The following is a 115343-nucleotide window of genomic DNA, read 5'->3' on the forward strand; positions in this document are numbered from 1 at the left end:
GACAATATTAATGGTTATATTATTCCGATTAATGCACCTCAATATATCGCAACTAAAATTGATACGTTAGCAAACAACCCTGAACTATTAGCTAAATTTAAAAATAAAAGTCATGAATTAGCTAACAAACATTATGATGAAAGGCAAGTTGTACAGAAACAGTTACAAGTATTCGAACAACTACAAAAAGGTGAGTGAACTTAATGAAAAAGAGAGCATTGGATTTCATCATCAGTGTGCTAGGTTTAACATTAACATCACCAATGATTTTAATATTTGCAGTATTAATTAGATTGAATATGGGAAAACCAGTATTTTATAAACAAATACGACCTGGTAAAAACGAAGTACCTTTTACTTTGATCAAGTTTAGAACTATGACGAATCAACAAGATTTAAATGGTGTGTTGTTACCTGATGAATTACGTAAAACAAGATTAGGTTCATTCATTCGAAGTACTAGTATTGACGAATTACCACAACTGTATAATGTACTAAAGGGTGATTTAAGTATTGTTGGACCACGTCCATTATTAATGGAATATTTAACATTATATAACGCTAAACAACGACTACGTCATGTTGTAAAGCCAGGTATAACTGGGCTTGCACAAATTAAAGGTAGAAATGCTTTATCGTGGGAACACAAATTTAAATATGACGTATGGTATGTCAAAAATCAATCTATGAAATTAGATTTATATATTATTTTTATGACAATCATAAAAGTGGTTTTACGTAAAAATGTGAATGCCCAAAATCATGCAACGATGTATAAATTTAAGGGCACGAAATTATGAAGAAAATAATATTAATAGGTAACGGTGGGCATGCCAAAGTGATAAAGGACATTGTAAAAAAATCAGAGAGCTATCAATTGTCAGGTTATCTTGATGATGCAATTGTTCGCAAAAGTTATAGCAATGACATTTTTTATGATAATTTAAGTAATATTAGCAATTATTATCGCACGCATCATTTTATTATTGCTATTGGCGATAATAATAAGCGACAACAAATTGTTCATCGCTTTGCTAACATCAAACTAAATTATGCAACGCTCATTCATCCCACTGCCACTATCGGCTCAAATGTAAAGATAGACAAAGGTAGTGTTATCATGCCGAATACTACTATTAATGCAGATACTATGATTGGCAAGCATTGTATCATTAATACGATGAGTTGTATTGAACATGATAATAAGATTTGTGATTATGTTCATATTGCACCTAATGCCACGTTGACAGGAAATGTAGTTATTAATAAAGGGACATTTATTGGTGCAAGTGCCACGGTTATTCCAAATATTAATATCGGTCAAAACGTCATCGTAGGAGCAGGATCTACTGTTATAAACGACATAGCGGATAATCATACAGTTTATGGCTCGCCAGCGAATAATAAGAGGTGACAACAGCATGAGTAACGACAGAATTTATTTATCTCGTCCACACATGGGTGGTAGCGAGCAACTATTTATCAATGATGCATTTAAGAAAAACTGGATAGCACCTTTAGGAGACAATGTAAATAATTTTGAGAATAAGATGCAAAGTTATACTGGTGCAAAATCAACATTAGCATTAAGTAGTGGGACAGCGGCTATTCATCTTGCACTTATAGAAAGTGGTGTAAAACAAAATGATGTTGTTTTTTGTTCATCGCTAACCTTTTGTGCAACTGCAAACCCTATTTTATACTTACAAGCACGACCAGTATTTATTGATTCAGAGTTAGATACTTGGAATATGTGTCCAAAATCTTTAGAAAAAGCATTAGAAAAATATACCGCGATGGGTCAAAAACCAAAAGCAGTAATTGTAGTGAACTTATATGGGCAAACGGCACAATTTGATAAAATTATAGCACTATGTAATGAATATAATGTTACTTTAATCGAAGATGCTGCTGAGTCTTTAGGTTCTACTTTTAGAGATAAGATGAGCGGGACACTTGGAGATTTCGGTATATTTTCTTTCAATGGTAATAAAATTATAACGACTAGTGGTGGAGGCATGTTGCTGTCTCATAATAAAAAAGCTATAGAGCATGCCTTATTTTTAGCGACTCAAGCGAGAGATGATGCATCTCATTACCAACATAGTGAGTTAGGGTTTAATTATCGATTAAGTAATATTTGTGCAGGAATAGGGCTAGGTCAATTAGAAGTACTTACAGATAGGGTGAATCAGCGACGTGCTATTTTCGAACGATATGCCCAAGCTTTACAATTTACGGAAGTTAAATTCCAAATTGAACTTAATCATACTTTATCAAATAGATGGTTGACGGCATTTGTGTTAACAAATAATGACAATAAGCTGACACCTATGACTATCATTAATAAGTTAGCAGAGCACAATATTGAAGCAAGAAGAATATGGAAACCAATGCACATGCAACCACTATATAATGACTATGATTTTGTTTCTGTAGATGAAGATAATGCCCAAGCTATTTTTGAACGTGGCGTGTGTTTACCATCAAGTTCCGATTTAACAATAGCGCAACAAGATAAAGTTATCGAAATTGTTAAAGATATAATTGAAACACATAAAATGAATAATTAATTTCAATAAAAAACGAGCCAAAAGTCTTATGACTTTTGGCTGTTTTAATCTATCGTATATTGCGCTACTAGTTCCTTTAAATGAAGGTATAGTTCATTAGGGAAAGGTTCTTTATGTGTCTGTGTAGTTTTATATTTTTTTATAAATTCATCTGGAGACATGTTAAACACACGGTGGAAATTTTTCAAAAAAGTAGATTGTGAACGATATCCGTATTCTTTCCATATTTCATTATAATTGGATGTTAACATTTCTACAGCTAATCTATATATTTTGATTTTTCTGATATATTTTATAAGAGAGAGATTCATTGATTCTGAAAATACTCTAGATAGATAACTTGCATTTACATAAAAATTATCTGCTATATCAGCTAATGATAAATCTTCTTTATAATGATTGTTTACGTAATCCAATACCTTTTTAACTAATGGATTAGCATTTTCTAATGTGTTCTCTTTATAATACTGTCCTAAACGTATATAGTTAATCAATTTAATAATACAAATATCAGCATTGAACTGATCTTTCTCATAAATTGCGATTACCGTCTCGAGAAATTCTCTTTTAATAAAATGCTCTATTTTAGATTTATCTAGATAAAGTTGATCCCATCCAAAAAGTGAAAATCGATTAAAACTTAACTTATTGATAGTCAGAGCTATAACTTTACCTGAATTTATAAGTAAATTGGGAGAGGTATAGGGTTCGAGTATAAAAAATTCATGTTTTTGAAATTTACCTAGATAAGCTTTGTCATAAAACGATACATGTCCAGACAATACAAAAAATATATGAATATTATTGAAGCTATCTTTTATATTAATATCAGAATCGTGAATTTGATAATTGTAATCCATAGTATCTCTCTTTTCATAATAGAATAATTGTATAATATAAGCATAGCATGTCTAAAGGTTATTAAATTTACGATAAGTGGTAAAATATTTACTTAAAGTGGTAAAAAGCAGCCGCTTGTAAAGGTAAGATATTTTATATTTTTAGAACGCATTTTAAAAATAGTTAAAATTCTACTCTAAATTCAATTGTTATTAAAAAAGCGCTAATTGATTAAATTAGCGCTCACTTGGAGATATGAATTGAATATTCAAAAGTTTAAAGAGAATAAAAACATCCCTGTAAGATATCATAGAGTAAATGACTACTACTTTAGTTAATTAAAGTAGCTAAATAAAGTATAGCAACATACTAATTAATTGGCTATATCTCTAATGAAGTTAGAAAAAAATTGACAATATAAAGTAAAAAATAGTAGCTAAACTCGAAAAAAAACCACTAATCAAGCGATTAGTGTAAAAATAATAATCTGATTGGGTTATTGGTGCTAATGGTAGAACTGAGATGAATGTATGAATAAACCAATATAAATTCAGATTCTGTTTATTTTTAATTATGAAAGCATAGTACTAAAAACCATTTCGTCTTCCTAAAACAATAAATAGAAGACAGTTAGAAGTATAGCAAATGAATTTAAGGTTTTATATATAATATAGTGAATAGTAAAAATATATAACATTTAAGTAAAAATAAGAATATATTTATTAACCAACTAGAGTAATCTAACTTAAGTAAAATTTAAATGGCATTAATTGATAAATTTATACTGTCACATAATTTAATACTTATTTTTTACAATATCTAGTGCAGATTTTACTTTTTACAAAATATTTAACAAATTTAGATATAATAAAAGTATAATACGTATATGGTGTTAATACACCATTTTACCTCTACTAATAATTTTTTGGAAATTAGGGCAAAGGATGATCATAAGCCTATTATGATATCTTTTGTCCTATTTCTATGTAACTGGAATAAAGTATCAAAATAAATTTTACTTTATCATATCAATTCTTTACTACGTTAGTGATAAGGCACTAAAATAAGTATAAACATGCTACAATAATTTTGTGTGGTGAACACATAAATATTTTCATAAAATATATTCCCTAGTATGAAGTAGGAGCAAGTAATTTCTATGACACTAGATCAAAATAGCGACTTTGATTTAGAAATGGACGAGGCTTGTTCCTCTTTTTTTTGCTAGTTTTTCTCTTTTTTACTTTTTTAATGTTGTTTTTTACATATGTACTTTAACATATATACATTCGAATAAATACAGGCTATATTGGTTGTGAGGTAAGACATAAACATCACGATAACTTTCAGTAGCATGCTGGATTTTACACAACAAGAACATATGTACTTATCTCTTTTTTATTCGCTTTCTCCTAAGCTATTTATTAATATTTTTTATAGTTCATTACAATTGTAGCGCATTGTATTAAACTAGCATATGTTAAGGTAGTTAACCTTCCAAACTACCACGCTCAACTATTTAGTGTTTATTGATAAGCGACTATTTTATAAATAAACCTAAGTTAAAGCACTCTAATTATTGATGATATATCAGTAGTTAGAGTGTTTTTTTGCATCAACGGACATAAAGGCATAAGTATTTAAACACTGCGTATTATATACAAAACAGTTATAATATAAATGATACGGAGGAATGTTAAAGTGGAATTTTGGTTAGAACAACAAGCTAAAAACAAAGGTGATAAAATTTTTATTAACGATGGGCATACACAATTAACCTTTAAAGCATGTTATGACTTATCACTAAAGGTTGCAAATAATTTAGTGGAACTTAACAGAACGAGATTAGGGTTATATATTAACAATAGTATAAATGCCGTTATATTAATTAATGCTGCATGGATAGCTGGCATTGAATTAGCGATGATCAATACTAGGCTAACTAAACAAGAAATTTTAAATCAAATGGCTTCAATCGATGTGGATACAATTGTTTCAACACTCGAGCTTGAGTTAGAAGGTATATCAATAATAGATGGGCAAGAAATGATCACTAAAGAAGATGATAATGATAGAACGCAAAAAGCCAATTTTAATTTAAATTCCATTGCTTCTATTATGTTTACTTCGGGTACGACTGGACCTCAAAAAGCAGTGCCACAAACTTTTGCTAACCATTTAGCCAGTGCACAAGGTTGCAAACAAAGTTTAGGTTTTGACGATAATACCGTGTGGTTATCTGTATTACCTATATATCATATTTCGGGTTTGAGTGTTATTTTAAGAGCGATCATTCAAGGGTTTGCAGTGCGTATAGAACAAAAATTTGATACACAGCGTATGTTAGAAATTATTCGTGAAGAACATCCGACACATCTCTCACTTGTACCTCAAACGCTACAATGGTTACTTGATGCAGGATTGTCACAACCATATAATATTGAAAAAATCTTACTAGGTGGGGCGAAACTATCGAGTCAGCTTATTGATAAGTCATTGCAATGTAACTTACCAATATATAATTCCTTTGGTATGACGGAAACTTGTTCACAATTTTTAACTGCTTCTCCAGATATGTTATCAGAACGTTATGATACAGTGGGTAAACCTAGTGATAATGTGCAAGTAGCTATATCAAAACCTGATGGTAATGGTCATGGAGAACTGCTAATCAAAGGTGACAATGTAATGAATGGTTATCTTTATCCTAGTAATTTAACGGATGTTTTTGAAGATGGTTATTTCAATACAGGTGATATTGCAGAAATTGATGAACAAGGGTACGTAATGGTTTACGACCGTCGAAAAGACTTAATAATAAGTGGTGGAGAAAATATTTATCCATATGAAATTGAATCGATAGCTAAATATTATGACGGTATTAAAGACGCAATGTGTATCGGTATTGAAGATTCCACATGGGGACAAGTGCCATATTTATATTATGTAGCCGATGAAGCAATAGATCATAATCTGTTACACAGATTTCTGTTGGAAAAGTTGGCTAAATATAAAGTACCGAAAAATTTTGAACGTGTAGAACAATTGCCTTATACTTCTACCGGCAAATTACAAAGAAGTAAAATTACTGGTTATTAAGGAGTTACACAAGTGAAAATTATTAATTTAGAGATTTACTATTATAATGAAAACTTTAAACAACCAATTATTACTCCTAAAATAACTTTGTCTGAACGTAAGGCTTTAATTATTAAACTGACAACTGATAATGGCGAAAGTTATTATGGAGAATGTAATGCCTTTGAAACAGATTGGTATTTTGATGAAACGATAGATATTGTTATTAATAAAATAAAAGAATGGTATACAGCAGTTCAAGGTATGTCATTCAACTCTTTCAAGGAGATTAAACAAACCTTAACACAATTAGATGCTTACCCAGCTAGTAGAAGTACGATTGTCATGGCCTGTTATCAAATGTTCAACGATTTACAATCACTCACAGTCAGTTATGGCGCGACGGTAAGTGGTTTGAATAACGAAAAATATAGACAGTTAGTCGAAACGCAACCCGAACGCATAAAGTTAAAATGGACGACTAATATTTTGCATGATTTAGACAAATTAACAACGTTACCATTTGATTTCAATATAGCGGTCGATGCGAATGAATCTTTATCTTTAAGAGCCGTTAATTTACTCGAACAAGTGGCTACATATAATGTTATTTATTTAGAAGAACCTTTTAAATCTTTACAAACTTTAGATAAATCGGGTATTACAGCGCAGTTGGATATTGCTTTAGATGAAAAAGCAATCGAGTTCAATGCAATTGAAAAGGCGATAAATAACCATAATATTAAAGTGGTTATTCTTAAACCATTTCGTTTAGGCGGTATTGATAAGGTAATGGATATTATTAAAAGTTTAGAACACTTAAATGTAAAAACCGTAATAGGTGGTATGTATGAATATGGATTAAGTAGATATTTTACAGCTATGCTTGCCCAATATGTTACATACACGAGTGACATTACACCTGCAGGGTTTTATTTTGAAGAGGATTTCGTTGAAAATATGGGTATATTAAAAAATGGAAGGTTAGTATTTAACCCTCCAGTAGTTGATGCGGCAAAATTAGTGCCTATTTATTAGTATGTTTATGCTCTTTTTTTAAAGGAACCGGATCAAAACCACTTTTGTGGAATGGATGACATTTTAAAATACGTTTTAACCCTAACCATCCACCTTTAAATGGACCATAGACTTCTATTGCCTCTTTGGTATATGCTGAACAGGTAGGATAGAAACGACATGTCGCTGGCGTTAATGGTGAGATGAATTTTTGATAAATATAAATAATAAATAATAAAACTTTTTTCATAATGTTACCTCCAATGGAGCTTTAAACATTAATATTTTAACATATTTTGAGGTGTCTGATGACTATTAAGTATTTAGATAAAGATAATAACGAAGTATATCTTAACTATACAACAGATAAAGATGAGGCTAATGGTCAGCATGTATTGATTATACCGATATATAATAACAAATTATTATTTACTCAACATGATATTAGAGGTATAGAGTTTCCTGGTGGCAAAATTGAGGAAAATGAATCTTCGTTAGCTGCTGCGCAACGAGAATTAAATGAGGAAACAGGCGCAGTTGCGACAGAACTTCATTACATCGCTCAATATTATGTCGCTAGACAAAATTTACCTAGTTTTTATAAAGATGTATATGTTGCTAAAATTGACTATTTAGAAAATAAACAAGATTATTTAGAGACGAGTGGACCTAAATTTTTTAGTAAAGTTACAGATATACCTGAACAACAACGAAGTTTTTTAATAAAAGACACAACCATTTTAAACTGTTTAGAACGGGTGATCGAACTTGGATATTATAAGTAAAAAACGTATGCCAATTGATGTAACGACGCATGTATTTGACGAAATAACTTATGAAGTTGATGGGTTACATGTTAAAGGACTTATGGCGACACCTGCACATGAAGTTAAACGTATAGTGATGTATTTGCGCGGTGGAAAAGGACAAGTAGGTAAAGTAAGAGCTGCGCGTTTATTGCAATTTATTGATCCGACTACTTTAGTCATTGCACCTTATTATCGAGGCAACAATGGAAGCGAAGGAAAAGATGATTTTTATGGTGATGATTTAAATGACGTAACACAGTTACTGTCAATTTTGATTCATCATTATCCTCATGCGTTTGTGCATATGATTGGTTTTTCACGTGGAGGCTTACAAGGATTATTAACTTTTCAAGATTTACCTGTACATAGTTATATTATTTGGGGTGGCGTAACTGATATCCATTTAATGTATCAAGAACGTGTGGATTTAAGAGGTATGTTGCGTAGAATGGTAGGGCATCCGAAAAAAGATATTGAGGCTTATGATAAAAGGGATGCTATTAAGCATATAACTCAAGATGCGCCGCCAATATTAATTATACATGGTTATCAAGATCATCAAGTCGGCATTCAACAAGCACAATTTTTAGCGCAATCTTTAACTGAAATTGGTGCTGTGCATCGGACACTATATCAACAAAGAGAAGGACATGTACCGAGACCCTTTGCATTATCAAAAGTATTAAAGCAACTTAAGCAATGGATGTTAGATATAGAAAATCAACAACTACAAGATAACTACAACGTGGAATAAAATTTATATAATATTAAAACAAGGCTATGCATAATGTCATAGCCTTGTTTTTTACATAGATATTACTTTTTAAAGCCGCCTTTTTCAGCAAGCTCAGCTGTCTCTTCACCGAATTTTTCAAAGTTTTGGTTAAAACGTTCGATTAAATCGTTAGCTTGTTCTTTATAAGCTTCTTTATCGCTCCATGCGTTCATAGGATTTAAAAGTGTTTGAGGGACGCCTTCAATACTAACCGGAATATTTAAACCAAATGTTTCATCTGTCGCATATTCAGCTTCAGTTAATTCACCAGTAATAGCTTTGTTAACCATTTGACGAGTATAAGATAAACTAATACGACGACCTACGCCGTATTTACCACCAGTCCAACCAGTATTAACTAAGTATACATCAACTTCATGTTTATCAATCAATTCACCTAAGATGTCAGAATATACTTTCGCATCTAATGGTAAGAAAGGTGAGCCAAAACAAGTTGAGAACGATGGTTCAGGTTCTGTAATACCACGTTCAGTACCTGCAAGTTTAGCAGTGAAACCACTTAAGAAATGATACATCGCTTGGTCTTTAGTCAATTTAGAAATTGGAGGTAACACACCGAAAGCATCAGCAGTTAAGAATATAATCGTATTTGGATGTGCTGCTTTAGATGGTTTAACAATATTATCAATATGGTCTATTGGATAGGCAGCACGAGTATTTTCAGTATAGTAGTTATCATCGAAATCAATATCACCATCGTTATCAACTACTACATTTTCTAAAATAGTACCATATTTAATCGCGTCGTATATTTGAGGTTCTTTTTTCTTAGAAAGATTAATAGCTTTAGCGTAACATCCACCTTCAATATTAAAGATACCATTATCATTCCAACCGTGTTCGTCATCCCCAATTAATTTACGAGTAGGATCGGCAGATAAAGTTGTTTTACCTGTACCAGATAAACCAAAGAATAATGCTACGTCACCTTTTTCGCCTACATTGGCTGAACAATGCATACTCATAATATTATCTTTAGGTAATAGGTAATTCATTACTGAAAAAATACCTTTTTTCATTTCACCAGCGTATTCAGTACCACCGATAAGGATAACTTTATGTTTGAATGAAGTAATAATAAATGTTTCAGAATTTGTACCATCAACAGCTGGATCTGCTTTAAATCTTGGTGCAGAAACAATTGTGAAATCAGCTTTGATTTCTTCAGCTTCTTCTTTGGAATCAGGTTTAATAAACATATTTTGTGCAAATAAGTTATGCCAAGATAATTCGTTGATAACAGATAGTTTTAATTGTGAATCTTCGTCACTACCTGCGTAACCATTGAAAATGTACAATTCATCACGTTCGTTTAAATAATCTAAAACTTTGTTATATAGATTTAAAAATGTAGTTTCGTCAATAGGTTGATTGATATTACCCCAATCAATATCATCTTTATAAGAAGGTTCAGTTACTATAAATTTATCTTTCGGTGAACGACCTGTATACTTCCCAGTTCGAGCATTAATTGCACCAAGTTCAGTCAATTCACCTTCGTTGTTTTCCAACATCTTATAGTACAATTCGGTTGTTGATAATTGAAATAAAGAAGTTGTTTTTTTATAAATGTTTTCCAGTTTACTTGTGTAAGTATATGTATCTATCGCCATACTTAATCCCTCCAACGCTATTTTTATGTAAGCCTTTACAATAAACGAGTATAACATAATCACTATATTATGCCATAAAAATTATTATAAAATTTGGGATTTTGTAAAATTGACATTACTATGCAGTTTAGGTAGTATAGTTACTAACGGATTCTCTTATCCTGAGAGGCGGAGGGACATGGACCCAATGAAGCCCAGCAACCTCTTCTTTATACATTAAAGAAGGAAGGTGCCAAACCGTTTGCAGACAAATATCGTCTGAACGATAAGAGCGAATGGACGTATTGAGCCTTCTCTCTATTTTATAGTGATGAAGGCTCTTTTTTATTAAGCTCACAAAAGAGAATTTTCGTAATTTAATAACTAAAGGAGCAAATTATGACATACAATAGAAGATTATTCACTTCAGAATCAGTTACAGAAGGACACCCAGATAAAATTGCGGACCAAGTATCTGATGCAATTTTAGACGAAATATTAAAAGACGACCCAAATGCTAGGGTGGCTTGTGAGACAACAGTTACAACAGGTATGGCACTTATTTCAGGTGAAATTTCGACTACGACTTACGTAGATATTCCAAAAGTAGTTCGTGAAACGATTAAAAACATTGGTTATACACGTGCGAAATATGGATATGACAGCCAAACTATGGCAGTGTTAACTGCTATTGATGAACAATCTGCAGACATTGCACAAGGAGTAGATACAGCTTTAGAATATAGAAATGATATTTCTGAAGAAGAAATTGAAGCTACAGGTGCTGGCGATCAAGGTTTAATGTTTGGTTATGCAACGAAAGAAACAGACACTTATATGCCATTACCAATTTTCTTATCTCATCAACTCGCTAAACGCTTATCTGATGTACGTAAAGATGACATCATTAAATATCTACGTCCTGATGGCAAAGTACAAGTTACGGTTGAGTATGATGAAAATGATCAACCTCACCGTATCGATACCATTGTAGTATCAACACAACACGCTGATGACATAGAACTTTCTCAAATTCAAGATGATATTAAAGAACACGTTATTTATCCAACAGTTCCTAAAGAATTGTTAGATGAAAAAACGAAATTTTATATTAATCCAACTGGACGATTTGTTATAGGTGGACCTCAAGGCGATGCTGGTCTAACAGGTAGAAAAATTATCGTAGATACATACGGTGGTTATGCACGTCATGGTGGGGGATGCTTTAGTGGTAAGGATCCTACAAAAGTAGATAGATCAGCAGCATATGCAGCAAGATACGTTGCTAAAAATATTGTTGCGGCTGATTTAGCAGATAAATGTGAAGTACAACTTGCATATGCAATTGGTGTTGCTGAGCCAGTGTCTATTTCAATTGATACGTTTGGTACTGGGAAAGTAAGTGAAAGTGAATTAGTTGAAGCGGTAAGAACGCATTTTGACTTACGACCAGCAGGCATTATTAAAATGTTGGACTTAAAACAACCAATTTATAAACAAACAGCAGCTTATGGTCATTTTGGTCGTACTGATGTATTATTACCATGGGAAAAATTAGATAAAGTTAACCTCTTAAAAGATGCAGTAAATGCATAATCAAGTTGTTATAACTTTATTAGTATTTTTATCGAATGATTAAACAATTTTTATTATAATGGAGATAATGATATATAAAGGAGCGAAATTGTTATGAATTCATTTGGACCAATTCAAATTGGTTTGATTGTAGCTATCGTAATAGCAATTATTTGTTTCATTCTATTTTTAATTGCTTTAAAAAGTAAGAAAAAAGCACAACAAAAAATAGAAGAACAATACCAATCAAAACAACAAAAATTGAGTGACGAACACGCAGAGGAATTAGAAAAAGAAAGAATTAAAAACAAAAAAACTGTGACGAAACAACAAGAAGAATATGAGGCAACAGTTAATTCTAAAGACAGAGAAATTGATGCATTAAAATTATTCTCTAAAAATCATAGTGAATATGTGACTGATATGAGACTTATCGGTATACGTGAACGACTTGTAAACGAAAAACGAATTCGTCCTGAAGATATGCACATTATGGCTAATATCTTTTTACCAAGAAATGAATTTAATGATGCACAACGTATTAGTCATTTAGTATTAACACGTACAGGTTTATATCTTATAGATTCACAATTATTAAAAGGACACGTATTTAGTGGTATTAGTGGTCAACAATTTGACGAACAACCAATGATGTCACAAGTGTTTGATACACTTGATTTAGACAAAAATGAACCACAAACATTAGTTTTAGACCAAAACGATGATAAAAGTTCATTATCATTTGTAAATTACTCAAACCATCTAGAAGCGGTTGAAAAGTTAGCTGGAGACTTACAACGTCAATTAGATTTAAAATACACACCAACTACTATTCTATATTTCAATCCTAAGAATGAAGGTGCAGTAACAATATCTAATTATGCTCAATCTTCTAGTAGCAAAGTTTTAGTAGGCCCTGAACAACTTGATGAGTTCTTTAACAAATTTGTGTTCCACGGTAGAATTCAATACAATGTAGAAGATTTACAAAACATTATGGATAAAATTGAATCATTTAATTAATATTTTTGAGTCTGAGACATAATATTGTCTTCAGACTCTATTTTTTTGACAGTAGATGACTGAATTGAAAACGCGCTTGTAGCAAGTTGCTTTCAACTATAGTCATCTTTGCCGTAGCGGGGTTACAAAATCTTGTTTTAAAATTAAGGTTTATGTCCCGTTTCCATTTTTTAAGCATTTTAATATGATAATAAGACATAATTTATTATGATATGGTTAAGTTAACTTGGAAGGAGTTATTATAATGCAAACAACTAAATTCTATAATGGAAATGAAATGCCAGTACTTGGTTTAGGAACATTTAGAGTTGAGAATAGCGATGAATGTAAAGAAGCGGTGAAACATGCCATCATAAGTGGTTACAGAAGTATAGATACAGCTATGATTTACGAAAATGAGGCCAAAGTGGGAGAAGGTATTGCCGAAGGTCTAGCAGCTACTGGGTTAGACAGAAGTGAGTTATTTATTACCTCAAAATTATGGTTAGCTGATTATGGACGTAATAACGTACAACAGGCGTATGAAACAAGCTTAAAAAAATTAGGCTTAGATTACTTAGATTTATATTTAATGCACTGGCCTGGTACAGATGAAGCATTAATGATAGACACTTGGAAAGGTATGGAAGATTTATACAAAGCTGATAAAGTGAAAAATATTGGTGTGAGTAACTTTACGCCTCAACATATGGAAGCACTATTAGCGCAAGTATCAATTAAACCGGTTATTAATCAAGTTGAATTCCATCCTTACTTAACTCAAAATGAATTAAGAAGATATTTAGAAGTTCAAGGTGTAGTAGCAGAATCTTGGTCACCATTAATGAATGCTCAAATTTTGGAAGATACATTAGTAAAAGAAATTGCATCAGAAGTAGGTAAAACACCAGCACAAGTTATTATTCGATGGAATATTCAAAACAATGTAGTTGTTATTCCTAAATCTGTGACTCCTTCAAGAATTGAAGAGAACTTAGCTGTCTTTGATTTTGAATTAACTGAGGAACAAATAACTAAATTAAACAACTTAAACGAAGATAAACGTATTGGTCCAGATCCAAACGAGTTCACAGGACAATAAAATATTATTGATAAAAAAGCTAGTAACTATAACGTATAAAAATATACGTTATTAGGTTACTAGCTTTTTAAAATAACTTGTATCCTATTAAACATGCTGCGAAGCAACCACCGTATTGCAAAATTGAATAACTAATAAATAATGGTAAATTAGTTTTTGCTTCAATCATTTTTACTAATTCGGAAGCTAAAGTTGAAAAAGTAGTCAAACCACCTAATATACCTGTTACTAAAAATGGATTGATCCATGAAATATGTAAGGCATGTCCTAAAATAATGCCGATAGTGAAACTTCCAATTATATTTACGATAAAAGTTGCTATTGGAAACTGACTTGAAAACTTATTGACACATATTTCAGTTATGCCACCACGAATCATAGCACCAATACCGCCGCCTATACAGACTAATAGTAAAGTTAACATTATAATTTACCTCCTATTTTAACGCCGATATAGCAGAAACAAATTCCTAGAATATAACTACTAATGCCATAAATAAATAATGTAGCAATAGATTGTGCATTGAACATAGAAACTAATTCATATTGAAATGTAGAAAAAGTAGTTAATGCACCAACAAAACCTGTTGTAATACCTTTTTTTAGTTGTGGGTTGTTTCTGAAATATGTGACTGCGAGAGTCCCTAGAAAACCCATCAACAAAGCACCTACAAGGTTTGCTATAAAAGTTCCAATAGGTAAAGTAGTACTTTCGTTATTAATAAAAGATAATAAATACCTTAACAGCGCACCAATGGCACCGCCGAAAAAGATATATACGTATTGCATTTTAAATACCTCCACTTAAAAATAAACACTACAAAAGCAAGTATACTTTTGTAGTGCCCCTTAGAAAATAATGCCAAATGTCGTTAATGCAGCTATAATATGAATAATTATAACGATTAATAATATATATGGCAGTAATTTGCTTAATTTATTTACCCAATCTGTTCTATCTTTTGAATGTTTTATTGCTTTATCTGCTAAAATAATTGCAATAATCAATATAATAGCATTAATAATACTGCTAACGAAAATCAATTTGATCATTGAATTAAATAGTTGACCTAGAAGTGGGTCACGTGTATTGAAATAGAAACTAATAATAATTAACACAGCAGATAAATAAAAATATAGTTTTGAACGTGCCATATTTACCTCCTACTATATATCATTAGATAATAATAACACATAAAACTTAAAATTGAATAGTAATAATCATATACTAAACTACATAATAGAAGATTTGTTCAAATTATTTGTGGTGTATATAAGTAATAATAAACGATGAAATTGTATTATAAATTTGATATTAGATAAGCAAAAAATTAGAATTTTAAGCTTATTAGTGGTATAAATAGGATGAATGGTTAGTAAACCGTTAGAGATAATTTATTATTAAATTATCATTTTAGTCAGGAGGAATAAGTAATGGCAAAATTAAATGTTGAAGTGTTTGCAGATGGTGCAGATATCGAACAAATGAAAGCAGCTTACAAAAATAAAGAGGTTGATGGTTTTACTACAAACCCAAGCTTAATGGCTAAAGCAGGCGTAACAGATTATAAAGCGTTCGCTGAAGAAGCTGTTAAAGAAATTCCTGATGCTTCAATTTCTTTTGAAGTCTTTGCAGACGATTTAGAAACTATGGAAAAAGAAGCAGAAATCTTAAAACAATATGGTGATAATGTTTTTGTTAAAATTCCAGTTGTTAACACTAAAGGTGAATCAACTATTTCTTTAATTAAAAAATTATCAGCTGATAATGTACGTTTAAACGTTACTGCAGTTTATACTTTAGACCAAGTAAAAGAAATTACTGAAGCAGTAACTGAAGGTGTACCAACATATATTTCAGTATTCGCTGGACGTATCGCTGATACTGGTGTTGACCCAATTCCAATGGTTAAAGAAGCTGTTGAAATTGCACACAGTAAAGCAGGCGTTAAATTACTATGGGCTAGCTGTAGAGAAGTAATCAATGTTATCCAAGCTGACGAAGTTGGCGCTGACATTATCACTTGCCCTGGTGACGTTGTTAAAAAAGTAAACAATAACTTAGGTCGTGACATTAATGAACTTTCTGTTGATACAGTAGAAGGTTTTGCGAAAGATATAAAAGCTTCTGGATTATCGATCTTATAAACTAACTATCCTGTTTAAGTCTAGAACAGGGTTATTACATTAATAACTTTGATGATTAGTTGATAAATTGAAATAATCAGTAGCTATAAACTACACAATAAAGATTTAGCGCTAACTTCAAAAGTTAGCGCTTTTTTAATACATAAAAAGTATCATGCAAGATTTTTATGATTGTTAAGATTGAATATTTAGTACATAATCATATATAAAAATATTTATTGTTCAAATTATTTTTAGTGGAGGGGATGAGAGTGAATTATTTACACCGAGTTTATATGAATAACAACGAGTTACACACTTTAAACACACCACATTGTGTAAATATTTTTTTAGTGTTAGAGGGAGAAATTAGACTAAATAAATATTATGAAGAAAAGGTTTATGAAAAAGGACAAGTGTTTATCGTCTTTGATTATGAAGATAATTATATAATCAAAAGAAATGGTATATTAGCGTGTATCTCTATAAATAACCAAAGTTACAATAGATTTTCATTGGCAAATCGTAAAACATTATTCGAAATTGATAATGCAGACACAATGATTATTAAGACGTATATAGAAACGATGAAAGCAATTATAGAAAAAGACTATTTTAATAGTGATATAGGTGTAGTTAAACTAATAAATTGTGCAGTGGCTATATTAACTCATGAACAACAAGAGATGAAAAATAATTCTCAATCGAGTGAACTTATTAAAAACATCGTGCAATTTATAAATGAAAATTATAAACGGCCATTAACTTTATCATCTTTAGCACAAGTATTTTTTGTGAATAGAAGTTATTTATCGCGTGAATTTTCTCGTAAAATGAATATGACATTAATGAGATATATCAAGAAAGTTAAAATTTATAACGTTTCAAGAGAATTGTTAGAGAATAGATCGCCTGATTCAGCATGGCGTGAATATGGATATGCTTCATATAAAACTTTTCTCAATGATTTTAAAAATATTATGGGTACGACGCCATCTGATTTTTTAATAAATCAAAAGTATCGTCAATATACTGTTAGCGAAAGTGATAATAATATTTATGAAATTATAAATACTTATTATCAGGAATTAATAAGTTAATTTTTATAACCTTAAAATAGTGAAAATTATTAACATTCATAAATGTTACTTTTGCATAGATTGAAACACAAATTGTTTTAATATATGATTTAATAGAATAAAAGTTTCATCAAACATAGAGAGGTAACAAAAATGAGCGTAAATATTTTTAAGCAAAAAGTTAGAAAACAATTGTGGTTTTTGAACAAAAAAGAAAAGCAAGAACTAAACGAGGTACTAGAGAAGGTGACAAGTGAGGACGATCAAATTGATACTCGTAAACCAATAAGATTTTCAAACCAATTTTTAAAAGAGTATGTTTTTAAAGAAAAAGTAGTATCTTTTACTAATTTAATTCCATTATTATTAGCTATGTTATTTACTTATATATTACTAATCGGCATATTTATATTTGGCTTTTTAGCAAGTTTATCTTCGGTACAATATTTTATAAAACCCGAAGTACAACTCACAACGACGACCGTTATACTGACGTTCGTGGGGTCTGTGTTATTAATCATTATTAGTTTATATTGTTTTCAAAAAGTTACTGCATTTTTCACTAAAAAGTTATTGGAATATAGACATAATAGAGATTTGTAGGTTAGCTTAATTTTTAGTTAGCAGATATTTCAATGCACAACTTTCTTTCCATTTTTTTAAAACTAAATAAAACTGTTCATCAACCATTAAATAATGGCCGTTTTCAAATTGAATCGTAGATAAATTACGTTTACTTTTGATTCCGATGATAAAGTGCGCATTAATATAATATTGTATTGGTGCGCGCTTTTGTTTTATTGGAAACAGTACAAGTTGTTTGTGAATATAAATAGGTACTAACTTATTTATATCTAATAATCGTTTAGCAACTTTTGTTTGTGTGGTCAAAGATTTATTATGTAATTCTAAATAATAGGTTAAAACATTTTTAATCACTGTTGGGTAAACGTAGTCATGTGTTTTATAGCGACATAAAGTTTGAATCTCATTCCCTTCATGCGTTTTAATAAATAGTAAATCTTGGTATTCTGTCATATTGTTACTCCTTTCCACAATTTAAATAAGAAAAGAATTTATCTTTAACGGATTTTTTATATAATTTTACAGAAGATAATGAACGGTTCATTTGATGCGCAATTTCATATTGTTTATAGCCTAAATAAGCCAATTGCATCCATCTTTGTTCATTAGGGTTTAATATTGATAAAAATTGTTCTAATAATATTTGGCTTTCTGTATTATTTATTGAATCTAATGATTGTATCTGGGTGTGAGCTATATCATAAGTTGTAATTTGACGGTCCGCAGAGCGAAGTAAATCGAACAGATAATAGCGTAAACGGTTATATAGGTAGGAGGATAATGATGGTGATAAAGTAGGGTTGTATTGTGGTATAAGTTGCCACAAGCGTATCAACAATAATTGAAAAAATTCGTCATAGTCATAAGTGATATTGTAGCGATGAAGTAGGTGATGAATAATATATTGATATTGTTCAAGCTCATCCTTTTTTAACATTTTGAACCTCAATTAGTGTAATTACAACTTTTATTTCCGGATATAGCTATTTTATTTCAAAAAACAGAAAGTTTCATTTGCTAAATCGACATATTAAGTGTTAAATATTAGTAATAGATATAATATAATGTTTGTATACACATAAATTAATTGCTTAACTTAAACATATATCACTTTGTCAAAGTTTGTTTGTATTACAAAGGAGGGTAAATATGGACTATGCACATTTAAATTTAGAGCATTTTTTCTCTAGACACGACGATTTAGATATTATTAAAGATAAATCAGATTTTGTAATGATTAATAATATGACTAACGAAATGTTTTATCGAGATGGCGAAGTTGAAGGTCAAATCGATTTGAATCGTTATTATTATAAAAATAGGTCACAAGCGGTAAGTTTTATAATGATGGACTACAATAAAAGTCAAGAGTAATGAAATTAAAATTTCATTACTTTTTTTATGAATATGTAACAACAATTATATTGAATTGTGCATTGTTAACATAAGTGTTAAACTCAATTAGCAGATGTAGAAATTTAAAAATCAATTTCAAACCTAAGAGGTGTAGACATGAAAAAGCATAAAAAAGGCGCTTTATTATCAATAGTAGGATTATTGATAATCTTAGGTATTGTTGCATGTATCGGCTTTTCAATGATTTCTGATCAAATATTTTTCAAAGAAGTTAAACAACAAGAAAAAGTTGAAAATTTAAAAGTAACATTAGAAAAAGCCTCAAAAAAACAAATACATAATTATACAAGTCAGCAAGTATCTAGTAAGGATAATAAATCTTGGCGCGATGCGTCTTCAACAGAAATCAAAAGTGCCATGGATAGTAAAAAATTTATCGATAGTGATACACAAAAATATCAATTTTTAGAATTAGATAAGTATCAAGGCATCGATGAAAATAGAATTAAACGTATGCTGATTGATAATCCAATGTTATTAAATCATACTAATGATTTTATCAAAGCAGCTAAAGATAAACATGTAAATGAAGTTTACTTAATTTCTCACGCTATTTTAGAAACTGGATCAGCGAAAAGTGAACTAGCAAGTGGTGTGGAAATTGATGGTAAGAAATATTATAATTTCTTCGGTGTAGGAGCTTTAGATAAAGACCCAGTAAAAACTGGTTCTGAATATGCCAAAAAACACGGCTGGGATTCACCTAAAAAAGCAATTGAAGGTGGCGCAGGTTTCATCCACGGTCATTTCTTATCTAAGAAAGATCAAAATACTTTATATAGTATGAGATGGAATCCACAAAATCCTGGTGAACACCAATATGCTACAGATATTAAATGGGCAGAAAGTAATGCTAGTTTAATGGCTCATTTCTACAAAAACATGAAGACTGAAGGTAAATATTATAAATATTTCGTTTATAAAGATGATAAAAAACATCAAGACGAAGATAAATAATATCATAAGCTGAGGATAACCATTATCAATGGTTATCCTTTTTTTGTAAAAAAAGATTGATTAAACTACTAGAGCTTAATCAATCATTACGAAATTATTTGGCTTTATTTTTACTATTAAATAACGCAAAAACCAATAATGTAGAAATAAATACTTTAAATACAAATTTCATATATTCACATCCTTAACGTATATTTAATAAAGATAACTATTATTACTGATCAAAATAATGATGCTTTTTTAAAAATTGTTGTGCAACTACTGCCGGTTCGACACCTTTACCATCGGCTTCGTAGTTTAATTTTTGCATTTCTGTTGTCGAAATTTTGTTTTGCAATGAAGCCATAGATTTTTTGACACCTGGATGATTGCTTAATAATTTGTTTGTTGCTAATGGACTAGCATCGTATGGTGGAAAGAATTTTCTATCATCTTTTAATACTTTTAAATGATATGCTGCAATTCTACCATCTGTAGTATAACCTAAAGCAACATCAAGTTTATTATTTTTTAAGGCATCATATACCAAGCCTATTTGCATTGGCTTTAATTGTTTGAAACCAAAACCATAGAACGATTTGAATGGTGCGTATCCATCACCACCACGTTTGATCCAAGTAGTATCTGTACCAACTTTAACATCGTCTTTAATTTTTCTTAAATCAGAAACTTTATGTAAATTATACTTTTTTGCAGTTTCCTGAGTGACCATAAAGGCAAATGTATTTTCAAAGCCATATGAGTTAAAGAAAGTTTGATTGAATTTCTTGTTAAATAATGATTGTGTGATAGACATTGCTTCTTTAGAATCTCTCACAGGCTTATGGTTTAATGCACCTATTAAATCTGTTCCGGTATACCTTGTGCTCGACACATCGGCATTACCATTAATTATTGCATTATGTTCGATAGATGCTGAACCTAAATTATTTATAATAGAGGCTGTATATTTACCATGTGAATCATGTTCTATTTTATCCTTTAACATATAAGCCATTATTTGCGACTCGCTCGTCGCTAGGGCAGTAATTTTAATGTCTTTTTTTGACTGACCACCATTTAATCCTGGAAAATCACAGCCCGTCAAAAATATTGCACAAAATATTAGAAACAAAGTAAAACATTTAAAAAACTTCATAATTCAACCTCTTAACTAATAAATTTTTGTTGAAATAGTGTAAAAATTAATTTAATCACTTTTATAGAATATCATACATTATAAATTTTTTTAACTTCTAATAAGCCATTCTGTTAGTAAATGCTATTATAGATGTAGTATCTTAAAAGTAAGTAATTAACATTGTTATGAGGTGTATGCATGAAAATAGCAATAGTAGGTGCTGGAACTGCAGGCGTAACGTTATTAAAAGAGATGGTTAAATATGATGAGTTTAATGACGTTAGCGTAGATATTTATGATAATAAAGTTAATATGGGACAAGGCGTGCCATTTCAAAATGACAGTGATCAATTATTAATCAATCTACCAGCAAGACAAATGTCTATTAATTTAGATAATCCACAAGAATTTTTTGAATGGTATGAACAGCAAAAAGAATTTAAATATATGAATCCCGAATATTTACCAAGATTCATTTTTGGACATTATATGAAATCATACCTTAACAAATATAATGATGAATATGACAATATTTCATTAATTTCTGAAGAAGTTCAGGAAATTTTTATCGAGTCAAATATTGGCGAAACTGCTTTGAAATATAATATTTGTACTTCGGATGATATAAACTCATGTCGAACTTATGATTGTGTCTTTTTAACAATAGGGACATTATCTTACCATGATCCATATCACTTAAAAGGAACTAAAGGTTACATACAATCTCCTTATCCGACATATAATACGTTAGATGAAGTTGATGATACGGATAGTATTGCGGTCATTGGTACAGGTTTAGCAAGTTTAGATGTTATCAGATACGTGACAGAACATCATCCTAATTTACCGATTACGGTTACTAGTAGAAGAGGGGCGTTACCACGAGTAAGAGGTAATATGCCTGACCTTGAATTTAAATATATTACGCCACACAATTTCAATGAATTAAAACGACAACATTTTGGTACAGTACCACTTGAGGAAGCCATGAAATTATTTGATTTAGAGTGTGAGTATTATAATATTCAAGTCGAAAAAATGTTAGACGTTAATATGCAAAATCATATAGAACAATTAGAATTCGATTTAAATCATCCAGACGAATTAGGAAGTTTTCAGAGTTTACTAGAAGGCATCAAAGAAAATATGAATTGGATTTGGAATAGCTTTTCAAGAGCAGATCAAATTGAATTTTTAAACAAATATCAACGCATTTTAAAAGCTAATTCTAACCCAATGCCACCAAGAACGGCAGAGTTAATTATTCATGGCATCAAAAATAATCTTATAAAAATTAAACCGAATTTAAAAAATGTAACTTATTCAAAGCCTAATTTTAATTTCCAATATGATGATGAAAAAGACACTATTGAACAATATGACGTAGTTATTAATGCTACCGGTTCTAAAACGCATTTAGCAGATTTAGATGCCGATGATCAACTTGTAATTAATTTGGAGAATAGACAACTTATACAAGCACATCCACTTGGCGGAATACAGATAGTAGCGGAAACCAATCAAGTTATTAGTCCGAGATATGGTACATTAAACGACGTATATGCATTAGGTCAATTAACAAATGGTATCAACCAATCAAGAAATGGTGTCATGATGATTGTTAAGCAAGCGGTTGGTGTTGTAAGACAATTATTCAAAAGCTAAAATATCGTTATTTTACATAGTGAATTTAGTATATTACTGTTAAAAAATTCAAAGTTTTAATCCCGACTTAATTCATATGTATTGTAATTGTGACATAAATATAGTATTATAATTTTGTAACTTAGCAGTAGGTTACCTGACTCAATCGATAATTAAAATTTCATAGTAAATTCTTTCGGGGCAAGGTGAAATTCCTAACCGGCAGTATAAAAGCCTGCGACCCATAAATACATGTATTTATGGCTGATCTAGTTCGATTCTAGAGCCGACAGTTAAAGTCTGGATGGGAGAAAGAATGATATATAACAACACTCACGTAGTGTTTATTTTGAGCTACTATCAAATTGGATAAGTATGCTTATTTAAAGTTATAAAAATTCCCACACCTGAAGTCTATCTTTTTTCAGGTGTGTTTTTTTATTTTTATTGAGGTGATTTAATTTGAGTCAATTTTTAAAACATGCAGTTGACCTAGCCAAAATGGTTGAAGGTCAAACTGGAGTTAATCCACCTGTAGGTGCAGTCGTAGTTAAAAATGGCCGTATCGTTGGCCTAGGCGCACACTTACAGCGAGGAGACAAACATGCGGAAGTACAAGCGTTGGAAATGGCACAAGACAAAGCTAAAGGAGCTACAATTTACGTTTCACTAGAACCATGTTCGCATTATGGTACTACGCCACCTTGTGTAGAGAAGATAATAGAATATGGCATTAGCAAAGTCGTTTATGCTGTTAAAGATACAACTTTAATGTCGGATAGTGATGATATATTAAATGAAGCCGGTATTGAAGTTGAGTTTAGCTATAATGAAGAAGCAGCGCAATTATGCAATGACTTTTTCAAAGCGAAAAAGAATGGTAAACCTGAGATTACTGTAAAAGTTTCATGTAGCTTAGATGGTAAACAAGCGAATGATAATGGACAAAGTCAATGGATTACCAATAGATCAGTTAAGCAAGACGTGTTTAATTTAAGACATAAACATGATGCGGTACTAACTGGTAGAGAAACTTTAATAGCTGATGATCCCCAATATACAACGCGCATAGAAAATGGTAAAAATCCTGTGAAAGTTATCTTAACAAGAACAGGTGATATTGATTTTAATTTAAAAATATTTAGTGATGAAACTACGCCTATATTAATTTATACAGAAAATAAGGCACTAACAACTACGCTTCCACAAGTGAAAATTATTTATATGGAAGACAGTAACATCTCAAATATATTAGAAGACTTATATTTACGTGGTGTCGGTAAATTACTTGTTGAGGCAGGTCCAACAATCACGTCCACATTTATAGAAGCAAAAGAATTTAATAAACTCATCATCTACTATGCCCCGAAAGTGATAGGTGGTTCTGGTAAATATCAATTTTATTCTACAGACAATGTTTTTGAATTATCAGAAGTACAAAACTTTGAAATTGTTAATTCTCGAATGCTTGAGAACAACTTAAAATTAGAACTGCGAAAGAAGTGAATTAACATGTTTACAGGAATCGTTGAAGAAGTCGGTACGATTAAGCAAAGTAATAGTAAAAGTACAATTGTAGAATTAACGATTGCATGTCATAAAATCTTAGAAGATGTGCATATTGGAGATTCAATTAGTGTCAACGGAGCGTGTTTAACTGTAACCGAGTTTACTAATGACAGTTTTACGGTTCAAGTTATAAAAGGTACAGAAGCCAAGACATATTTGAATAAATTAAATCAAGGTGCTGAGGTTAACTTAGAGCGAGCAATGAGTGGTAATGGTCGCTTTGGAGGACACTTCGTATTAGGTCATGTTGATGAAGTTGGTACTATTACTAATATAAAAGCTACTGATAATTCAAAAATTGTGTCAATAAAAACAACAACTAAAGTAATTGGTGAAATGGTGCAACAAGGATCGATTGCAGTTGATGGTGTAAGTTTAACGATATTTCAATTGAATGAGCAAAGTTTTGATATTCATTTAATTCCAGAAACTAGAAAATCAACAATTTTAAACGATAAACGTGTCGGAGATGCTGTGCATTTAGAAACAGATATGTTGTTTAAATATGTGAATCGTATTATGAGTAACAATAATTCCACACTAACTGAAGATAAATTAAAAGCTTTTGGCTTTTAGGAGGGGTCTTATGCATTTAGATGATATAGAACAAGCGTTAAGCGAACTTAAACGTGGTAAAAGCATTATCGTCGTTGATGATAAAGATAGAGAGAACGAAGGAGATTTAGTTGCTGTAACAGAATGGATGCAAGATAATACAGTGAATTTTATGGCCAAATATGGCAGAGGTTTAATCTGCGCGCCTATAAGTAAAGATATTGCACATCATTTGGAACTAGATGCTATGGTTAAAAACAACTCTGATGTTTATGGCACTGATTTTACAGTCAGTATCGATCACGTGGATACAACGACAGGTATTAGTGCGCCAGAAAGAATGTTAACTGCGCGTGCATTAATAGATGAACATGCACAACCATCTTCATTTAATAGACCTGGCCATCTATTCCCACTTATAGCTAAAGATAATGGTGTAATGGAGCGAATTGGTCATACTGAAGCTTCAGTTGATTTAGCCAAATTGACAGGTGCCAAACCTGCTGCCTTAATTTGTGAAATTATGAATGAAGATGGCACAATGGCTAAAGGTGATTCATTACAATCTTTTCGTGAACATCATGATTTAGTTATGATTTCAATAGCTGATTTAGTCGAATATAGAAAAGCGCAAGAAACACATATCGAAGCTAAAGCTGAAGTAGCGATGCCTACAGAATATGGCGATTTCAAAATGATTGGTTTTACTACGTCTAGTTCAAGAGATGAATTAGTTGCTGTAATTAAAGACAAACCAAGAGCAACTGAAAATGTACGTATTCATTCATCGTGTCTCACAGGTGATATTTTCCATAGTCAACGTTGTGATTGTGGTGAACAATTAGCTGAATCAATGAAGTATATCGAAGAACATGGTGGTATTATTATTTACCTTCCACAAGAAGGGCGAGGTATTGGCTTAATAAATAAATTAAGAGCATACGAATTAATTGAGCAAGGTTATGATACCGTAACTGCGAATACTGCATTAGGATTCGATGAAGATTTACGTGATTATAAAGATGCAGCAGCAATACTAAAATATTTAGGCGTTGAAAATGTAAATCTGTTGAGTAATAATCCAACTAAGTTTCAAAGTTTAGAAAAATATGGAATTAATATTACTAAAAGAATCGAATTGATTGTGCCAGAAAATGAACATAATCATGATTATATGACAACTAAAAAAAATAAAATGGGTCATCTACTATAGGAGGAAAAAATTATGAATTTTGAAGGTAAATTAATAGGAACGGATTTGAAAGTTGCGATTGTAGTAAGTCGTTTTAATGATTTTATTACAAATAGATTGTTAGATGGTGCTAAAGACACATTAATTAGACACGAAGTACCAGAGGCTAATATAGACGTTGCATATGTACCTGGTGCATTTGAAATTCCATTAGTTGCTAAAAAGTTAGCACAAAAAGGTGAATATGATGCAGTAATAACTTTAGGCTGTGTTATTAAAGGTTCTACGTCTCATTACGACTATGTTTGTAATGAAGTATCAAAAGGTGTATCTAAAGCGAATGATGTAGCGGATATTCCAGTTATTTTCGGTATTTTAACTACTGACAATATCGAACAAGCTGTCGAAAGAGCAGGAACTAAAGCAGGAAATAAAGGTTCTGAAGCGGCAGTAAGTGCAATTGAAATGGCAAACTTATTAAAAACAATTAATGCATAATTAAAATTTAAGTTTGAGATACCAAAATCTCTTACAATAAAAACGTCAATTTCTATTATGATTTTATAGAAGTTGGCGTTTTTAATGCTTAAAGACATTTTTGATATACGTAGAGTTAGTATAAGAGGTGTTTGTGGATGTTACAATGACTCGTGAATGTATATGTAGGTAGCTAAAACAAAAAGAAAGCTAACCCTAATAGGTTAGCTTTTTGTACTAGTTGTAACAGCGATTGTTATTTTTTGCTAAATTTAAATAAAGATACAATACTTCCGGCTACTGCCAATGTACCACCTAAAATTATTCCTAATTTTTTAAGCATTTGTGGGCTAGTAAATTCTTTATAAGCTAATACTAAATTTTGTGGTCTCTCTGCTAATCTACGCATGAAATAGCTAAACCAATCATCGCCAAAAGGTACATATATACAGAAGTTATATCCTTCTCTGGCGATTTCTTCAGCAAGTTCTGTTCTGAAACCGTATAGCATTTGGAATTCGTATTGTTCTTTATCAATATGATTGTCTTTAACGAATTGTTTAACGTGATTGATAATGGCGTCGTCATGTGTTGCGATAGAAGTAACGTGATTGCAATTTAATAAGCGTTTTTCAATTATATCTATGTAATTTTTGTCTATTTCTTCTTTGGTTTGATAGGCGATAAATTCATTTTCTTTGTAAGCACCTTTAACTAATCGTAAACGTAGCTCGGGATATTTATCTATTAAAGCTTCAGCTTTAAATAAATAAGCTTGAATTACTGTGCCTAGATTTTTAAATTCACCTTTTAAACGATCAACAGTTTGGATTACACCAAATAAAGACTCGTATTTTTCAGTATCTATGTTAATATGCATATTATTAAATTCATTTGCTTTTAATAATATTTCTCTTAAATTTTTATAAGCAAGGTCTAAGTCGAATTCTGCACCTAATTGACTAATTTTAATAGACATATGTGCATCTAAATTATTGTCGTAAATAGCATACATAACTTCTAAAATTCGATCTTTAGCTTGAATTGCTTCACCTTCATTTGCAACATATTCACCTAAATTATCAACTGTAACAACGATTCCCTTGTCGTTTAGACGTTGTATCGTCTCCAATAACATTGGTATAGTGTTGCCAGCTACTACTTTTTTTGCACCAAACATGGGTCCTAATTTTTTCGCAGTAGCGTTTAAAAATTGACTATTGGATAAAGCAATAAAGAAATCTTTCACGATTGGCATGTTCATTCCTCCTAACAATAACTCTGTTCTACAACAGTGTATCATGAATTTAATAGTGATGAAAACGTTCACAAATATTTATTATACTTTATATATTACATATTACACAATATTAGCCAATTTGACTATAACAGAAATGATTGCCCTGATTACGGGATAAAAAATGGTAATTTAGTATAATTATTTGATACAATTAAGCTAATGAAATATTACGAGAAGGAGAAGTATACGATATGTGGAAGTGGGAAACTGAAAACGAAGCCAAAGGTGTAATTGTAATTGTACATAACATGTTAGAACATACTGGTAGATATGCCTATTTAATTACTATGCTTCGTCGTAATGGATATCACGTAATAATGGGTGATTTACCAGGTCAAGGTCAAACTTCACGTTCCAATAAAGGTCAAATTAAAAATTTTGACGTATATCATGAAAATGTCTTGGAATGGATTAAAATTGCAAATGAATATAAAATTCCAACATACGTTATAGGTGTCGGTTTAGGTGGATTAATAATGCTAAATCTACTTGAACGTGTGGAAGTTCCGATAGAAGGATTAGCACTAATTTCTCCAATATTAGAATTTCAAAAAAGTGGAAAATCACGTAAGGATAAAATAGTCGCTAACGTTAGTAATATTGCCAAAGATACGCGTTTCAAAGTAGGCATCGACGCCAATGATTTAACACGTAACTCTGAAGTAATCGAAGAAACGTTAGAAGACCAATTAATGTTAACTAAAGTTACGTATCATTGGTATAAACAAGTATGTGAGGTAATGAAAGAAACAGTAACACATTTGACAGATATTAATAAAATACCGCTATTGTTAATGTATGGTACCGAAGACAAAGTTGCCGATACTAAACTTATGGAAGAAATTAAAAATAAAGTGAAGTCTGATGAACTATACTTCAAAGCTTGGGAAGGTTTATACCATGAAGTACACAACGAACCTGAAAGAGATGAAGTGATGCGTTATATACTATCATTTTTAAATAATAGTTCTAGTGCAATGGGTTTTATCATTGAAGATGAAAATAATGTAAATAACTATTAGCGTACTAGATTGGGCATTGAATAAATACGATATTATTATTGTATAGTCAATGTTCAATCTAATTTATTATTATATTATGTGAAAAAAATCACAATAAATGTTGTATTTCTGCTAAGAAAGTGCTAAATTAATATTGTGAAAAAAATCACAATTTAAAGTGATAGGTGTGATCTTATGGAATATACAAAAAGTAATAAAGTAGTTTTAATAGGTGATGGAGCAGTAGGTTCCAGTTATGCTTATACATTAGTAACTCAAGGGATTGTAGACGAACTAGCTATTATAGATGTAAATAAAGAAAGAGTAGCAGGAGATGTAAAAGATTTAGCGCATGCTTCAGCATTATGTGCCAAAAATACTCATTTAAAAGTTGGTACATATGAAGATTGTGCTGATGCTGACATTATAGTAATTACGGCAGGCGTTAACCAACAACCCCACGAAACGAGATTAGATTTAGTAACGAAAAATACAGAAATATATAAAGAAATTATTGCTAATATTATGGCGTATAAATTTTCAGGCATATTTATTATAGCAACTAATCCTGTAGATATTATGGCTTATGTGACAAAAAAACTTTCTGGTTTCCCTAAAGAAAAAGTAATCGGTTCAGGTACCGTACTTGATAGTGCACGTTTTACACATGAACTTGCACTATTAACTAACATCGCACCAGCTAATATCGATGCGCAAATAATTGGTGAACATGGTGACTCTGAATTGGCTGTATGGTCAAACGTACAAATCGCTGGACAATCTTTAAATAATTTTAGAACACAATATACAATATCTGAAAATGATTTAAACCAAGCATTTATTAACACAAAAGAAGCTGCATACCATATTATTAGAGCAAAAGGGGCAACGTGTTATGGTATTGCAATGGCATTAACAGAAATTACTGTTGCTATTTTAAGTAATCAAAATAAAGTGCTAACAGTTTCAAGCTATTTAGAAAATAATTATGGTTACAACGATGTCTATATCGGAGTACCGACGCTAATTAATAGAAATGGTGCTATGAAAGTATATGAAGTTGTGTTAAATACTAAAGAAAAAGAACAATTTAAAGACTCCATATTAATTTTAAAGGATACTCAGAAAAAATTAAGAAATTACTTTATTGCATAATCCTTAAAATAATTTTAAAATGTGTATAAGATTAATTTTAATAAAAAATGTAATTTTTAATAAACGTTAAGTTTACGACTATTAAAAATATGATAAATGATTTAAAATTAATTTTACATGTTTTACTATATATTTTTTATATGGGGGAATTGTTATGGGGAAAGCGTTAGATAATAAGGTTGCAAATGTCTTGAATTTGAACCAAATTCTAGAAGAAATTGAAAATATTTTCAAAAGCATTAAGAAAGAATATAAAATGTCTAAAGAAGAGATTTTAATCTTACTTACACTTTGGAAAGAAGGTTCAATGACTTTAAAACAAATGGATGAATTTGTACACATCAAATCATATAAACGTACACGTACGTATAATGATTTAGTTGAGAAGAAATGGATTATTAAAGAGAGACCTCAAAACGATGAACGTACAGTAATTATTCATTTTAATGACAAGTTAGAAGGTGAAAGGGAACATCTTTTAAACTTTATAATTGGTGAGATTAATTCAAGAAAAGAAAGTTTTCAAGAAAGTATAACTGCAATTTTAAACTTATAGAAAACTTAGGGATTTTGTAACAAAGAATTAAACATAACAGCCTATTTATGCATAAAGTCATAAATAAAAAGATTGCCGTCACATGAAGTGACGGCAATCTTTTTCTGTTTGTTTAACGTTTTTCAATTGCACAAATAAAAGGTGGGTCATTTTGTTGGTTAATAAATTGATATTGAAGGACATGAGCAACTTGTTGATCCAATGAAGTTAAATAATTAAGTACTTGGTCACGTTCAACTTTACCTTCATCATGCCCAGGATAAATAACTAATATAATTATGCCTTCTGGCGCTAAAATGTCAAAAATACCTTCTATGGCAGAAATAGTACTTTCTGGGTGAGTCACAATTTGTTTATCACCTTTAGGAAGGTAACCTAGATTGAAAATTGCTGCATCTACTTGCCCGTGGTATGAGCTAGGAATATGCGCTTGTGCATTAGCGTGACTGTCATGTATAAGTTTGACATTGTCAAAATCCTTAATCTTATCGAAAGTATTTTCAATTGCTTGATGTTGAATGTCAAATGCATATACTTCACCGTTCGGTACTTGCTGCGCTAAAAATAAAGTGTCATGCCCATTACCACAAGTAGCATCAATAACAATGCTTTCTTCGGTTACATGTTCAGATAATAATGTCTTAGCATAGGGTAAAATTCTTGTTAGCTTCATACTTGGTGTACACTTTCATAGTGTTTACCTTGATAAGAGTTACGACGTGCAAGTTCATTATCAATTTCGTTTAAAACTTCCCATTTGTTGACACTCCACATAGGTCCAACCATTAAATCAATAGGGCCGTCTCCAGTAATTCTATGTACAATCATCTCAGGCGGTATTAATTCTAATTGATCACATACTAGATTTGTATATTCTTCTTGAGACATAAACTCAAGCATACCTTTTTCATATTGTTTAACCATTGGTGTACCCTTTAATAAGTGTAACAAATGTATTTTAATACCTTGTACATCCATTTGAGCTACTTCTCTAGCAGTTTCCATCATCATGTCATAGTCTTCGCCAGGTAAGCCGTTAATAATATGTGTACAAATATTTATGTTATGCTTTCTTAATTTAGCAATACCTTCATAATACGTTTGCATATCATGAGCACGGTTTATTAAATCAGACGTTTTTTGATGTACAGTCTGTAAACCTAATTCTACCCATAAATATGTACGTTCGTTTAATTCGGCTAAATATTCTACTACATCATCTGGCAAACAATCTGGTCTAGTGGCAATAGATAATCCTACAACGCCTTCTTCTTTTAAAGCAGCTTCATATTTTTCGCGTAAAACTTCGACAGGCGCATGTGTGTTTGTGAAAGCTTGGAAATATGCAATATATTGTCCATCACTCCATTTTTCATGCATTCTATCTTTAATTTGTCTAAATTGCACTTCGATTGGATCTGCACGATTACCTGCAAAGTCACCACTACCAGCTGCAGAACAAAATGTGCAACCGCCGTGAGCAACAGTGCCGTCTCTATTCGGGCAATCAAAACCACCATCAATAGCGACTTTAAATATTTTTTGTCCAAATTTATTTTTTAAGTGGTAATTCCATGTATGATATCTTTTATCTTCGAATGCGTAAGGGAAAAAATTACCCATTTAACATTTTCCTTTCTAAAATCATTATAGTTAAAGATTTTAACATATTTTGTGTTATATTGTTTACTGTAGTTTTTGAAAAATTAAAAGTAGAGGGGCTTTTAATATGAATATGCCTAGATCAGTATGGTGGTTAGTTATTGGTATGGCATTAAATATAACCGGCTCAAGCTTTCTATGGCCATTAAATACAATTTACATGAATCATGAATTACATAAAAGTTTAACAGTAGCAGGTTTTGTACTACTTATTAATTCATTTGGCATGGTAATTGGAAATTTGTTAGGTGGTACGTTTTTCGATAAATATGGCGGCTATCGAACGATTATGACAGGGACAGTCATCTGTTTGATAAGCACCACGTTACTTAATTTCTTTCATGGTTGGCCGTGGTACGCGGTTTGGTTAGTTTGTCTAGGTTTTGGTGGTGGGTTAATCATTCCAGCAATTTACGCTATGGCCGGTGCAGTTTGGCCCAATGGTGGTAGACAAACATTTAATGCTATATATTTAGCCCAAAACATTGGCGTAGCACTTGGTGCTGCATTAGGTGGCTTCGTTGCAGAAATTAGTTTTAATTATATATTTATTGCTAATTTAATTATGTATGTGTTATTCGCATTTGTAGCAGTGTTTAATTTCAATATTGAATTGGAAGTTAAAGTTAAACCTAATGAAACATTTAAATTATTCTCAAAACAATATAGACCACAGTTTATCTCGTTATTGTTACTATGTGCAATGTTTATAATTTGTTGGATTGCATATATTCAATGGGAAAGTACCATTGCATCATTTACACAACATTTAAATATTTCAATGAGACAATACAGCTTGTTATGGACAGTAAATGGCATATTAATATTAGTAGCGCAACCATTTATAGCACCAATAATTCGACTGTTAAAAGGTAACTTAGTGCGCCAAATGTTCGTCGGTATCGTCATATTTATGCTGTGCTTCTTTGTAACAAGTTTTGCCGAGCAATTTTCAATTATGATGATTGGCATGGTTATTCTAAGTTTAGGTGAAATGTTTGTTTGGCCAGCTGTACCGACAATCGCCAATAAATTGGCACCACGTGGTAAAGAAGGTTCATTCCAAGGTTATGTAAATTCTGCCTCAACAGTAGGTAAGGCATTAGGACCATTGTTAGGTGGCGTTATTGTCGATACATTCAATATTAGTGCGATGTTTATTGGTATGATAGCACTATTATTTATAGCCTTAATTTTTCTTTATGTTTTTGGCAAAAGTTTTTATCGAAAAGATGGAACTTCATAATAGTAACATAACAATTTAGGCTAATTTTTCTACTTGAAAATCGGTGGGTTTTACAATATTATTAATAGAGTATAGGAGTAGTAACTTATTAAACTTTTCTTCAGAGAGCTAGGTTGGTGTGAACTAGTGTTAAGTTTTAAGTGAACTTACCAATCGTAAAAATTGATTTATAAATAACATCTCTAACTATTTAATTAAGTGAGTGCACTTTTAAAGTGAACGAGGGTGGTACCGCGGCTGATGTCGTCCCTTTAATATGCTAAATAGTTTGAGGTGTTCTTTTTTATTGAATAGGAGGAAACATTGTGAATTATAATCATAATGAGATTGAAAGAAAGTGGCAACAATATTGGGAAGAAAATAAAACATTTAAAACGAGTGATAATTTCGGTCAAAAGAAATTTTATGCGTTGGACATGTTCCCTTATCCATCTGGTGCTGGTTTACACGTAGGTCACCCAGAAGGTTATACGGCAACAGATATCGTTTCTCGTTATAAGAGAATGCAAGGTTATAATGTACTACATCCTATGGGATGGGATGCATTTGGTTTGCCAGCTGAACAGTATGCGTTAGACACTGGTAATAATCCAAGAGCATTCACTCAAAAAAATATTAATACATTTAAGAGACAAATTAAAGAACTAGGCTTTAGTTACGATTGGGATAGAGAAATCAATACAACTGATCCAGAATATTATAAATGGACACAATGGATTTTTATTCAACTTTATAATAAAGGTTTAGCATATGTTGATGAAGTTGCAGTTAACTGGTGCCCTGCATTAGGTACAGTATTATCAAATGAAGAAGTCATCGATGGTGTGTCTGAACGTGGTGGACATCCAGTATACAGAAGACCTATGAAACAATGGGTTTTAAAAATTACTGCTTATGCTGATAGATTGTTAGAAGATTTAGATGACTTAGACTGGCCTGAGTCAATTAAAGATATGCAACGTAACTGGATAGGTCGTTCAGAAGGTGCTGCAGTTACATTTAATGTTGAGAGTACTCAAGATAATATTGAAGTCTTTACTACAAGACCAGATACTATTTATGGCGCGACGTTCTTAGTACTTAGCCCAGAACATGAATTAGTTAATAAAATTACGACATCCGACGAAGAAGAAGCTGTAAAAGCTTATCAAGAAGAAGCGGCTAAAAAATCAGATTTAGAACGTACAGGTTTATCAAAAGAAAAATCTGGTGTGTTTACGGGTGCATATGCTACAAATCCATTATCAGGTGAACAAGTTCCTGTTTGGATAGCTGACTATGTGTTATCAACTTATGGTACAGGTGCAGTGATGGCAGTACCAAGTGGTGACCAACGTGACTACGAATTTGCTCAAGCATTTGATTTGCCAATAATAGAAGTAATCGAAGGCGGAGACTTAAGTAAAGAAGCTTACACAGGGGATGGTCCACATGTTAATTCAGGTGAATTAAATGGTTTATATAATGAAGGTGCCATTACTAAAGCGATTGACTTATTAGAAGAAAAAAATGCTGGTACACGCAAAGTAAATTACAAATTACGAGACTGGTTATTTAGTAGACAAAGATATTGGGGTGAACCAATACCGGTTATTCATTGGGAAGATGGTACGATGACAACTGTCCCAGAAGATGAATTGCCTGTGCTACTTCCTGAAACTAATGAAATTAAACCATCAGGTACTGGTGAATCACCATTAGCCAATATTCCTGAGTTTGTTAATGTAGTTGATGCAGAAACTGGTATGAAAGGTCGCCGTGAGACAAATACTATGCCACAATGGGCAGGAAGTTGTTGGTATTATTTAAGATATATTGATCCTAATAATGACCAAATGTTAGCTGACCCTGAAAAACTTAAACACTGGTTGCCAGTTGATTTATATATTGGCGGCGTCGAGCATGCAGTGTTACACTTGTTGTATGCAAGATTCTGGCACAAAGTGTTATATGATTTAGGCGTAGTACCTACAAAAGAGCCATTCCAAAAATTATATAATCAAGGAATGATTCTTGGTGAAGGTAACGAAAAAATGAGTAAATCCAAAGGGAATGTAATTAATCCTGACGACATTATTAAGAGTCATGGTGCAGATACATTAAGACTTTACGAAATGTTTATGGGACCATTAGATGCAGCAATTGCATGGAGTGATAATGGACTTGACGGTTCTCGTAGATTCTTAGATAGAGTTTGGAGATTATTAGTGAATGAAGATGGAACGTTATCTGACCGTGTGGTAGACGATAATGACGGTTCTTTAGATAAGTCATATCATCAAACAGTTAAAAAAGTATCCGAAGACTTCGATACACTAAACTTTAACACTGCAATCAGTCAGTTAATGGTATTTATAAATGACTGTTATAAAGCAGATACGTTGTACCGTTCTTATATCGAAGGATTCGTTACAATGCTAGCTCCAATTGCGCCACACATTAGTGAAGAGCTTTGGAATATATTAGGTCAAGAAGGCACAATTACGTATCAACCATGGCCAACTTATGATGAAACTTTACTTGTTGATAATGAAATAGAAATTGTTGTCCAAGTTAATGGTAAAGTAAGAGCTAAAATTAACATTCCTAAAGATACGTCTAAAGAAGATATGGAAGCTATCGCTTTAGATAATGATAGTATTAAGAGTGAAATAGAAGGTAAAGATATTAAAAAAGTAATTGCGGTTCCGCAAAAACTTGTTAATATTGTAGCCAAATAAATTTAGATTGGAGTTTTATTAATGGAATCTATTACAGTAGATGAATTGAAGAAAAAAATTGTCGATACTAACCCAGTAAATATCGTAGATGTTAGAACTAGGGAAGAAACTGCTATGGGCATTATTCCAGGTGCAAAGACAATACCAATGAATGAAATTCCATCAAATCTTAGTTATTTTAATGAAAATGAAACTTATTACCTTGTATGTAAAGCTGGTGTGAGAAGTGAACGTACGGGTCAATATTTAGAAGAAAATGGTATTAATGTTGTTAACGTCGAAGGCGGTATGGACGCTTGGGGCGATGACGGCCTAGAGGTCGACAGTATTTAATAGTAATTCAAAGTTATAATATACCCGGTTAATGTGTGGAAAAATCATACATTAACCGGTTTAGTTATTATTGACAGATTTAAGTTGAAGATAATTATGAGGCAAGGTTGATATGGCTATAGTGCCATTTATATATTGATATAAAAAATGACAGTGTCTATTAAAGAAGACATTGTCATTTTTTAAATTTATTAGTTTTTGTTTATTGCTCATTCTTAAATTGACCGGCTGAAGTACCTGCAACATGTCCAGTTACAAGGGCGCTTGTAATATTATAGCCACCGGTATAGCCATGAATATCGAGTACTTCTCCACATAAAAATAATCCTTCACTTATTTTTGACATCATAGTTTTAGGATGTAGTTCTTTTAATGACACGCCACCACCAGTAACAAATGCTTTATCTAAAGGTAATGTCCCATTGACTGTGAATTTAAAGCCTTTGAATAGATTAACTAGGTCGGTAATTTTGGCATTAGAAAGATGATGTGACGTTAAATTATCATCTATTTCGGCTTGTTTTAGCATAAAGAGTAAATAGCGTTCCTCGATAAGGCCATGTAAACTATTCTTAATTGCTTTATCAGGCGCTTCTTTAAGTAAACCACGTATTTGTTGTTCGACTTGATCATGGTTTAATTCTGGAAAAACATCTAATTGCATAAATATATCTTGCTTCTTTTGATTTTTTTGTTCTTTATAAACAAATTGACTACATCTTAATGCGGCTGGGCCACTAACGCCAAAATGCGTAAATATCATGTCCATTTGATGCGTAATTCGTGTTTTGCCATTTTTCTTTAACACACTTAATGCAACATCTTTTAGACTTAAGCCTTTTAATTCTTTGGATTTAATAAAGGGTTCTGGTGAGGTAATCGGTACTTCAGTTGGGAACAATTCCGTAATTGAATGACCCAATGCCTCGGCAAATTTATAACCGTCTCCTGTCGAACCAGTTTGAGGCACACTAGTACCTCCTGTTGCAATAACGATAGTATGTGATTGGAATGTTTTTTGATTATCTAGTATAACCGTATAGGTACCATCTTGTTCTACATTAATAGCCGTTACTGTCGTTTCTTCCAATACATCGACGTTATTAATATTCAATGTATTAACTAATGCATCAACAACGTCTTGTGCTTTGTTGGAGATAGGGAACATTCTACCATGATCTTCTTCTTTTAATTTAACTTCTCTGCTTTCAAAGAAATTAATAATCGATTCATTATCAAATATCGAAAATGGGCTATATAAAAACTTACCGTTGCCTGGTATATTTTTAATAATTTCTTCATAAGGTAATCTATTTGTTACATTACAACGACCGCCACCCGAAATTTTTAATTTACGGCCTAATCCTTTTTTCTTTTCAATTAATAAAATATTAGAGTTTTCTTGACTGGCGGCAACTGCTGCCATTAATCCACTAGGTCCTCCACCAATAATAATAGTTTGATACATTGCTATGCCTCCATTAGAGTTATTCTTTATTTAATATATGGATAATAAATTAAACGTTATTTTAGTTTATAAATTTAGGAAAGTAGAACTTATATTGTCTTACTTTTTCATTAGTAACATTATATAAAATATAATATATCTTTACTTATTGCCAACTTTTAATTAAAATTTTCTAGGTACATAGTGAAAGATACGTAAATTTTCGAGAGATTAGTAAACTCATGCATGTACTTATGTGCCACCTAGTGTAATATATATTTATAAGACTATTTTTTATAGCTATGTTATATTAATATTGTTTTGAAAAAATATAGACAGCACGTTATTATGAAGTTTACGATTATTAAATTTAATTTGAGATAGGAAGATACAAATGAGTGAAAGTAAAGAATTGGTCCGAGGCACCTTCCTAATTACACTTAGTATATTAATTACCAAGGTGTTAGGTGTCCTATTTATCATTCCATTTTATGCAATTGTTGGGGGAGAAGAAAATTTAGCGCCTTTTAACTACGCTTATCAACCTTACAACATTGCAATAGCTGTAGCAACAGCAGGAGTGCCTTTAGCGGCTTCAAAATATGTATCAAAGTATAATGCTTTAGGTGCATATAAAGTCAGTCAGAAATTATATAAATCAAGTTTTATCGTTATGACAATAATGGGTGTAGTAGGCTTTGCGCTACTGTACTTCTTAGCGCCTAATATTGCGTCAATAACATTAGCACGTGAAGATGGTGTTAAAGGCGGATGGTCAGTAGCAGATATTACTTGGATTATTCGTATAATTAGTGTAGTTGTTATCTTTATTCCATTGTTAGCTACATGGAGAGGTGTATTCCAAGGTTACAAGTCTATGGGACCTACGGCTGTTTCGGAAGTTACGGAACAAGTTGCAAGAGTGCTATTTATTTTAATAGGTAGTTATTTAGTGTTAAACGTTTTTGGTGGTTCAGTGTTATTCGCCAATGGTGTTGCAACGTTCGCAGCTGCAATTGGTGCAATCACAGGTATTATTACATTATGGTACTACTGGGTTAAGAGAAAGCCGAATATTGATAAAATGGTAGAATCAGATACTACAAATATCGATGTACCATATGGGAAGATGTACAAAGAAATTCTTTCGTATAGTATTCCATTTGTTATTGTGAGTTTAAACTTCCCATTATTTAATATGGTTGACCAGTTTACACACAATAATGCATTGGATTTGGCTGGCGTGCCTCAGAAGATGCATGACTACTTCTTCTCAATATTAAATATGACAACAAACAAAATTGTTATGATTCCTACATCATTAGCATCTGGTTTTGCTGTTAGTTTGATTCCATTCATTACAAAAACATATGCTGCAGGCCAAATAAATGAGATGCAAAGACAAATTCGTGCTTCTCTAGGCGTATTAATGTTTATAACTGTTCCGGCAAGTTTAGGAATTATGGCATTATCTTTACCGTTATATACTGTGTTTTATAGTTATAATACTGATGGTAGCCAATTATTATTCTATTATGCTCCTGTAGCAATTCTTATTGCGTTACTTAGTGTGACGGCTTCAATGCTACAAGGGATTGATAAGCAAAAATTAACCGTTTTTGTAATTATTTCTGCAGTTGTCATAAAAATTATTTTAAATACACCATTAATTTATGCGTTCCATACTGCAGGTGCAATCTTAAGTACAGCCATAGCACTATTATTTGCTATTATTTGTAACTTTATTATTTTGAAAAAATATGCACATTTTAATTTTACAGAAACATGGTTACACTTTAGTAAAATTTTCTTATACGGTTTTATTATGATGATAGCGGTAGAAATTTCATACTTTTTAATACAACTCGTAATTTCACCACAATCTAAAATAGGATCACTTATTATTGTAATTGTTAGTGTTGTCGTAGGTATGTTAGTTTACGGCATTATCACTATGAAAACACATCTAGCAGATGAATTTTTAGGTGAGTTACCAAATAAGATACGTCGCAAGTTAGGAATTATAAAATGAGATTAGATAAATTTTTAGCGAACATGGGGGTAGGCACACGAACTGAAGTTAAAACTTTGTTGAAAAAAGGAAAAGTAACAGTAAATGACAAAGTTGAAAAATCGCCTAAAAAAAATATTGATGCTGAAGCCGATAAAATCTATTGTGAAGGTAAGTTAATCGAATATATTGATAAAGTATATTTTATGCTAAATAAACCCAAAGGTTATGTTTCGGCAAATGTAGACGATCAACATTCGACGGTTATTGATTTAATCAGTAGCTATGAGCATTTAAATATTTTTCCAGTCGGTAGATTGGACAAAGATACTGAAGGTTTGTTACTTATTACAAATGATGGGGATTTTAATCATCAATTGATGAACCCATCAAAGCATGTACCTAAAACTTATGAAGTAATTTCTAAAAATTCTATTACAAAAAATGATATAGAATCATTTAAAACGGGTATTGAATTACATGATGGATTAACCCAACCTGCATTTTTAGAATTTACGGATGATGAATTTAAATCATTTGTAACAATTTATGAAGGAAGGTATCATCAAGTTAAGCGCATGTTTCATGCAATTAACAATGAGGTTCTTGCGCTTAAACGTATAAAGATTGGCGATTTAGCACTTGATAGACAACTAGCATCTGGTGACTATCGTCAATTGACCCCGCAAGATTTTAAATTATTGGGGCTAAAATAAATAAAGAGGTGTGAATTAGATATGGCAAAATTATTTAAAGCAGTATTAGGAATCGGGGGAGCTGTAGCAGCTATCGTATTATCTAATAAAGATAATAGAGACAAACTTAAAAAAGAATATAATAAATACAAGTCTAACCCAGAATCATATAAGCAAAACGCTAAAGAATTCGCTAGCCAAATAAGTGATAAAGCTAGTGAAACAATTAACGAAGTTAAAGAAGATCCAAAAGGTTATGCAAGTAAAGTTAAAGAAGACCCTAAAGGTTTCCTAAACGAACAAAAAGCTCACTTCAAAGGTGAAAAGGGTGAAACTTCTGAAGAAATTCAAGAAGGCCGTTTTGACGATGAAGGACCAAGTAACCCTAGTAACAACTTACATGTAGTTACTGAAGAAGAACTTAAAAATAATAACAATAAATAATGTTTGATTTTTATAGGCTTAATTTGATGTATATCAAATTAAGCCTATTTTTCTTAAGAATTATGACAGTAACTAAAAATATATTAATGTAGCTATGCAACTGTTTTTTTGTGCAATATAACAGATTATTTTTTGATAAATTCTGTCATCTCACTGTAGTTTAATGGTAACATCATGTAAAATGGACTTTAATTAGATTTATAGAAAGAAGTGATCATGTATGTGGAAAGAAAAAGTACTTGAGTATGAAAATCAAATCATTGATGATTTAAAAGGATTATTATCAATAGAAAGTGTTAGAGATGATGACAAAGCTTCTGAAGATTATCCAGTAGGACCAGGTCCTAGAGAAGCTTTAGATTACATGTATAAAATTGCTGAACGTGATGGTTTTAGCACACATGATGTTGATCACATCGCTGGACGTATTGAAGCTGGACAAGGTGATGAAGTATTCGGTATTTTGTGTCACGTCGATGTAGTTCCAGCGGGAGATGGTTGGGATTCTGATCCGTTTGACCCCGTTGTAACATCTGATAAAATTGTTGCGCGCGGAACGTTAGATGATAAAGGTCCAACCATTGCAGCTTATTATGCGGTTAAAATTTTAAATGAAATGAATGTTGATTGGAAAAGAAGAATACATATAATTGTTGGTACAGATGAAGAATCTGATTGGCTATGTACAGAACGTTATTTCAAAACAGAAGAAATGCCTACATTAGGTATTGCACCAGATGCAGAGTTCCCTGCAATACATGGTGAAAAAGGTATTAGTGTCTTTGATGTCGTTCAAGCAGAACAAGCAGAAGACATTGATGAACCAGATTATGAATTACATTCTTTCGAATCTGGACAAAGATATAACATGGTTCCAGATGATGCATCAGCTAAAGTATTAGTTAAAGAAAATATGACTGATGTTATTCAAAACTTTGAACAATTTTTAGTTGAGAATAATCTTGAAGGTGGCAGTACTGTTGATAGTGGCATTTTAGAACTTAACGTTAAAGGTAAAGCGGTACATGGTATGGATCCATCAATCGGTGTGAATGCTGGTTTATATTTACTGCATTTCCTATCTCAATTGAAATTGGATAAAACAGCTGCTAATTTTGTGAAGTTTAGTGAACAATATTTATTTAATTCACACTTCGGCGAAAAAATGGGTATGAAATTCCATACAGACAGCATGGGTGATGTAACGACAAATATTGGCGTTATTAAATACGACAACCAAAATGGCGGTAAATTTGGCATTAATTTACGTTATCCTGAAGGTTTTGAATACGATAAAGCAATGAATAGATTCGATGAAGAAGTTAAAGCGCTTGGATTCAAATTAGATTTAGGTAAAAATCAAGTGCCTCATTACGTAGATAAAAATGATCCATTTGTTCAAAAATTGGTACAAGCATATAGAAATCAAACTGGCGACAACACTGAACCGTATACAATCGGAGGAGGAACATATGCCCGTAACCTTGATAAAGGGGTTGCATTTGGTGCTATGTTTGAAGACTCTGAAGATTTAATGCATCAAAAAAATGAATACATTACTAAAAAGCAATTATTAAATGCGACAAGTATTTATTTAGAAGCCTTATATACACTTTGTGTGGAGGGATAAACTATGACAAAAGTATTAATTAATGAAAAACTTGTAGAAGAAAATGAAGCTAATGTACCTTACAATGATAGAGGTTATAACTTTGGTGACGGTATCTATGAATACGTACGTGTGTACAATAATAGATTATTTACTGCGCGACCTCACTTTGAAAGATTATTAAGAAGTGCAGATGAAATTGGTTTAGAATTAAATTATACTGTCGATGGTCTAATAGAACTTGTACAAGAATTAATTTCGGCTAACAAAGTTGTTACAGGTGGCGTTTACATCCAAGTAACAAGAGGTGTGGCACCTAGAGACCATGCATTCCCTACACCTTCTGTTCAACCAATGATTACTGGTTTTACAAAATCATATGACAGACCTTATAAAAATTTAGAAGAAGGTATTAACGCTGTTACTACTGAAGACATTCGCTGGTTAAGATGCGACATTAAAAGTTTAAATTTATTAGGTAATGTGTTAGCTAAAGAATATGCAACAAAATATAATGCGCAAGAAGCAATTCAACATAGAGGAGATACAGTTACTGAAGGTTCTTCTAGTAATGCTTATGCAATTAAAGATGGTGCTATATATACGCACCCAACAAATAATCTGATTTTAAATGGTATTACACGTAAAGTAATTAAAGAAATTGCTGAATCAAATGATATTCCATTCAAAGAAGAAGCATTTTCTGTTGATTTCTTAAAACAAGCGGACGAAGTAATCGTTTCTAGTACTTCAATTGAAGTAATGCCAGTTGTAAAATTAAATGGTGAAAATGTTGGGGATGGTCAAGTAGGCCCAATTACTAAGAAATTACAAGAAGGCTTTACGAATTATATTGAAAACAATGAAGAAATTGCACAAGAAATAAATCGATAAAAATGTAAAAAGTCAGTTGGAATTGTGGTATAATTTCAACTGACGATATTTTATGATTCAATTAATACATCAAAAGTAAAATGTGACTATTTGTTTATCATTTTTGGTTGAAATAAAGTCGTAATCATTATAAAATCTTTAATGAGCTTAAAATTCCAATTAAGTGTAGCAATCTTAAAATTACAAAAATGTAGCGTTCATTTTATACAAAGTGATTTAAAACATCACCATATTAATAACTGATTAGTATCGTGATGTTTTGAATTACTCAAGTTGTAATGGGACAATTAAATCTCGTGCAAGATTTAATATTACAATTATTAAACTTATATTTTTGTTTCACAATTTATAATATGGCTCTTGAAAAAGGATTTTCTAGGGGCCTTTTTCTTTTTGAAAGTGAGGTGAACGTAGTGGAGCAGTTTTATCAATTAGGGTGGACACTTGATTCAGCGGGTGGTGCTTCAGGTGAAGCTTATATGGCTGAACAAGATGGTCAAAAATTATTTTTGAAACGTAATTCCAACCCATTTATAGCAGCATTATCTGCAGAAGGAATTGTACCGAAATTAGTATGGACGAAACGTATAGAAACAGGTGAAGTTGTAACTGCACAGCATTGGAAAAATGGCAGAGAACTTTCATTTAAAGAAATGCATCAAAAAAGAGTTGCGCACTTATTAAACAAAATACATAATTCAAAGACCTTACTAAATATGTTGAAAAGAATGGAAATGGAACCCATTACGCCAGACATTATGCTTCGTAAAATAAATGCTTCATTATCTAGAGAAGTATTAACACACCACGTAGTTAGAAAGGCACTCACATATTTAGAAGAACATATACCTAATTTAGATCCACGTTTCTTTACAGTAGTCCATGGTGACGTTAATCATAACAACTGGTTGCTATCCGACCACGATGAATTGTATTTAGTAGATTGGGAAGGTGCAATGATTGCAGACCCTGCTATTGATTTAGGTATGTTGCTCTATAACTACGTAGCCGAAAGTCAATGGCCAGAATGGTTAGACACTTATGGAGTTAAAGATACATTTAACTTACAAAAACGAATGAAATGGTATACCGTTATTCAGTCAATTGGTATGATTCAATGGTATGAAGAACAAAAAAGATATAAAGATATGAATACGTGGCTTAAGTTTCTTAACGAAGTAATGGAACATAACGCGTTTATTTAAGGAGTATTAATAATGAGAATGCGATATAAGCCTTGGGCAGAGGATTACTTAAAATCTCATCCCAATATTGTTGATATAGATGGTAGTCACAATGGCAAAATGACCCAATGGTTCGATAAAGAGCAACCAATATATATCGAAGTAGGTTCAGGAATGGGTCAATTTATTACTACGATGGCTAAAAATAATCCTGATATAAATTTTGTCGCTATTGAGCGAGAGAAAAATGTAATGGTCAAAATCTTAGATAAAGTTTTAGAACAAGAACTTAATAATATCAAATTAATTTGTAATGATGCAGGCGAATTAACGGACTTTTTCACTGAAAATGAAGTTACGCGTATCTTTTTAAACTTTTCAGATCCGTGGCCAAAAAGACGTCATACGAAAAGAAGATTAACTTACGCTTCTTTTTTAAGTCTGTATCAAACTATTTTAATAGAAGATGGAGAAATCCATTTTAAAACTGATAATAGAGGCTTGTTTGCTTATAGTTTAGAGAGCATGACTCAATTTGGAATGTATTTTACAAAAATAAATTTAAACTTACACCAAGAAGATGACGAAGATAATATTGAAACTGAGTATGAAAGAAAATTCTCAGATAAAGGTTCTCGTATTTATCGCATGGAAGCTAAGTTTCATAAATAAACAGTAACGTTGTTCATTTTAATGAACAACGTTTTTTTAATGTCTAAAAATGTTAATTATATATATAAATGCGTATAATAAAGTTAAAAGGAACTATTGATAGGAGGCTAATTATGAAATTGGGTCATTTTAATATTCACCAATTAAATGGCGGAATTACAAATATTGATGGTGGGGCTATGTTTGGTGTGGTACCTAAACCTTTATGGACAAAAAAATATAATGTGAATGACAAAAACCAAATAGCATTACCTACATATCCAATTTTAATACAAAATGACGAAAAGCTAATATTAATCGATACTGGTATGGGTAATAATAAATTATCTGACAAGCAAAAGAGGAATTTTGGGGTAGATTATGAGAGTAATATAGCTTCGGATTTAGCAGAACTTAATCTTACGCTCGAAGATATAGATGTAGTTATAATGACACATATGCATTTTGATCACGCTTGTGGTTTAACGACTAAAGATGGTGATGCAGTATTTAAAAATGCCACTCATTATATTCAGCAAGACGAATGGCATGAGTTCCAAAGTCCGAATATTAGAAGTAAATCTACATATTGGGATAAAAACAATGGTAGCTTCCGTGAAAAGCTGATTCTTTTCGACAAAGAAATGGAAGTTTATCCAGGGGTGAAAGTATTCCATACAGGAGGTCACAGCTTTGGGCATTCAATTGTTACCATTGAAAGTGAAGGAGAAAAAGCTGTCCATATGGGAGATATTCTGCCAACAAATGCACATACTAATCCATTATGGGTAACGGCTTATGATGATTATCCAATGCAATCTATTAGAGAAAAAGAGAGATTGACACCATATTTCATTCAAAATGATTTTTGGTTTTTATTCTATCATGATGAAAATTATTTCGCACTAAAGTACGACAAAGAAAATACTCAAACAATCGTTGATTCAATAAAGCGCAAATAAAAAATGAGGTAATGACTAAGTCGTTACCTCAAATTCGTTTTCAATGATATCTATAACTGTACCTGTTTTAGCATCAACGTAGAAATCATAATAAGTAAAGCGATCACTATTAAAAGTTGTGATGCCACCACGGTATACGGTATAAACTGTGTTGTCTTTTTCATATGTAGTAGGTTCTTCTAAAATATATGAACCCACAACGTGCATAAAGTAAGTTTTAACTTCATTGATAACTTTGTTTGGATTTTTAAAGTTATGAGTTAATAATTTTTTGCTTAAAACAAGACTACTAATAAGAATAATACCGAGCATAGGTATAATAATAAGCCATGATTTTTTGTTTAACATATTTAACAACCCCCAAATAATCATAATATTAGTTTATCATAATGCAAATGATATAATAACTATTAAGGAGTGAATGAAAGTGCAAATTGATAAAAATAAGACTTTAGAACGAATGAAAACATTAACTGAATTGCATGGAGCGCCTGGTTTTGAAAGTGATGTCAAAACTTATATTAAAGAACAACTTACACCTTATGTAGATGAGTTTGTATATGATCGTATGGGTGGCATATACGGCGTAAAAAAATCTAAAAAAAATAATAGTAAGCGTGTAATGGTAGCTGCTCATATGGATGAAGTTGGTTTTATGGTAACTCATATTACCGACAATGGCATGCTTAAATTTACTAACTTAGGTGGCGTTGCTTCTGATATATGGCAGGCACAAAGATTAAAGGTTAAATCAAGAACTGGAGAAGAAATATCAGGAATTGTCTCTAACATTCCCAAACATTTTAGAACAGGTTCAGAAGGTGCTCCTAAAATTGAAGACTTAATGTTGGAAATAGGTTGTGAATCAGCTGATGAAGTCCGTGCGAGAAACATCGAAATTGGTGATTCTATAGTGCCAGACACACCTTTTACTCAACTTTCTGAGCATAGATTTAATAGTAAAGCGTGGGATAATCGTTATGGTTGTCTTATTGGTATAGAATTACTAGAATTGTTAAAAGATGTTGAATTAGATGTGGATTTATATGTTGGCGCTAATGTACAAGAAGAAGTTGGACTACGAGGAGCTAAAGCTGCGGCTGAATTAATCAAACCTGATGTCGCTTTCGTGGTAGATTGTTCACCTGCTAATGATATGAAAGGTAAAAACGAATTATCTGGTGCATTAGGTGAGGGGACTTTAATCAGAATAAAAGATGGAACGATGATTTTAAAACCAACGTTCAGAGACTTCTTATTATATGTAGCGTCTACGAATGACATTAATCATCAATACTATATCTCACCAGGTGGTACTGACGGTGGTGAAATTCATAAGGCAAATGAAGGTATTCCAACGGCGGTTATCGGTGTTTGTGCACGATATATTCATAGTACCAATTCGGTATTTGATTATCGAGATTATGAAGCTGCTAGAGCTTTATTATCAAAAAGTATTGAAAGTCTGAATGATAATAAAATTGAAGCATTACAATATCAATAATTTTTGAGGTGGAACAATGAAAAATTTAGAAAACGAACAACAATTTGAAGAGTTGAAACAACAACAAACTGTATTTTTATTTACTGCAGGTTGGTGCCCAGATTGTAAAGTTATCGAGCCAGACTTACCACAGTTAGAAGAGAAATACACTAACTATCAATTTATATCAGTCGATAGAGATCAATTTATGGATATTTGTATTGACCATGGTATTATGGGGATTCCTAGTTTCTTAGTATATAAAAACGGCGAACAGTTAGGTAGCTATATAGGAAAAGAACGAAAATCAATTGCACAAATAGATGATTTCTTAGCTTCATTATAAATTGTAGTAGATGTATGTTAGACTACAAAAGTTATAAAACTATACCCTTAGAACACATATTTTTTCTGTTCCTAAGGGTATATTTATTGTAAAATATATAAAGGCATTAAATTAGGAGTGTTAACTTATGAATGTATTTCTAATGAGAGATAAGTTAAAATCACGTTTAGAACATTTAGATGTTAAATTTAATTTTAATCGTGAAGATGAAACTTTACGTATTTATAGAACAGATAATGGTAAAGGCGTTACGATTAAGCTTAATTCAATTGTAGCTAAATACAAACAACAAAATGACAAAATTATAGATGAAATTGTGTATTATGTAGAAGAAGCGATTGGTCAGATGAAAGATACAAGCGTATCAGAACTAGATGATATTCAAGTTATGCCCGTGTTACGTTCTCCAAGTTTCGATAAAGAGGATAAAGACGGAAACAAATTTGTAATCGATGAACATACTGCTGAAACTAACATTTATTACGCATTAGATTTAGGTAAATCTTATCGTTTAATTGATGAAACGATGTTAGAAGAGCTTAATTTTACTCAACAACAATTGAAAGAAATGGCATTATTTAACGTAAGAAAGTTAATGAATTCGTATACTACTGATGAAGTAAAAGGTAATATTTTTTACTTTATAAATTCAAACGATGGTTATGATGCAAGTAGAATATTAAACACAAGTTATTTAAATGACTTTGAAAAACAATGTGAAGGCGAAATGTTAGTGGCGATTCCACATCAAGACGTCTTAATTGTTGCGGACATTAGAAATAAAACGGGTTATGATGTTATGGCACACTTAACGATGGAATTCTTTACCAAAGGATTAGTACCGATAACATCATTATCTTTTGGCTATGACAGTGGTCATTTAGAACCTATATTTATTCTAGGGAAAAATAATAAACAAAAAAGAGACCCTAACGTTATTCAACGTTTAGAAGCAACACGTAAAGCATATGAAAATAAAGATGGAAAATAAGGAGAATATAGTTTATGAATCTTTTTTATAATAAAGAAAAAGTAGGCGACGTTGCCTTTTTACAAATTGACCCACAAGAAGGACCATTTAATTATGAAACTAAAGGTGATATTGTACAAATCACCAAAAACGATGATGTAGTAGGCTATAACATTTTTAATGCGTCTAACATCGTTAATATTGAGGGTAATGGACATATAAAATTAACTGATGAAATAGTAAATAATTTTAATCAAGCAATAAAAAATGCTGGTTTTAATGATGAATTAGATGCCGATTTATCACCTAAATTCGTAGTAGGCTATGTAGCAACAAAAGATAAGCATCCAGATGCTGATAAATTAAGTGTATTGTCAGTGGATGTTGGAAATGACAAACTTCAAATCGTGTGTGGCGCACCTAATGTGGAAGCTGGACAAAAAGTTGTTATAGCTAAAGTTGGTGCTGTTATGCCAAGCGGTATGGTTATTAAAGATGCTGAATTGAGAGGCGTTGCATCTAGTGGTATGGTATGTTCAATGAAAGAACTCAACTTACCTAATGCACCACAAGAAAAAGGTATAATGGTCTTGTCTGATGAGTATGAAGTAGGGCAACCGTTTTTTGAATAAAATTAGGAGGTAATGTCAATATGAGCTGGTTCGACAAATTATTTGGAGAAGAAAAAGACTCAAATGAAGACTATCTAAATAACAGAAATAAACGTCGTCAAAAAGCTAATCAAAGTGATGAGCAAGACACATTACTTCCTCAGAATAATGATGTATATGATCGCCCTAGAGGTAAATTTAGATTCCCAATGCGTGTCGTCGAAGAAGCTAATCAACAAGATGACAATGTAGACTACACTGCTCATCAAAAAAGCGAAGATACACATCATTATCGAGATGAATCTCAAAATCATAAACAGGTCGATAATAAACGACACAGAAGACGTCGTGAGGACGTGAGTAATGAACAACAACAACGTCAAACTAAAAATGGCGATACACAAAAACATGATTATAAATCTAATGCAAAGAAATCACATGTTAGCATACAAACAGAAGTATTAAGAGCACAATCATCCTCAAAAAATACGGAACATAATACCTCAAGACATTCTGATTTTAGAGCTACTGAAGTGCCATCTGCGATATTTGGTACTAAAAAAAGACGTCAATTAAAGAATGGTGTTATTCCTTCTGAGGATGAAGCGGATACGATTGATGACAGCTATCAACAAACTGAAAAGACTCAAAATACTGACACTGCTACTTCTCAAACAACTACAAATGTTGAAAATGAAGCTACTGAAGATAATCTATTGTCAAATCAGTATGATTCTGATGCAGCAACTAATAATTTTGAAAAAGATGTACATTCAGATGACGTAGAACCAAGTACAGATGCAGTTAATACAACGCCTAAAGCTGCGAAAAAAGACAATACGATTAATATTAATAACTTTTATGCTTCTCAAATCGTTGAAGAAATAAGACGAGAAAGAGAACGTAAAGTTTTAAAAAAACGTCAATTTAAAAAAGCGTTACAACAAAAACGACAAGAACAAGATGATGCAGAAAAAGATAGCATCCAAAAAGCAATCGACGAAATGTACGCTAAACAAGCACAACAATATATTGGTGATAGTTCATTAGATGATAGTGATAAGCATTTACAAAATGATGATGCAACATTAGAACATGAATCTCAAAATGACGAAGAAGACGAATCACTTAATATATCTGATGAACATAATCATTTCAAATATGAAGAAGTTGACTTAAATAACGTAAGCGATGTACATACTGTCCAAGATGAGGACGTAGAAATAAATTCAAGTGAAGCTGAAACGTATAATACGATTGAGGTACCACAAACTTCAGAAGAAAATTATGACGATAATGAAGAAATAGCAGAAACTGATGATGATACGCTTCAGCAAACTGATAATGACTCAGAAACTGATGTATCAGATGCCGAATATCGTGAATTAGGTGAAGGTCATGAAGATCTATCTAAGGATGTTGGTGAATCACAAGACGTAGAGGAACATAATGTACAGTCAGATGAAGATAATGCGTTGGTAAGTGAGCCGGAGTCTGTCGAAAATGACGATACTACTAACGTTGATGAAGGTAAGTCTAGTAGTTTGTCTTCTACAAACATGGATAAGTCTGAGTATCGTGATGTAGAGGTAGCGCATCAAAGTAAAGCACAACAACCGAAAAATACACCAAATAATAAAAACGCTGCGATTAAAAAATCAGCAAAACCATTCAATGTAGTTATGACACCATCAGATAAAAAACGTATGATGGATGCACGTAAGGCTAAAATCGTGAATGTACCTAATTTAGAACCTGAAGTATCTAGTCCATCTACAAATGAAGAGGACGACGAAGATGTAAACATTAACAATTCAATTAATGAAGATCTTAATGCTACTTCGACTTTAAATGAAGATGTGAAAACATATGTTGACTCTGATAATAATAAGGAAGTCGACACGTTAAATAATGATGCTTCAAGTGATATGGTGGACGTACAACATAATAATAATGACAATAATCAAGTGAAGTTAAATAACGACAATGAACAACAAAGTTATGAGACGAGAACAATCCGAAGAGGTCCAAGCTTGAAATTACCTGACGTATCCTTATTAGATAAGCCAGAAGAACATGAAATTGATAATAGTTGGATTGAAGAAAAGAAACAGGAATTAAATGATGCATTTTATTATTTCAACGTACCTGCAGAGGTCCAATCTGTTACTGAAGGTCCAAGTGTTACACGTTTTGAATTATCAGTAGAAAAAGGCGTCAAAGTGTCTAGAATCACTGCTTTACAAGACGATATTAAAATGGCACTTGCCGCTAAAGATATACGAATTGAAGCACCGATACCTGGAACTAGTTTAGTCGGTATAGAAGTGCCAAATCAATCTTCTACAAAAGTTAATATAAGATCAATTATTGATACGGATGAATTTAGAAGTGCAGAATCTAAATTGACTGTAGCGATGGGTTATCGTATTAATAATAAACCGTTATTAATGGATATTGCCAAGACACCTCATGCGCTCATAGCAGGTGCGACAGGTTCAGGTAAATCTGTTTGTATAAATAGTATTTTGTTATCACTTATTTATAAAAACCACCCAGAAGAGTTAAAATTATTACTTATCGATCCTAAAATGGTAGAATTAGCACCATATAATGATTTACCTCATTTAGTTTCGCCAGTAATTACTGACGTCAAGGCAGCAACGCAAAGTTTAAAATGGGCTGTTGAAGAAATGGAACGCCGTTATAAACTATTTGCTAAATATCATGTACGTAACATTACAGCATTCAATAAAAAAGCAAATTATGAGGATAGAATGCCTAAAATTGTTATAGTTATTGATGAATTAGCTGATTTAATGATGATGGCACCACAAGATGTAGAACAATCTATAGCTCGCATCGCACAAAAAGCACGTGCTTGTGGTATTCATATGTTAGTAGCTACACAACGACCATCAGTTAATGTTATTACTGGACTTATTAAAGCTAATATTCCAACAAGAATTGCCTTTATGGTATCATCTAGCGTGGATTCTAGAACGATTCTAGATAGTGGTGGTGCAGAACGTTTACTAGGTTATGGTGACATGCTTTACCTAGGAAGCGGTATGAATAAACCAATTCGTGTTCAAGGTACATTTGTTTCAGATGAAGAAATAGATGATGTTGTTGACTTTGTTAAGCAACAACGAGACCCTGAATATCTGTTTGAAGAAAAAGAATTATTGAAAAAAACTGAAAGTGCGCCACAAGATGATTTATTTAATGATGTATGTAACTTTATGGTACAAGAAGGACATATTTCAACATCGTTAATACAAAGACATTTCCAAATTGGATATAATCGTGCAGCAAGAATCGTCGATCAATTAGAACAACTCGGTTATATTTCAGAATCAAATGGTTCTAAACCAAGAGATGTTTATCTAACTGAAACTGATTTAAATGAATTAAATAAATAAAAAAGGGAGTGTTTAAATGACACATTATCATTTTGTCGGTATAAAAGGTGCTGGGATGAGTTCGTTAGCACAAATCATGCACGATCTTGGAAATGAAGTACAAGGTTCTGACATTGAAAGCTACGTCTTTACAGAAGTAGCACTTAAAAACAAAGGTATTAAAATTCTACCTTTTGACGCAAACAACATTGAAGAAGACATGGTGGTAGTTCAAGGTAATGCATTCCCTGACACACATGAAGAAATCGTCAGAGCACACGAATTAAAATTAGATGTGATACGTTACCATGATTTCTTAGGACATGTTATTGACCAATATACTTCAGTTGCGGTTACTGGAGCTCATGGTAAAACATCAACTACTGGATTATTATCTCATGTTATGAATGGCGATAAAAAAACGTCATTCCTTATTGGAGATGGTACAGGATTAGGTATTCCAGCAAGTGAATACTTTGCTTTTGAAGCATGTGAATATAAGCGTCACTTCTTAAGTTATCATCCAGATTATGCAATTATGACTAATATTGATTTTGACCATCCAGATTATTTTAAAGACATAGATGATGTGGTAAGTGCCTTTCAAGAAATGTCTCATAATGTAAAAAAAGCTATCATTGCTTGGGGAGATGACCCACATTTACGTGGCATTCAAGCTAATGTGCCGGTTTATTACTATGGTTTTTCAACGAATGATGATGTATACGCCGACAACATCCAAATTAGTGAAAAAGGCACTCAATTTGACGTTTATATTAATAATAAATTCTTCGATACATTCTTATCACCTCAATATGGTGACCATAATATTTTAAATGCTTTATCTGTTATCACTATCAGCTACCTTGAAGAGCTTGATATCGATAATATTAAAGAAGCGTTAGAGACATTTGGTGGTGTAAAAAGAAGATTTAATGAAACAAAAGTAGTAAATCAAGTACTTGTTGATGATTATGCGCATCATCCAAGAGAAATTAGTGCTACAATTGAGACAGCAAGAAAAAAATATCCAAATAAAGAAGTCATCGCAGTTTTCCAACCACATACTTTTAGTAGAACAAAAGCGTTTTTACAAGAGTTTGCTGATTGTTTAAGTAAAGCCGATCACACTTTCCTATGTGAAATATTTGGTTCTATTAGAGAAAATTCAGGCAACCTAACGATTCAAGATTTATTGAAACGTATAGATGGTGCACAATTAATAGACGAAGATAGTGTTAATTTATTAGAACAATATAGTGATGCTGTGGTATTATTTATGGGTGCTGGTGATATACAAAAAATTCAGCGTGCATATATGGAAAATCTCGATGTTGTTAATGAATTTTAATATGTTTATGTTAAAATGAGTTGGGTATTAAAATAAAATAACAACATAGTTTACTAGGAGGCGTTTTTAATGGAATGGATTTTACCCATTGCTGGAATTATCGCGGCAATAGCTTTTCTAATTTTAGTAATTGGAATTGTTGCAGTATTAATTTCAGTTAAGAAAAACTTAGATCACGTAGCTAAGACACTTGACGGTGTAGAAGGTCAAGTTCAAGGTATTACACGTGAATCAACTGATTTACTTCATAAAGCTAATCGTTTAACTGAAGATATTCAAGGTAAATCAGAAAGATTGAACTCAGTAGTTGATGCTGTGAAAGGTATCGGTGACTCTGTTCAAACATTAAACGGTTCAGTTGACCGCGTAACTAATTCTATTACGCACAATATTTCTCAAAACGAAGATAAAATTTCTCAAGTAGTTCAATGGTCAAATGTTGCAATGGAAATTGCAGACAAATGGCAAAATAGAAGAAATCGTAGAGAAAGTGCAAACTACAAAACAAGTAGCGTAGCAAACGATGCTAATCATAGCTATACTACTCGCGTAGAGAATAAATAACTTATATACTTACACAAACAAATGCACTTAAATGAGGTTGTTACTTTATTTAAGTGCATTTGCTATAGGAGGAAATCATTATGACATATTATAACCGTGATAATTATGAAAGAAATTTAGAGCGTTATGAAGTTCCTGAAGAGTATAATAATGAAGATAGAAGTAACTTTGTCTATGGCTTTGTAATTGGTGCAGTTATCGGTACGGCAATTGGTTTAGTCACTACGAAATCAAAACGTAATAAAGGTTTTGAACAAAGTACGAGTGAATTTAGATCTAGTATTATTAAACAATCAGAAGAACAACGTCAACAAGCAGAAAATGAAGTTAATAATATTAAATCTTCAGTTAGTAATTCTGAAATTTCAGCTCAAAAGGCTGCTATTCAAGAAGAATCTGCTGAAAACAATTTATCTAACCCAGCAAAACATGAATCAACAGATGATTCATCCAAAACAGCAGCAACTGTAGGCGGTGTAGCTGTCGGTGCCACTGCTGGTACAACAGCAGGTTTAGCTGCAAATAAAGATGAGTCTGATAACGAACAACAATCATCAGAAGGAACGCCTTCTAATAAGGAATTAAGTGCACAACAAAATGCTATCCAAAAAGAATCTTCTCAAAATGATTTAGCAGATCCATCCGTATCAAATGATGATAACAAAACGAATGCAGTAGCTGGTGGAGCTGCGGCAACTGCCGGAGCTGGAGCTGTTGCAAGTAATGCTGGTGACAGCCAAGCTACAACAGACAGTACACAACAAAATGAAGATACTGCGACGTCATCAGAAGATAGTAATAAAGTAAGTGCAGACAAATTAGCTCGTGCTGCAAAAGAAAAGCATGAAGCGATGTTTAACGATAGCGTCGTAGCACAAAATACTAAAAAATTATTACAACCTGAACAACCAGCTGATGGTCAATTTGACGGAGACGTGCCTAATTTAGTTACAAAAAGCAGTAACGTTAAAGACGATGACTTTAAATTAACTGATTCAAAAGCTGCTGCAGCTGCAGCGGCTGGAACTGCAACAGTAGGAGGAGCTGCTGGTGCTGCCTCAGTTGCTTCTGATAACGAAAAATCATCAAATAATGCTAATGCAACAACTAAAGATAATAGTAAGTCAGGTAGTTCTGAGTCTGATTCAGCAGAAAAAAGAGTTGAACAAACACATGAAACAGTAGTTTTCAAAAATGGCCATATCGTGCATGACAAAGCATCTAATAACTTAGCTAATAATAATAGTAAAAGTGAAGCAACAGACAGTAATGTAGAGTCATCAAAAGAAACAAATTATAAAAAGAATAGACCTTCACAAAAAAATTCAGGTGAAAAAGCTTCAAGTAAAATAGATAAGAAGACATTTAATGATTAATGCGTAAGTATATGTTAAGAACACGACTAAGTAAAATATAAGTCGTTGTATTAAAGACAAACCTAACTTAAACGTTAAGTTGGGTTTGTCTTTTTATTTATGAACCAACAACAATAAATTATCACTGACGTTAAAGAATGGATTTGCAGATTAGACAATAATAAAATGTTGCATAAGGTGTATAATTTTCTCTAGCAAATGACTGAAAATTCAGTTATCATAAGAGTTATTCTATTTTAGAAGTCAAAATATAAAATCTATACTTGAACTTCGGATAAGATATTGTTACAATAATTTTCAACATATATTTTACTGCTTTAAAGCAGAATAATATATACAGTTTAAATATTTTCATAGAGGTGAATAAAATGTCAGATAAATTAAAAGAATACAGAGATGAAATTGTTGAAATTAACGATGAAATTCTAAAACTATTATCTAAAAGAGGGAAAATCGCTCAAAAAATAGGGGAAGAAAAACGTAAGCAAGGTACACTTGTATATGACCCTCAACGCGAAAAAGAAATGATTAACGTGCTTTTAGATAATAATGAGGGACCGTTTAATGATAATGTGATTAAACAATTATTTAAAGAAATTTTTAAAGCCTCTACTGATCTACAAAAATCAGAAAATGAAAAACATTTATATGTATCAAGAAAATTAAAACCAGAAGACACTATTGTTCAATTCGATAACGGCGGTATTATTGGCGACGGTAATAAATCATTTGTCTTTGGCCCATGTTCTGTTGAATCACAAGAACAAGTGGATGCAGTAGCAGCTGATTTACATGCTAAAGGTGAGAAATTTATTAGAGGTGGCGCTTTTAAACCACGTACATCACCATACGATTTCCAAGGATTAGGCGTAGAAGGATTAAAAATACTTAAAAACACTAAAGATAAATACGATTTAAATGTAGTAAGTGAAATCGTAAATCCAGCAGACTTTGAAATCGCTGATGAATATTTAGATGTTTTCCAAATTGGTGCGCGTAACATGCAAAACTTTGAATTACTTAAAGAAGCAGGACGCACTAAGAAACCTATCTTATTAAAACGCGGTATGTCAGCTACAGTTGAAGAATTTATTTTTGCAGCTGAATACATTGCAGCACAAGGTAACAACAACATTATCTTATGTGAACGTGGTATCCGTACTTACGAAAAAGCAACTAGAAATACATTGGATATTTCTGCAGTACCTATATTAAAACAAGGTACTCATCTACCAGTAATGGTCGATGTAACTCACAGTACTGGTCGTAAAGACATTATGTTACCAACTGCTAAAGCAGGTTTAGCTGTTGGAGCAGATGGTATTATGGCTGAAGTTCATCCTGATCCATCAGTTGCTTTAAGTGATAGCGGTCAGCAAATGGACTTAAAAGAATTTGATAATTTCTACAACGAAATGAAACCATTAGCAGATATGTATAATAGTAAAAAAATTAAATAATTTTTCATAAATTATTCATCATATACCCTTATTAAATGCTAAATTTATTTTTAGCAGACTAATAAGGGTATTTTTGTGGTAAAAGGTGTCATGGTGGCTTTGACAGTATTGTGACATTAAAACAAATTTATTTGCGTAGAATGCAAAATGTGGTAAACTTTGAAAATGTGATGAAAACAGGATATAATAATAAATAAAACGCTTACAAGGAGGAAGTTATGACTGTTACAATTTATGACGTAGCGCGCGAAGCAAGAGTTTCAATGGCGACAGTTTCACGCGTAGTTAATGGAAACCAAAATGTTAAACCTGAAACTAGAGACAAAGTTAATGCAGTAATTGAAAAATTAAATTACCGCCCAAATGCTGTAGCACGAGGCTTAGCAAGTAAAAGAACAACAACGGTAGGTGTAATAATCCCAGATATTTCTAATGTTTATTACTCTCAATTAGCAAGAGGACTTGAAGATATTGCTACGATGTACAAATATCATTCAATTATTTCTAACTCTGATAACGATCCTGTTAAAGAAAAAGAAATTTTTAATAACTTATTAAGTAAACAAGTTGATGGAATTATCTTTTTAGGTGGTACGATTTCAGAAGAAATTAAAGAGTTAATTAACAAATCTTCTGTACCTGTAGTTGTATCTGGTACGAATGGTAAAGATGATGGTATTGCTTCTGTAAATATCGATTTTAAAACAGCTGCTGAAGAGGTAACTGAGGAATTGATTAACAATGGTGCCAAAGAGTTTGGTTTCGTTGGAGGTAATTATTCTAAAAAAGCACAGGATGAAGTGCTTATTGGTTTGAAAAATGTATTGTCTAAACACAATTTATCATTAAATGAAAATCAAGTATTTAATGGTAATGAAACGTATAAAGATGGTATTCGTGCTTTTGAAGCATTGGATAAATCAAATTTAGATGCAATTTTATCTATTAGTGATGAACAAGCTATCGGCCTTGTACATAGTGCACAAGACGAAGGTGTTAATATCCCTGATGATATTCAAATCGTAAGTTTTAATAATACTAGATTGGTAGAAATGGTGAGACCGCAATTATCTAGTGTTATCCAACCGTTATATGATATCGGTGCAGTAGGGATGAGACTGTTAACAAAATACATGAACGAAGAAGAAATTGAAGAACCAAATGTTATTTTACCGCATAGAATTGAATATCGTGGTACAACAAAATAATATAATTACAGTGAAACCAATCGATTATTAAAATATATTGATTGGTTTTTTATTTTTTTGTGACTTATGTTTTTATTTTGAGCTGCGCTTTCCAACGGGAAAGGCTCGAGCCTGTAGTCTCGAGACTCTTTCTATTCCGTTAGGAGTCTTGCTCAAAATAAAAGTGTGTTAATGAGAATGGAGACAAAAGTGTTCTTCGGATAATCATTTAATTCATCTTTGTTTTTTATTTTAGGAAGTGTGATGTGAGTAATATATTTTGAGCTGTGCTTTCCAACGCGAAAGGCTCGAGCCTGTGGTCTCGAGACTCTTTCTATTCCGTTAGGAGTCTTGCTCAAAATAAAAGTGTATAGATAGGAATGGAAGTAACAAGAGCTAAGTTATATTAATAATTTGGATAGCCATTACATTCATCTTTATTTTTTATTGGGAAGTGTGATGTGAGTAATATATTTTGAGCTGTGCTTTCCAACGCGAAAGGCTCGAGCCTGTGGTCTCGAGGCGCTTTCTATTCCGTCAGGATTTTCGCTCAAAAATTGTCGTTAATGATAATATAAATAGGCAACTGCTAGATAATGTTATAGCAGTTGCCTGTTTTTAATTTTTGGCTATGTAATTGTTAGAACCAAGATTTTACTAAATTAGCGACTTTTAAATTACTTGCGCTGATTTCTGCTGTTCTCGGTATATAAGGATAGTCCTTTAATTCGTCTTTCCAAGTAGTAGATAGTTTACAAGGAGCATATTGTTGCCATTTATTTAACCACTTCTGTGGAAGTTGTCCTTGTGGTTTTGATTCTCCAATAAGTGCTAAAAATACATGTGACCAAGCACGTGGCACGACTTCCCATATATTATAACCACCACCACCAAACATTAAGACTTTACCGTCTGTATATTCATCTGCTAATGCTTTAATAATGTATGGTATTTCATAAAGTGCATCTAATGTGCAACTCATATGAGTCAATGGATCTAAATAATGAATGTCGACCCCATGTACACTTACGATGATATCGGGTTTATACGACTTGACGATGGGCGTGATCGTACTTTTAAAAGATTCTAAATAAGATTCATTTTCTGTGAACGGTTCGAGTGGCACATTAACGGTACGGCCATAGCCTTTTTCATCGCCGCGTTCGGTGTAATGACCTGAACCAGGGAACAAAAACTTCCCAGTCTCATGAATAGAGTAGGTTAATACATCTTCATTTGTATAAAAGCTCCATTGTGTGCCATCGCCATGATGTGCATCTGTATCGATACATAATACTTTGCAATTATAATGTTTAATTAAATATGCGATAGTAATGGCGACATCATTATATATACAAAAACCGTTAGCGCGTCCTGGTAAAGCATGGTGCAAACCGCCACCTAAATGACAGCCATTTGTTAGTTTATTCGACATAATGTCATCGGCTAAATTTAGTGCGCCACCCACAATTCTGGCACTATGCTTGTGCATGTGTTGAAACTGAACTGTATCTTCACCATCAATGCCGTACTTTTTGGCTTCTATGTCGCTTAAAATACCGTGTGAGGCATGCTTCATGGCTTGTATATAATCATAGGCATGAATTAACAATAATTCATCTTCGGTGGCAATTCGAGGTTTCACTATATGACTGGTCTTGAGATAGCCTAAATCTTGCAACAATTCAGTTGTTAATTTCAATCTCATTTGGTTGAATGGATGATCATTTGCGAAACGATATTGAAGTAACTCATTCGCATATACATAACCCGTTGTTTCAATGTTACTCATAAAATTTCTCCCCTTTAAAAGAAAAAGCGATTCATATAGCGAATATCATCAAAGTCTTGTAATTGTTTAATCGAAATACGAGAACCAATTCTCGCCATTAAACAATTTGCTGGATGACTTGTTATCTCTGGATCATCAGTTGCAAAAACTTCAAGGCCCCCATATCCCATTAATTTTTGCATTAATTTTTTATATTCATAAACGTCTAGTCCAGAGTTTTTTAAGTCCCAATGCCAATAATATTCAGTTGTTATAATAATATAATCTTCTACTTCGTCTTGAGACAGACTTAATTTAATTAATTCTGTACCTAAATGCAAATAACGATAAGGCAAACTAATTTCGATAGCACCGAGTTCAATTAGGTATGGTAACTTGCCACTAGACCAACGTTCTAATGGATCTGGATAATGATAAGTGACATAGCCAATAATATGTTGTTTATCTCTTAAAACAAAAATTCTTCCTTCTGGTAATTCGCTAATTTCTTTGATGGCCTCAAATTGTTCATTTGGATATCTAAATGAATGTAAACCTTCATCAAAAGTCATATGCTCTAAATCTTGTATAGGCACTGGTCCTTCAATAATATATTGGTTATTATCAATGTCATATGATTGCTTCACATATGTTTTTTTGTGCTCCATATTTTTTATCCACCACCTTTATATATATTATAACAATTATTATTAATGATTATTATAATTGATAGTATTGTAAATTAACACAATAAAATACACTTTTATTTTTTTGAAAATTGGGTATATTTTAGATATAATGAATTTTGAGAAAGCGATTTCACTTTAAGGGGGATTTCATAATGAAAGTAGATGTATATAAAGGGGAACAAGGAAATTTCAATCTACCAAATTACGAAGAAGTATATAACAACTTCGATTGGAAAGAGGTAGAGAAAGAATTTTCTTGGTATCAAACTGGCAAAATGAACATGGCACATGAATGTATCGATCGCCATGTTGATGACGGTAAAGGAGATAAAGTCGCTTTATATTATAAAGATGATGAGCGTAAAGAAAGTTATACTTTCAGTGATATGAAAGATTATTCTAATAAGGCGGCTAACGTCCTTAAAGATAAGGCAAATGTAGAAAAAGGTGATAGAGTATTTATTTTTATGCCTAGAACACCTGAATTATATTTTGCCTTTTTAGGTATTTTAAAAATTGGTGCCATTGTTGGACCATTATTTGAAGCATTTATGGAAAAAGCGGTAGGTGATAGATTAGACAACAGTGACGCTAAAGTTATTGTTACAACTAATGATTTATTACCTAGAATTCCACAAGATAAATTACCTAATTTAGAAAAAATTATAGTTGTAGATGACAATGTAGATAGTGACTACGTTGATTTCAATAAAGAAATGGAAACGGCTAGTAATGAATTTGATACTGAATGGTTAAACGAAGATGATGGTTTAATTTTACATTATACTTCAGGTTCAACTGGCCAACCTAAAGGTGTATTACATGTACAAAAAGCTATGTTAGTACATTACATTTCAGGGAAATATGTATTAGATTTAACTGACGATGATGTTTATTGGTGTACAGCAGATCCAGGTTGGGTAACTGGTACTTCTTATGGTGTATTTAGTCCGTGGTTAAATGGTGCGACTAACTGTATCGCAGGTGGACGTTTCTCACCAGAAGCTTGGTATAAAATGATAGATGAATTTAAAGTAACGATTTGGTACACAGCGCCAACAGCATTACGTATGTTAATGAGTGCTGGCGATGACGTTATTAAAAAATATGATTTATCATCACTAAAAAGTATTTTATCAGTAGGTGAACCATTAAACCCAGAAGTAATTAAATGGGCATATGATGTGTTTGGTAAACGTGTATTAGATACTTGGTGGATGACTGAAACTGGTGGCCATATGATCGTAAACTATCCTTCAATGGATGTTAAATTAGGTTCAATGGGTAAACCTCTTCCAGGTGTAGAAGCTTCTATTGTGGATGATCAAGGTAACGAATTACCACCAAATAGAATGGGTAACTTAGCATTGAAAAAAGGTTGGCCTTCAATGATGCATTCAATTTGGAAAAATCCTGAAAAATATGATTCATACTTTATTGGTGATTGGTATGTTTCAGGTGATTCTGCATACAAAGATGAGGATGGATATTTCTGGTTCCAAGGTCGTGTCGATGACGTAATTATGACTGCCGGTGAACGTGTAGGTCCATTCGAAGTAGAATCAAAACTAGTTGAGCATGATGCGGTAGCTGAAGCTGGTGTAATTGGTAAACCTGATTCAGTACGTGGCGAAATTATTAAAGCATTCGTAGCTTTAAAACCTGGCTATGAACCTAGCGATGAGTTAAAAGAAGAAATTCGTGTCTTTGTTAAAGAAGGTTTAGCTGCACATGCTGCGCCTAGAGAAATTGAATTCAAAGACAAACTTCCAAAAACACGTTCAGGTAAAATTATGAGACGTGTACTTAAAGCCTGGGAACTAGATTTACCAGAAGGCGATTTAAGTACGATGGAAGATTAATTATAGAAACTTATGGCTATTGAAGTCGTAACAGAACGCTACCTTATATAGGTAGTGTTCTTTTTTATGTGCTTTAACATATAAAAATATGAATATTCTATGTAAGCGCTACCTAAACCGTCGACAAAGTGAGGGTAGTTCGATAATATAAATATAGAGGACTAACTCTCTAATTTTGTTACTGTTTACTATACCAAACTAAGGGGGATTTTAAGTGGCACATTTATCTGATTTAGAGATTGCAAACAATGCAACATTAAAACCTATTACTGAGATTGCTCAAAAGGTGAATATCGACGAAGATGCACTAGAGCAATATGGAAAATATAAAGCAAAGGTTGATATTAATAAGATCAACAAAAATGAAGAAAAGGGTAAGGTCGTATTAGTGACTGCAATGAGCCCTACGCCTGCTGGTGAAGGTAAATCTACTGTAACTGTTGGCTTAGCTGATGCATTAAATAAATTAAAGAAAAAAGTAATGGTCGCATTAAGAGAACCTGCACTCGGGCCAATATTTGGTATTAAAGGTGGCGCGACTGGCGGTGGTTATGCACAAGTTTTACCTATGGAAGATATTAATTTACATTTCAATGGAGACTTCCATGCCATTACTACGGCAAATAATGCTCTGTCAGCGTTTATAGATAACCACATGCATCATGGGAATGAATTGGAAATTGATCAACGCCGTATTGAATGGAAGCGCGTGTTAGATATGAACGACCGTGCTTTAAGACAAGTGAATGTAGGCCTTGGTGGACCAACACAAGGTATCCCTCGTGAAGATGGTTTTAATATTACTGTAGCTTCAGAAATCATGGCTATTTTATGTTTAGCAACAAGTATTGATGATTTAAGAACTAAAATCAGTAACATTACTATTGGCTATACTCGTTCTCGTAAACCAGTAACAGTAGCTGATCTAAAAGTAGAAGGCGCGTTGGCAATGATTTTAAAAGATGCAATAAAACCAAACCTTGTTCAAACGATTGAAGGCACACCAGCATTAGTACATGGAGGGCCATTCGCAAATATCGCGCATGGTTGTAACTCCGTTTTAGCTACGGAAACTGCGAGAGACTTAGCCGATGTGGTAGTTACTGAGGCAGGTTTTGGTTCTGATTTAGGTGCCGAAAAATTCATGAACATTAAAGCAAGAGAAGCAGGGTTTGAACCTTCTGCAGTTGTAGTAGTTGCGACTATAAGAGCGTTGAAAATGCACGGTGGTGTACCTAAAGATGATTTGAAAGCTGAAAATGTCGAAGCGGTTAAACAAGGTATCGTCAATTTAGAACGTCACGTAGATAATGTGAAAAAGTATGGGGTTGAACCTGTAATAGCCTTAAATGCCTTTATTCACGATACAGATGCTGAAACTGAATTCGTGCAACAATGGGCTAAAGAAAAAGGTGTAAGACTAGCATTAACTGAAGTATGGGAAAAAGGTGGTGCTGGTGGTGAATCATTAGCACAAAATGTATTAGAAGTTATCGATGAACCACAATCATTTAAACATTTATATGAGTTAGATTTACCAATTGAAGAAAAAATCGAGACGATTGTAAAAGAAATATACGGTGGTAAAGGTGTTTCATTTACAAGTAAAGCACAAAAACAATTGGCTTCATTTAAAGAAAATGGATGGGACAAATATCCAGTTTGTATGGCTAAAACACAATATTCTTTCTCAGATGATCAAACACAACTTGGCGCACCAAGTGATTTTGAAATTACAATTCGTGAATTAGAAGCGAAAACAGGTGCAGGCTTTATCGTCGCGCTTACTGGTGCGATAATGACGATGCCAGGATTACCGAAAAAACCAGCTGCACTTAATATGGATGTAACTGAAGATGGACATGCGAAAGGCTTATTCTAAGTAATAGACAATATGTTTTAATATATAAAGCACACAGCTCTGTATTATATAGAGCCGTGTGTTTTTTATTAATTATTTGTTCTTAAGTTAGCTTTAATATTTTCTTTTTCTGCTGTTTTAAATTGTTTATGCGTAATTTTATCTTCTACTAACATACGTCTTAATACATAATGCTGTCGGTTTAAGCCGATAGATAATTGCGCTTGTGTCTTTAAAGAACCATCGGAATTATAAGGCGTATAATAATAGGGGCTTTGTAATAAACCAACTATATATGCAGACTCTGCAACGGTAAGATTATTAGGAGATTTACCAAATAAACTAAACGAAGCGGAGGCTATACCTGTAATATTAGCGCCATTATAATCTCTGCCAAATGGGACTATGTTCAAATAAATATATAAAATTTCTTTTTTGGTAAATAGCTTTTCAGTACGCATCGCTAAAACCAATTCATTAGCCTTACGCGAATAGGTTTTCTTATTTGTTAAAACTTGATTTTTGACTAATTGTTGGGTAATTGTGCTACCGCCAGACGAGATTTGTGTGTTAAAGACATCTTGAAATACTGCTCTTAACAAAGCTTTAGGCAATATACCGTTATGTTTAAAATACAAACTATCTTCCGATGACGTTAGTGCTTTAATCACCGTATTGTTTACGCTTTTAGGTCCAACAATTAAAGTGTTATCCGATTGATCGAAAGCTGTTAAAATATCACGATTGCGATTGTGAAGCGCTTCGCTCCCAGGGAAATCCAACAGTTCAGCTTTTAGTTTTTTATCAGACATATGGGTGGCATCTTTTGTTAGATGACTAAAGTATAATACAGATGCAGCCAACACAATGACGCTAATAGACGCCACAATGACGAATAAAGCTACGAATATATGTTTTATTTTTTTATAAATAACTTCAAATTTAGTTAAAGTATTCATATCGTATTGATCGTTTTCCAACTTTGGCTGCACCTCCTGTCAACGAAATCATTATAACACATTTCGATATTGACTTTTAAAATAGCTTTACTTATAATTATATTCAATTCGATATTATTTTGGATTAAAGGAAAAGTAACTTTAATATTAATTTTCAGAGAAATAGTGGTTGGTGCGAACTATTAATTAAATTAAAGCGAATACACCTTATTAATGTTTTAAACATAATCCAACGTTTAAGTTAATGAACGTATCATTAATAAAGTTGTTAGACTTAGAGTTTGGTGGTACCGTGCGCGAGCGCCCTTACATGTTAATGTAAGGGCGTTTTTTCGTTTATCTACAGATTTCATTTAATACTAAAATAATATCTACAGAAAATAGGAGGTTGATAGTATGACAAGTGCATTATTAGAAGATTTAAAATGGAGAGGCCTTATTTATCAACAAACAGATGAAGAAGGTCTAGAAACATTATTAAATAAAGAGCAAGTTTCTTTATACTGTGGTGCTGACCCAACTGCGGATAGTTTACATATTGGCCACTTATTGCCGATGTTAACATTACGCCGTTTCCAAGAATATGGACATCGTCCAATTGTTTTAATTGGTGGTGGCACAGGCATGGTAGGGGATCCATCAGGTAAATCTGAAGAGCGTGTTTTACAAACCGAAGAACAAGTAGAAAAAAATGTGCAAGGTATTAGCAAACAAATGCATAAACTATTTGAATTTGGAACAGACCAAGGTGCAATTTTAGTAAATAACAAAGATTGGTTAGAACAAATTTCACTTATTAGTTTCTTAAGAGATTATGGTAAACATGTCGGTATTAACTACTTGCTAGGTAAAGATTCTATTCAAACAAGATTAGAAAACGGTATTTCATTTACTGAATTTACTTACACAATTTTACAAGCCATAGATTTCGGACATTTGAACAAAGAACATAATTGTAAATTACAAATTGGTGGTTCAGACCAATGGGGTAATATTACGAGTGGTATCGAATTAATGCGTCGTATGTATGGCGATCGTGAGTCATATGGTCTAACAATCCCATTAGTAGTTAAAGCAGATGGTAAAAAATTTGGTAAATCAGAGGGTGGTTCAGTCTGGTTAGATGCTGATAAAACAAGTCCTTACGAATTTTACCAATTCTGGATTAATACTAAAGACGATGATGTTATTAAATTCTTAAAATACTTTACTTTCTTAAGCAAAGAAGAAATTGATAAGTTACAACAATCTCTAGAAGAAGCACCACACTTACGTGAAGCTCAAAAAGCATTAGCAGAAAATGTAACTGAATTCATTCACGGTAAGGCTGCATTAGAAGATGCGCAACGTATTTCAGCGGCTTTATTTAGTGGCGATTTAAAAGCTTTATCTGCTCAAGAATTAAAAGAAGGGTTTAAAGATGTACCACAAGTTGAGCTTAGTCATGCAACGACTAATATTGTTGAAGCAATTGTTGAAAGTGGTATTTCATCTTCTAAACGCCAAGCACGTGAAGACGTAACAAATGGCGCTATTTATATTAATGGTGAACGTCAACAAGATGTAAATTATGAATTAACAACAGAAGACAAAATTGACAATGCGTTTGCAATTATAAGACGCGGTAAAAAGAAATACTTTATGGTTAACTTTAAATAAAGAGAATAGCCATGACACATTAAAAAGCACAACATTCATACTGTGATACAGTTGAATGTTGTGCTTTTGTTTTGTATGAATGTTATCTACTCGAAGGGATTTGCATGATTGTTATCATCACTCGATTGTGTAGATTTAGATGTTGTTTTAAGTTTTTTTAATGTGACGTTAACTTGTTTTGTTTCGCCTTTACGTTCAATTGTTAGTTTTGCTTGTTCGCCAGGCTTTTTGTGTTGATAAAGATAAGATTTTAAATCTGTATCTTCTTTTACCGTTTTGTTATCAATTTTTGTGATAATATCGCCTTCTTTAAGTCCATTATCACTATCCACCTTGGCAACGTAAACACCATCTTTACGGTTAGTATCTAATTTTGATTTATAATTGTCAGGGATTTCACTTAGATTTAGTAAACCGATACCAATAGATGGTCGCTCAATTTTACCTTTTTCAACAAGCTCTTTAATCGTAACTTTAACTTCATTACTTGGAATGGCGAATCCAATACCCTCAACTTGCTCATTTGCAATTTTCATTGAGTTAATACCCACGAGGTTACCGTTAATATCTACTAGAGCACCACCAGAATTACCAGGGTTAATTGCTGCATCAGTTTGTAAGACATTTACTTTGTTAGCTCCTGCAGCCGTCTGCGTATCAATTGTACGTTCACTTGCTGATATAATACCTGAAGTTACTGAATTAGCAAATTCCAATCCTAATGGATTACCCATTGCAAATACGCTATCTCCAGTTTTTACTTTAGATGAGTTTGCAAATTTTATAGCTTTAGTACCTTCTGTATGATTAATTTTTAACACGGCAATATCTGTTAATGCGTCTTTACCAACTAATTTTGCACTTACTTGTTTGTTGTTATGTAGTTGTACTTTAATATCGCTTGCACCATCAATAACATGATTATTCGTTACGATATATGCAGATTTATCATTTTTCTGATAGATGACGCCTGAACCAACGCCGGCTTCTTGTGATTTCGAAGATTTTCCTTCGAGTAAGTCATTTAAGTTTTGTGCTTTTTGCATATTGATGACTCCGACAATTGAAGGTGACACATCGTTAATCATTTTATTAATTGATGAGTGTTGGTCATTTTTACCATCTAATGTATTGCCACCTTTACTATTAGATGCTTCTTGTACTGACGATCCATTGTGTTCCGAGCCAGTATTGTTAAGCAGTTTACCGATACCTAATACAATCATAGCACCAATAATACCAGCAATTAACGCTACTATAATCGTTTTGAACCAAGGGAATTTTGGTTTGTATCTATGCCGTGGTTGTTCATAGCTATAGCTATTTTGTTCTGAGTTGTTTGATAAATTTGTTTGTTGATTATCTTTATTATATTCTGACATGATTTTCCTCCCAATCTATACGCTATGTTTATATTATATAGTTTTTACAATGTTTTGCTAGTATCTTGCAGTACAACTTTAGTCTGAGTGCTATTTCTTAATTTTCTTGTTTGAGGACGAACTAAATGATAAAATCTATTAGGTAACAAAAGGCTAAAAAAGTAGGTGAACGTATGTATAAAGTAATAAGTTCTATTTTATATTTTATAATAGTAAAAGTAAGTAAATCACTAACTGTACATGGTAAAGAAAATATTCCGCAATTGAATAAATACGTTGCTACATGTACACATGAAAGTTATAACGAAGTCATTATGTTAGGGATGTCTATTTTCCCGACACAAATACATTATATGGCAAAGAAAGAACTGTTTAAAAATAAATTATTTGGGAATTTTTTACTTTCACTAAATGCATTTCCAGTAGATCGTGAAAATCCGGGACCAAGTACTTTAAAAAAACCAATTAAGTTATTAAAAGAAAATAAAACGGTTGGTATTTTCCCTACAGGTCAACGTAGACAACTAACTGAAGATGCACCGCTAAAAAGAGGTGCCGTTACAATTGCAATGATGGGTGGTGCGCCTATTTTACCAGCTGCTTATGTTGGTCCTAAAAATATTTTAGGGTTAATTACAGGACATGCACATATTAAATTTGGTGAACCAATAGAAACTAAAGATTTACCAAAATCTATGAAGAGAAATGAAAAGCTAGAATATTTAACAAAACAATTAGAAAATAGTACACGACAATTACAATTGGAATTAAATGAATCTGTTAATAACAAGTAATAACAATTTTTAAAAGTCCAATTTATATAAATACAATTAATAATACGAATTTTAAAAGAGTTATGTTACTATGTAATTGTACAAAGACGTACTGTAAACAGCGACAACCACGTATATTTTGTATACGTGGTTATTTTTTGAGCAATTATAAAAAGGGGGACTATCTATGTTTAATTTCTTACAACGATTAGGGAGATCGTTGATGTTACCCATTGCTGTACTTCCTGCTGCAGCAATTATTGTTGGGATAGGTAATGCATTAAACGCGTTAAAGTTATGGCCCGTTGTTGCTACATTTTTCATGAATGCAGGGACGAGTATTTTAGACCAACTTGGCGTGTTATTTGCGGTCGGGGTCGCATTAGGTATGGCTAAAAAGAATGATGGTGCAGTTGCGTTAGCCGCTGTTGTAGGATTCTTTTTAACTACCACTGTATTAAGCCCAGAAAAATTGGCACCATTATTAGGTATAAAATCATCAAATGTAAACGAAGCATTTACACATATGGATAATGCTAATGTTTTCGTCGGCATGTTAATTGGTTTAATCGCTGCTTATACTTACAATAAGTTTAGCGATACTGAATTACCAATGGCTTTGTCATTCTTTAGTGGTAAGAGATTAGTACCAATATTAACTGCATTCTTTAGTTTATTTTTAACCGTAGCATTACTCTTTGTCTGGCCGTACGTATATGGTGGTATTGTAGCGTTTGGTAAATGGATTATAGATTTTGGTCCAATTGGTGCTTTCTTATATGGTTTCTTTAATCGTTTGTTAATACCAACAGGACTTCATCACGCTTTAAATTCGGTATTTTGGCTTAACATTGCTGGTGTAGACGACATTGCAAAATTCCAAACAGGACAGGGTGCAGTGAAAGGTGTTACAGGTAGATATATGGCTGGTTTTTTCCCAGTTATGATGTTTGGAATTCCTGCAGCTGCATTAGCAATGTATCATACCGCTGAATCAAAACAGAAAAAACGTGTGTATGGTTTAATGCTAGCAGGTGCAATTTCTGCCTTTTTTGTAGGTGTAACAGAGCCGATTGAATTTGCCTTTATGTTTGTTGCACCAGTATTATTTGTAATTCATGCATTTTTAACAGGTCTATCATTATTTATAGCCGCACTGTTCCATTGGACTGCTGGTTTTACTTTCAGTGCAGGGCTTATTGACTACTTATTGTCACTCATTAATCCAAACGCCAATCATCCGTTGATGTTACTCGTTCAAGGTGTCGCATTCTTTATTATTTATTATGTTGTGTTTAGAATTGCGATTAAAGTATTAAAATTAAATACGCCGGGACGAGGAGACAACTTATTACCAGATCCTGCATCAGAAAACGCAACTACAGGTGATACGCCTGAACAAGGAAAAGCGACTAATAAATATTCACATAGCGCATCAGAAATACTATCTGGTTTAGGTGGTAAAGAAAATATTACATCACTTACAAACTGTGCGACTCGATTACGTATGGAATTAAGTGATAATAGTATTATCGACGAAGCAAAAATTAAAGCAGCTGGAGCCGTTGGTGTTACGAAAAGTGGTAAACATAATACCCAAGTTATTATAGGTACACATGTGCAACAGGTTGCAGATGAAATAGAAAATCAAATGAATAATCAATAACTAATATTTAAAGAGCAAATGTGCAATATTCATTTGCTCTTTTTTACATGAAATTGTAGAATTAGATAGTATCAGAATTTTCTGAATAGGAGAGTGGAAGTAAATGAAGTCGGTATTGTTTGATGTTGATGGTGTCTTTTTAAGTGAGGAAAGATGCTTTGATGTGTCTGCTTTAACTACATATGAAATTTTAATGGACAAGGCTTATCTAGGACTTGATACTAACATTGATTTTCAAAATTTAAACGATAAGGACATACAAAAAATAAGAGACATTGTATTTGACCACGATAAGATTTTAGTTAAGTTAAAATCATTAGGGTTAAATTCAAACTGGGACATGCTATTTATAGTTACAGCATTACATTTTATTGAAGTTTGTAAACAGTTGTCACTATCTCAATTAGAAAAGGTTTTAAACGTAGAAACATTTAGCCAACAAACGTTACAAGAAATTGGTGCAAGTGTGTCTAATACCCAGTTAGATTTTAAAGCCCCTTTAACATTTCTAGCTGACGTAGAACCTGGTAAAGATCATATATATCAAGCACTTATAGCTTATGCTCAAAATGTTTTGAATACTTCTCGTACCGAGTTGTTTGAATTAAAGAGTCCATTTTGGCTATTAACACAAGAAGTGTATCAAGAATGGTATTTAGGCTGTAAATTATTTAAAGAAGTAGAACAAAAAGAAAACAGAGCTACTTTTAAACAAGGCTATATTTACGATGAGGTTGTTTTAAGACCTGTAGATGAAATTAAGCAATTATTAAGCGATTTAAAAGATGCGGGTTATCAAATAGCAATTGCTACGGGTCGCCCAAGAACGGAAACGATTGTACCGTTTGAAACAATAAATATTAAAGAATTATTTGAAGATGAACATATCGTTACTGCAAGCGAAGTATTAATTGCCGAAGACTTATACCCAGAGCTAAAACCTTTAGGAAAGCCCAATCCATTTAGTTATTTAGCTACGTTAGATGGTAATGAACAATCAAACTATAAAAAGTTTGCGACTAACCAAGAGAATCGTGTGAATAAGGACGAGGTGTTTATCGTCGGTGACTCATTGGCAGACTTATTAAGTGCTAAGACGATAGGTGCAACATTTATAGGGCCATTAACTGGATTGAAAGGGCAAGATGCAAGAGCAGAGTTAGAATCTTATGAGGCCGATTACATCGTCGATCATGTCGGTGAAATTAGAAGTATTCTATTATAAATTGAATATCCGTTTAAAAATCATTCAGTATTTTGAATGGTTTTTTTATGTTGTATGCATATAATTTGGCTATTAATAAATTGAAGTAATCAGTTGTTAGTAAAAAAGCATACAGTAAAAATACTGTATGCTTAGCAATTAAATATCGTACTCGTTTTGAGAAGGTACATCTAATTGAACACTTCTGATTAAATGGAAGCCATCTATTTTATATAATGCTTCTATTACTTCTTCAGTCACAGGGTGATCCACAGATAAAATAATTAGTGCATTACCACCTTGGTTGGTACGTCCTAAATGCATAGAAGCGATATTAATATTAAATTCACCAAGAATTTGTCCTGTTTTACCAACGATACCAGGTCTGTCTGTATGATTAACAACTAATTGATTTTTTTCAGGTTTGAAGTCAACAGGGTAGTCGTTAATTCTAACAATTCTAGGACCGTAACCATTTAATACAGTTGCACCGATTTTAATTTGTTTATCTTTATTGATTAACGTTAATTCGATGTAATTACTAAATCCGCCGTTTTTAGCATTTTTCTCAATATTATAAGAAACACCTTGTTCATTTAATAACACAAGTGCATTGATTAGGTTTACGCGCTCTGCTAGGTCTTGACTTAAAACAGCACTTACAAGTGTACGCGTAATTAAACTAGTGTCATCAATGGCTAAATCACCTTCGTATTTTATGTGTAATTCTCTTGGTGCTTTTTGTAATAATTGAATACCGACTTCACCAGTTAATTTACTTAATTCAATATATGGTTTAAGTTCTGCATTGGCATCGTCGAAACTCATCTTAGGTGCATTTACGGCATGTAAGACATTACCATTTTCGAAAATATCGATAATTTCGTTGGCAACAGAAATAGCTACCTTTTCTTGAGCTTCAACTGTTGAAGCTCCGAGGTGAGGTGTTACAATAACTTTTTCATGATTTGCTAATGGAGATTCAGTAGCTGGCTCAGTTTCAAATACATCGATTGCAGCGCTTTGAATCTTGTCATGATTTAATGCATCTAATAGTGCTTCTTCATCGATAATACCACCACGAGCTACATTAATAATTTGTAAGTTTGGCTTAGCTTTACTAAAGAACTCTGCACCAACAATACCTTTTGTTTTAGGCGTAAGTGGTGTATGTACTGTAACAAAGTCAGCTTGTTCAGCAATTTCATCTACGCTAGCACGTGTAACTTCTAATTCTTTAGCTTTGTCTTCAGATAGGTAGGGGTCAAAAGCTAAAATTTTCATGCCAAAGCTTTGTGCTCTTTTGGCAACGCCTAATCCAATACGGCCTGCACCTATAACGCCTAGTGTTTTGTTATATAACTCAGTACCTCTATAAGTTTTACGGTCCCATTTTCCTTCTTGCAATGATTTGTGAGCTTGAGGGATATTTCTTGCCATTGATAAAATCATTGCCATTGAATGTTCGGTAGCAGAAATAGTATTACCATCTGGGGCATTAATAACGATAATACCATTTTTAGTTGCTGCGTCTACATCAATGTTGTCAACACCTACACCTGCACGTGCGATTACTTTTAAATTTGTTGCAGCTTTAATAATGTCTTCAGTTACTTGAGTTTGACTGCGTACTATAAGACCTTCGTAATTTGCTATTTCCTCTATCAATTGAGATTCTGATAAATCTGTATTGTTTGTAACATCAAATTTGGGATGTTCATAAAGACTTGATAAACCTTCTGCAGAAATTGGATCTGATACTAAAATTTTATACATAAGCTTTTACTACCTCCATATATTGACTAATTGCTTTACCTACGTATGACTCTCCACGGTGTTCAGTCAGGATAAGTTCTAAAGCTGATACGACTTGTAAAATATCGAATGGGGAAATTTGTCCCATATGTCCAATTCGTAAAATTTGTCCTTTTAGATGGCCTTGACCTCCGGCGATAGTAATACTGAAACGTTGTTTAAGTTGATTTTTAATATAATCTAATTCTTCTTTATCGTTTGGTACAAAGGCTGTAACAGTAGGTGAAGCAAATTCATCTTCAACTAATAACTCTAAATCTAATGCTTTTAAAGCTGCTCTTAAACCGTCTCTAATTGCATAGTGACGATTAATAACATTATCAAATCCTTCTTCTTTTACTAAGTTAGCATATGCATTAACGCCTCTAAAGAGTGCTACGTTAGGTGTGAAAGGTGTAGAGTTTTCAGCAACCGATTTTAAATATTTATTTAAATCTAAATAAAATCTTGGTGTTGTTACAGTACTAAATCTTTCTTTTGCACGATCATTGTACGCGACAAATGCTAAACCGGGTGGTAACATAATTGCTTTTTGACTACCCGAAACTAAAACATCGATGTTATCTCGTTGCATGTTTGCATCGACAGCACCGATACAACTAACACCGTCAACAACAAAATAAATGTCTTCTTTAAATTGTTTTAATGCTGCTCCAAGTTCACCAACTGGATGAACAACTGCTGTTGATGTTTCACAATATTGACAATATACTGCAGTAACATCACCATTAATTGATTTTAAATAATCTATAAAGTCGGGCACGTTGACTGCTTTACCCCATTCAACTTCGAAAATATGTACGTTATTATAATAAGTTTCGGCAATTTGTTTAAAACGATTACCAAATGCACCAGAAACGATAATGACTATGTGATCATCAGTATTTGCAATATTTAACATACTAGCTTCTAAAGCACTCGTACCACTAGAAGTTAAAACTATTACTTCGTTAGCAGTACCAAATACAGGTTTGATAGCTTGGAACGCCTCTTTAGCAATAGCTTCAAAATCACTAGAACGGTGACCTACCATTGGTTGTTGTGTTGCGTGTAAAATTTCGTCAGGTACAGGTGTTGGACCTGGTGTTAACAATAAAGGATGATAATACTTCATTACTTTTCCCCCCGATACTCAAGATTTTCTTAGTTTAGCAAATTTTCTGACAATATAAAAGTGGAAATCGAATATTAGATAGGAAAACTAGTATTTAATTTCGGTTTTGAAAGGGTTTACATTGTTGTTAAATAGGTCTCTTTAAAATTGAATGAATTTTTTAAAAATTTTTATTGTTTAAGTATATTTGGTTGTATATTTACTTGTACATTGCCACGAATAGAATTAGAAATCATACAATTATTGTCTGCAATTTTTAATAATTTTGGTAATTTTGTTTCTAATTGTTCAGGGTTATCGACTTTGATTTTAGGAAAATGTGTTATAGATTCCATTTTGAATTTACTATTTTCAAAGACAGCTGTACCTATAGATTGTTGATCGATAGTTATATTATTAAAACCTGCGCGTTCTAACACAGCAGCAAGTGAAATAATATAGCAAGAAGAAGCAGCGCTTACTAACAATTCATCAGGGTTCGTACCATGACCATTTCCACCTAATTCTGAAGGGATTGAAATTTGTTCACTAATAACGTCTCCAGCAACTTCGCCAACTGCTTCACGACCACCTTGCCATTTTGTTGTTACTTTAAAATCGTGCTTAACCATAATAATAGCTCCTTTATAAAAATATATGTTATTTTTATTTTAGAGTACACGGTATAAGAAAGAAAGAAGAGAGGCCTGAAAAGTGACGAATAACCAAATTAAAGTTGTAGCTCATAGAGGGCTTTCAATAAAATATCCAGAAAATACATTAATAGCTTATGAGGCTGCCTTACAATTAAATATCGACTATTTAGAAATTGATATACATAAAACGGCAGATAATAAGCTCGTAGTAATTCATGATGATACAGTAGACAGAACGTCAAATGGTACCGGTAAAATAAAAGATTACACGTTGGAACAATTACGTCAATTAGATTATGGTAAATGGAAAGGGGAATCATTTAGTGGACAATCTATTTTACAATTTGAAGATGTTCTAAGACTTGCGACTCAATATAATAAAAGGTTATTAATTGAAATTAAAAAACCCGAACAATATTCAGGGATAGAAGAACTGTTACTTACTCAGTTAAAAGACGCTCGAGTAAAACCATCCAACATTGTTATTCAATCATTTAATATGGAAAGCATAGAGAAAATTAATGCGGCTGGTGCAGATTACAAATTAGGAGTATTAATTAGTGCTAAAAAATATTGGTATCGTCGACCTAATTTTAAAAAGATTGCTCGATTTGCTCATTTTTTAAATCCGAACTATAAATTAGTAACTAAAAAATTTGTAACGCTAGCACATAAATATCAGCTTGAAGTAATGCCTTATACAGTAAATGATAAAACGATACATTCTAAACTATTAAAAACAAATATTGATGGCATTATAACAGATGCACCAGACATTTTTTGTGACTGCTAGTCGGTAATGTCTGATGCATTAATTTAACTATTTAATATGCGATAAATCATTTTCGGATTTATGCCAATCTTTTTTCAATAACCCCATAACATGACAATCACTATAGGAACCTCTAGTATAGAAATGTTCTTTTAGTGTGCCTTCGATTTTAAAGTTGTTACGTTCGTATATATGTACTGCTTTCGAATTGTTAACATCCACAAATAAATATATTTTATTTAAATTTAATACTAGAAACGCGTAGTCAATGGCCATTTTAAATGCGCTTTTGGCATAACCTTTACCACTATATTGTGGATCGATAATAATTTGAATTTCGCAATTACGATGAACGAAATTTATCTCTACAAGTTCTACAACTCCAAAACGAACATTATCCTCTTCAATAATAAAACGGCGTTCAGATTCATCTAAAATATGTTTTTTATATAAGGTTTGTAATTCGCTCAGTGATTGGTAGGGTTCTTCAAACCAATATGACATTATAGAATATTCATTGTTTAAATGATGAACAAACTGCAAATCGGTTTCTTCTAATGCTCTAATTATCATTTTTAACACTCCTTTACTCTAAGCATACTCAATAAATCTCAATATGTAAAAAGCCGAGAAAATCTAATAAAGATTTTCTCGGCTTTCGTGTTGAATTTATTATCTTGAGTAGTACTCAACGATAAGTTGTTCATTAATTTCAGCAGGTAATTCACTACGTTCTGGAACGCGGATATATTTACCTTGTAAGTTATCAGCGTCAAATTCTAAGTAATCTGGTACAAAGTTATTGATTTCAACTGACTCAGCAATGATGTTTAAGTTTTGTGATTTTTCACGGATAGAGATAGTTTGACCTGGTTTTAAAGTGTAAGATGGGATATCAACACGGTTACCATCAACTTCAACGTGACCATGTCCAACTAATTGACGTGCTTGACGACGAGTACGAGCTAAACCTAATGAATAAACAACTGCGTCTAAACGAGCAGCTAATAATTGCATGAAGTTTTCACCGTGTACACCGTGTTGCTTAGCAGCAGCGTCGAATGTGTTACGGAATTGTCTTTCAGTAATTCCATATAAATAACGTAATTTTTGTTTCTCACGTAATTGTAAACCATATTCTGATAATTTTTTACGTTGGTTAGGACCGTGTTGTCCTGGTGCGTAAGGGCGTTTTTCTAATTCTTTACCTGTGCCACTTAAAGAGATACCTAAGCGACGAGATTTTTTCCAATTTGAACCTCTAAATCGAGCCATAATAAGACTCCTCCTTCTTTTTTGTAGTTATGAAAAAACAAAAAAGAGTGTTGTATGCTTATTTAGATATATTGTTTTATGTATCTTCACCTCATAGCTATGGTTACACGATACGTCCACGTTGGGAACAACATAGAGCCAAATAATATACAACTGCTAATTTCGTTTATTCACACAAAGTACATTGTACCAGTTTATTACAAAGTGTCAATACAAAATATTGACTAACGGTTTACTTATTATTTAATTGGCTTTCAATAATTGTAACAACTTGTTCTAATTGTTGCTTATCGTTATCATCAAAGCGATTAAGAATAGGGGCATCGATGTCTAAAACACCAATAACTTTGTTGTTAACATGAATTGGTACAACGATTTCAGATTTACTGTTGGCATCGCACGCAATATGACCAGGAAATGCATTTACGTCAGCAACAACTTGAGTTTCGTCTTGTTCAACTGCAGTTCCGCAAACGCCATTACCTATTGCTATGTGTACACATGCAGGGTGGCCTTGGAAAGGTCCGAGAATAAGTTCGTTATTTTCTATTAAATAAAATCCTACCCAATTGATTTGATCTAGATTATCATTTAACAAAGCAGAACTATTGCTTAAAATAGCAATGAGGTTTGATTCATCTTCTATTAAAGCAGTTAATTGCTTTTGTAACATACTATAGTTGGTTGTTTTTATTTCAGTCATAATAGGGAACCTCACTTTACATATAATGATTAATATAGTCACAAATAGTATATTATATACTAGAATGATTCAAGCAGTTAAACTCAAAATGTATGGTCAAAACTCACTTTTGCAATAAATATAAAATATTCTGTAGATTTCATCTATTTTCTATTTTAATGAATGGGTAACTTACGTTATAATTAAAAATGATAAAATAGGAGGAGAAAATATATGGTACTATATATTATTTTAGCAATTATTGTCATTATACTGATTGTTGTCGGTATATTGTTTTATATGCGCTCAAATAAGAGTCGCGTTGTTGAACAAGCTGAAGAAAGAAGATTAAAGGTTGAAGAGCTACCTTATGAAGAAAGCTTGTCTAAATTAACAGAATTAAAATTCGCTGGCGAAACGAAAGATACATACGATAATTATAAAAAACAAGCGAACGACAGCCATGAACAATATTTAGCACCAGTTGATGAAAAACTTCATAATGCTGAAAGTCTTTTAGAGAAATTTAAATTTTCTCAAGCTCAAAATGAAGTTGATGAATCACATGAATTAATGGATCAGTATGAAGAACAGTATAAGAGAACTGATCAAGAAATCGATGAAATCGTAGAACAACATAAATATAGTCACAGACTATATGAAGAATGTAAAAATGATTATCGTGAAATGAAAAGAGATGTTCTTGCAAACCGTCACCAATTTGGCGAAGCTGCAGGTCCTTTAGAAAATGAAATTGAATCTTTCGAACCTGAAATTAAAACATATGAGTCTCTAAAAGAAGAGGGAAATTACAAACAAGCGCATGAACATATCAAAACATTAAATGAAGATATGAATTATCTTAAAAAAGACATGGCTGAAATTCCAGACTTAATTAGAGAGGCTCAAAAAGAATTACCGGGTCAATTCCAAGACTTAAAATACGGATGTCGTGATTTGAAAGTCGAAGGTTATGACTTAGATCATGTGAAAATCGATAGTACATTACAAACATTGAAAACTGAATTAAGTTTTGTTGAACCTTTAATAAGTAAATTGGAACTTGATGAGGCAAATGATAAATTAGTAAATATAAATGATCGTTTAGATGAAATGTATGATTTAATCGAACATGAAGTAAAATCTAAAAACAATGTTGAAGAAACGAAAGAAATTATTACAGATAATTTATTTAAAGCGAAAGACATGAACTATACGTTACAAACTGAAATCGAATATGTAAGAGAAAATTATTACATTAACGAAACTGACGTTCAAAATGTTAGACAGTTTGAAAATGAGATTCAAAACCTTATCGCCGTATACGATGATATTTTACGCGAAACTTCAAAATCAGCTGTTCGATATAGTGAAGTAGAAGATAACTTAAAATACATTGAAAAACACGTTGATGTAATTAACGAGAAACAAGAAAAATTACAAAACCATCTTATTCAGTTACGTGAAGATGAAGCTGAAGCAGAAGATAATATTTTACGTGTACAAGGTAAGAAAGAAGAAGTTTATCGTCGCTTATTAGCTTCTAATTTACCAAGTGTTCCGGAACGATTTATTATCATGAAAAATGAAATTGATAATGAAGTTCGCGAAGTGAATAAAAAATTCAGTGTTCGTCCAATTCATGTTAAACATTTAAAAGATAAAGTATCTAAAGTTGTTTTACAGATGAATAAGTTTGAAGACGAAGCTAATGACGTCTTAGTAAACGCTGTTCATGCTGAAAAATTAATTCAATATGGCAACCGTTATAGAAAAGACAACACTAATGTTGATAAGAGCTTAAATGAAGCGGAACGTTTATTTAAAAATAATAGATATAAACGTGCCATAGAAATTGCTGAACAAGCTTTAGAAAGCGTTGAACCAGGAATTGCTAAACAAATTGAAGATCAAGTTGCGCAAGAACACGCTTGATAAGCAATAAACTTAACTAAAAGACACGAATCGAAAACTTCGATTTCGTGTCTTTTAATTTTTTCAAAAAATAGTATAATGCTCTAGTAGACTTTTTATATAGGAATAACAAGATTAAAATATAACATTCAATGAAGAATTATATATTTTTTAATAGATATGAATAATAAATATTAAGGGAGTGAACAAGGTGATTTACCTCGATAATGCTGCTACAACTAAGCCAGATCAAGACGTGTTGGATACTTTTTTAAAGGTGAATCAAACATTATATTTTAATCCCAGTAGCCCCCATAAAGCGGGCGTACAAGCAGAACAGCTTTTAGTACAAGCTAAACAACAAATTAATACGTTGTTAAATTTAAATAATAAATACGATATCGTATTTACTAGTGGTGCAACTGAATCTAATAATATTGCGCTTCAAGGCATAGCTAAAAAGAAAAAAGCGTTCGCTCCTGAAATTATCACTTCTGTATTAGAACATCCATCTGTATTAGAAGTAGTACGTGCGCTAGGCAATCAAGGCTTTGAAATTAAATTTGTCGATATTACTTCAGACGGAAAAATAGATTTAGAACATTTAAAAAGTTTAATGTCTGATAAAGTAGGACTAGTGACATGTATGCACGTTAATAATATTATGGGTCAAATTCAGCCAATTGCTGAAATCGGACGTATCGTTAAAGCGTATCCTAAAGCGCATTTTCACGTTGATGCAGTTCAAGCTATAGGGAAAGTTCCATTGGAATTCGAAGGCGTACATAGTTTAAGTATGAGTGGGCATAAATTTAATGGCTTGAAAGGGCAAGGTATATTGCTTGTCGAAAATGTGCATCAAATAGAACCGATAATGCAAGGTGGCGGACAAGAATTAGGTGTTAGAAGCGGTACGATAAATTTACCCATCAATATAAGCATAGTTAAAGCTATTAAATATGCTGTTCAAAATCAAGCGCAGTTACATGAACAGTTAACTGCTTTAAATAATGAGTTGAGAACGTTTATAGGAGAGTATAAAGGTGTTTATATCAATTCCCCACATGATGCAGCACCCCATATATTAAATCTTGCATTTCCCGGTGTTAAAGGAGAAGTGTTAGTAAATGCTTTTTCAAAAGACGAGGTAATGTTATCGACTACAAGCGCATGTGCCTCAAAAAAAGCTGAACTCAATGAAGTCCTTTTAGGTATGGGAATTGCTAAAAGAAATATTGAAGGTAGTATTCGACTGTCGTTTGGAGCAAATACAACATCTGAAGATATTGGTCAGTTTAAAGAAACATTTATAAAAGTTTATGAAGAAGTTAAGGAGTTGTTAAAATGACTTATGATCATTTATTAGTTAGATATGGCGAATTGACGCTCAAAGGCGCTAACCGAAAAATGTTTGTTAATCAATTACGAACAAATGTACAGAAATCACTGAAGCCGTTTAACGATATAAAAATAAAAGCAAATAGAGATAGAATGTATATTGAATTAGGTGATACAGCCGATATAGATGGTATAATAGAACGCTTGTCTAAAATATTTGGTATTTATTCTATAAGCCCTGTTATGAAAGTAGAAAAGACCGTAGAAGCAGTTGAACAACAAGCAAGTATCTTTGCTAGCAATTATCGTAAGGGAGATACATTTAAAATAGATGTTAAAAGAGCAGATAAAAATTTCCCGCTTGATACTTATGAACTACAACGTCAAGTTGGCGGAGCCGTTTTAAGAAATAATGAGCAAATTAGTGTAAACGTAAAGCAACCAGATCATGAAATTAAAGTAGAAGTTAGAATAGATGCTATCTATATTTATGATCTAACGGTTGAAGGTGCAGGTGGGCTACCAGTAGGCACAGGGGGCAAGACATTATTAATGCTTTCTGGCGGGATCGATTCTCCAGTTGCTGCTATGGAAGTAATGCGACGTGGTGTAACAATAGAAGCAATCCATTTCCACAGTCCACCATTTACGAGTGAAAAAGCAAAAGATAAAGTGATTGAACTGACTCGCATATTATCTCAGCATGTAGGTCCAATTAAATTACACATTGTGCCTTTTACAGAATTACAAAAACAAATTAATAAAGTCGTACACGAACGATATACGATGACATCTACACGTCGTATGATGATGCAAGTTGCCGATAAATTAGTTCATAAAATCGGTGCACATGCAATCGTTAATGGTGAAAATTTAGGACAAGTTGCAAGTCAAACACTTAAAAGTATGTATGCAATCAATCATGTCACTTCAACACCAGTATTACGTCCACTCTTAACTTTAGATAAAGAAGAGATTGTGAAGAAAGCCAAAAATATTGGCACGTTTGATGTTTCAATTCAACCATATGAAGATTGTTGTACAATTTTTACACCTAAAAACCCTGTTACAGAACCTGATTTTGAAAAAGTCGTAAAATATGAAAGTGTCTTTGATTTTGAAGAAATGATAGATAACGCTGTAGCGAATATTGAAACACTGACAATAACTAAAGATTATCAAAGTGACAAAGAAGCGGAAACTAGCGCGATAATTGAAGACTTATTTTAACCTTAATACACATATATAATAGACAAAGGGGACGACAACTATGGATTGGGATATATCAATTATATTAATTGTCATAGCGTTAGGATTTTTAGCGGCATTTATCGATGCAGTGGTAGGTGGGGGTGGATTAATTTCTATTCCGACTTTATTAGCTATAGGCTTACCACCTTCAATTGCATTAGGTACGAATAAATTAGCAAGCGTATTCGGTACAATGACGAGTGCCATTAGATTTATTAGAGCAAGAAAAGTCGATTTAGCATTAGTTGGAAAATTATTGCCATTTGTCTTTATCTTCTCGATAATCGGTTCGAGTCTGGCAACATTTTTACCGGCAGACTTATTAAAACCAATAGTTATCGTCATACTAACTATCGTGCTGATATATACTTTGATTCGTAAAGATTGGGGCAGTATTCGCACATTTAATAAATTAACGATAGCTAAAGCGATTTTGTTTACCTCTTTAATTAGCATCATTGGTTTTTATGATGGCTTTTTAGGTGGTGGAACGGGTTCGTTCTTACTATTTATTTTATTAATGTTTGGTTTTGATTTTTTAAGTGCTGCCGGGAACGCAAAGGTATTAAATTTTGGATCGAATTTAGGCGCGCTATTATTATTTATTTGTTTAGGGCATGTAGATTACTTTATTGGTATTATCATGGCTTTAAGCATGATAGCAGGTTCATATGTAGGGGCAATGTTTGCTATAAATAAAGGCGTAGGATACGTAAAAGTATTATTCGTTGTCGTCACGGCTGTTTTGATTTTAAAAAATGCGTACGATTATATAGCTCAAACATTTTAATTCAATATAAAATAAAAGAACTTATTTTTATAATAAGTTCTTTTTTTACACTATATTTTAGTATATTGTTTGATATAGTAAGAATATGTAAACAAAGAAACAACAAATCTTAATTTTGGGGTGTATCTTAATGTCTAAAAAAAGAGTGATTGCCATCATTTTAGCTGTAGTTGTTATATTAGGTGGTATTACTGTAAGTTCAATAAGTGCTATCGTTAGTTCCTTTATTTCAAATAGTAGTTCTAGTAGTGGTGATCCGTTTACAGAAAAAACGGAACAACAAGGAAGTTCATCAAAACGAATCGCTCATTTAACACTAAATGGTGAAATTTCAGATGAATCAGACGGTGGTTTATTTGGCGGGAGTGGTTATGATCACGATGCATTTATGAAACAATTAGAAAATGTCAAAAAAGACAAATCTGTAAAAGGTGTCTTATTAACGATTAACTCTCCCGGCGGTGGCACATATCCTAGTGATGAAATTTACAACAAGATTAAACAAATTAAGAAAAAGGGTAAAAAAGTTTATGTACATATGGAAAGTTTAGCTGCATCTGGCGGTTATTATGTTTCTGCCCCTGCGGATAAAATTTATGCAGGACCACAGTCTATGGTTGGCTCAATAGGTGTCATCATGTCTAATGTTGATTATTCTGGTTTACAGAAAAAACTAGGCGTTAAAGAAAATGTTATTAAATCAGGTGCACATAAAGATATCTTGAGCAGTTCTCGTCCTATGACAAGCGATGAAAAAAATATTTTACAATCAATGTTAAACGATAGCTTTGATCGTTTCGTCAATATTGTTAAAGATGGACGTCACATGTCTGAGAAAAAAGTAAGGAAATTAGCAGACGGCCGTGTATACAGTGCGCAACAGGCAAAAGAAAATGGCTTAATTGATAATATTGGTTACCAAAATGAAGCAATATCAGCATTGAAAAAAGATATTCATGCTAAAAACGCGGAAGTCTTTGAGTATAGTGATAGTGGTAATATTTTCTCTACTATATTCAGTGCTAAATCAACTGTTAAACAGTTTAGAAGTGATATAAAAGATATTAAATCTGTTATTACTAATGACTCTAAAGCTAAACCAATGTATTTATACGAAGGGTAGGTGGTTAAATTGACTACACAAATTGAAACTAACGGCACTCAAGAAAGAAATGATATACAATCTACCTCCAATGAAGCTGTATCCGAAGCATTAATACATGAACAAATGGTCAAATCAATATATGCAGGCTTTGGCATACGTTTCTGGAGCTTCCTCATTGATTTACTCGTCATATTTGGCGTACACAGTTTAATTTTAAAGCCTATTTATCATTTTACTAAGATAGATGATATAAAAATTTGGATAAATTATTTTAGTGTTGGCCACATACTAGATGCAATTGTGTTTTATTTATATTTTGTATTGCTCACTCGTTTCTTCCAACAAACTTTAGGGAAAATGATATGCAATATAAGGGTAGAACGTGAGGATCGACAGACTTTGACATGGTCAGACATCCTTTTTAGAGAATGGATTGGTCGCATTGTCTGTGGTGTTTTCGGTAATATATTGTATCTAGTAACAATTTTCACAAAAAAACACAAAGGCATACATGATTATTTCGCAGAAACCGTCGTAATTAAAAATAAATTCGAAAAATTATTTTATTTGAAATAATTTTTATGCAAGGTCAAGTTATAACTGTTTATTTCTCGTAAATAAACAGTTATAATTTTATCATAAGCTAGATAACAAGGAGGAACCTTAAATGACACAAATTACATTTAAGCAAGAGCCAATTACATTAGTTGGTGAACAAGTTAAAGTAGGACAAACGGCACCAGACTTTTCAGTTTTAGATAATGGTCTTAATGAAGTTACATTAGCGAACTATGAAGGTCAAAAGAAATTAATAAGTGTTGTTCCATCAATAGATACTGGTGTTTGTGATCAACAAACACGTAAATTTAATGAAGAAGCTGCACAAGAAGATGGTGTTGTATTAACTATATCTGCAGATTTACCATTTGCTCAAAAAAGATGGTGTGCAGCTAACGGATTAGACAACGTATTAACATTAAGTGACCATAAAGATTTATCATTTGGTAAAAATTACGGTGTTGTTATGGAAGAATTACGTTTATTAGCTCGTTCAGTATTCGTATTGGACCAAAATAACAAAGTTGTATATTCTGAAATTGTTTCAGAAGGTACAGACTTCCCAGATTTCGATAGTGCTTTAGAAGCATACCGTAATATTTAATTAATTTTGTTTTTATAAATTACTTATTAAACAGTTTTATTGACATTACAAACTATACTGTCCATAATTATTTGGTAATCTAAGATAACGTAGTATCTTTAGACAAAAATTATGGGCAGTTTTTTTAGAAAGGACTATTTAACATGGCTGAAGAGCAAACAATTATGGAGCGACTATTCCAAACTTTGGATAACAAAGCGAAAACATTAAATGACGAAAATGGTCAAAGTTTTATCGAAAATCTTGGTTTGGCAATGGAGGACATTTACAAAAATGACAGAGATTTATTAGAACAAGCTACATTGCAAGATAGAAGAAAAGCTTTTCAATTCGCATATTTAAGTTTATTACAAAATGAAGAAATTCAAGCGAATCATCAAATTACACCAGATTCAATTGGATTAATTTTAGGTTTTCTTGTAAAACAATTTATGTCGGATAGTGAAGCCTTACACATAGCTGACTTAGCAAGTGGGGCGGGTCATTTAAGTGCCTCTGTACACGAAGTGATGACGGATGTTACATTAATGCATCATTTAGTAGAAGTGGATCCTGTATTATCTAGAGTTAGTGTTCATTTAGCAAACTTTTTAGAAATTCCTTTCGATGTTTATCCACAAGATGCGATAATGCCACTTACTTTTGAAGATGCTAATGTGGTGATTGGTGATTTACCGATTGGTTACTATCCTGCAGATGAACGTAGTCACGAAATGGAATTAGGATTTAAAGAAGGTCATAGTTACTCACATTACTTACTTATAGAACAAGCATTAGCGGCACTTGAACCTTCTGGTTATGCATTTCTTGTAGTTCCAAGTAATATTTTTGAAGGTGACAAAGTAAAACAGTTACAAAATTTCATTGCAACAGAATCAGAAATGCAAGCCTTTTTAAATTTACCAGCTACGTTATTTAAAAATGAAAATGCACGTAAATCAATATTGATTTTACAAAAGAAAGAAACTAACGTTACTAAGCCTGTCGAAGTTCTGTTGGCAAATATCCCTGATTTCAAAAATCCACAACAATTCCAAGGGTTTTTAGCTGATTTAACAGAGTGGATGAAAACAAATCATCCCGAAAAATAAACTGTAATACTATTGAATTTCAACTGTATTAATGGTTAAATTAATATGGATATTATAACTAAATTGAAAATGGAGGCATTATGCTCATGTCAAAATTAATTTTGGCGATAAACGCTGGTAGTTCTTCTTTGAAATTTCAACTTATTGAAATGCCTGAAGAAAAAATTATAACTAAAGGTTTAATAGAAAGAATTGGTTTAAAAGATTCTATATTTACTATCGAAGTAAATGGCGAAAAAATAGAAGATGTAACTGATATTAAAAACCATGAAGACGCAGTAAATATTATGTTAGAAAGCTTCAAAAAGCATGGTATTATTGACAGTATTTATGATATTGAAGGAACAGGTCACCGTGTTGTACATGGAGGTGAATTATTCCCAAGTTCAGTATATGTTACAGACGAAGTAGAAAAGCAAATTGAGAGTTTAAGTGAATTGGCACCGCTACACAACCCTGCAAACTTAATGGGTATTCGTGCCTTCCGTAAATTATTGCCTGAAATTCCACACGTTGCTGTATTTGATACATCATTTCACCAAACAATGCCTGAAAAATCATTCCTTTATAGTTTACCTTACCAATACTATGAAGATTATGGCATCCGTAAATACGGCTTCCATGGTACAAGCCATAAATATGTATCTCAACGTGCTGCAGAAATATTAGGTAAACCAATTGAAGAGTTAAGAATCATCTCATGTCATATCGGTAATGGTGCTTCTATTGCTGCTATCGATGGTGGTGAATCAGTTGATACTTCAATGGGCTTCACACCTTTAGCAGGTGTAACAATGGGTACACGTTCAGGTAATATTGACCCGGCTTTAATTCCATTTTTAATGGAAAAAACAAATAAAACTGCAGAAGAAGTATTAGATACATTAAATAAAGAATCAGGTTTATTAGGTATTTCTGGTAGTTCAAGTGACTTAAGAGATATCATTGAAGATAGCAGAGAAGGAAAAGAAAGAGCGCAACTTGCATTAGACGTTTTTGCTTCAAGAATCCATAAATATATTGGTTCTTATGCTACACGTATGCATGGTGTAGATGTAATTGTATTTACTGCTGGTGTAGGTGAAAACTCTGATCCAGTTAGAGCTAAAGTATTAGAAGGTCTAGAATTTATGGGTGTTTATTGGGATGCTAAGAAAAATGAAAATATTCATGGTGAAGAAGGATTTATCAACTATCCACATTCACCAGTTAAAGTGTTAGTTATTCCAACAAACGAAGAAGTCATGATTGCTAGAGACGTAGTAAAATTTGGCGATTTAGATTAATAAAAAAAAGACACCACTGCTAAGAGTGGTGTCTTTTTTTTAATTTAATGAGTTTGATACTGTGATCTAAATTCATCTGTAGCAACTTGAGGTTGGAAATCTTCTGGTAATTCTTCTGTGCGAACGACTAGGACGTCACAAGGTGAATGGCGTACAATCGCTTCTGAAACAGAACCTACGATAAAACGTTCTACTGCGTTTAAACCTGAAGTACCACACATAATTAAATCTGCGCCTACATCAGTAGCTAATTTTTTAGGAATAATAGCTTTAGGAGAACCAAATTCAAGTCTTGTTACAACATCAGAAACGCCTGCATTAGTAGCTACTTCTTTATAGCCATTAAGTAAGTCTTCAGAGAAATTTTTAGATTTCTCTGTGAATTGTGCGTCATAAACCTCATATGAAGAATAAGTTCTAGAATCGATAACATTCACAACAGTCAGTTGTGCTTCGTTACGTTTAGCAACATCAACCGCTTTGTTAAATGCCCATTCAGCTTCAAGTGATCCATCAACTGCGATTAAAATATTTTTATATGTTAGCATCGCAATTACCTCCTTAGTTTTCTTATTTATAGTATACCACATTGTCAGAATTTTAAATCAAATTAAATAATAATTTTCTTGAATTTAATGATTGCGCTTTCAATACATTCACGTTACTATATTTATGGAGGTGGGCGAATTGAATATAGGTATCCCAAAAGAGATAAAAAATAATGAAAATCGAGTAAGTTTATCACCAAGTGGTGTTCACGCATTAGTAGAACAAGGACATGAAGTTTTCGTCGAAACTTCTGCAGGACTAGGTTCATATTTTGAAGATGTAGATTATGAACAAGCTGGTGCTAAAATCGTCATGACACAGGAAGAAGTTTGGAATGTGGACATGGTTATGAAAGTAAAAGAACCACTTGAAGAAGAATTCAAATTCTTTAGTGAAGGTCTCATTTTATTTACTTACCTACATTTAGCAAATGAACGTAAATTAACTGAAGCATTAATGGAAAACAAGGTAATAAGTATTGCATATGAAACAGTACAATTACCTGATCGTTCATTACCATTGTTAACGCCAATGAGCGAAGTTGCTGGACGTATGGCAACACAAATTGGTGCTGAGTTTTTACAAAAATATAAAGGCGGTATGGGTATTTTACTAGGTGGCGTGCCTGGTGTATCTAAAGGACAAGTTACAATTATCGGTGGCGGCCAGGCAGGTACAAACGCTGCTAAAATTGCACTTGGTTTAGGCGCTGATGTGACAATCTTAGACGTTAATCCTCGTCGTTTACAACAATTAGATGATTTATTTGGTGGACGCGTTCATACGATTATGTCTAACCCATTAAATATCGAAAGAGCTGTAAAAGAAAGTGATTTAGTTATTGGGGCAGTACTTATCCCAGGCGCTAAAGCACCTAATTTAGTATCAGAGGAAATGGTTAAACAAATGAGAAGTGGTGCAGTAATTGTTGATATCGCTATTGACCAAGGTGGTATCTTTGAAACTACTGACAGAATTTCTACACATGATGACCCAACGTATAAAAAACATGGCGTTGTTCACTATGCAGTAGCAAATATGCCTGGTGCGGTTCCAAGAACTTCTACAATTGCGCTTAATAATGCAACGTTACCTTATGCATTACAACTTGCTAATAAAGGTTACTTAAAAGCATTACAAGACAATGAACCATTATCATTAGGCTTAAACACTATAAATGGACAATTAACTAATAGTAGTGTTGGAGAAGCATTAAATATTCCATCTGCTGCTATTTCAGATGCACTTAAATAAAAATTAAGTATTAGGAATTAGTCTTAATATTAGTTTAATTAACTGCCAACATCGTAATTGAGCGATGTTGGCAGTTTTGTTTAAAACAAAAAATTAATGTGATAGCTTACTGAGCTACCACATTAACTTAAAATTATACAATTTTTGTACCATGTACTTCTTGGAAAGGAAAGGCCGCGATTAATTCGGTAACATTATCTTTCGTCAGTCCACCACCTGGCATTATTTCGATATTGCCACCAGAATTGACAACAAGTTTACCTAAATGATTTAAATTATCAAAAATATTAGTGTCAGATGCGCCACCATGTGTTAATAGTCGGCTAAAGCCCATATCAATTAACTGATGTAGTGCTTTAATTTGTCCGTGAATGTGTATTTGATCAAACGCCATATGACACACAACGTTAGTAGGGTGAGCTAAACGTTGTAATGTTTTCATTTGCCATTCATTTAAAGTATTATCTGACGTCAAACACCCAAAGACAAAATAATCAATATTAAGTTGCTTAAATGTTTGTATATCTTTTTGCATGATTTCAAAATCATACAATTCATAAACAAAATTGCCGCCTCGAGGTCGAATCATCACAGCTAGTTCAACATTATTAGCTGCGCACATTTCTGAGACAATTGCCGTCATTCCGTAACTTGGTGTTGTGCCTCCTACTGATAAGTTATCGCATAATTCTAATCTGTCTGCGCCTTGAGCGATGGCATATTCAACTTGTTGAATTGTTTCTACAACCGCTTCTTTTATCATTTTTCATACCCAGTTAAAATAGTTGTACCTTCGTTGGTAACAAGGATATCGTCTTCTATACGTACACCAGCTACGCCAGGGACATAAATACCAGGTTCCACAGTAACAACCATGCCTGCTTCAAAGACATTTTCATTTGTGCTTGATACATCTTGATATTCGTGTTCTTCAAGTCCTAAACCATGTCCAAGTCTGTGTGGGAAATATTCACCATATCCTGCATCTTCAATAATACCTCTAGCTATATTATCAATCTCTTTAATTTTAACGCCAGGTTTAATCGCAGCGATAGCTTCTGTTTCCGCTTTAAGAACGATGTTATATATTTTTTGTGCATCTTCACTTGGTGTACCAAACTTTACAGTACGCGTCATATCACTACAATAGTTTTCATAGATAACACCTAAATCAAATAGTACAAATTCATCATTTTGTAATTGACGATCGCCAGGTGTACCATGAGGTGAGGCAGCGTGATCGCCAAATAATACCATAGTGTCAAAACTCATTTCGTTAACACCATATTTTTTAATTTCATTTTCAATATGATTAACTACTTGTCGTTCAGTAACGCCAACAGATAAGAATTCTACACCGATTTCAATACATTTATCTGCAAGTTTACAAGCTTCTTGAATTTTGGCAATTTCATCTTCGGTTTTAACGTTACGTAACGCTTTAATTGTAAGGTCAATGTCACCGAATGTTTCAACTCCAAATGCTTGGATTAATTCACGTTGACGTTTAAGTGTTAAATGTTCAGCTTCAACTAGTAACTTTTGAGCTGAAAAACTATATTTTGAAAAAGGACTTTCAGTATCAAGATACCCAACTACTGTACCTTCAAATGGTGATGCTTTTACTTCGTCTACTTCTAATTGAGGACAGAATAAGACTTGTTCACCTTGAGCAGTAACTAAAAGTGATAGTAATCTTTCATGAGGCTCACTTAAATAACCAGTAAAATAAAAGATGTTTAGTGGCGTAGTAATCCATGCAGCATCAGCTTGTTGTGTGTCGATTTCATTAATAATTTGATTAATTTTCATATGTAATTTCCTCCTATTTTGCTCTTCTAATTAATTTTATGTTAGATAGTTAAGTAATTCAAAAATTAGCTATTAAAATTACAATAAAACTATAAAATCATGAGCGTTATTCCTTAGTTATGTATTAATATATTGTTATAAACGTTATATACGTGGTATAGAAGTAAAGTAAATACTATAAATGGGAGGAACTACAAAATGAAATTATCTTTTCATGGACAATCAACTGTTTATTTTGAGGCTAACGGTAAAAAGGGTATTATAGACCCATTTATCAGTGGAAATGAATTATCTGATTTAGATCCAAATAATTTAGAAGTAGATTACGTGATTTTAACGCATGGTCATGGAGACCATTTTGGCGATACTATTGAAATCGCGAAGAAAAATAATGCGACTGTTATTGGCTCTGCTGAGCTGGGAGATTATCTCACTACTAATAAAGGTTATGATAACGTAAGACCAATGAATATTGGTGGGAAAGTAGAATTTGACTTTGGTTCATTAAAATTTGTTCAAGCGTTCCATAGTTCAAGTTTAACTGATGATAATGGAATTCCTGTATACTTAGGTATGCCGATGGGCGTAGTATTAGAATTAGAAGGTAAAACAATTTATCATACAGGCGATACTGGATTATTCAGTGATATGAAACTTATCGCCGACAGACATCCAGTGGATATTTGTTTCGTGCCAATTGGCGATAATTTTACAATGGGTATTGATGATGCAAGTTATGCTATTAATGAATTTATAAAACCAAAAGTAACAGTGCCTATTCATTACAATACTTTTGATTTAATCAAACAAAATCCAGAACAATTTAAACAAGCTGTTAACACTGGTGAAGTACAAATACTAAAACCAGGGGAATCAGTTAACTTATAAATAAAAATAAACGTTATCATCAATTGTGGTGATAACGTTTTTGTGTGTTTAATTATTATATTTACAGACTTTATTATTTAACGATAAGTACAGGAATTTTTGCACGTTTTGCCACTTTGTGACTTACACTACCTAAAACCATCTTTTTCTTGTCGTCGGCTTTTCTATTACTTAACACCACAATTTCGTAATCGCCACTATTAGCATATTTAACTAATTCAGCTTTTGCTCTACCACGTACGATGATTTCATCATGCTTAATACCATATTCATCTAACGCTTGACGTGTAGGTTCTAAACCTTCGCTACGTTTTTCGATAAGCTTATCTAAATGAACACCTGCTTTGATAGAAGCTTGAGCATCTTGTTCATTAATAGAATTGAAAATTGTCACTACTGTATCTTTACCAGCAATATTAGCAACTTGTTGTAAAGCTTGTTCATTTTTAAGTGTAGTATCTACACCTAGTAATATGTTTTTATACATAGTTTATCCCTCCTTAATTTTTATTTTAATAAATAAATGAGAATTAGTGCAATAAAATAAATTTATTTTTTTGAAATATTTTGATATGCACAGGTTAAATATATAAAACATTAGATGTAAAGTACAATTTTGTGATGTTGCATCGCAATTTAAGCTATAAAAAGTTATAATATATAAGTAACTAACAAATTAAAAGAGGTCCATTATATGACAAAACATGAACAAATATTATCATATATCGAATCGTTATCTGTGGGTCAAAAAATATCAGTTAGAAAAATTGCCAAAGTATTAGAAGTTTCTGAGGGTACAGCATACCGTGCGATAAAAGATGCAGGTCAATTAGGTCTTGTTGCTACAATAGACCGTGTAGGTACTGTGAGAATCGAAAAGAAAACACGTGAACAAATTGAACAGTTAACTTTTAATGAAATCGTTAAAATTATTGATGGTCAAGTACTAGGTGGGCGTAATGGTTTAATTAAAACATTATCCAAATTCGCCATCGGTGCGATGGAACTAAATGATTTGGTTAAATATTTAAGTGCGCATACATTATTAATAGTTGGTAATCGTAAAGATGTTCAATTAGAAGCATTAAAGAGAGGAAGTGCAGTATTAATAACTGGTGGTTTTTCTACTTCAGATGACATAATTAAATATGCAGACGAACATGATTTACCAATTATCTCGTCAAACTATGATACGTATTTAGTAGCAAACATCATAAATAGAGCCATGTATAATCAGATGATTCGTAAAGAGATATTAATCGTTGAAGATATAGTTAAACCGATTGATGATTCAACAGTTGTATTTGAAGATATGAAACTCAATGATTACAAAGATAAAGCAAAAGCAACAGGTCATTCAAGATTCCCTGTTATTGATGACAATTGGAAATTGGTCGGCATTGTAACGAGCAAAGAGATTATTAATATGGACGACGATGAAATACTTGCTCAAGTAATGACGCGTTCGCCAATAGACGTACAACTATCTACAACAATAGCTAATTGCGCCCACATTATGATTTGGGAAGGTATAGAATTGTTGCCGGTGACTAATTTGAGCAAAAAATTAATTGGCGTCATTTCTAGAGAAGATGTATTAAAGTCGATGCAATTGATTGGTCGTCAACCACAAGTAGGTGACACGATTAATGATCAAATCGCTAAGCATATACATATTTCCAATGATGTAATCCAAGTACAAACAACACCATTGTTGACTGATCAATTCGGTATGTTAAGTAAAGCAGTCTTTGTGGCTATAATTGAAGAAACAGTACGCTATGAAATGCGTAGATATAAAAAAATAGAAGTTATGATTGAAAACTTAAATATTTTTTATTTAAATACTGTACAAATTGAATCAGAAATAGATGTTCATTATGATATGTTAAATGTAGGACGAAATTTTGCTAAATTAGAAGTGACAATGAAAACAGGCACACAAAACGTAGCTAAAGCAATGATTATGTGTCAGATATTAAATTAATCATTATGATATAGAATGATAAAACCGAAAGGATACGATGAATGATGACAGAGATATTTAATGAGATTATGGAAGAAATAGAACAATATGAAACGATAATTATACATAGACATGTGCGCCCAGATCCCGATGCTTATGGCTCACAACTAGGATTGCAAGGTTATTTAAAAGCTAAATTTCCACATAAAAATATATATGCTGTAGGGGAACGTGAACCTTCTTTAGATTTTATTGGCACGTTTGATGATATTAAGGATGAAGTTTATCAAGAAGCGCTTGTAATAGTTTGTGATACAGCAAATTCTCCACGAGTGAGTGATTCAAGATATAACTTAGGACAAAAGCTAATTAAAATTGACCATCATCCAGCAGTTGATCAATATGGAGACCTTAATTACGTTAACACTGAGGCTTCTTCAACAAGTGAAATCATCAGTGATTTTATTAATTACTTTAATGATTTTTCAATTATCGATGGTTCGATTGCTAGATTGTTATATATTGGTATTGTTGGAGATACTGGAAGATTTTTATTTAACAACACGACACCACATACGATGGAAGTCGCTAGTCAATTATTAACATTTGATTTTAACCATAATGAAGAACTAAACAATTTAGCGGAAAAAGATCCTAAATTGTTACCGTTCCAAGGTTATGTTTTACAAAATTTTGATTTGAATGAGCACGGCTTTTGTAAGGTGATTATCACTACAGAAGTCTTAGAGCAGTTTAATATCGCAGCAAACGAAGCCTCATTGTTTGTTAATACAATTGCTGATATTAAAGGCTTGAAAATTTGGTTGTTCGCAGTAGACGAAGGTAATGAAATTAGATGCCGCATCCGCTCTAAAGGTATTGTGATAAATGATGTCGCAAGTGATTTCGGTGGTGGTGGCCATCCAAATGCTTCAGGCGTTTCAGTCGATAGCTGGGAGACATTTGAAAAATTAGCTACAGCATTAAATAATAAATTATAAGGATAAGAGGTGATAACATTGGTTGCATATTTAAATATTCATTCGGCATATGACTTGCTTAATTCAAGTTTGAAAATCCATGATGTCGTGACTAAAGCAACTAATGAAGGCTATACAGCTTTAGCCATTACTGATACTAATGTGCTGTATAGTTATCCTCAATTCTATGATGCGTGTATAAGCGCTAATATTAAGCCTATTTTTGGCATGACATTATGGTTAACTGATGGATTAACGTCATTAGAAACGGTAGTGTTGGCTAAAAATAATCAAGGCTTAACAGATTTAATAAAATTATCATCGGCAATTAAAATGAAAGATAAGATTGAAACAAGCTACGAGTGGTTATCTAAATATGCTGCTGAATTAATTATTATTTTCAAAGATGTTACTGATGAACACCAAAATATTGTGGAACAATTCAACTCACATGCTGATCTTTACATTAATCATTCAAGTAAAGCGATTATAGATGTTCCAATGGTATGGTTACAAAGTGCCAACTATCTTAATAGAGAAGACGCAAATACGATTACAGCCTTGAATGCGATTCGAGACAATAAAAAATTAGATTTAGTCAATGAACCTATTGATTATCATACGCATGTGTTAAGTGAAGATGAGTTGTTTGATTTAGACGTGCCTAAAGAAGCTTTTGATAATACAGACCATATAGCACAATTATGTACGGCTGAATTGAACTATCACCAAAATCTGTTACCTAAATTTCCTACGCCGGATAATCTATCGTCGAAAAATTATTTAATGCAAATTCTAAGGCAACAACTAGAAGAAAAAGAATTAAATCACAATAATAGTTACCGACAACGATTAAACTATGAGTTTAAAATTATTACAGATATGGGATTTGAAGATTATTTCTTAATCGTGAGTGATTTGATTCATTATGCTAAAACAAATGATGTTTTAGTAGGCCCAGGTAGGGGGTCATCGGCCGGTTCATTAGTTAGTTTTCTATTAGATATTACGACTATTGATCCAATTAAATATGATTTGTTATTTGAACGATTTTTAAATCCTGAACGTGTTACGATGCCGGATATTGATATTGATTTTGAAGATACAAAGAGAGACAAAGTGATTCAATACGTGCAAGAAAAATATGGCGATAATCATGTTGCAGGAATTGTGACATTTGGTCATTTATTAGCGAGGGCAGTTGCACGAGATGTTGGACGTATAATAGGTTTTGATGATGTAACACTTAATGAAGTGTCGAAATTAATACCACACAAGTTAGGTATTACGCTAGATGATGCATATAAAGACGAGGCATTTAAAGATTTTGTACATCGTAATCATCGTAATGAAAGATGGTTCGAAATTTGCAAAAAATTAGAAGGTCTCCCACGTCATACATCGACACACGCAGCGGGAATTATAATTAACGATCAACCAATTTATAACTACGCACCACTTACATTAGGTGATAATGGCATTTTAACGCAGTGGACGATGACTGAAGCGGAAAGAATTGGTTTATTAAAAATCGACTTTTTAGGACTTAGAAACTTATCAATCATTCATCAAATTGTTAAACAAGTTAAATATGATTTAAATATTACAATTGACATAGAACAAATACCTTTTGATGATGACGAAGTATTTCGCTTACTATCTTCTGGTGATACCACAGGAATATTCCAGCTAGAAAGTGACGGTATACGTAACGTTTTAAAGAAATTACAGCCAGAACATTTTGAAGATATCGTAGCCGTTACATCTCTTTATAGACCAGGGCCAATGGAAGAAATTCCTACTTATATAACACGTAGGCACGAACCTTCAAAAGTTGAATATTTACATGCTGATTTAGCACCTATTTTAAAAAAGACTTATGGCGTTATTATTTATCAAGAACAAATCATGCAAATAGCTAGTAAATTTGCTGGTTTTAGTTATGGTGAAGCGGATATTTTAAGACGTGCGATGAGTAAAAAAAATAGGGCAGTACTCGAAAATGAACGCCAGCATTTTGTAAAAGGTGCCGTGAATAACGGATATGAAGAACAATTAAGTAAGCAAATTTTTGATTTGATTTTAAAATTCGCTGACTATGGCTTTGCTAGAGCGCATGCGGTAAGTTATTCTAAAATAGCTTATATTATGACTTATTTAAAAGTTCATTATCCTAATTATTTTTACGCCAATATATTAAGTAATATTATAGGCAGCGAACAAAAGACGGCTGCTATTATCGATGAAGCTAAGCACCAACATATTGAAATTTTACCGCCTCATATAAATTATAGTCATTGGTTTTATAAAGCAACGCCTAACGGTATTTACTTGTCATTAGGGGCAATAAAAGGCGTAGGCTATCAAAGTGTAAAATTAATTATTGAAACCCGACAATCCGGTGGTAATTTCAAAGACTTTTTTGATTTTGCTCGTCGTATACCTAAGCGAATTAAAACGCGTAAATTATTAGAAGCATTGATTTTAGTAGGCGCTTTCGACCAGTTAGGACAAAATCGTGCTACTTTACTTCAGTCAATAGACCAAGTATTAGATGACGTGTCTAGTATTGAACAGGATGACTTAATTTTTGACGTGCTAACACCTAAGACTACTTATGAAGATAAAGAAGAATTACCGGATAAAGTTTTGAGTGATTATGAAAAAGAATACTTAGGATTTTATATTTCGACACATCCTGTTGAAAAGGCATTTAATAAAAAGCAGTATTTGGGTATTTATAAATTAACGAATGCTGTTAATAATAAGCCGATTTTTATACAACTTGAAAATGTAAAAAAAATTCGAACTAAAAATGGTCAAAACATGGCTTTTATTACTATAAATGACGGTAATAATACGATGGATGGCGTCGTCTTTCCAGATGTCTATAAGAAATATGAACAATTATTATCCGAAGAAAGCATGTTAACTGTTAGAGGTAAATTTGAGCGTAGAAATAATAAACTACAACTTATCATTTCTCAAATGAGTAGTTTAGAGACATTTGAACAGGCAATCATGCAAAATGCACGACAAATAGTTATTCGCCAAAATAAAGACATTGCTGAAATAGATCAGCTTTCTACTGAAAAAACTGAACAAAGTTTACCAGTCGAGTTTTATGATGAAACGACTAACAAAATGAATTTTATTGGTTATATAAATAATGATGATATTTCGCAGTTTATTTTACATTTTGACCCAGCAGATATTAGAATTATATAACTTTTACACCATTATAAATTATGATATAGTTAACTGATGGTTATTGAAAATTTACCATCAGTTTTCTTGTGAAATTTAGTGTATATTTTTATTAAGCTATTTTAATTAGAGATTTGTTAGAAACATATATTTATCTCGTTAAATAATTGTTATATAGTTAATGGTGTAATAAAAATATATATAATTACTCAATATATTTGTCTGGGGGCGACGCAAGCATGTCATTAAGAGATGAAGCATTAGAAATGCATAAAAAAAATAAAGGTAAACTTGAAGTAAATGCTAAAGTAAAAGTTACAAACAAAGAAGAACTAAGTTTAGCTTATTCACCAGGTGTAGCCGAACCATGTAAAGATATTCATGAAGATAAAAGAAAAGTATTTGATTATACAATGAAAAGTAATACAGTTGCCGTAGTAACTGACGGCTCTGCTGTACTAGGTTTAGGTGATATTGGTGCCGAAGCTAGTATACCTGTAATGGAAGGTAAAGCAGTATTATTTAAAAGCTTTTCAGGCATAGATGGTATTCCATTAGCTTTAGATACTAAAGATACAGAAGAAATCATTAGAACAGTAAAATTAATTGAACCAAATTATGGTGGTATTAACTTAGAAGATATTTCTGCACCACGTTGCTTTGAAATTGAAGAACGTTTAAAAAAAGAAACTAAAATACCTGTTTTCCATGATGACCAACACGGTACTGCTATTGTTACAGTAGCAGGATTAATTAATGCGCTTAGAATTGTTGATAAAGATTTATCAGATATTAAAGTAGTCTTAAATGGAGCGGGTGCTGCAGGCATTGCTATCGTTAAATTACTTTATTCTTATGGTGTACGTGAAATGGTAATGTGTGATTCAAGAGGAGCAATTTATGAAGGCCGTTCAGCTGGCATGAATGATACTAAAGAATATGTAGCTAAATGGACAAATAGAGATAAAGTAGATGGTAAACTTGAAGATGTTATTAAAGATGCAGATGTCTTTATCGGTGTTTCTGTAGCTAATTTACTATCAAAAGAAATGGTTAAATCTATGGCTGATGATCCAATTATTTTTGCAATGGCTAACCCTGACCCAGAAATCAATCCTAATGATGCAAAAGAAGCTGGTGCAAAAGTTATCGGTACGGGTCGTTCAGATTTTCCAAACCAAATTAACAATGTGTTAGCTTTCCCAGGAATTTTTAGAGGGGCATTAGATGTAGAAGCTACTCAAATTAATGAACAAATGAAAAGAGCTGCCGTTGAAGCAATTGCTGATTTAATTAAACCAGAAGAATTAAACCCAGATTATTGTATCCCAGCACCTTTCGATAGTAGAGTTGCACCATCAGTAGCTAGAGAAGTTGCTAAAGCTGCAATGGAATCAGGCGTAGCTAGAACTGAAGTTGACCCTGAAGAAATTTATAATAAAACAATAAAATTAACCGAAATAAACTCAAAATAATATAATGCTATAAACGTATGATGATAATAATCATTGTCGGTGGTTAAGTGGAGGTTTACTCATGTTTAAAGATTTTTTTAATCGTAGTAGTAAAAAGAAAAAGTATGTAACTGTATCGGATTCGAAACAGAGTGATGTACCAGCAGGTATCATGACGAAGTGTCCAAAATGTAAAAAGATAATGTATACAAAAGAATTATCCGAGAATTTAAATGTATGTTTCAATTGTGACCATCATATCGCACTTACTGCTTATAAAAGAATCGAAGCTATTTCAGATGAAAATACATTTGAGGAATTTGACAAAGGTATGACTTCTGCAAATCCATTAGATTTTCCTAGTTATGAAGAAAAAGTGCAAAAAGATCAGCAAAAAACTGAACTTAACGAAGCAGTTGTTACTGGTACCGCTAAGTTAGAAGGTATAGAATTTGGCGTAGCAGTTATGGATGCTAGATTTAGAATGGGTAGTATGGGTGCAGTTGTTGGTGAAAAAATTTGCCGTATTATAGAATATTGTACTGAGCATCGTTTACCTTTTATTCTATTTTCTGCTAGTGGTGGTGCTAGAATGCAAGAAGGTATTATCTCATTAATGCAAATGGGTAAGACAAGTGTGTCATTAAAAAAACATGCTAATGCAGGTTTATTATATATTTCATATTTAACTAATCCAACTACTGGTGGCGTATCTGCAAGTTTTGCTTCAGTTGGAGATATAAATATTAGTGAACCAAAAGCTTTAATTGGTTTTGCTGGTAGACGTGTCATTGAACAAACAATTAATGAAAAATTACCGGATGATTTCCAAACTGCAGAATTTCTATTAGAACATGGTCAATTAGATAAAGTCGTTCATAGAAAAGAAATGAAAGAAACTTTAGCTAATATTTTAAAAATGCACCAAGAGGTGAAAAACAATGCTTGATTTTGAGAAGCCACTTTATGAAATTAAAAATAAAATAGAATCGTTAAAAGAATCTCAAGAAAAAAATGATGTAGACTTACAAGAAGAAATTGATATGTTAGAGGCATCATTAGATAGAGAAACGCATAAAGTTTATACTAATTTAAAACCTTGGGACCGTGTGCAATTGGCTAGGTTACAAGAAAGACCGACGTCATTAGATTACATCCCATTAATTTTTGACTCATTCATTGAATTACATGGTGATCGTAATTTTAGAGATGATCCTGCTATGATTGGAGGCATTGGCTATTTAAATGGTCAAGCCGTGACTGTAGTCGGACAACAAAGAGGTAAAGATACTAAAGATAATATTTATCGTAACTTTGGTATGGCACATCCAGAAGGCTATAGAAAAGCGTTGCGTCTAATGAAACAGGCGGAGAAATTTAATAGACCTATTTTTACATTTATAGATACTAAAGGTGCATATCCAGGTAAAGCAGCCGAAGAACGTGGCCAAAGTGAATCTATTGCTAGAAACTTAGTTGAAATGGCGTCATTAACAGTACCAGTTATTTCGATTGTTATTGGTGAAGGTGGAAGTGGTGGCGCACTTGGATTAGGTATTACTAACAAAATTCTAATGCTTGAAAATAGTACTTATTCGGTTATATCTCCGGAAGGTGCCTCAGCGTTACTGTGGAAAGATAGTAATTTAGCTAAAATAGCCGCAGAAACTATGAAAATAACGGCTAAAGATTTACAAGAACTAAATGTTGCTGATGATGTTGTTGAAGAACCACTTGGTGGTGCACATCATGATGTTGAATTACAGGCGCAAAATATTAAAGCAAAATTCGAACAATATTTAACTGAATTGAATAAGATGAACGGTGAAGAACTTGTTGAAGACCGTTATGAAAAATTCAGAAATATTGGATCATTTCATGAATAAATTAAAGTGAACCTCTCTAAAATTAGAGGGGTTTTTTTGAGGTTTACTTTATAAATATATTTTTTAATTAGCTGAATAAAATGATAAATAATTAAAACGCTTTCCTATTAAATTTTATAAAAATATTGATAATTAAAACGTTTACATGAATTAATAAACCTTATATTTATGGCACCATATGTGAATTTATGGTATTTTTAAAGTAAGAAATACAAGGCAGAAAGGTATGTCGTCATGAAAAAAATTGCGGTTTTAACTAGTGGTGGAGACTCACCTGGAATGAATGCGGCAGTAAGAGCTGTTGTTCGTAAAGCGATATATAATAATATTGAAGTTTACGGCGTGTATCAAGGATATCAAGGGTTATTAAACGATGATATTAAGAAACTAGAACTAGGTTCAGTTGGTGATACGATTCAACGTGGTGGTACATTTTTATACTCTGCAAGATGTCCAGAATTTAAAGAAGCAGATGTACGTAAAAAAGGCATTGAAAATTTACGTAAAAGAGGCATTGAGGGTCTAGTAGTTATTGGTGGAGATGGAAGCTACAGAGGTGCTCAACGTATTAGTGAAGAATGCTCTGAAATTCAAACTATCGGTGTACCAGGTACAATAGATAATGACATCAATGGTACTGATTTTACAATTGGCTTTGATACAGCATTAAATACTATAATTGAATCAGTAGATAAAATTAGAGACACAGCTTCTAGTCACGCTAGAACATTTATTATCGAAGTTATGGGTCGTGACTGTGGTGACCTAGCTTTATGGGCTGGTATGTCAGTCGGTGCTGAAACCATCATTATTCCAGAAGTTAAAACTGAAATAAAAGAAGTAGCAGAACGTATTGACCATGGTATCAGGCGTGGTAAAAAACATTCTATCGTTATGGTTGCTGAAGGCGTAATGTCAGGTGAATCATGTGCCCAAGAATTAGCGAAGTACATCAATGTTGATGCACGCGTTTCAGTATTGGGGCACATTCAACGTGGAGGTAGCCCAACAGGCGCTGATAGAGTTTTAGCATCGCGTTTAGGAGGTTATGCTGTTGAATTATTGATGAATGGAGAAACAGCAAGAGGTGTAGGCATCAAGAACAACGATTTAACGAGCACATCATTTGATGATATTTTTATAGCAGAAGCGCATAAATTTGATCACAATATTTACAATTTAACTAAAGAACTATCTATTTAATTACTCGGGAGGCATTTACAATGAGAAAAACAAAAATTGTATGTACGATTGGACCAGCATCAGAATCTGAAGAAATGTTAGAAAAATTAATGAAAGCTGGTATGAACGTTGCCAGATTGAACTTTTCACACGGTGACTTTGATGAACATCAAGCACGTATTGACACTATCAGAGAAGTTTCTGCACGTTTAGGTAAAACTGTAGCTATTTTACTTGATACTAAAGGCCCAGAAATCCGTACTCATAACATGAAAGACGGTGCTATTGAATTAGAAAAAGGAACAGAAGTTATCGTTAGTATGACTGAAGTTGAAGGTACTCCAGAAAAATTCTCTGTAACTTACGACAACTTAATTAATGACGTTGACGAAGGTTCTTATATCTTATTAGATGATGGATTAATTGAACTACAAGTTAAACAAATTGATAAAGAAAAAGGCGAAGTGCTTTGTGATGTATTAAATACTGGGGAACTTAAAAATAAAAAAGGTGTTAACTTACCTGGTGTAAAAGTTAACTTACCTGGTATCACTGATAAAGATGCTGAAGATATTAAATTTGGTATTAGACAAGGTGTAGACTTTATCGCAGCAAGCTTCGTACGTCGTCCAAGTGACGTGTTAGACATTCGCAAATTATTAGAAGAACACAAAAACGATACAATTAGCATTATTCCTAAAATTGAAAACCAAGAAGGTATCGACAACATTGAAGAAATTTTAGAAGTATCTGATGGTTTAATGGTAGCTCGTGGTGACATGGGTGTTGAAATTCCACCAGAATCAGTACCAATGGTACAAAAAGATTTAATTAGAAAATGTAACAAACTAGGTAAACCAGTTATTACTGCAACTCAAATGTTAGATTCTATGCAACGTAATCCACGTGCAACTCGTGCAGAAGCAAGTGACGTTGCTAACGCAATTTATGACGGTACAGATGCAGTTATGTTATCAGGTGAAACTGCAGCCGGATCATATCCAGAAGAAGCTGTTAAAACAATGAGAAATATTGCTGTTTCAGCTGAAGCTGCACAAGATTATAAACAATTATTATCTGACCGTACAAAATTAGTTGAAACATCATTAGTTAACGCAATCGGTGTATCAGTTGCACATACAGCACTAAACTTAAGCGTAAAAGCTATCGTTGCAGCAACTGAAAGTGGTTCTACTGCACGTACAATTTCAAAATATAGACCAAAATCAGACATTATTGCTGTAACTCCAAGTGCTGAAACTGCACGTCAATGTGCTTTAGTATGGGGCGTTTATCCAGTAGTAAAACAAGGTCGTAAAACTACCGATGCATTGTTAAATAACGCAGTTGCAACAGCAGTTGAAACTGAAAGAGTACAAAATGGTGACTTAATTATTATCACTGCTGGTGTACCTACAGGTGAAAAAGGTACTACTAACATGATGAAATTACATTTAGTAGGCGATGAAATCGCAAGTGGACAAGGCGTTGGTCGTAATTCAGTAGTGGGTAAAACATTAGTAGCTAATAGTGCAAGTGAACTTGAAGGTGTAGACTTATCAGATAAAGTTATCGTTACTACATCAGTAGACGAAACTTTAGTTCCTTATATTGAGCAAGCATTAGGCTTAATTACTGAAGAAAATGGTATTACATCACCAAGTGCAATCGTTGGATTAGAAAAAGGTATTCCAACAATTGTTGGTGTTGAAAATGCTACAACTGAATTACAAAGCGATAACTTAGTCACTGTTGATGCTAACCAAGGTAAAGTATTCGAAGGTTATGCTAACGTACTATAATATATAAGTAAGTTTTACTAATAATTAACGTCAATCTCTATAAAGAATATAGAGATTGACGTTATTTTTGTTAGTAAGCAAGAAGTGACTTAACATTAAGGTGTATGATAAGAAAGAACTAATAGGGATAAGCAATTACATTAGCATAAACCAAAAAGAAAGCAGCAATGCGACCAAAAACATAAAAAAGCAACTCACTTCACTGAGTTCGTCAGTGTGAAATGAGTTGTTTTTAGTTTGAACTATAAATTTACTTTTTAGTATTTCTAATAGCATTTTTGTATCTAAGATACATAAGGCCTAAAATAACAAGCCAGATAGGTGTAATATATACAGCTCTTCGAGTTTCTACGTTAACAAATAATAAGCAGAATACTAAGAAGAAAAATACTAAGATAGCATAGGCCATATATTTGCCACCAAATAATTTATAGTCAGCATTTTTATGGTTTTCTGGATTACGCTTATGATAATTAATATACGCTACTGTAATTAATCCCCATACTACAAGGAATAATACTGTAGATAACGTTGTAACATAAGTGAATACTTGTGTTGCGTTCGGAATAATATAATTTAGTAAAGCAGCGATTAATAATAAAAATGATGACGCAATAATTGCAATATGTGGTACACCATTTTTGTTTTTATTTTTAAACATAGGCGGTGCTTGATCTTGGTTAGATAAACCAAAAAGCATTCTACTATTTGAAAAGATACCGCTGTTACAAGATGATGCTGCGGCAGTTAACACTACAAAGTTAATTAATCCAGCAGCAAAAGGAATACCTATAAGTGCAAATAGTCTAACGAATGGGCTTTCTTCTGGATTTACTTGTGCCCAAGGAACGATAGACATAATAACTGCTAACGATCCGACATAGAAAATAATGATACGAATCGGCACACTGTTGATAGCTCTTGGTATTGTTACTTTAGGATCTTTTGTTTCACCGGCTGTAACACCAATTAATTCGATACCGACGAATGAGAATAATGCCATTTGGAATGACATCATAAAGCCACTTACGCCTTTCGGGAAAATACCATTGTTATATAAATTAGTCAGTGAGGCATGACCAAATTGTGTTTTGTATGCCATGATAATCATGATTGCACCGACAACAATTAAGGCAATAATTGTAACGATTTTAATAATTGCGAACCAAAATTCTAATTCACCAAATAATTTGGCGCTTAATAAATTAAATGACATTAAGATAAGTACACAAAATAGTGCGCTAATCCAATTGGGTATTTGTGGAAACCAAAAACTTATGTATTTGGCAACGGCTGTAACTTCTGCCATACCAGTTATAATCCAGCATAACCAATAAGTCCACCCCGTAACAAAACCTGCAAAAGGTCCTATATATTCATTAGTTACATCTGCGAAAGATTTAAATCCTGTATTGGAAACCAGAATTTCCCCTAAACCTCGCATAAACATAAATAACATAAAACCAATAATGATATAGGTAAGTAAAATGGAAGGACCTGTTAATGCAATCGTTTGTCCTGCTCCCAAGAATAATCCAGTACCAATTGCTCCCCCTATAGCAATTAGTTGAACATGTCGATTACTAAGTTCTCTGTCTAATACTTGTTTTTTCATGTGCATTTCTCCTTTGTTTATCTAGTATCAATTATGCAATTCAATTAAGGATTTTACAACTATTTTTAAAATTTAATATGTAATTTTACAGGTTATAATTCATATTTAGTTATCATATACGATAATTAAATTAAATTCTTAGATAAATTGAAGTAATAGCTTATAAATATTAGAATATAGATATAACAAACAATATATTTGTGAATTATTTAAAGTAGCGATTAGGTTTAATAAATTTCTTATGAGGTTAATAAGAATTATGGCTTTATATATTCACAAATCATCTTTGATTGGATATAATAGTTTTTGTAAGCCATTTCATAACGAAATAGAAAAGGGGAATTAAATATGGCAAACGTACAAAAAGGCTTAGAAGGGGTTCTAGCTGCCGAAACTAAAGTTAGTTCAATCATCGACAGTCAATTAACATATGCGGGCTATGACATAGATGATTTAGCGAATAATGCTGAATTCGAAGAAATAATCTTTTTATTATGGCATTATCGATTACCAAACGCTGAAGAACTTAAAACTTTAAAAGAAAAACTATTAAGTTATATGGAGTTAAATCCTAGAGTGTATAGTCACTTTAAGGAATATGCTACAGATAATGTGCATCCTATGACTGCTTTAAGAACTTCAGTATCTTACATTGCTCACTTTGATCCTAAAGCTGAAGCAGAAGACGATACAGAAACATTAGAGCGAGGTATTCGCATTCAAGCGAAAATCGCTTCATTAGTAACTGCTTTTGCTCGTGTGAGAGAAGGTAAAGATCCAGTTAAACCAAATAAAGACTTAAACTATGCAGGAAACTTCTTGTATATGTTAAGAGGAGAATTACCTACTGACATCGAAGTTGAAGCATTTAACAAAGCGTTAGTATTACATGCTGACCACGAATTTAATGCATCAACATTTACAGCAAGATGTGCTGTATCATCATTATCTGATATGTATTCAGGTATTGTAGCTGCTGTTGGTTCATTAAAAGGACCTTTACACGGCGGGGCAAATGAACGTGTAATGAGCATGTTAGCTGAAGTTAAATCAGAAGATGAAGTTGATGAATATATCGACAACAAAATCAAAAACAAAGAAAAAATCATGGGCTTCGGACACCGTGTTTATAAAGACGGTGACCCAAGAGCGAAGTTCTTAAAAGAAATGAGCAGAAAAATTACAAATGAAACTGGTCAAAGTCAGTTATTTGATATTTCTGTGAAAATTGCAGACAAAATGAAAAAAGAAAAAGGTTTAATTGCAAATGTAGACTTTTTCAGTGCTACTGTATATCACAGTCTTAACATTGAACATGACTTATTCACACCAATTTTTGCTGTAAGTAGAACTTCAGGTTGGATTGCACACATTCTTGAACAATATGAAGATAATAGAATTATGCGTCCAAGAGCTCATTATGTAGGTGAAGTTAACAGAACTTATGTACCAATTGAAGAAAGATAATAAATAATAATTATTATAGACTAAAATATTCGGAGGTTTTTTGAAATGGCAGGAAACAAAATTGTAAAAAACAACGACGGTTTATCAGTACCAAATGAACCAACAATTCCATATATTATTGGTGACGGCATTGGTCCAGACATCTGGAAAGCAGCAAGCAGAGTTATCGATGCTGCCGTAGAAAAAGCTTATAATGGCGAAAAGAAAATTGACTGGAAAGAAGTATTAGCTGGTCAAAAAGCTTACGATGAAACAGGCGAATGGTTACCTAAAGAAACATTAGAAGCAATCGAAGAATATTTAATTGCTATTAAAGGACCTTTAACTACACCAATCGGTGGCGGTATTCGTTCGTTAAACGTAGCTTTACGTCAAGAATTAGACTTATTCACTTGTTTAAGACCAGTTCGTTGGTTCAAAGGTGTACCTTCACCTGTTAAAAGACCAGAAGAAACTGACATGGTTATTTTCCGTGAAAACACAGAAGATATTTATGCTGGTATTGAATTTAAAGAAGGTACTTCAGAAGTTAAAAAAGTTGTTGATTTCTTACAAAACGAAATGGGCGCTAAAAACATTCGCTTCCCAGAAACTTCAGGTATCGGTATTAAACCAGTATCTAAAGAAGGTACTGAACGTTTAGTACGTGCAGCTATCCAATATGCATTAGATAATAACCGTAAATCTGTTACATTAGTACACAAAGGTAACATCATGAAATTTACTGAAGGTGCTTTCAAACAATGGGGTTATGACGTTGCTCATAATGAATTTGCTGACAAAGTATTCACTTGGCAACAATATGACCAAATCGTTGAAGAACAAGGTAAGGACGAAGCTAACGCTGCTCAAGATAAAGCTGAACAAGAAGGCAAAATTATCATCAAAGATTCAATTGCTGATATCTTCTTACAACAAATTCTTACACGTCCAGCAGATCATGATGTAGTTGCTACAATGAACTTGAATGGTGACTATGTATCAGATGCATTAGCAGCACAAGTTGGCGGTATTGGTATCGCTCCAGGAGCTAATATTAACTATGAAAGCGGGCATGCAATTTTCGAAGCTACTCATGGTACTGCTCCTAAATATGCTGACCAAAACAAAGTAAACCCATCTTCTGAAATCTTAAGTGCCGTATTAATGTTAGAACACTTAGGATGGCAAGAAGCTGCAGATAAAATTACTGATTCAATTGAAAAAACAATTGCGTCTAAAGTTGTTACTTATGACTTTGCACGTTTAATGGACGGTGCAGAAGAAGTTTCAACTTCACAATTCGCAGACGAGTTAATTAAAAACTTAAGCTAATAACTGTTTAAGTTAAATAAAAGACTAGTTATAGTTTGTTTTGTGATGAGCACTCCTTGATTATTCAGGGAGTGCTTCTTTTATATTTCAAATTTTTGTAAGAGCAAAATTAAGTAAATGTTAAGATTATGTAAATCAATGTCAATTGTGTTATTTTTATGACTATTTAGGTTATAATTACGATGTAAATATATTAATGGAGGTACGTTATGTCTCAAACAGTACTTGTAGTTGATGACGAACAATCAATTGTAACGTTGCTTAAATATAATTTAGAACAAGCTGGTTACAATATAGAAGTAGCCTATGATGGTGAAGAAGCATTAGCAAAAGTTAATGCAGTAAAACCTGAAGTAGTTGTATTAGATGTTATGTTACCTAAAAAAGATGGTATTGAAGTGTGTAAGCAAATTCGCGCAGATAAAAATTTAGTGCCAATCTTGATGTTGACTGCGAAGGATGATGAGTTTGATCGCGTATTAGGTCTAGAATTAGGCGCAGATGATTATATGACGAAACCATTTTCGCCTAGAGAAGTTGTAGCACGTGTCAAAGCAATCTTGAGACGCTCTGCGATGATAACGGAGTTGAGTGAAAATACTGATAGCTCTGAGGATATTCATATTGGTTCTATTAAAATAAGACCTGACTTTTTTGAAGTTTACCGTAATGGAGAGTTGTTAGAATTAACGCCTAAAGAGTTTGAATTATTATTATATTTAATTGACAGACAAGGTAGAGTAATTACACGCGAACATATGTTAAATTCAGTGTGGAACTATGAATTTGCTGGTGACTCTCGAATTGTTGATGTACATATTAGTCATTTAAGAGATAAATTAGAAGACAATCCTAAACAGCCAAAACTAATTAAAACTGTTCGTGGATTAGGTTACAAATTAGAGAGACCAAAGGTTTAATGTTGAAATTTCATCAACGGTTATTAATTATTTTATGTACAATAACAATCGTAAGTTTTCTTGCCTTAGGATTTATTGTTACACATGTGATTTATACTACAGTAACACAAAATCAACAACAAATTCTTGACCATAAAGCGACGCATTTTGTAAATTTGTTAAATCAAAACAAACAAAATGAGCTAGCTAAGTTAATTAAAAATGAACAATTATCGATTCAGATTAAACAAAAAGGCAAAAAAACATATTCGCGTACTACGAAGGTCCCAATAAATGCTTCTATTTCAAAAATGACTGCTGACACATCTTTGCGCTATGATAAATTTAAAAAGCAACATCGTTACACGTATGAAACTACTAGTAATAACCACACAGTAATCATTAGTGGTGTAAACAATCACTTACATAATTTGCAAATGAAGATATGGTATTACTTGTTATTAACAGGCATTGTCGTATTACTAGTCATGTTTTTAGTAGTTAGAATGATTAACCGTACATATATTATGCCAATAAAAGAAGTGACATACGCAACGCAATTATTAGCGGAAGGGTATTACCACGTAAGGGTTCCGGAAAGTAACGTGAAAGAAACAAAAGAACTATTTGTTACTACTAATGAATTAGCAAGAAGATTGCAACGTTTAAATAACCAGCAAAAGTTACAATCTAATCGCTTAAAAACAACTTTGGAAAATATACCAAGTTCGATTTTAATGATTGATAAATATGGTGAAATTGTTATAGCTAATAGAACTTATTATGAAGTATTCACGCCTGATATTGTGGTTGAACATCATAGTTATACAGAAATATTAGACGATGACGTTCAAGCATTAATTACGGACGCTTTTAAAATGGAAAAAGCACTTTATCATCAGTTGAAATTAAAAGTGAGTCAAGTGCATGAAAAATATTTTGATACGGCATGTGTTCCAATTTTATCTAAATCTAAAAAGAATTTATACGGCATGGTTATCGTTTTACACGACATAACAAATCTCAAAAAATTAGAAAATTTAAGAAGAGAGTTTGTTGCTAATGTGTCGCATGAACTGAAAACACCCATAACATCTATCAAAGGTTTTGCGGAAACTTTAATAGATGGAGCCAAAGACGATCCACAGTCATTAAATGCGTTTTTAGATATTATACTGAAAGAATCTGAACGTATAGAGACACTTGTTTTCGATTTGTTAGATTTATCCCATGTAGAACAGCAAAGTGAAATTGAAACTACACGACTTAACTTTGCCGATGTTGTACAAAGTAATATTGATAGTCTACAAACCATTGCAGAGAGGAAAGCAATAACAATAAATACAAGCCTTGATGCAAATGTTTTTATTGAAGCAAATCAAGATAAAATTTCACAAGTAGTTATTAATTTAGTTTCTAACGCAATTAATTATTCGCCAGAAAATAGCGAAATTATTGTTAAAGTATTTGAAGATAAACAAAAATCAGTATTGATTGTAAAAGATTTTGGTATTGGTATAAAAGAAGAAGACCAGCAACATATCTTTGAGCGATTTTATAGAGTTGATAAAGCTAGAAGTAGAGATTCTGGTGGCACTGGTTTAGGTTTATCAATCGCTAAACATATAGTAGAAGCACATAAAGGGCGTATCAGTGTTTCGTCTAAACCAAACGAAGGTTCAACATTCAAAGTTATTTTTTGATGATACTTTATAACAAAGTTCCTACAATTTATAGTAATTGTAGGAACTTTTTTGCTTATTAAATTTAGCGTAAAAAGTACGGTATAATGATAGATTATGATAAAATAATAACTAAATTAGTTCTGGAGGTTAACAAAGTGAATAAATTAATTTTAATAGATGGTAATAGTTTAAGCTTTAGAGCATTTTATGCGTTACCTTTATTGCAAAACAAAGCAGGCATCCATACAAATGCGGTATATGGTTTTGCGATGTTATTAGAAAAAATAATTAAAGAAGAACAACCTACGAACTTTTTAGTGGCATTTGACGCGGGTAAAACAACTTTTCGACATGACACTTATAGTGAATATAAAGGTGGCCGACAAAAAACGCCCCCAGAATTAAGTGAGCAATTACCATATGTACGTCAATTATTAGATGCATATGGTATTAAAAGATACGAATTAGAGAATTATGAAGCTGATGATATTATAGGTACGCTTAGTAAAGAAGCACATTCAGCTGGATATGAAACAATTATTGTTACTGGTGACCGAGACTTAACACAATTAGCTAGTGATAATGTAACGATATATTATACTAAAAAAGGTGTTACGGATGTAGACCACTATACGCCTGAATTTATCGCGGAAAAATATAACGGTTTAACGCCTGACCAAATTATTGATATGAAAGGTCTAATGGGTGATGCTTCCGATAATATTCCTGGTGTAGCTGGCGTAGGTGAAAAAACAGCTATCAAATTATTAAATGAATTTCAAACAGTTGAAAATGTTTATGACAACATCGGTAGCGTTTCTGGTAAAAAGTTAAAAGAAAAACTAGAAAATAGTAAAGACGATGCATTGATGAGTAAACAACTTGCTACGATTAATCGTGATAGTCCGATAGCAGTATCGTTAAAAGACACTGAAATGCCATCGAATAATGATGAAACAGAAAAAATTGAATTGTTTAAAAAACTAGAGTTTAAACAACTTTTAGATCAATTAAATGTAGACGGCACAAGCGAGAGCGAAGAGGCACTTGAATTAACTGTGGAACAAGATTTTGCCAATATAGATTTTGCTAATTTACAACAAGCTACTATTCATTTTGAATTAGAAGATACAAATTATTTAAAAGATCAAATTTTAAAATTCGGACTTTTTGATGGTACGCATCATGTCGTTATCGATGCACAAAACATAAGCGAACATAAAGAATTGGTACAATGGTTAGAAAGTAGTGAAACACAAAAGATTGTCTATGATGCTAAGAAAACTTACGTAGCTGCACATAGATTAAATATTGATATTAATGAAATTGTTTTCGATGCTATGTTAGCTAGTTATATTATTGACCCATCAAGAACTATCGATGATGTTCATTCTGTTGTTAGTTATTATGGACAAACATATTTAAAAACAAATGTCAGTGTATTTGGTAAAGGGAAAAAACGCCAAATTCCAGAAGATGAAGTGTTAAACGACTACGTAGCCAATATTGTTCATGCCATTCATAATGCAACAACTAAAATGGAAGAACAACTGGAAGAATATAACCAAGTCGAACTATTAAAAGACTTAGAATTACCATT

At 32.5% G+C, this 115343-nt stretch carries 105 protein-coding genes and 2 riboswitches (2 of these 107 cut by a window edge); of the genes, 76 read left to right on the forward strand and 29 right to left on the reverse strand.

Annotation, left to right across the window (positions count from 1 at the left end; translation table 11 throughout):
• The 4 genes in view from C7J89_RS06950 to C7J89_RS06965 are tightly spaced (at most 7 nt apart) and all read left to right on the forward strand, a layout consistent with a single transcriptional unit that may run on beyond the window.
• Window positions 1-198, forward strand: partial view of a glycosyltransferase family 4 protein gene (locus tag C7J89_RS06950; RefSeq protein WP_233432454.1) — the final stretch only. Its footprint begins 948 nt before the window's first position; 198 of the gene's 1146 nt are visible here — the last part of the coding sequence; its start codon lies off the left edge, out of view; the stop codon is at window positions 196-198.
• 5 nt (window positions 199-203) lie between these two features.
• Complete coding sequence (locus tag C7J89_RS06955; protein WP_103295744.1) at window positions 204-800, forward strand: sugar transferase; 597 nt, start codon at window positions 204-206, stop codon at window positions 798-800.
• Window positions 797-1414, forward strand: a complete 618-nt coding sequence (locus tag C7J89_RS06960; RefSeq protein WP_103295743.1) for an acetyltransferase — start codon at window positions 797-799, stop codon at window positions 1412-1414. The genes C7J89_RS06955 and C7J89_RS06960 overlap by 4 nt, the downstream gene beginning before the upstream one ends.
• A 7-nt stretch (window positions 1415-1421) precedes the next feature.
• Window positions 1422-2573: a DegT/DnrJ/EryC1/StrS family aminotransferase gene (locus C7J89_RS06965; protein WP_103295742.1), complete on the forward strand. Its 1152-nt coding sequence runs from the start codon at window positions 1422-1424 to the stop codon at window positions 2571-2573.
• 44 nt (window positions 2574-2617) lie between these two features.
• Here the strand turns inward: C7J89_RS06965 and C7J89_RS06970 are convergent, their stop codons facing one another.
• Window positions 2618-3433: an AraC family transcriptional regulator gene (locus C7J89_RS06970; RefSeq protein ID WP_061854367.1), complete on the reverse strand. Its 816-nt coding sequence runs from the start codon at window positions 3431-3433 to the stop codon at window positions 2618-2620.
• Between the two features lie 1681 nt (window positions 3434-5114).
• Between C7J89_RS06970 and menE the strand changes: the two genes are divergently transcribed.
• A complete protein-coding gene (menE, locus tag C7J89_RS06975) occupies window positions 5115-6512 on the forward strand; it encodes an o-succinylbenzoate--CoA ligase (protein ID WP_103295609.1) in 1398 nt (465 codons plus the stop codon).
• 12 nt (window positions 6513-6524) lie between these two features.
• A complete protein-coding gene (gene menC / locus C7J89_RS06980) occupies window positions 6525-7529 on the forward strand; it encodes an o-succinylbenzoate synthase (protein WP_103295608.1) in 1005 nt (334 codons plus the stop codon).
• On the opposite strand, the gene yidD is transcribed toward menC, so the two are convergent.
• Complete coding sequence (yidD, locus tag C7J89_RS06985) at window positions 7519-7761, reverse strand: membrane protein insertion efficiency factor YidD (RefSeq protein WP_061854370.1); 243 nt, start codon at window positions 7759-7761, stop codon at window positions 7519-7521. The two genes, menC and yidD, sit on opposite strands and share 11 nt — an antisense overlap.
• A 55-nt stretch (window positions 7762-7816) precedes the next feature.
• Between yidD and ytkD the strand changes: the two genes are divergently transcribed.
• A complete protein-coding gene (gene ytkD / locus C7J89_RS06990) occupies window positions 7817-8293 on the forward strand; it encodes an RNA deprotection pyrophosphohydrolase (RefSeq protein ID WP_061854371.1) in 477 nt (158 codons plus the stop codon).
• The gene (locus C7J89_RS06995) at window positions 8277-9071 is read left to right on the forward strand and encodes an alpha/beta hydrolase family protein (RefSeq protein WP_172459005.1); all 795 of its coding nucleotides are present in this window, start codon (window positions 8277-8279) and stop codon (window positions 9069-9071) included. Before ytkD ends, C7J89_RS06995 begins: the two co-directional genes overlap by 17 nt.
• Before the next feature lie 62 nt (window positions 9072-9133).
• On the opposite strand, the gene pckA is transcribed toward C7J89_RS06995, so the two are convergent.
• A complete protein-coding gene (gene pckA, locus C7J89_RS07000; protein WP_061854372.1) occupies window positions 9134-10726 on the reverse strand; it encodes a phosphoenolpyruvate carboxykinase (ATP) in 1593 nt (530 codons plus the stop codon).
• A 153-nt stretch (window positions 10727-10879) separates the two neighbouring features.
• Window positions 10880-10998: riboswitch (SAM riboswitch) on the forward strand.
• A 106-nt stretch (window positions 10999-11104) separates the two neighbouring features.
• On the opposite strand from pckA, the gene metK reads away from it, so the two are divergent.
• The 3 genes from metK (at window position 11105) to C7J89_RS07015 (ending at window position 14384) form a co-directional block, all read left to right on the forward strand.
• Complete coding sequence (metK, locus tag C7J89_RS07005) at window positions 11105-12301, forward strand: methionine adenosyltransferase (protein ID WP_103295607.1); 1197 nt, start codon at window positions 11105-11107, stop codon at window positions 12299-12301.
• A gap of 93 nt (window positions 12302-12394) precedes the next feature.
• Window positions 12395-13303 carry a nuclease-related domain-containing protein gene (locus C7J89_RS07010; protein ID WP_103295606.1) on the forward strand — a complete coding sequence of 303 codons (909 nt, stop codon included), beginning with the start codon at window positions 12395-12397 and terminating at the stop codon, window positions 13301-13303.
• Window positions 13304-13547: 244 nt separating this feature from the next.
• Window positions 13548-14384 carry an aldo/keto reductase gene (locus tag C7J89_RS07015; protein ID WP_103295605.1) on the forward strand — a complete coding sequence of 279 codons (837 nt, stop codon included), beginning with the start codon at window positions 13548-13550 and terminating at the stop codon, window positions 14382-14384.
• A gap of 67 nt (window positions 14385-14451) precedes the next feature.
• Here the strand turns inward: C7J89_RS07015 and C7J89_RS07020 are convergent, their stop codons facing one another.
• The 3 genes from C7J89_RS07020 to C7J89_RS07030 are packed head-to-tail and all read right to left on the reverse strand — an operon-like array spanning window position 14452 to window position 15539.
• Window positions 14452-14808, reverse strand: a complete 357-nt coding sequence (locus C7J89_RS07020; protein WP_061854376.1) for a fluoride efflux transporter FluC — start codon at window positions 14806-14808, stop codon at window positions 14452-14454.
• Window positions 14808-15173: a fluoride efflux transporter CrcB gene (gene crcB, locus C7J89_RS07025; RefSeq protein ID WP_103295604.1), complete on the reverse strand. Its 366-nt coding sequence runs from the start codon at window positions 15171-15173 to the stop codon at window positions 14808-14810. Before crcB ends, C7J89_RS07020 begins: the two co-directional genes overlap by 1 nt.
• Before the next feature lie 60 nt (window positions 15174-15233).
• The gene (locus tag C7J89_RS07030) at window positions 15234-15539 is read right to left on the reverse strand and encodes a hypothetical protein (protein WP_061854378.1); all 306 of its coding nucleotides are present in this window, start codon (window positions 15537-15539) and stop codon (window positions 15234-15236) included.
• Between the two features lie 279 nt (window positions 15540-15818).
• Here C7J89_RS07030 and C7J89_RS07035 point away from each other — a divergent pair, with 279 nt between their 5' ends.
• The 3 genes from C7J89_RS07035 to C7J89_RS07045 all read left to right on the forward strand — a co-directional run bounded on the left by C7J89_RS07035 (window position 15819) and on the right by C7J89_RS07045 (window position 18193).
• Window positions 15819-16532: a transaldolase gene (locus C7J89_RS07035; protein WP_061854379.1), complete on the forward strand. Its 714-nt coding sequence runs from the start codon at window positions 15819-15821 to the stop codon at window positions 16530-16532.
• Between the two features lie 251 nt (window positions 16533-16783).
• A complete protein-coding gene (locus C7J89_RS07040; protein WP_159031774.1) occupies window positions 16784-17611 on the forward strand; it encodes a helix-turn-helix transcriptional regulator in 828 nt (275 codons plus the stop codon).
• A 132-nt stretch (window positions 17612-17743) separates the two neighbouring features.
• Window positions 17744-18193, forward strand: a complete 450-nt coding sequence (locus C7J89_RS07045; RefSeq protein ID WP_061854381.1) for a hypothetical protein — start codon at window positions 17744-17746, stop codon at window positions 18191-18193.
• A gap of 6 nt (window positions 18194-18199) precedes the next feature.
• Here the strand turns inward: C7J89_RS07045 and C7J89_RS07050 are convergent, their stop codons facing one another.
• Together C7J89_RS07050 and C7J89_RS07055 are read right to left on the reverse strand one after the other, a co-directional pair.
• On the reverse strand, window positions 18200-18628 hold the full coding sequence (locus C7J89_RS07050) for a competence protein ComK (protein WP_103296184.1): 429 nt from the start codon (window positions 18626-18628) through the stop codon (window positions 18200-18202).
• A 4-nt stretch (window positions 18629-18632) separates the two neighbouring features.
• Window positions 18633-19112, reverse strand: coding sequence for a sigma-70 family RNA polymerase sigma factor (locus tag C7J89_RS07055; RefSeq protein ID WP_170066443.1), 480 nt, complete (start codon window positions 19110-19112; stop codon window positions 18633-18635).
• Between the two features lie 212 nt (window positions 19113-19324).
• On the opposite strand from C7J89_RS07055, the gene C7J89_RS07060 reads away from it, so the two are divergent.
• Window positions 19325-19549, forward strand: a complete 225-nt coding sequence (locus tag C7J89_RS07060; RefSeq protein ID WP_061854384.1) for a hypothetical protein — start codon at window positions 19325-19327, stop codon at window positions 19547-19549.
• 138 nt (window positions 19550-19687) lie between these two features.
• On the forward strand, window positions 19688-20548 hold the full coding sequence (locus C7J89_RS07065) for a peptidoglycan release complex glucosaminidase SagB (RefSeq protein WP_061854385.1): 861 nt from the start codon (window positions 19688-19690) through the stop codon (window positions 20546-20548).
• Window positions 20549-20762: 214 nt separating this feature from the next.
• On the opposite strand, the gene C7J89_RS07070 is transcribed toward C7J89_RS07065, so the two are convergent.
• Complete coding sequence (locus tag C7J89_RS07070) at window positions 20763-21686, reverse strand: osmoprotectant ABC transporter substrate-binding protein (protein ID WP_103295768.1); 924 nt, start codon at window positions 21684-21686, stop codon at window positions 20763-20765.
• Window positions 21687-21866: 180 nt separating this feature from the next.
• Between C7J89_RS07070 and C7J89_RS07075 the strand changes: the two genes are divergently transcribed.
• The 5 genes from C7J89_RS07075 to ribH all read left to right on the forward strand — a co-directional run bounded on the left by C7J89_RS07075 (window position 21867) and on the right by ribH (window position 27126).
• The gene (locus C7J89_RS07075; RefSeq protein ID WP_103295769.1) at window positions 21867-23333 is read left to right on the forward strand and encodes an FAD/NAD(P)-binding protein; all 1467 of its coding nucleotides are present in this window, start codon (window positions 21867-21869) and stop codon (window positions 23331-23333) included.
• A gap of 167 nt (window positions 23334-23500) precedes the next feature.
• A riboswitch (FMN riboswitch) is annotated at window positions 23501-23632 on the forward strand.
• A gap of 142 nt (window positions 23633-23774) precedes the next feature.
• Entirely contained in the window at window positions 23775-24818 is a 1044-nt protein-coding gene (ribD, locus tag C7J89_RS07080) for a bifunctional diaminohydroxyphosphoribosylaminopyrimidine deaminase/5-amino-6-(5-phosphoribosylamino)uracil reductase RibD (RefSeq protein WP_103295770.1), read from the forward strand.
• A gap of 6 nt (window positions 24819-24824) precedes the next feature.
• Window positions 24825-25457 (forward strand): riboflavin synthase, encoded by a 633-nt coding sequence (gene ribE / locus C7J89_RS07085; protein ID WP_103295771.1) that lies wholly within the window; start codon window positions 24825-24827, stop codon window positions 25455-25457.
• A gap of 10 nt (window positions 25458-25467) precedes the next feature.
• Window positions 25468-26649 (forward strand): 3,4-dihydroxy-2-butanone-4-phosphate synthase, encoded by a 1182-nt coding sequence (gene ribB / locus C7J89_RS07090; protein WP_103295772.1) that lies wholly within the window; start codon window positions 25468-25470, stop codon window positions 26647-26649.
• Between the two features lie 12 nt (window positions 26650-26661).
• Window positions 26662-27126 carry a 6,7-dimethyl-8-ribityllumazine synthase gene (gene ribH / locus C7J89_RS07095; RefSeq protein WP_061854391.1) on the forward strand — a complete coding sequence of 155 codons (465 nt, stop codon included), beginning with the start codon at window positions 26662-26664 and terminating at the stop codon, window positions 27124-27126.
• A 235-nt stretch (window positions 27127-27361) separates the two neighbouring features.
• Here the strand turns inward: ribH and C7J89_RS07100 are convergent, their stop codons facing one another.
• Complete coding sequence (locus tag C7J89_RS07100) at window positions 27362-28363, reverse strand: proline dehydrogenase family protein (protein WP_103295773.1); 1002 nt, start codon at window positions 28361-28363, stop codon at window positions 27362-27364.
• A 233-nt stretch (window positions 28364-28596) separates the two neighbouring features.
• Here C7J89_RS07100 and C7J89_RS07105 point away from each other — a divergent pair, with 233 nt between their 5' ends.
• The 3 genes from C7J89_RS07105 to C7J89_RS07115 all read left to right on the forward strand — a co-directional run bounded on the left by C7J89_RS07105 (window position 28597) and on the right by C7J89_RS07115 (window position 31117).
• Entirely contained in the window at window positions 28597-29427 is an 831-nt protein-coding gene (locus C7J89_RS07105) for an alpha/beta fold hydrolase (RefSeq protein ID WP_103295774.1), read from the forward strand.
• Between the two features lie 174 nt (window positions 29428-29601).
• Window positions 29602-30561 (forward strand): L-lactate dehydrogenase, encoded by a 960-nt coding sequence (locus C7J89_RS07110; protein ID WP_103295775.1) that lies wholly within the window; start codon window positions 29602-29604, stop codon window positions 30559-30561.
• A gap of 154 nt (window positions 30562-30715) precedes the next feature.
• Window positions 30716-31117, forward strand: coding sequence for a transcriptional regulator, SarA/Rot family (locus C7J89_RS07115; protein WP_061854395.1), 402 nt, complete (start codon window positions 30716-30718; stop codon window positions 31115-31117).
• Window positions 31118-31229: 112 nt separating this feature from the next.
• On the opposite strand, the gene C7J89_RS07120 is transcribed toward C7J89_RS07115, so the two are convergent.
• Window positions 31230-31790 carry a tRNA 5-(aminomethyl)-2-thiouridylate-methyltransferase MnmM gene (locus C7J89_RS07120; protein ID WP_103296105.1) on the reverse strand — a complete coding sequence of 187 codons (561 nt, stop codon included), beginning with the start codon at window positions 31788-31790 and terminating at the stop codon, window positions 31230-31232.
• A complete protein-coding gene (locus C7J89_RS07125) occupies window positions 31787-32740 on the reverse strand; it encodes a tRNA modification radical SAM protein MnmL/YtqA (RefSeq protein ID WP_061854397.1) in 954 nt (317 codons plus the stop codon). Before C7J89_RS07125 ends, C7J89_RS07120 begins: the two co-directional genes overlap by 4 nt.
• A gap of 106 nt (window positions 32741-32846) precedes the next feature.
• On the opposite strand from C7J89_RS07125, the gene C7J89_RS07130 reads away from it, so the two are divergent.
• From C7J89_RS07130 to C7J89_RS07140, 3 genes are all read left to right on the forward strand, one after another.
• Entirely contained in the window at window positions 32847-34025 is a 1179-nt protein-coding gene (locus C7J89_RS07130; RefSeq protein WP_061854398.1) for an MDR family MFS transporter, read from the forward strand.
• A gap of 302 nt (window positions 34026-34327) precedes the next feature.
• Window positions 34328-36745 carry a leucine--tRNA ligase gene (gene leuS, locus C7J89_RS07135; protein ID WP_172459022.1) on the forward strand — a complete coding sequence of 806 codons (2418 nt, stop codon included), beginning with the start codon at window positions 34328-34330 and terminating at the stop codon, window positions 36743-36745.
• 21 nt (window positions 36746-36766) lie between these two features.
• On the forward strand, window positions 36767-37078 hold the full coding sequence (locus C7J89_RS07140) for a rhodanese-like domain-containing protein (RefSeq protein WP_103296107.1): 312 nt from the start codon (window positions 36767-36769) through the stop codon (window positions 37076-37078).
• A 202-nt stretch (window positions 37079-37280) separates the two neighbouring features.
• Here the strand turns inward: C7J89_RS07140 and C7J89_RS07145 are convergent, their stop codons facing one another.
• On the reverse strand, window positions 37281-38546 hold the full coding sequence (locus tag C7J89_RS07145) for a BaiN/RdsA family NAD(P)/FAD-dependent oxidoreductase (protein ID WP_103296108.1): 1266 nt from the start codon (window positions 38544-38546) through the stop codon (window positions 37281-37283).
• 373 nt (window positions 38547-38919) lie between these two features.
• On the opposite strand from C7J89_RS07145, the gene C7J89_RS07150 reads away from it, so the two are divergent.
• The 8 genes from C7J89_RS07150 (at window position 38920) to C7J89_RS07185 (ending at window position 46975) form a co-directional block, all read left to right on the forward strand.
• Complete coding sequence (locus C7J89_RS07150) at window positions 38920-40557, forward strand: putative polysaccharide biosynthesis protein (RefSeq protein WP_103296123.1); 1638 nt, start codon at window positions 38920-38922, stop codon at window positions 40555-40557.
• Window positions 40554-41252 (forward strand): pseudouridine synthase, encoded by a 699-nt coding sequence (locus tag C7J89_RS07155; RefSeq protein WP_103296124.1) that lies wholly within the window; start codon window positions 40554-40556, stop codon window positions 41250-41252. Before C7J89_RS07150 ends, C7J89_RS07155 begins: the two co-directional genes overlap by 4 nt.
• 21 nt (window positions 41253-41273) lie before the next feature.
• Complete coding sequence (locus tag C7J89_RS07160) at window positions 41274-41675, forward strand: YtxH domain-containing protein (protein WP_061854404.1); 402 nt, start codon at window positions 41274-41276, stop codon at window positions 41673-41675.
• A gap of 220 nt (window positions 41676-41895) precedes the next feature.
• Window positions 41896-43305, forward strand: coding sequence for a dipeptidase PepV (gene pepV, locus C7J89_RS07165; protein WP_103296125.1), 1410 nt, complete (start codon window positions 41896-41898; stop codon window positions 43303-43305).
• 3 nt (window positions 43306-43308) lie between these two features.
• Entirely contained in the window at window positions 43309-44178 is an 870-nt protein-coding gene (dat, locus tag C7J89_RS07170) for a D-amino-acid transaminase (RefSeq protein WP_061854405.1), read from the forward strand.
• 413 nt (window positions 44179-44591) lie between these two features.
• Window positions 44592-45383 carry a phosphotransferase family protein gene (locus C7J89_RS07175; RefSeq protein ID WP_061854406.1) on the forward strand — a complete coding sequence of 264 codons (792 nt, stop codon included), beginning with the start codon at window positions 44592-44594 and terminating at the stop codon, window positions 45381-45383.
• 12 nt (window positions 45384-45395) lie between these two features.
• Window positions 45396-46034 (forward strand): tRNA (guanosine(46)-N7)-methyltransferase TrmB, encoded by a 639-nt coding sequence (gene trmB / locus C7J89_RS07180; RefSeq protein WP_061854407.1) that lies wholly within the window; start codon window positions 45396-45398, stop codon window positions 46032-46034.
• Window positions 46035-46147: 113 nt separating this feature from the next.
• The gene (locus C7J89_RS07185; RefSeq protein ID WP_103296086.1) at window positions 46148-46975 is read left to right on the forward strand and encodes a YtnP family quorum-quenching lactonase; all 828 of its coding nucleotides are present in this window, start codon (window positions 46148-46150) and stop codon (window positions 46973-46975) included.
• Between the two features lie 15 nt (window positions 46976-46990).
• Here the strand turns inward: C7J89_RS07185 and C7J89_RS07190 are convergent, their stop codons facing one another.
• Window positions 46991-47323, reverse strand: coding sequence for a hypothetical protein (locus tag C7J89_RS07190; protein WP_103296087.1), 333 nt, complete (start codon window positions 47321-47323; stop codon window positions 46991-46993).
• A gap of 79 nt (window positions 47324-47402) precedes the next feature.
• Between C7J89_RS07190 and C7J89_RS07195 the strand changes: the two genes are divergently transcribed.
• The 10 genes from C7J89_RS07195 (at window position 47403) to ccpA (ending at window position 59748) form a co-directional block, all read left to right on the forward strand.
• The gene (locus C7J89_RS07195) at window positions 47403-48479 is read left to right on the forward strand and encodes a M42 family metallopeptidase (protein WP_103296088.1); all 1077 of its coding nucleotides are present in this window, start codon (window positions 47403-47405) and stop codon (window positions 48477-48479) included.
• A gap of 16 nt (window positions 48480-48495) precedes the next feature.
• Window positions 48496-48804: a thioredoxin family protein gene (locus C7J89_RS07200; protein WP_061854411.1), complete on the forward strand. Its 309-nt coding sequence runs from the start codon at window positions 48496-48498 to the stop codon at window positions 48802-48804.
• A 127-nt stretch (window positions 48805-48931) separates the two neighbouring features.
• A complete protein-coding gene (locus C7J89_RS07205) occupies window positions 48932-49795 on the forward strand; it encodes a DUF1444 domain-containing protein (protein ID WP_103295505.1) in 864 nt (287 codons plus the stop codon).
• A 14-nt stretch (window positions 49796-49809) separates the two neighbouring features.
• The gene (gene ytpR / locus C7J89_RS07210; protein ID WP_103295506.1) at window positions 49810-50406 is read left to right on the forward strand and encodes a YtpR family tRNA-binding protein; all 597 of its coding nucleotides are present in this window, start codon (window positions 49810-49812) and stop codon (window positions 50404-50406) included.
• Between the two features lie 20 nt (window positions 50407-50426).
• Window positions 50427-53810 (forward strand): DNA translocase FtsK, encoded by a 3384-nt coding sequence (locus C7J89_RS07215; protein WP_103295507.1) that lies wholly within the window; start codon window positions 50427-50429, stop codon window positions 53808-53810.
• Window positions 53811-53826: 16 nt separating this feature from the next.
• The gene (gene murC / locus C7J89_RS07220; RefSeq protein ID WP_103295508.1) at window positions 53827-55140 is read left to right on the forward strand and encodes a UDP-N-acetylmuramate--L-alanine ligase; all 1314 of its coding nucleotides are present in this window, start codon (window positions 53827-53829) and stop codon (window positions 55138-55140) included.
• Window positions 55141-55209: 69 nt separating this feature from the next.
• A complete protein-coding gene (locus C7J89_RS07225; protein WP_061854416.1) occupies window positions 55210-55704 on the forward strand; it encodes a DUF948 domain-containing protein in 495 nt (164 codons plus the stop codon).
• 80 nt (window positions 55705-55784) lie between these two features.
• Window positions 55785-57080, forward strand: a complete 1296-nt coding sequence (locus tag C7J89_RS07230; RefSeq protein WP_103295509.1) for a hypothetical protein — start codon at window positions 55785-55787, stop codon at window positions 57078-57080.
• Window positions 57081-57448: 368 nt separating this feature from the next.
• The gene (locus tag C7J89_RS07235; protein ID WP_061854418.1) at window positions 57449-58540 is read left to right on the forward strand and encodes a bifunctional 3-deoxy-7-phosphoheptulonate synthase/chorismate mutase; all 1092 of its coding nucleotides are present in this window, start codon (window positions 57449-57451) and stop codon (window positions 58538-58540) included.
• Window positions 58541-58758: 218 nt separating this feature from the next.
• Complete coding sequence (gene ccpA / locus C7J89_RS07240; protein ID WP_061854419.1) at window positions 58759-59748, forward strand: catabolite control protein A; 990 nt, start codon at window positions 58759-58761, stop codon at window positions 59746-59748.
• Between the two features lie 619 nt (window positions 59749-60367).
• Here ccpA and C7J89_RS07245 read toward each other — a convergent pair.
• The gene (locus C7J89_RS07245; RefSeq protein WP_103295510.1) at window positions 60368-61519 is read right to left on the reverse strand and encodes an acetoin utilization protein AcuC; all 1152 of its coding nucleotides are present in this window, start codon (window positions 61517-61519) and stop codon (window positions 60368-60370) included.
• 14 nt (window positions 61520-61533) lie between these two features.
• Window positions 61534-62166, reverse strand: coding sequence for a GNAT family N-acetyltransferase (locus C7J89_RS07250; RefSeq protein WP_103295511.1), 633 nt, complete (start codon window positions 62164-62166; stop codon window positions 61534-61536).
• A 173-nt stretch (window positions 62167-62339) separates the two neighbouring features.
• Here C7J89_RS07250 and acsA point away from each other — a divergent pair, with 173 nt between their 5' ends.
• The gene (acsA, locus tag C7J89_RS07255) at window positions 62340-64049 is read left to right on the forward strand and encodes an acetate--CoA ligase (protein WP_061854422.1); all 1710 of its coding nucleotides are present in this window, start codon (window positions 62340-62342) and stop codon (window positions 64047-64049) included.
• 214 nt (window positions 64050-64263) lie between these two features.
• Window positions 64264-65931, forward strand: coding sequence for a formate--tetrahydrofolate ligase (locus C7J89_RS07260; RefSeq protein WP_103295512.1), 1668 nt, complete (start codon window positions 64264-64266; stop codon window positions 65929-65931).
• A 68-nt stretch (window positions 65932-65999) separates the two neighbouring features.
• Here C7J89_RS07260 and C7J89_RS07265 read toward each other — a convergent pair whose 3' ends face one another.
• Complete coding sequence (locus C7J89_RS07265; RefSeq protein WP_103295526.1) at window positions 66000-66869, reverse strand: biosynthetic peptidoglycan transglycosylase; 870 nt, start codon at window positions 66867-66869, stop codon at window positions 66000-66002.
• A 396-nt stretch (window positions 66870-67265) separates the two neighbouring features.
• Between C7J89_RS07265 and tyrS the strand changes: the two genes are divergently transcribed.
• A complete protein-coding gene (gene tyrS, locus C7J89_RS07270) occupies window positions 67266-68528 on the forward strand; it encodes a tyrosine--tRNA ligase (RefSeq protein ID WP_103295513.1) in 1263 nt (420 codons plus the stop codon).
• An 86-nt stretch (window positions 68529-68614) separates the two neighbouring features.
• Here the strand turns inward: tyrS and C7J89_RS07275 are convergent, their stop codons facing one another.
• Window positions 68615-69910 (reverse strand): S1C family serine protease, encoded by a 1296-nt coding sequence (locus tag C7J89_RS07275; protein ID WP_103295514.1) that lies wholly within the window; start codon window positions 69908-69910, stop codon window positions 68615-68617.
• Window positions 69911-70083: 173 nt separating this feature from the next.
• Between C7J89_RS07275 and C7J89_RS07280 the strand changes: the two genes are divergently transcribed.
• From C7J89_RS07280 to C7J89_RS07290, 3 genes are all read left to right on the forward strand, one after another.
• The gene (locus C7J89_RS07280) at window positions 70084-70704 is read left to right on the forward strand and encodes a lysophospholipid acyltransferase family protein (RefSeq protein ID WP_061854426.1); all 621 of its coding nucleotides are present in this window, start codon (window positions 70084-70086) and stop codon (window positions 70702-70704) included.
• Window positions 70705-70870: 166 nt separating this feature from the next.
• A complete protein-coding gene (gene nagE / locus C7J89_RS07285; protein WP_103295515.1) occupies window positions 70871-72349 on the forward strand; it encodes an N-acetylglucosamine-specific PTS transporter subunit IIBC in 1479 nt (492 codons plus the stop codon).
• 103 nt (window positions 72350-72452) lie between these two features.
• A complete protein-coding gene (locus C7J89_RS07290) occupies window positions 72453-73574 on the forward strand; it encodes an HAD family hydrolase (RefSeq protein WP_103295516.1) in 1122 nt (373 codons plus the stop codon).
• A gap of 138 nt (window positions 73575-73712) precedes the next feature.
• Here C7J89_RS07290 and serA read toward each other — a convergent pair whose 3' ends face one another.
• The 3 genes from serA to C7J89_RS07305 all read right to left on the reverse strand — a co-directional run bounded on the left by serA (window position 73713) and on the right by C7J89_RS07305 (window position 77093).
• Entirely contained in the window at window positions 73713-75329 is a 1617-nt protein-coding gene (serA, locus tag C7J89_RS07295) for a phosphoglycerate dehydrogenase (protein ID WP_103295517.1), read from the reverse strand.
• Window positions 75322-76482: a pyridoxal-phosphate-dependent aminotransferase family protein gene (locus C7J89_RS07300; protein ID WP_103295518.1), complete on the reverse strand. Its 1161-nt coding sequence runs from the start codon at window positions 76480-76482 to the stop codon at window positions 75322-75324. Before C7J89_RS07300 ends, serA begins: the two co-directional genes overlap by 8 nt.
• Before the next feature lie 170 nt (window positions 76483-76652).
• On the reverse strand, window positions 76653-77093 hold the full coding sequence (locus C7J89_RS07305) for an SACOL1771 family peroxiredoxin (protein ID WP_103295519.1): 441 nt from the start codon (window positions 77091-77093) through the stop codon (window positions 76653-76655).
• A gap of 82 nt (window positions 77094-77175) precedes the next feature.
• On the opposite strand from C7J89_RS07305, the gene C7J89_RS07310 reads away from it, so the two are divergent.
• A complete protein-coding gene (locus tag C7J89_RS07310; protein WP_103295520.1) occupies window positions 77176-77910 on the forward strand; it encodes a glycerophosphodiester phosphodiesterase in 735 nt (244 codons plus the stop codon).
• Between the two features lie 27 nt (window positions 77911-77937).
• Here the strand turns inward: C7J89_RS07310 and C7J89_RS07315 are convergent, their stop codons facing one another.
• From C7J89_RS07315 to C7J89_RS07330, 3 genes are all read right to left on the reverse strand, one after another.
• Window positions 77938-78462: a GNAT family N-acetyltransferase gene (locus tag C7J89_RS07315; protein WP_103295521.1), complete on the reverse strand. Its 525-nt coding sequence runs from the start codon at window positions 78460-78462 to the stop codon at window positions 77938-77940.
• A 99-nt stretch (window positions 78463-78561) separates the two neighbouring features.
• Complete coding sequence (rpsD, locus tag C7J89_RS07320; RefSeq protein ID WP_103295522.1) at window positions 78562-79164, reverse strand: 30S ribosomal protein S4; 603 nt, start codon at window positions 79162-79164, stop codon at window positions 78562-78564.
• Between the two features lie 232 nt (window positions 79165-79396).
• Window positions 79397-79867 (reverse strand): GAF domain-containing protein, encoded by a 471-nt coding sequence (locus tag C7J89_RS07330; protein WP_103295524.1) that lies wholly within the window; start codon window positions 79865-79867, stop codon window positions 79397-79399.
• A 213-nt stretch (window positions 79868-80080) separates the two neighbouring features.
• Here C7J89_RS07330 and ezrA point away from each other — a divergent pair, with 213 nt between their 5' ends.
• The 9 genes from ezrA (at window position 80081) to C7J89_RS07375 (ending at window position 89783) form a co-directional block, all read left to right on the forward strand.
• Window positions 80081-81781, forward strand: a complete 1701-nt coding sequence (gene ezrA, locus C7J89_RS07335) for a septation ring formation regulator EzrA (RefSeq protein ID WP_103295525.1) — start codon at window positions 80081-80083, stop codon at window positions 81779-81781.
• A gap of 190 nt (window positions 81782-81971) precedes the next feature.
• Entirely contained in the window at window positions 81972-83108 is a 1137-nt protein-coding gene (locus C7J89_RS07340) for a cysteine desulfurase family protein (RefSeq protein ID WP_103294666.1), read from the forward strand.
• Window positions 83105-84328 carry a tRNA uracil 4-sulfurtransferase ThiI gene (gene thiI / locus C7J89_RS07345; RefSeq protein WP_103294667.1) on the forward strand — a complete coding sequence of 408 codons (1224 nt, stop codon included), beginning with the start codon at window positions 83105-83107 and terminating at the stop codon, window positions 84326-84328. Before C7J89_RS07340 ends, thiI begins: the two co-directional genes overlap by 4 nt.
• Window positions 84329-84368: 40 nt before the next feature.
• A complete protein-coding gene (locus C7J89_RS07350) occupies window positions 84369-85139 on the forward strand; it encodes a TSUP family transporter (RefSeq protein WP_103294668.1) in 771 nt (256 codons plus the stop codon).
• A 130-nt stretch (window positions 85140-85269) separates the two neighbouring features.
• Entirely contained in the window at window positions 85270-86262 is a 993-nt protein-coding gene (sppA, locus tag C7J89_RS07355) for a signal peptide peptidase SppA (RefSeq protein ID WP_103294669.1), read from the forward strand.
• Between the two features lie 54 nt (window positions 86263-86316).
• The gene (locus C7J89_RS07360) at window positions 86317-86820 is read left to right on the forward strand and encodes an RDD family protein (RefSeq protein WP_232136069.1); all 504 of its coding nucleotides are present in this window, start codon (window positions 86317-86319) and stop codon (window positions 86818-86820) included.
• 91 nt (window positions 86821-86911) lie between these two features.
• The gene (tpx, locus tag C7J89_RS07365) at window positions 86912-87406 is read left to right on the forward strand and encodes a thiol peroxidase (protein ID WP_103294670.1); all 495 of its coding nucleotides are present in this window, start codon (window positions 86912-86914) and stop codon (window positions 87404-87406) included.
• A gap of 143 nt (window positions 87407-87549) precedes the next feature.
• Window positions 87550-88497 carry a class I SAM-dependent methyltransferase gene (locus tag C7J89_RS07370; RefSeq protein ID WP_061854442.1) on the forward strand — a complete coding sequence of 316 codons (948 nt, stop codon included), beginning with the start codon at window positions 87550-87552 and terminating at the stop codon, window positions 88495-88497.
• Window positions 88498-88583: 86 nt separating this feature from the next.
• Window positions 88584-89783, forward strand: a complete 1200-nt coding sequence (locus C7J89_RS07375) for an acetate kinase (protein ID WP_103294671.1) — start codon at window positions 88584-88586, stop codon at window positions 89781-89783.
• A gap of 44 nt (window positions 89784-89827) precedes the next feature.
• Here C7J89_RS07375 and C7J89_RS07380 read toward each other — a convergent pair whose 3' ends face one another.
• Entirely contained in the window at window positions 89828-90331 is a 504-nt protein-coding gene (locus C7J89_RS07380; protein ID WP_061854444.1) for a universal stress protein, read from the reverse strand.
• 139 nt (window positions 90332-90470) lie between these two features.
• Here C7J89_RS07380 and ald point away from each other — a divergent pair, with 139 nt between their 5' ends.
• Window positions 90471-91586, forward strand: a complete 1116-nt coding sequence (gene ald / locus C7J89_RS07385; protein ID WP_061854445.1) for an alanine dehydrogenase — start codon at window positions 90471-90473, stop codon at window positions 91584-91586.
• A 133-nt stretch (window positions 91587-91719) separates the two neighbouring features.
• On the opposite strand, the gene C7J89_RS07390 is transcribed toward ald, so the two are convergent.
• On the reverse strand, window positions 91720-92349 hold the full coding sequence (locus C7J89_RS07390) for a copper homeostasis protein CutC (RefSeq protein ID WP_103294672.1): 630 nt from the start codon (window positions 92347-92349) through the stop codon (window positions 91720-91722).
• Window positions 92346-93398: a M24 family metallopeptidase gene (locus tag C7J89_RS07395; protein WP_103294673.1), complete on the reverse strand. Its 1053-nt coding sequence runs from the start codon at window positions 93396-93398 to the stop codon at window positions 92346-92348. The genes C7J89_RS07390 and C7J89_RS07395 overlap by 4 nt, the downstream gene beginning before the upstream one ends.
• A 198-nt stretch (window positions 93399-93596) precedes the next feature.
• On the opposite strand from C7J89_RS07395, the gene C7J89_RS07400 reads away from it, so the two are divergent.
• Entirely contained in the window at window positions 93597-94286 is a 690-nt protein-coding gene (locus C7J89_RS07400) for a metal-dependent hydrolase (RefSeq protein WP_103294674.1), read from the forward strand.
• 73 nt (window positions 94287-94359) lie between these two features.
• On the opposite strand, the gene C7J89_RS07405 is transcribed toward C7J89_RS07400, so the two are convergent.
• Window positions 94360-94773, reverse strand: a complete 414-nt coding sequence (locus C7J89_RS07405; RefSeq protein ID WP_061854449.1) for a universal stress protein — start codon at window positions 94771-94773, stop codon at window positions 94360-94362.
• Between the two features lie 207 nt (window positions 94774-94980).
• Here C7J89_RS07405 and C7J89_RS07410 point away from each other — a divergent pair, with 207 nt between their 5' ends.
• The 8 genes from C7J89_RS07410 (at window position 94981) to pyk (ending at window position 106763) form a co-directional block, all read left to right on the forward strand.
• Entirely contained in the window at window positions 94981-96273 is a 1293-nt protein-coding gene (locus C7J89_RS07410) for a DRTGG domain-containing protein (protein ID WP_103294675.1), read from the forward strand.
• A gap of 44 nt (window positions 96274-96317) precedes the next feature.
• Entirely contained in the window at window positions 96318-97253 is a 936-nt protein-coding gene (locus C7J89_RS07415) for a DHH family phosphoesterase (RefSeq protein ID WP_061855507.1), read from the forward strand.
• Between the two features lie 18 nt (window positions 97254-97271).
• Window positions 97272-100460 (forward strand): DNA polymerase III subunit alpha, encoded by a 3189-nt coding sequence (locus C7J89_RS07420; protein ID WP_103294676.1) that lies wholly within the window; start codon window positions 97272-97274, stop codon window positions 100458-100460.
• Between the two features lie 218 nt (window positions 100461-100678).
• On the forward strand, window positions 100679-101914 hold the full coding sequence (locus C7J89_RS07425) for an NADP-dependent malic enzyme (protein ID WP_061854452.1): 1236 nt from the start codon (window positions 100679-100681) through the stop codon (window positions 101912-101914).
• 61 nt (window positions 101915-101975) lie between these two features.
• Window positions 101976-102842 carry an acetyl-CoA carboxylase, carboxyltransferase subunit beta gene (gene accD, locus C7J89_RS07430; protein ID WP_103294677.1) on the forward strand — a complete coding sequence of 289 codons (867 nt, stop codon included), beginning with the start codon at window positions 101976-101978 and terminating at the stop codon, window positions 102840-102842.
• Window positions 102835-103779: an acetyl-CoA carboxylase carboxyltransferase subunit alpha gene (locus C7J89_RS07435; RefSeq protein WP_061854454.1), complete on the forward strand. Its 945-nt coding sequence runs from the start codon at window positions 102835-102837 to the stop codon at window positions 103777-103779. The genes accD and C7J89_RS07435 overlap by 8 nt, the downstream gene beginning before the upstream one ends.
• Window positions 103780-104013: 234 nt before the next feature.
• On the forward strand, window positions 104014-104982 hold the full coding sequence (gene pfkA / locus C7J89_RS07440) for a 6-phosphofructokinase (protein ID WP_061854455.1): 969 nt from the start codon (window positions 104014-104016) through the stop codon (window positions 104980-104982).
• A 20-nt stretch (window positions 104983-105002) separates the two neighbouring features.
• Window positions 105003-106763 (forward strand): pyruvate kinase, encoded by a 1761-nt coding sequence (pyk, locus tag C7J89_RS07445; protein WP_103294678.1) that lies wholly within the window; start codon window positions 105003-105005, stop codon window positions 106761-106763.
• A gap of 250 nt (window positions 106764-107013) precedes the next feature.
• Here pyk and C7J89_RS07450 read toward each other — a convergent pair whose 3' ends face one another.
• Window positions 107014-108378 carry an amino acid permease gene (locus tag C7J89_RS07450; RefSeq protein WP_061854457.1) on the reverse strand — a complete coding sequence of 455 codons (1365 nt, stop codon included), beginning with the start codon at window positions 108376-108378 and terminating at the stop codon, window positions 107014-107016.
• Between the two features lie 348 nt (window positions 108379-108726).
• Between C7J89_RS07450 and C7J89_RS07455 the strand changes: the two genes are divergently transcribed.
• The 5 genes from C7J89_RS07455 to polA form a co-directional block, all read left to right on the forward strand.
• Window positions 108727-109845: a citrate synthase gene (locus tag C7J89_RS07455; protein WP_061854458.1), complete on the forward strand. Its 1119-nt coding sequence runs from the start codon at window positions 108727-108729 to the stop codon at window positions 109843-109845.
• A gap of 45 nt (window positions 109846-109890) precedes the next feature.
• Window positions 109891-111159: an NADP-dependent isocitrate dehydrogenase gene (gene icd / locus C7J89_RS07460; RefSeq protein ID WP_061854459.1), complete on the forward strand. Its 1269-nt coding sequence runs from the start codon at window positions 109891-109893 to the stop codon at window positions 111157-111159.
• Window positions 111160-111368: 209 nt separating this feature from the next.
• Complete coding sequence (locus C7J89_RS07465) at window positions 111369-112079, forward strand: response regulator transcription factor (protein ID WP_061854460.1); 711 nt, start codon at window positions 111369-111371, stop codon at window positions 112077-112079.
• Entirely contained in the window at window positions 112079-113761 is a 1683-nt protein-coding gene (gene pnpS / locus C7J89_RS07470; protein ID WP_103294679.1) for a two-component system histidine kinase PnpS, read from the forward strand. Before C7J89_RS07465 ends, pnpS begins: the two co-directional genes overlap by 1 nt.
• 137 nt (window positions 113762-113898) lie before the next feature.
• On the forward strand, window positions 113899-115343 hold the 5' portion of the coding sequence (polA, locus tag C7J89_RS07475) for a DNA polymerase I (protein ID WP_103294680.1). 1186 nt of this gene lie beyond the right edge of the window; the window shows 1445 of its 2631 coding nt (coding positions 1-1445); the start codon lies at window positions 113899-113901; the stop codon falls past the right edge of the window.

The organism is Staphylococcus kloosii, from assembly GCF_003019255.1.
GTDB classification, from domain to species: domain Bacteria; phylum Bacillota; class Bacilli; order Staphylococcales; family Staphylococcaceae; genus Staphylococcus; species Staphylococcus kloosii.

Bases quoted from the DNA above. Each gene is read 5' to 3' on its own strand.
- metK (WP_103295607.1), top strand. From the start codon at position 11,105: ATGACATACAATAGAAGATTATTCACTTCAGAATCAGTTACAGAAGGA.
- rpsD (WP_103295522.1), bottom strand. From the start codon at position 79,164: ATGGCTCGATTTAGAGGTTCAAATTGGAAAAAATCTCGTCGCTTAGGT.
- C7J89_RS07070 (WP_103295768.1), bottom strand. From the start codon at position 21,686: ATGAAGTTTTTTAAATGTTTTACTTTGTTTCTAATATTTTGTGCAATA.
- C7J89_RS07305 (WP_103295519.1), bottom strand. From the start codon at position 77,093: ATGGTTAAGCACGATTTTAAAGTAACAACAAAATGGCAAGGTGGTCGT.
- C7J89_RS07205 (WP_103295505.1), top strand. From the start codon at position 48,932: ATGAATGTATTTCTAATGAGAGATAAGTTAAAATCACGTTTAGAACAT.
- C7J89_RS07100 (WP_103295773.1), bottom strand. From the start codon at position 28,363: ATGCCAATCGTGAAAGATTTCTTTATTGCTTTATCCAATAGTCAATTT.
- C7J89_RS07125 (WP_061854397.1), bottom strand. From the start codon at position 32,740: ATGGGTAATTTTTTCCCTTACGCATTCGAAGATAAAAGATATCATACA.
- C7J89_RS07145 (WP_103296108.1), bottom strand. From the start codon at position 38,546: ATGTATCAAACTATTATTATTGGTGGAGGACCTAGTGGATTAATGGCA.
- C7J89_RS07465 (WP_061854460.1), top strand. From the start codon at position 111,369: ATGTCTCAAACAGTACTTGTAGTTGATGACGAACAATCAATTGTAACG.
- dat (WP_061854405.1), top strand. From the start codon at position 43,309: ATGACAAAAGTATTAATTAATGAAAAACTTGTAGAAGAAAATGAAGCT.
- C7J89_RS07150 (WP_103296123.1), top strand. From the start codon at position 38,920: ATGAGTGAAAGTAAAGAATTGGTCCGAGGCACCTTCCTAATTACACTT.
- serA (WP_103295517.1), bottom strand. From the start codon at position 75,329: ATGTATAAAATTTTAGTATCAGATCCAATTTCTGCAGAAGGTTTATCA.
- C7J89_RS07245 (WP_103295510.1), bottom strand. From the start codon at position 61,519: ATGAGTAACATTGAAACAACGGGTTATGTATATGCGAATGAGTTACTT.
- C7J89_RS07050 (WP_103296184.1), bottom strand. From the start codon at position 18,628: ATGACAGAATACCAAGATTTACTATTTATTAAAACGCATGAAGGGAAT.
- thiI (WP_103294667.1), top strand. From the start codon at position 83,105: ATGACTTATGATCATTTATTAGTTAGATATGGCGAATTGACGCTCAAA.
- C7J89_RS07350 (WP_103294668.1), top strand. From the start codon at position 84,369: ATGGATTGGGATATATCAATTATATTAATTGTCATAGCGTTAGGATTT.
- C7J89_RS07415 (WP_061855507.1), top strand. From the start codon at position 96,318: ATGACAGAGATATTTAATGAGATTATGGAAGAAATAGAACAATATGAA.
- C7J89_RS07455 (WP_061854458.1), top strand. From the start codon at position 108,727: ATGGCAAACGTACAAAAAGGCTTAGAAGGGGTTCTAGCTGCCGAAACT.
- C7J89_RS07185 (WP_103296086.1), top strand. From the start codon at position 46,148: ATGAAATTGGGTCATTTTAATATTCACCAATTAAATGGCGGAATTACA.
- C7J89_RS07045 (WP_061854381.1), top strand. From the start codon at position 17,744: ATGAGCGTAAATATTTTTAAGCAAAAAGTTAGAAAACAATTGTGGTTT.
- C7J89_RS07020 (WP_061854376.1), bottom strand. From the start codon at position 14,808: ATGTTAACTTTACTATTAGTCTGTATAGGCGGCGGTATTGGTGCTATG.
- C7J89_RS07200 (WP_061854411.1), top strand. From the start codon at position 48,496: ATGAAAAATTTAGAAAACGAACAACAATTTGAAGAGTTGAAACAACAA.
- C7J89_RS07380 (WP_061854444.1), bottom strand. From the start codon at position 90,331: ATGCTAACATATAAAAATATTTTAATCGCAGTTGATGGATCACTTGAA.
- murC (WP_103295508.1), top strand. From the start codon at position 53,827: ATGACACATTATCATTTTGTCGGTATAAAAGGTGCTGGGATGAGTTCG.
- pepV (WP_103296125.1), top strand. From the start codon at position 41,896: ATGTGGAAAGAAAAAGTACTTGAGTATGAAAATCAAATCATTGATGAT.
- icd (WP_061854459.1), top strand. From the start codon at position 109,891: ATGGCAGGAAACAAAATTGTAAAAAACAACGACGGTTTATCAGTACCA.
- nagE (WP_103295515.1), top strand. From the start codon at position 70,871: ATGTTTAATTTCTTACAACGATTAGGGAGATCGTTGATGTTACCCATT.
- C7J89_RS07055 (WP_170066443.1), bottom strand. From the start codon at position 19,112: ATGTTAAAAAAGGATGAGCTTGAACAATATCAATATATTATTCATCAC.
- C7J89_RS06965 (WP_103295742.1), top strand. From the start codon at position 1,422: ATGAGTAACGACAGAATTTATTTATCTCGTCCACACATGGGTGGTAGC.
- C7J89_RS07160 (WP_061854404.1), top strand. From the start codon at position 41,274: ATGGCAAAATTATTTAAAGCAGTATTAGGAATCGGGGGAGCTGTAGCA.
- C7J89_RS07315 (WP_103295521.1), bottom strand. From the start codon at position 78,462: ATGATAATTAGAGCATTAGAAGAAACCGATTTGCAGTTTGTTCATCAT.
- C7J89_RS07435 (WP_061854454.1), top strand. From the start codon at position 102,835: ATGCTTGATTTTGAGAAGCCACTTTATGAAATTAAAAATAAAATAGAA.
- ribE (WP_103295771.1), top strand. From the start codon at position 24,825: ATGTTTACAGGAATCGTTGAAGAAGTCGGTACGATTAAGCAAAGTAAT.
- C7J89_RS07110 (WP_103295775.1), top strand. From the start codon at position 29,602: ATGGAATATACAAAAAGTAATAAAGTAGTTTTAATAGGTGATGGAGCA.
- C7J89_RS07015 (WP_103295605.1), top strand. From the start codon at position 13,548: ATGCAAACAACTAAATTCTATAATGGAAATGAAATGCCAGTACTTGGT.
- C7J89_RS07235 (WP_061854418.1), top strand. From the start codon at position 57,449: ATGTCAGATAAATTAAAAGAATACAGAGATGAAATTGTTGAAATTAAC.
- C7J89_RS07275 (WP_103295514.1), bottom strand. From the start codon at position 69,910: ATGTCAGAATATAATAAAGATAATCAACAAACAAATTTATCAAACAAC.
- C7J89_RS07060 (WP_061854384.1), top strand. From the start codon at position 19,325: ATGGACTATGCACATTTAAATTTAGAGCATTTTTTCTCTAGACACGAC.
- pyk (WP_103294678.1), top strand. From the start codon at position 105,003: ATGAGAAAAACAAAAATTGTATGTACGATTGGACCAGCATCAGAATCT.
- acsA (WP_061854422.1), top strand. From the start codon at position 62,340: ATGAAAGTAGATGTATATAAAGGGGAACAAGGAAATTTCAATCTACCA.
- C7J89_RS07225 (WP_061854416.1), top strand. From the start codon at position 55,210: ATGGAATGGATTTTACCCATTGCTGGAATTATCGCGGCAATAGCTTTT.
- C7J89_RS07390 (WP_103294672.1), bottom strand. From the start codon at position 92,349: ATGATAAAAGAAGCGGTTGTAGAAACAATTCAACAAGTTGAATATGCC.
- C7J89_RS07065 (WP_061854385.1), top strand. From the start codon at position 19,688: ATGAAAAAGCATAAAAAAGGCGCTTTATTATCAATAGTAGGATTATTG.
- C7J89_RS07425 (WP_061854452.1), top strand. From the start codon at position 100,679: ATGTCATTAAGAGATGAAGCATTAGAAATGCATAAAAAAAATAAAGGT.
- C7J89_RS07075 (WP_103295769.1), top strand. From the start codon at position 21,867: ATGAAAATAGCAATAGTAGGTGCTGGAACTGCAGGCGTAACGTTATTA.
- ezrA (WP_103295525.1), top strand. From the start codon at position 80,081: ATGGTACTATATATTATTTTAGCAATTATTGTCATTATACTGATTGTT.
- ccpA (WP_061854419.1), top strand. From the start codon at position 58,759: ATGACTGTTACAATTTATGACGTAGCGCGCGAAGCAAGAGTTTCAATG.
- C7J89_RS07120 (WP_103296105.1), bottom strand. From the start codon at position 31,790: ATGAAGCTAACAAGAATTTTACCCTATGCTAAGACATTATTATCTGAA.
- C7J89_RS07115 (WP_061854395.1), top strand. From the start codon at position 30,716: ATGGGGAAAGCGTTAGATAATAAGGTTGCAAATGTCTTGAATTTGAAC.
- C7J89_RS07130 (WP_061854398.1), top strand. From the start codon at position 32,847: ATGAATATGCCTAGATCAGTATGGTGGTTAGTTATTGGTATGGCATTA.
- ribB (WP_103295772.1), top strand. From the start codon at position 25,468: ATGCATTTAGATGATATAGAACAAGCGTTAAGCGAACTTAAACGTGGT.
- C7J89_RS07405 (WP_061854449.1), bottom strand. From the start codon at position 94,773: ATGTATAAAAACATATTACTAGGTGTAGATACTACACTTAAAAATGAA.
- C7J89_RS06955 (WP_103295744.1), top strand. From the start codon at position 204: ATGAAAAAGAGAGCATTGGATTTCATCATCAGTGTGCTAGGTTTAACA.
- C7J89_RS07375 (WP_103294671.1), top strand. From the start codon at position 88,584: ATGTCAAAATTAATTTTGGCGATAAACGCTGGTAGTTCTTCTTTGAAA.
- tyrS (WP_103295513.1), top strand. From the start codon at position 67,266: ATGACAAGTGCATTATTAGAAGATTTAAAATGGAGAGGCCTTATTTAT.
- tpx (WP_103294670.1), top strand. From the start codon at position 86,912: ATGACACAAATTACATTTAAGCAAGAGCCAATTACATTAGTTGGTGAA.
- ytpR (WP_103295506.1), top strand. From the start codon at position 49,810: ATGAATCTTTTTTATAATAAAGAAAAAGTAGGCGACGTTGCCTTTTTA.
- C7J89_RS06970 (WP_061854367.1), bottom strand. From the start codon at position 3,433: ATGGATTACAATTATCAAATTCACGATTCTGATATTAATATAAAAGAT.
- C7J89_RS07370 (WP_061854442.1), top strand. From the start codon at position 87,550: ATGGCTGAAGAGCAAACAATTATGGAGCGACTATTCCAAACTTTGGAT.
- C7J89_RS07410 (WP_103294675.1), top strand. From the start codon at position 94,981: ATGACAAAACATGAACAAATATTATCATATATCGAATCGTTATCTGTG.
- C7J89_RS07400 (WP_103294674.1), top strand. From the start codon at position 93,597: ATGAAATTATCTTTTCATGGACAATCAACTGTTTATTTTGAGGCTAAC.
- C7J89_RS07035 (WP_061854379.1), top strand. From the start codon at position 15,819: ATGGCAAAATTAAATGTTGAAGTGTTTGCAGATGGTGCAGATATCGAA.
- pnpS (WP_103294679.1), top strand. From the start codon at position 112,079: ATGTTGAAATTTCATCAACGGTTATTAATTATTTTATGTACAATAACA.
- pckA (WP_061854372.1), bottom strand. From the start codon at position 10,726: ATGGCGATAGATACATATACTTACACAAGTAAACTGGAAAACATTTAT.
- C7J89_RS06960 (WP_103295743.1), top strand. From the start codon at position 797: ATGAAGAAAATAATATTAATAGGTAACGGTGGGCATGCCAAAGTGATA.
- crcB (WP_103295604.1), bottom strand. From the start codon at position 15,173: ATGCAATACGTATATATCTTTTTCGGCGGTGCCATTGGTGCGCTGTTA.
- ytkD (WP_061854371.1), top strand. From the start codon at position 7,817: ATGACTATTAAGTATTTAGATAAAGATAATAACGAAGTATATCTTAAC.
- C7J89_RS07330 (WP_103295524.1), bottom strand. From the start codon at position 79,867: ATGACTGAAATAAAAACAACCAACTATAGTATGTTACAAAAGCAATTA.
- ribH (WP_061854391.1), top strand. From the start codon at position 26,662: ATGAATTTTGAAGGTAAATTAATAGGAACGGATTTGAAAGTTGCGATT.
- C7J89_RS07395 (WP_103294673.1), bottom strand. From the start codon at position 93,398: ATGAAAATTAATCAAATTATTAATGAAATCGACACACAACAAGCTGAT.
- C7J89_RS07140 (WP_103296107.1), top strand. From the start codon at position 36,767: ATGGAATCTATTACAGTAGATGAATTGAAGAAAAAAATTGTCGATACT.
- C7J89_RS07010 (WP_103295606.1), top strand. From the start codon at position 12,395: ATGAATTCATTTGGACCAATTCAAATTGGTTTGATTGTAGCTATCGTA.
- accD (WP_103294677.1), top strand. From the start codon at position 101,976: ATGTTTAAAGATTTTTTTAATCGTAGTAGTAAAAAGAAAAAGTATGTA.
- C7J89_RS07105 (WP_103295774.1), top strand. From the start codon at position 28,597: ATGTGGAAGTGGGAAACTGAAAACGAAGCCAAAGGTGTAATTGTAATT.
- C7J89_RS07190 (WP_103296087.1), bottom strand. From the start codon at position 47,323: ATGTTAAACAAAAAATCATGGCTTATTATTATACCTATGCTCGGTATT.
- C7J89_RS07290 (WP_103295516.1), top strand. From the start codon at position 72,453: ATGAAGTCGGTATTGTTTGATGTTGATGGTGTCTTTTTAAGTGAGGAA.
- C7J89_RS07265 (WP_103295526.1), bottom strand. From the start codon at position 66,869: ATGAATACTTTAACTAAATTTGAAGTTATTTATAAAAAAATAAAACAT.
- sppA (WP_103294669.1), top strand. From the start codon at position 85,270: ATGTCTAAAAAAAGAGTGATTGCCATCATTTTAGCTGTAGTTGTTATA.
- C7J89_RS07250 (WP_103295511.1), bottom strand. From the start codon at position 62,166: ATGGAGCACAAAAAAACATATGTGAAGCAATCATATGACATTGATAAT.
- pfkA (WP_061854455.1), top strand. From the start codon at position 104,014: ATGAAAAAAATTGCGGTTTTAACTAGTGGTGGAGACTCACCTGGAATG.
- C7J89_RS07300 (WP_103295518.1), bottom strand. From the start codon at position 76,482: ATGAAGTATTATCATCCTTTATTGTTAACACCAGGTCCAACACCTGTA.
- C7J89_RS07230 (WP_103295509.1), top strand. From the start codon at position 55,785: ATGACATATTATAACCGTGATAATTATGAAAGAAATTTAGAGCGTTAT.
- C7J89_RS07030 (WP_061854378.1), bottom strand. From the start codon at position 15,539: ATGGCACGTTCAAAACTATATTTTTATTTATCTGCTGTGTTAATTATT.
- C7J89_RS07450 (WP_061854457.1), bottom strand. From the start codon at position 108,378: ATGAAAAAACAAGTATTAGACAGAGAACTTAGTAATCGACATGTTCAA.
- trmB (WP_061854407.1), top strand. From the start codon at position 45,396: ATGAGAATGCGATATAAGCCTTGGGCAGAGGATTACTTAAAATCTCAT.
- C7J89_RS07280 (WP_061854426.1), top strand. From the start codon at position 70,084: ATGTATAAAGTAATAAGTTCTATTTTATATTTTATAATAGTAAAAGTA.
- C7J89_RS07215 (WP_103295507.1), top strand. From the start codon at position 50,427: ATGAGCTGGTTCGACAAATTATTTGGAGAAGAAAAAGACTCAAATGAA.
- C7J89_RS07155 (WP_103296124.1), top strand. From the start codon at position 40,554: ATGAGATTAGATAAATTTTTAGCGAACATGGGGGTAGGCACACGAACT.